The organism is Mesorhizobium koreense (genome assembly GCF_031656215.1).
In the GTDB taxonomy this organism is placed as follows: Bacteria; Pseudomonadota; Alphaproteobacteria; order Rhizobiales; family Rhizobiaceae; genus Mesorhizobium_L; species Mesorhizobium_L koreense.
This window is the reverse complement of the sequence record NZ_CP134228.1, coordinates 4,197,787-4,309,776: the sequence shown is the minus strand read 5'-3', so window position 1 is coordinate 4,309,776 and position 111,990 is coordinate 4,197,787. Positions and strand designations below refer to the sequence as shown.

Sequence of the window (111,990 nt, the reverse complement as noted above, 5' to 3'; positions counted from 1 at the left end):
GGAAAAGCCAACGATTTGGCTTTTCCAGCGACGAACGCCCGAAGCAATAGCGGAGGGCAGATAGGGAGCCCCGGTGAGGCAACGCCGAACCGGCGGGCGAACTTGGTGAGGGGTGAAACAGAGGCGGGCGAGGGCGCCTACCTCCCGATCGCCCTCAGATACCGCTCGGCCGAGCGTTCCACCGCAGCCTTGCCGTCCCGCGCGATCGTCCTTCCCTCGAAGGCACCGTAGATGGCATCGAAGGCGAAGGGGCGGACGGCATCGACGATGCGGGTGATTTCCGCAGCAGCCAGCGGGATGAGGTTCGGATAGGAATACATGAAGGAGACGTGATGCCGGTCGGGCACGACCTGGATCGTGTCGCCCGAGAAGAGCGCACCGCGCCCGCCCGAAAGCCACGGGCAGGAGAGCACCGACGCGCCCGCAAAATGGCCGCCGCAGCGGATCATGGTCGCGGCGCCGAGCGGAAGTCGCTCGCCCGACCAGAATTTCACGGCGGCGTCGTCGCGCTGCACCCACTTGGCGTCGTCCTCGTGGATATGCACCGGCACGCCGCCGAAAGCCGCGCTCCATTCCGCCATGCAGGAATAATAATGCGGATGCGAGATGGCGATATGGGCAAGCCCGCCGAGCCCCTCGATCCGCCGCACCGTCGCCGCGTCGATCAGGCTAACGCAGTCCCAAAGAATGTTGCCGTCTGGATGCAGGATGAGGAAGGCGCGTTGGGCGATGGCGAAAGCCGGCCGCATCTTCAGGCTGAAAAGCCTGTCCGCCTCCTCCGTCCAGCCGATCTCGTGGTCGCACCCAAGCGCCGCCATCTCCGTCCAGCTTTGCCCGCCGGCCGGCACGTACTGCCGCTCGTCCTCGCAGATCGGACAGGCGGTGGGCGGCTCGGTGCTTTCGGGAAATTGCGTGCCGCAGGCGTTGCAGATGAAGCGGGGCATGGTGAAGTATTCTAAGTCGTCCGGAGAGGGCGCGGAAGCCGATTCGCCGTACGCGTTCATTGCGTACGATTCGCGACAATCTCCGATGCTGGTAATTGGCAGCAACATCTTGACTGTCGCCGTCCTGTGCTCGCCGCAGGGACTCACGATTCGCCCTCAAAAAGGAGATTCTTCTGAATAAGTTGTTTTACATCTTGAAACATCATCGTGATCGAAGAAGCCTCTATTGATGATTCGCTCTCTTTAACCCAGCCATTTGGTGTTTCACGATGGATGAGAACACTAGCCTCCTGCGAGAAATTCGCGACCTCTTGTTACTGCTGGCAGAGCCAGCGATTGCCAAGCGAGACGAGAGACTGCGAGAAGCGCTTCGTCAAGTCGTTGGGAAGAGCAAGCGCAAGGCAGATGCCGTCGCCCTGATGGATGGCACTCGCTCACAGGTGGAAATTCGAAAAGAATGTGGAGTTGATGCTGGGGATCTAAGCCGCTTAGTGAAGGCGATGCGGGAAGGGGGGCTTATCGGCGTGGGCGATGAGCAACCCAAGCTGACCTTTCCAACGCCGCTTAGTTTCCTTGAAACTTTGGGGAAAGAACACTGATGAGCGATCATTCTTCGCAGATGCTGGGTGTATTGGCTGAAATGCGTGATCTTCTCAAGTTGATTGCTGAACCGCACCTAGCTCAAAGAGATAAAAAGCCGCGTGAAGTACTTCGTAGTATCGTGGGAAGCGCCGCCGGTAAGAAAGCTAAGGCAGTACCCCTCATGAATGGCACAAGAAATCAGGCAGGTATTGTCGCCGAATGCGGTATCCATAAGGGTGATTTAAGCGTACTAGTGAAAAGGTTGAAAGATGCAGGCCTTTTAACGGGTGACCCTAAGCAACCCCAACTCGCTATTGCTCTCCCTGAGGGCTTCTTTAGCGATGCAGGAGACGCGGATGTCTGACGAAGCCAGTGAAGTTGTTGAAATCCTTCAAAGGATAGAGGCATTACTCAAACTCCTTGCGGAGGATAAGATTGCCGAGCGGGACGCTAGGCAGCGGATGGCTTTACTGGAAATTGTCGGTTCAAGTTCAACGAAGCAGAAATCCGTACTGTTGATGAATGGGACTAGGACTCAAACCGAGATCCATGGAGAAACTTCCGTAAACAAAGGGCACCTTAGCACATTGGTGGGCAAGCTGCATCAAGCGAAGCTGCTTATCGGTGATCCCAAGAAGCCAAAGTTGGCCATTTCGATTCCCTCCAACTTCTTCGAGAGCTATGCAGAAAGCAAGTGAAGAGCAGGTGCTCCAAGTGCTCGTCGAACTTCGAAACTGGGTCAGAGCTGCCGCTCATGGCCAAGTGAGGGTGGCGCTCGAAGCAGCGCTTCCCGACGCCAAATCACGGATGGCCTATCAGATGTTTGATGGTACCGCGACGGTAGCGCAGATACGTATCGCCTGTAAGATGAGCCCCAACGCGGTGGTCGCACTTGGAAATCACTGCGCTTCATTAGGCCTCATGGGTATCAACGCGGATAGGAAGCGCGTGAGGCTATTCGATCTCAATGACTTTGGCTTAGGTGTGACTGGTGAGGACGGAAATACCGAGGCGGACGAATGACTGACAAACGATCTAAAAAGGATGGAATAGAGGTCACGTCGCAATCGCTTAAGGATGAGCTTGTCGCTATCAAAGATCGACTGAGCGCTCTTGAGACTATTCAAAGTATCGCGAATGCTGAAATAGTTAAGAAATACGTTTTGGAGCATCTTAAAACTGAAAAAGGCAAAGCAATTATGAAAGAGTGTGTTGAGCCAAGAACGAAGTCATATCTCGTCTCCGAGTTTGGCTTTAATAGTCCTCAGGCGCTCGACCATCATTTGAAGCCTTTATTGAGGGACGACCTGCTACGCCAGCGTATCGAAGAAGACGGGACCATTACCTTCGAGTGGAGTAATCTATTTAGGCGACTTCCTCGCAGCGTGATCGGGACGATTGTCGGGCACGCGAAATAGATTCGGAAGGAACTGCTAGACAAAAATGGCCGCTAAAACCAAAGCAAAACCGCGTGAACGAAAAAGGCTATCAACTGAAACGCGCGAGCTTCTGCTCACGGAGTGTGGCTATCGTTGTGCAGTGCCTAGCTGCCGAAACATTCTAGCCTTGGACATGCATCATATATGGGAGGTGCACGCGGGCGGGCCAGACGAACCATCAAACCTCATCGCCCTCTGTTCCTATTGCCATGACATGTATCACCGCGGCAATATATCAGCTGATTCCATATATACGTACAAGGCAATGCTCGTTGCTATTTCACGGGCATTCGATATAGATGCGATCGACAAACTCCTATTCTTGAATAGTCACGAGCCTGATTTTTTGGTTGTCTCAGGTGATGGACTCTTGCATTTTGCACGACTAATTGCCGCCGGACTTGCAAGTGGAGAGCAAAAAACAAATAACAACTGGCAGCTTGTGACCTATACCGTGAATATTTCGGAAATGGGACGACAGATCATTGAAGCTTGGAGGGAGGGCGACCGAACACGACTGAAGAAAGTCATTGGCGGGCCAATGCCTGGCAATACTAACCAGGGCCTCACATCCTGAACACCCCGAACTTCGTCTCCTCCACCGCCGCGTTCAGCGCTGCGCTCAGGCTGAGCGCCAGCACCTCCCGCGTTTTCGCCGGGTCGATGATCCCGTCGTCCCATAGCCGGGCGGAGGAGTAGAGGGGGTGGCCTTCGTGTTCGTATTTCATGAGGATCGGCTTCTTGAACTTCTGCTCCTCTTCGGCGGTCCATGTGCCGCCCTTGCGCTCGATGCCCTCGCGCTTGACCAGCGCCAGCACGGTCGCGGCCTGCTCGCCGCCCATGACGGAGATGCGCGCGTTCGGCCACATCCACAGGAAGCGGGGCGAATAGGCGCGGCCGCACATGCCGTAATTGCCGGCGCCGAAGGAGCCGCCGATGATGACGGTGAGCTTCGGCACGCGCGCGGTCGCCACCGCCGTCACCAGCTTGGCGCCGTCCTTTGCGATACCACCGGCCTCGTATTTCCGGCCCACCATGAAGCCGGTGATGTTCTGCAGGAAGACGAGCGGGATCCTGCGCTGGCAGCATAGCTCGATGAAATGCGCGCCCTTCTGCGCGCTTTCGGAGAAGAGCACGCCGTTGTTGGCGAGGATGCCGACCGGCATGCCGCAGAGATGCGCAAAGCCGGTGACCAGCGTCGTGCCATAATTCGCCTTGAACTCGTCTAACTCCGAACCGTCGACGATGCGCGCGATCACCTCGCGCACGTCATAGGGCTGGCGGCTGTCGGCGGGGATGACGCCGTAGATCTCGCGCGGATCGTCAAGGGGTTGAATCGGATCACGAAGGGCAGGCCCTATCGTCTTCTTCCGATTCAGGTTTTTCACGATGCGCCGCACGATCGCCAGCGCATGCGCGTCGTCCACCGCGTAATGGTCGGCCACGCCCGACTGGCGTGTGTGGAGGTCGGCGCCGCCAAGATCTTCGGCCGAAACCTCCTCGCCGGTCGCCGCCTTCACGAGCGGCGGGCCGCCGAGGAAGATCGTCGCTTGGCGGCGCACCATGATCGCCTCGTCCGACATCGCCGGCACATAGGCGCCGCCCGCCGTGCAACTGCCCATCACGCAGGCGATCTGCGGGATGCCGGCGGCCGACATGTTGGCCTGGTTGTAGAAGATGCGGCCGAAATGTTCGCGATCGGGGAACACCTCGTCCTGGTTGGGCAGGTTCGCCCCGCCGGAATCGACCAGATAGATGCAGGGCAGGTTGTTCTGCGCCGCAATCTCCTGCGCGCGCAGATGCTTCTTCACCGTCATCGGATAGTAGGTGCCGCCCTTCACCGTCGCGTCGTTGACGACGATCACGCATTCCTGCCCCTCGATGCGGCCGATGCCGGCGATCATGCCGGCCGAGGGGATATCCTCGCCATACATGTTCCAGGCCGCGAACTGGCCGATCTCGAGGAAGGGCGAGCCGAAATCGAGAAGCTGCGCCAGCCGCTCGCGGGGGAGGAGCTTGCCGCGCGCGACATGGCGCTGGCGGGATTCCTCGGAGCCGCCCTGTTCGACCGTTGCGGCCTTCTCGGCGATGTCGGCGACGAGCTCGCGCATCTTCTCGGCATTGGCTTTGAAGGTTTCGGAGGCGGGGGAGACGGAGGAGGCGAGGGCGGGCATGAAATCTCCAATATCGGCGCTGGCGGCTGGCGCCGGAAATCAACGAATAAGTTCGACCTTACAGGGCAGATCGAGTTCGGCCCAGACGCGATCGGCGGTCATGATCGTCGCTCGCTCCCTCAATGCAAGCGCGATACAGGCACGGTCGCCGAGCGACAGGCCTCGACTGCGCGTTTTGGCCCGCATTGCACCCACAACGCGGGCGAGATCGGCGTCGAATTCGACAAACTGAACCGCTTTGCCCGCCAGGAACCGCTCCGTCTTGTCCACGGGGATTCCTTTGTCCTCGGCTCGGGAAAAGGTTTCGGCGAGATTGACACTGGAAACCATCGCGTTCGCAATGTTTGCACTGGCGACATCCGCACCGGACTCGCCGAGAATGATCGCCAACAAGGCAGAACTGTCATAGACGTAGCGGGTCATTTTTTCTGGTTGCGCGCCGCCGCAATTTCCGCTGCTTCGCGCTCCAGCCGATCAAAGCGTTCGTCCACACGCCGCGCTTCCTCCCGGCGGTCGGCGATGAATTCATCGACTTCATCGACGCCAGGCTGCTTGTGCTGGCGCGCCAAAGCCTGGATTTGCCGCAGCACTATCTCGGCCGAGACGATGCGGAATTCGCCGTTTACGACCTCGGCCGTCACCGTGTCGCCGGGCTTCACCAGCATCGCGGTCCGCATCTCTGCGGGGATCACGATGCGGCCGGCGGAATCGATCTTCAGCCGTGTGTAATCGACGGATCGAAGGCCGCTGTCGTCGTGGTCGAATGGCCGTGGCTCTTCGGCGAAGCCTTTGCGGGCAGGCATGGAAACACCTCCTGTCATTACCCTTTCAATATGGCATTTATCGCCAGAAATGGCAAATTATCCATGTTCTGCCATTTATGTTTGTTCCCCCATCATTTCCCTTCCGATCAGCCAGCGCCTTATCTCGCTCGTTCCAGCGCCAATCTCGTAGAGCTTGGCGTCGCGCAGGAGCCGCCCGGTCGGATAATCGTTGATATATCCATTGCCGCCGAGCATCTGGATGGCGTCGAGCGCGGTCTGGGTGGCGCGTTCGGCGGCGTAGAGGATGCAGCCGGCCGAATCCTTACGCGTCGTCTCGCCGCGGTCGCAGGCCGATGCCACGGCGTAGACATAGGCGCGGCAGGCGTTGAGCTGCGTATACATGTCCGCCATCTTGCCCTGGACGAGCTGGAAATCGCCGATCGCCTGGCCGAACTGCCGCCGCTGCTGCACGTATGGCACGGCGACGTCGAGGCAGGCGGCCATGATGCCGAGCGGCCCGCCCGACAGCACCACGCGCTCATAGTCGAGCCCGGACATCAGCACCTCGACGCCCTTGCCCTCCTCGCCGAGCACGTTCTCGAAGGGCACTTCCACATCCTCGAACACGAGTTCGCCGGTGTTGGAGCCGCGCATGCCGAGCTTGTCGAGCTTCTGCGCGACGGAGAAACCCTTCATCTCACGCTCGATCAGGAAGGTGGTGATGCCGCGCGAGCCCATGGTCGGCTGCGTCTTGGCATAGACCACGAGCGTCGAAGCATCTGGCCCGTTGGTGATCCACATCTTGTTGCCGTTCAGTACATAGCGGTCGTTCTTCTTGTCGGCGCGGAGCTTCATCGACACCACGTCGGAGCCGGAGCCCGGCTCCGACATGGCGAGCGCGCCGACTGCCGTGCCGGCACAAAGGCCGGGCAGATATCTGGCCTTCTGCTCGGGCGTGCCCCAGCGGTTGATCTGGTTGACGCAGAGATTGGAGTGCGCGCCGTAGGAGAGGCCGACGGCCGCCGAGCCGCGCGAGATTTCCTCCATGGCGATGACATGAGCGAGATAGGTCATGCCCGAGCCGCCATAGTCGGGGTCGGCGGTCATGCCGAGCACGCCGATGGAGCCAAGCTTTTCCCAAAGCTCGGCGGGAAAATCGTTCTCGCGGTCGATCTCGGCCGCCTTCGGCGCGATCTCGTCGCGCACGAAGCGGCGGACGAGGTCGCGCAGTGCCTCGATGTCCTCGCCGAGGCCGAAATTCATCGAATGATCATACATCTGCCTTCTCCCGCTCTTTTATCGTTGTCGTTTTCGCGCCGACGAGGCGCAGTGTCATGCCGAGATAGGTTTCCGCGACTTCCTCGACCGAGAGCCGTTCATCGGGGCGGAACCAGACGATGACGCCGGTGATCATCTGGATGATCGCCATCGCCGTCAGCGCCGGCTCCTCTACCGCGAACGTGCCATCCTCCGCCCCATCGCGCAGGATCTGGCGCAACTCCTTCTCATAGGCGGAGCGCAGCCTCAGCATGGACGTCAGCCGCTCGCGCGACAGGCTCCTGAGTTCCATGTTCGATACATGGGTCGAATGGCGCCGTTCGACATGGAAACGGATATGGTTGCGCACGAAAGCGGAAAGCCGCGCCGTCGGAGCGGGAGAGGAGGGGCGCGCCTTCTCCCACGCGGCCAGCAGCCCCTCCATATGCTCGCGCATGAGCGTGAAGAGAAGGTCTTCCTTGGTCGGGAAATAGCGGTAGAGCGCGGCCGCCTGCACCCCCACTTCGGCGGCGAGCTGGCGCATGGTCACGGCGTCATAACCATGGCGCGCCATCAGCGTCAGCGCCGCTTCGCGCAGCGCTCGTTCGGTGCGTTCACCGTCGGAACCCGTCGTCCGTGCCATGATCGAAAATCCTCCGAGGTGAATAATAAAACAAACGTTCAATTAATTCAAGGGCGACGACGAGAGGCTGGGGCGCCGGTCTCTTTCCGCGGACAGCGATTGAATTCAGGGCGGAAAGTGACAGATTGAGGAACTGGAGAAGGCGCAAGCGAAGGCGGGTCGATGGAAATAGAGACGAAGGCCGTGCTTGTCAGGATCGAAGGCCGCGTTCAGGGCGTCGGCTTTCGTGCGTGGACCCTTCACGAAGCTCAGGCACTCGGTCTTGTCGGCTGGGTGCGCAACGAGGCGGACAGCTCGGTGACTGCGCGCCTGGAAGGGCCGCAAGAGAGTGTCGAGCGGATGCTGGACATGCTTCGGGTCGGACCGCCGGGTGCGGCGGTGACGAAGGTTTCCTCCGAAGCCTCGATCCAGGAGGATATGGGCAGTGGCTTCCGGATTGCTCGATAGCCGGCGTTATAGCTTACGGCGGATGTTCCCCCACTCCGTCGCGCTTCGCGCGCCACCTCTCCCCCACTTCGTGGGGGCGAGGAAAGGAGCAAGGCGTTGCGACCGCCACTTCCTCTCCCCCGTCGATCAGGGGAGAGGTGGTCAGCGAAGCTGATCGGAGTGGGGGTCGAACCTCATAGGCGATGACCGCCCAGTAAAAAGGGACACGTTCGGTCCCCGGCGAGAGAGCTTCTTTGCGCTATAGCCCGCCTGTTCCCGTGCTCTAATCGTTCTTGTAAAGCATCCAGCCCTTGCGGAACTCGCCCTTGGCGAGTGAGGAATGCAGTGTGACGCGGTTGCGACCTCCGGTTTTGGAGGCATAGAGCGCCCGGTCGGCCTTGGCGTAGAGGTCGTCGGGCGAGCCCGCTTCGGATGCCATGCACATTCCCATCGAGACGGTGATCGGGCCGCAGGGCTCGCTGTTCTGGAGACTGGAATAGTCGCCGTGCTCGATGGCCATGCGCACCTGCTCGGCCAGCTCGGCGACAGCCTGTTCGCCGCCGCTTCTCGTGAGTAGCGCGAACTCCTCGCCGCCGGTGCGCGCGACGAAGACGCCGCTCGGCGCGATCGCCTGCAGGATCGCGGCGACGTTCTGGATGATATGGTCGCCGGTCGGGTGGCCGTAGCAGTCGTTGATGCGCTTGAAATCGTCGATGTCGGCGATGATGAGCGATCCGGGCAGCATCGCCTTGCTGTGCGCGTAGATGCCTGTCAGTGCGTTGTCGAAGGCACGGCGGTTGTGGATCTGGGTGAGCGGATCGGTATCGGCCAGCCGTTTGTATTCTTCGAGCGTGGATTTGACTTTTTCGAGCTCCGCCGACTTGTCGGCCATCGAGCGCGCGATCTGCTTGCCATGGTCGATGGTGGTGCCGGTCGCGGTCGCCATCACGCCGACGATCCTGGCCAGAAGCTCCTTGGTAAGCGCCGTCCTGTCGCCGATGCCCGAAGAGGTCTCGTCGAGGAACTTGCCGTAGCTTTCCAGCGACTTACGCTCCTTGAGCAGGAGCATCATGACTTCATCGATCTTGCCGGCGATTTCGCTGCGGGCGCTTTCCACGACGTCTTCGGCACGTCCGCGCCCGAGATGCCGGGCGCTGATGGTGTCGAGCCTGGCCTGTGTCGCTTTCGTGCCGAGATCGATGATATCGGCGATCAGCGCCTGGTTCGTGCCCGTATAGGCTTCGTAGAAAAGCTCATAGTTCCGGGGCAGGCCGGGAATGCCCATCTGGCGCAGCGTCAGCGCGATCTTGCTGGCAATATCGAGCGGGCGCGCGCCCGACGCTTCCGACGGCTGCATGCGGTAACTTGCCCCCTCCGGCACCTGACGGCGCCGGGTCCCACTGGCATTCGCTGCCGTGCCCGCCTTGGGCGCGGAGATGCCAAGCCCCTCTTTATTCAACTTAAAGCAGTATTCCTAACGTTGTGTTAATCACTTATTTCAACGTAAAGTAGGTGATCTGCAACGCCGGATTGTTACCTGATAGGAAACGGCGTTAAATGGACGCTGTCCAGCATAATGATGGACTTCGTCCATTAATTTGATATTCTTCGCTTCGATTGCCACGGAGACGACGATGGACAAGACCTTTGCCGCGCAGGTCGCGGATGTTCGCCGGTTCAACCGCTTCTACACCCGCACCGCCGGCTTCCTGAACGAGACGCTGACACAAAGCGCCTTCACGCTTGTCGAAGCGCGCATCCTGTTCGAGCTTGCGCACGGTCCATCTCCCTTCGCCGTCGACATCGGCCGGGATCTCGGCCTCGATCCGGCCTATCTCGCCCGCATCCTGAAGCGCTTCGCGGCATCCGGGTTGCTCGCCGCCGAGCCGGACGAGGGCGACCGTCGCCGCCGCCGGCTGAGCCTGACGGCGGAGGGACAAAAGGTGATGGCGGATTTGTGGGCCAAGGCCGATATCGATATCGGCCGCATGCTTTCTCCACTCAAGGAAGAGGAAAGGCGGCGGCTGACCGCTTCCATGGCCGGGATCGAAAGGATGCTCGGGCCGCAAGGGCAGGGAAACGAGGTCGAGATCCGCCCCTATCGCATCGGCGACATGGGCTGGATCATCCACCGTCAGGCTGTACTCTATGCAGAGGAATATGGCTGGGATATCGGCTATGAGGGGCTGATCGCCGGCATCTGCTCCGATTTCGTGCTGAACTTCAAGCCGGGCAAGGAATATTGCTGGGTCGCCGAGCGCGACGGAAGCGTGATCGGCTCGGTCTTCCTCGTCCGCAAGGACGAGGAGACGGCCAAGCTGCGCCTGCTCTATGTCGAGCCTTCAGCGCGCGGCCTCGGCGTCGGTCGCCGGCTGGTGGACGAATGCATCGCGACCGCGCGCGCCTCGGGTTATCGCAAGCTCGTCTTATGGACCAACGACGTGCTGACCGCCGCCCGCAAAATTTATCAAAAGGCCGGGTTCGTGCTCGTCGAGGAGGAACGCCACCACAGTTTCGGCAAGGACCTTGTCGGCCAGAACTGGGAGCTGGAACTTTGAGGCTGTAAGCCGGCATTCCTGCCGCGCGTCCTTCGAGGCTCGCTCCGCTCGCACCTCAGGATGAGGGAGGTTCGTGCCAAAGCCCTCATCCTGAAGTACAGCGAACTTCAAAGAATCAATTGAAGCCTGCCTGCGAGGTACCCACGAGTACGACCACGCAGAAACAAACATCACTTCCCTTGATATGCGAGCGGAGCGGACTCTGACTCCCTCATCCTGAGGTGCGAGCGGAGCGAGCCTCGAAGGACGCATTGTCGTCCAACGAGCCTTTAATTTCCCCGCGCATCCGCAAGCGCTCCGGGGAATTCATCGGCGAAGATGGCGATCTCATTCTCGGGGCCGCAACTTACCCGGATGGCGCGGTCGAGCCCTGGTGCCATCGATTTCCGAACGAACACGTCGCGCGCGATAAGCGCGTTCATCACGTTGAGCGCGTAGGCGCCGCCGCGACCGCAATCGATCGAGACGAAATTGGTGGCCGAGGGCAGGGCGGTCAGGCCGTTCTCCCGCGCGATGCCGGCGATGCGGATGCGGCAATCCGCGATCTTCTTCAGCGTCGATTTCAAATAGTCTTGGTCGGCCAGCGCCGCCAGGCAGGCTTCCTGCGTCATCCGCGACATGCCGAAATGGTTGCGCACCTTGTCGAAGGCGCGGACCATTTCCGTCTCGCCGATGGCGTAACCGCAGCGCATGCCCGCCAGCCCGTAGGCCTTGGAGAAGGTGCGCATGCGAAGCACGTTCGGCCGGTCCGTGTCGAGCGGTGGCAAGGCGGAGGCCGGCGCCATCTCGCCATAGGCCTCGTCGAGCACCAGCAGCGTGGTATCGGGCAGCGCCTCGATGAAACGCGTGATCTCGCCTGCTTCCCACCAGCTTCCCATCGGGTTGTCCGGATTGGCGAGGTAGACGAGCGGCGCGTTCTCGCGCTTCACCGCGTCGAGCAGGGACTGCAGATCCTCGCGGTCGTCGACATAGGGCACGGCGACGAGGCGGCCACCGAAGCCGGCGACATGATAGTTGAAGGTCGGATAGGCGCCGAGCGACGTCACCACGGGCATGCCGGGCTCGATCATCAGGCGCACGACGAGGCCGAGCAGCCCGTCGATCCCTTCGCCGACGACGATGTTTTCCGGCTTCGCGCCATGATACGCGGCCAGCGCCGTCTTGAGGTCGTGGTTCTCGGGATCGCAATATTTCCACATCTCGCCGGCGACGGCGGCCATTCGTTCCGCCACCTTCGGCGAGGGGCCGAAGCCGTTCTCGTTGGCCCCGATGCGGGCGCGGAAGGGTCGGCCTCGCTGCCTTTCCTGCGTCTCCGGACCGACAAAGGGAACGGTAGCCGGCAGCGACTGGGCAAGCGTTGTGAGGCGCGGACGATCGGGCATGATGGAAGTTCCGTTAGCAGGCGCGGATACGTAGCGGGAAAGGGGAGGACGGGCAATCATGAACTGTCGGCGAACCGCGCGCCGCGCTAGATAGGCGGCATGGAAGAAAAACGATTGCCGGAAATGCCAGATTGGCCGCGAGGCACGATCTTCACCGTCGGTCATTCGACGTTGCCGCTGGAGCGCTTCATCGAGCTTTTGCATGCCTATGGCATCGAACGCCTCGCCGACATCCGAACCATACCGCGTTCGCGCCGCAACCCGCAGTTCAATGCCGATACGCTTCCTGCTGAATTGGCAAAACAGGGCATCGAATACCGGCCGATGCCGGAACTGGGTGGCTTGCGTCATACCCGCAAGGATTCGCCGAATGCCGGCTGGCGCAACGCCAGCTTTCGCGGGTACGCCGATTACATGCAGACCCCGGCCTTCGTCGAGGCGGTGGAGACACTCGTCAAGCTTGGCCGGGAAAAGCGCACGGCGATCATGTGCGCGGAGGCCGTGCCGTGGCGCTGCCATCGCTCGCTCGTCGCCGACGCGCTTCTCGTGCGTGACGTGCCGGTAATCGAAATATTGTCGGAGACGGATTGGCGGCCGCACAAGCTGACCGCCTTCGCCGCTGTCGACGGGCTCTCCATCACCTATCCGCCCGAGCAGCCATCGCTGTTGTAGCTTCTCCCGCCACAGCGGACAGGCTTATTCCGAACTGGGTTCGAGCGTGTCGAGCATCAGCGCCGAATGGGCGTAGGCGCCGCCGGCGCGCATTTCGGAAGCCACCCAGACGGCTTCCATCAGTTCCTGCGGCGTTGCGCCCGCGCGTGTTGCCGCTTTGGTGTGCCCCTTGATGCAGTAGGGGCACTGGGTGACATGGGCGACCGCCACCGCGATCAACTGCTTGGTCTTCGCCGACAGCGCTCCCTCGGCGAAAACCGCCTTGCTGAATGCCTGGAACGCCGCCTCGGCCTCCGGGGCAAGTTCACGGCGCTTCGCCGCGATCTCTCTGGTGGCTTTCGGGTAGAGTGTGTCGCTCATCTGAATGGAATCTCCTGCCATGGCGCGGCCTCGCCACAGGCTCATGCCGCTACTCCTGCTTAACCGCACGAGGCTCCGCGTAAAGCGCCTCGGCGTCGAATCAGGTGAGCCACATGACGACGATCATGCCGATGACGATCATCACCAGCCCGGCTATCAGCATCGGAAGCAGCGTGCTGTCCTGGTCCGTCCCTGACTGGATATATACAGGCCCCGTTTCGTTTCCGCTCTTCTGGCTGCGATCGTCCATGATCGTTCTCCGGTTCCGTGGGCGCTGGCCCGCCGCGGTTGCCCGAGACGGTTTGACAATAAATTGACCGCTGCCACAGCGGACCAAGCACCCCGTCGACGATAGTCGAACCATTAAGATGTATTGTCAATTCATCTTTTTAAAGGTGCGACCATGCGTACCCCGCCGAGACGCGCTTGCAAAACATATACCACAGGGGCATCTTTGGTGCATGAGCCGCCGAGCCGGTGGCAAGGATTGCGGATGCGACTGACAGATTTCTCCGACTATTCGCTGCGCCTCCTGATGTATGCGGCCGCCCGGAACGAGCGGCTGATCACCATCGAGGAGACTGCCGAGCTTTACGGCATTTCGCGCGCCCATCTGATGAAGGTCGCCAACCAGTTGACCCGCGCCGGGTTCCTGAATGCGGTACGCGGCCGCTCCGGCGGCCTTCAGCTCGCTAAACGCCCCGAACAGATACGGCTCGGCGACGTGCTGAGAGTGACGGAGCCTGACTTCGGTCTGGTCGAATGCTTCCGCGGCAACAATACCTGCCTGATCACGCCATGCTGCCGCCTGCGCGGCCTCTTGCATGAGGCGCTCACCGCCTTCTCGGATACGCTCGACCGCTACACGCTTGCCGATCTGCTGCTTGCGCCCGCGGATTTCGGCATAAAGCCAGCGGCATAGGTTTGGAAGGGCAAACGACATGACGGCGACAGGCAGGCTCGGTGTGGTATCGGGAGCCCATTGCACGGCCGCCCAGGCTGTAATCGCCGCGGCGGTCGCCGGCTGGCGGGCGGAAGGTGCAAAGGTCGCGGGCGTGCTTTCAGAAGAACACGGCCTGCCGGACCGTTCCTGCGGCGCCGGCTATCTGCGCGATATCGAGAGCGGCGAACGCTTCACCATCTACCGCGACGTTCCAGCCGGGGACAGCGCATGCCATATCGACGCAAAAGGCGTGGAGGCGGCGTGCGCCGCGGTGCTGCCCCAGATCGCGGCAAGCGATCTCGTCGTTTTCAACAAGTTCGGCAAGCTGGAGGCGGCGCATCAGGGGTTGTGGCGGGCACTCGAAGCCGCCGTCGCCGCTGGAAAGCCATCGCTTCTCGCCCTGTCCGAAAAACATGCCGAGGTTTTTCGGGCCTTCGCCCCCGACGCCACTTGGATGGCGCCTGACCGCGTGGCGCTCGACCGCTGGTGGGATACAGTGCGGGAAGGGCCGCGCATCGGGGAAGAATGATGGATCTGCGATTGGTCCCTTGGCTGGCAAGGTGGGCGCCTGCTCTTACCGGACCGGCGCGTGACGCAGCACGGTGAGGTTTTCGCTGATCACGTTGCCGTTGGCATCCACCACCGCCGTCCAGGCGCGGTTGCCGCAGCGGACGGTCAGGCGCTGTCGGCCTTCATCCTCGCCCATTCCCTGCTCGACCGAACTTCTGACATGACCGGACTGGACGAAATGGCGGAAGCGTTCGGGACCAAGAGCGAAACGCTCCGCCAGAAGCTCCGGATCGAGGATGAAATCGCCCTCGCGGTCGTGCTCCAGCTTTACCTTTGATGCGGCGTTATCGGACATCGATGCGACCCTGTCTCGCGCCCTCCCGTCAATAACATAGATTGACAATATATGTTTTAGCCGGGCATTTACGCAAGAGACCAGATAGGGCGTCCATGCCGGACCGCCATGGAAGAACCTGCACGGGATGGCGAAGGACAGAATGAACGAAAATGACGACCCGAGCCGCAGATACGATCCGGCCAACCGCAAGACGATCCTCATCGATGGTATTCCGCTGCCCGAGATGCTCGACGAGCAGATGATCCACGACGTCGTGCACGGCTTCTACGACAAGATCCGCACGGACGATCTGCTCGGGCCCATCTTCAACGGCGTGATCGACGATTGGCCGACCCATCTGCAGAAGATGTGCGACTTCTGGTCTTCCGGCTTCCTGCGCACCGCGCGCTACACCGGACAGCCGCTCCAGCCGCATCTCATCATCCCCGACATCGGCGAGGAGCATTTCCGCCGCTGGCTGACACTGTTCCGCGCCACAGTCCATGTCGTCTGCCCGGAGCCGGTGGCGGAAATCTTCATAGACCGGGCGATCCGCATCGCCCATTCCTTCAGGCTGGCGCGCGCCTTCCATCACGGCGAAAGCACGCTCGGCATCTGTCCGATCCTCGAGGATTCGCTGTGAACCGGAACGGCTGCGCCCTTGCCCAGGGTAGACGGGAACCCGGATGGCCATTCCACGCGTGAAGCCGGGCCGTTACCCGGCTATTCTTTCCTATGGTTTCCGGCCCTTTTTTCTCGCCGGCGCGCTTTACGCCGGGCTGGCCATCCTGTTCTGGCTGCCCCTGTTCTATGGCGATGTCGATACTTGGAGCACGTTTGCGCCGGTAGACTGGCACGTGCACGAAATGCTGTTCGGCTATCTCGCGGCGGTCGTCACCGGCTTCCTGCTGACCGCGATCCCGAACTGGACCGGCCGCTTGCCGGTGCAGGGCCTGCCGCTTCTTGCCCTGACGCTCCTGTGGCTGGCGGGGCGCTTCGCAGTCTTCTTCTCCGCCGGCATCGGCTGGCTGGCGGCGGGTGTAGTGGACTGCGCCTTCCTTCTCGCGGTGGCCGCCTCGGCCGCGAGCGAGATCGTCGCCGGCCGCAACTGGCGCAACCTCAAGGTGTTGCTGCCGGTGACGGTGCTGTTCGCTGCGAACGCGGTGTTCCACGCCGAGGCGCACTTCGAGGGCGTCACGGACGTCTCGCGGCGTCTTGGCCTCGGCGCGGCAATCGCCCTCATCATGATCGTCGGCGGGCGTATCGTGCCGAGTTTCACCCGCAACTGGCTGGTGCGGGAAAATCCTGGCCGGCTGCCGGCGCCCATCAACCGCTTCGATGCCGTTTCAATCGGGATATCGGTGCTCGCGCTCGCGGCCTGGACGTTCTTCCCCGGTAGCGTGGCGACCGGTGTGGCGCTGATCGTGGCGGCGGTATTGTCAGCGGCGCGGCTCGCCCGCTGGGCGGGTGATCGCACATGGCGCGACCCGTTGGTGCTGATCCTCCACGTCGGCTTCGCCTGCGTGCCGATCGGCCTGTTCCTTGCCGGGCTGGCGGCGCTTGCGCCCGCCTTTGTGCCGTCCGCGGCCGGGCTCCATGCGCTCGGTGTCGGTGCGATCGGCACCATGACGCTCGCCGTCATGACCCGGGCGACGCTTGGCCACACCGGGCGCGACCTCAAGGCCGGTCCCGGAACCTGCCTCATCTATGTTGCCGTGCTGCTGGCAGCGCTTGTGCGTGTCTGCGCGGCGTTCATCCCCGGCCATCCCGTGCTGCTCGACATTTCAGCCGGCCTGTGGGCAGTGGCATTCCTCGGTTTCGCCGCCCTCTACGGGCCTATGGTCTCGCGACCGCGCGTGCCGGCACGGCACCCCAACCGGCCGGCCTCCTGAAAGAACATGTGGACGGCTGAACGTGCCATTTCGGATGCGGCCCCGGACGCTTCACCGTCTGCCATGTCTGGAACTGTGACTCGGACCACGGCGCTGTTGATTGTCGCGCCGCTTTTCTTTATCCAGCGCCGTACCGGAGAGGTGGCCGAGTGGTCGAAGGCGCTCCCCTGCTAAGGGAGTAGGCTCCAAAAGGGCCTCGTGGGTTCGAATCCCATCCTCTCCGCCATCCCCCTGTTAGTGCCTTGATTTGCAAAGATAACCCTTGATTTCCAAGGGATACAGCCCCAAAGCCTGCTACAAAGTTAGCTACAAAAGCGCGATGGGCACCCCATGAAACACGTTCAATTCAGTCGCGGCCGGTATGTAGTGCGCGTCACAGTGCCGGAAGAGTTGCGGCCGATCATCGGCAAGCGTGAGCTTGTCGAACCGCTCGGCGGCGATAAGAAGACGGCCGAACGGAATGCGCATGGCGTAATTGCTGGCTTCCTCGCCAGGATCGAGGAAGCACGCGAAGCGCTGGCGGCTATTCGACCAACAGCGTCAGCAGTGGCAAAAGAATATTATCATGCTGAACTAAATGAGGATGATCGAAGCCGCTTCGAACTCAGCCAGGATACCGTAGTGGGACTAAACCGAGGAACATCCGCGATCATGGCTAGGAATCAGAGGCTTGTTGCGTCGGGTCAAATTACCGGCGAAACATCCGAGGTTTGGGCAGGCGAGCTGGTAGATCTGTGGCGGCAGAATAGTATTCTGCCCAACACGCCGCGGGCCGAGTTGCTAAAACTGGCGGCGCAAGTGGAACTTGACATTTCAGCGGTGATCGAAGCCCGCGACAAGGGCACGGTAGCGCCGCCGGAACCGAAGAGCGCTCTGCTTACGGTCGAGGAGCCGCCAGCACCCGCCCCAGCCCCGCAAGATCGTGGCACCGGCGAAACGCTGACCTCGATCCTGGTCGCCTTCCACACCGAGCGCACGGCCGGCAATCGCACCCTCGCCGACAAAACCATGCAGGAACACAAGGTCGCCCTCCGCATGTTTGAGGAGTTCATGGGCGGCGCTATCCTCGCCAGGTCGATCAAGCGTTCTGACGTGCTCGCATATAAGCAGGCGCTCCTCCAGACGCCGAACCGATATGCCGCACGCTTCCCCGGCCTGACCCTGCCCCGGGCCATCAAGGCTAACGCCAAGCGCGAGGAACCATATCCGACGCTCGACCCGCAAACGATCAACATGAAATGGTTGTCGCACCTTTCGACCATCTTCAAATGGGCGGCGAACAACGGACATATGAACGACAATCCAGCCGCTGGCATCCGCGTTGACGAAGGCAAGGGTTACAAGGAGCCGTCGCGCGTCCCGTTCACCCAGGACGACCTGAAAGCGATCTTCGGCAGCGCCCTATTCAAGAACCCGGCGGAATACGGCTCGCAACAATGGGCGCTCCTTCTGGCGCTCTACACTGGCGCTCGATCATCGTCAGAGATCGCCCGCGTCCGGCTCGCCGACGTTTACGAGGAACAGGGCGTCAACGTCATCAACCTGTCGCTGGCATCGAAGAATGTTCGGTCAAAGCGCATCGTGCCGATACACCCGGCGCTCGTTGAACTCGGCTTCCTCGATTACGTCGCGAAACTTCGTGACAAGGGCGGCCAACGCTTGTTCCCCGATTGGGAACCGGAAGACAAAATCAACCGCTGGTTTCTCCGCACCTACAAGGCCGGAGTCGGCATCCATGACAGCCGGAAGGTGTTTCACTCCTTCCGCCATACCCTAAAAACCGCCCTGGCGCGCTACGGCGTCAACCGCGACGTGTCGGACCTGATTACCGGCCACAAGGATCAATCGGTCGGCGGCATCTACATCGGCGATCAGGCCGTCACCATGGTCAAGGCGATGGCTGAAGCGCTCAGTCGGGTAAAATTCGATCTCCCAATTGCCGCAACGAAATAGAGCCTGAATGCGTCCGTGACGCTCCCCGAAGCTCCCCATTGTCGCGTCGCTATAGATGAAGTGAGCAGCGCATTTGCTGCGCATTCATGAAGGACGGGCGACATGGACAAGAAAAGGCCTGGACGGCCACACGCCGACACACGACTGACCCGGTTTCTGGAAAAGCGGATCCTCGAACTGAGGCCGCGCAAGAGCCAGCTCGAGATCGCCACCGAGGCGGGATTCATCAACGCCAACGTGCTTTCAATGATCAAGTCTGGCACCTCGAAGCTACCGCTCGACCGTGTGCCGGCGCTGGCCAAGGCACTGGAGTGCGATCCGAAGCGCCTCTTCATCATGGCGGTCGAGCAACTCGGCGGCGATACGACCGATCTCGCCGTCCGTCGGATATTCGGGACGCTTGTCACCGAGAACGAGGTCTCCTGGCTGGAGGAAATCCGGGATGCGTCGGATCATTCCGATCCGAGCCTGACCTCGCGCGCAAGAGCGGCCCTGCGCGCTATCTTTGGGAGATAGGTGATGAGCGAAATATCGAACTCGACATCACCTCACGATCGACCGCTCACCGAGAACGAAAAGTTCTGGATCGAGATCATCCGGCTGACGACCTGGGACACAGATCCATCGCCTACGCTGGAATTGACCCAGAAGCTGCGCCAGGTCTTCCGGACCAGTCCGCCTCAAAGACGGCTTTCTCGCTGATCGACATCGTTCGCTTTTCACCAGACCCATTGGAACCAGCCATGCCATCATCTGCAGACCTTCGTCTGGCAGTCCTGTTCGATGCCGAAAACATTCCGGTAATTTCTGTCGACGGTATCTTTGATGAACTCACAACGCTTGGTCGCGCCGTTGTGCGGCGCGCCTACGGCGATTTCGGCCGCCTGCAAACCGAAGCATGGTCGGAAGCCTGTGTCCGCCACGACATCAGCGAGCGACAGTGCCGCGGATTTGCCAGAGGCAAGAATGCCGCGGACCTCCGGCTCACGATCGACGCGATGGATCTGATCCACGGCAAGACGGTCGACGGTTTCGCCGTAGCCTCCAGCGATACCGATTTCGTGCCGCTGGCGGAACGCCTGCGCGAGGAACGGATGCCATATTTCGGTTTCGGGAACGCACGCGCGCCGGAACGGCTCCGTCAGGCGTCCACCAGATTCTACTTTGTCGAAAATCTGGTGCCACCCGGTTCTCCCGGCATCATGAAACGTCAAGCGACGCCTCTGTTGCGGCCCCTGGATCTCGTGCCACTGCTCCGATCGGCCATTGTCGCCTTTCGCGATCAGGACGGCTGGCTGAGCGTGGAGACGCTCCAGGAGAAACTGCTGGAATACGACAGAAGCTTCGATGCGCGCAGCTACGGCTTCCGACAGCTTGCCGATCTCCTTGACCGTCTGCGAGGTTTCGTCGTCGATGGAACGGCTGAAGGCGGTCCGCGGGTGCGCTTGAAGAACAAAAAACGGCGCCGCGCGTTTGTGCGTCAGGGCGTAACCTCGCCTGGCACCGGCTGACACATGGCGAAAGTGATCGGGCGCTCCCGTTGGGTGCCCGCTATCAGGTGCCAGGCTCACCTCAAAATGTGGGATCCCGGACCGCCTCAATCCCGTCCGACGTGTGGAATGATCATCCACTGGCGTTTGCGGAAGTGGCTCGGCGGTTGATGATCTGGACCCGTTCGTCGAGCCAATCTTGCGGTCTGATGGACTCTTCGGGGATCGCCTTCGCCCAATCTATGCCGAACTGCACGCCCACGCCGAACAACGACGACCCGCGCCGCTGTCCGGTCTTCATGGCGGCGATGGAGTGCGCTGCCGGCGTTGTCGCTCCCGTCCGCCGGGGCAACCATGCTGCGATGTCCCCGTTGCGTGAGTGGACGGATCTGAACCAAGTATCGCGAATTCATCAAGATCGACGTCAACCGCCTTGTTGCCCAGGGCCGCCAGTCGAGAAGGCGGAACCCATCGAGCGCCTGTTCTTGGCGCATGCCTGATGAATTAGCGGGCACGAGGGCAGCCTGCGCTAGATCACGGGGAATGGATCGCTCCCCGCCATCGGCGAATTCCATCCCCATACCATGGAAGTCCTAGGAAAATCCGTCCCCAACCATGGGGATGCCTTTTGTCGCCGCGATAATCCGGGGCTCGTCCACCGTTCCCGATGGGAGGAGCAAGAAACGGGTGGCAATCCTTACCAGACGACAAGAATGGCGTTGTTATCAGACCCGGCTTCCCCCAATTTGAACAGATGGCCAGAAGGGTCTTTCGAGGTCGGCTTGGGAATTGACCTTGCTCCAACTTTACATCAGCCTGCGTAAAATCGTGCCGAAAAGCATCTTTCTACGTTCACTCGCATTTTGAATCGGCCGATCCAACGGTTGAGTAGAAGTCAGGCTAACGCACGTGGGCGAGGACGCATCGTGGTGCAAGGAGTATCGAAATCGCCATCGAGCGATCTTGATAAGGCGGACGACCATGTGCGGGGCGACGGCGATCGGCAGCATGGGCCATAAAGGAATGATACGTATCGCGAGAGAGTTTCGGTTACGTAGTGCGGAAAGTGGCGTCGCCTGCAGGCTCGCTGGCGGGTGCCAATCAGCAGCCCAACGGCGATGTCGCGAAAAATGACCAGTCGGTGTCTCCGGCCAGCTATTTCAGGCCGGTTGTCGAAAATCGTGGATCGGCCGAGACGGCGCCGAGGTATAGTTCTGTCCGAGGAAGGGTTTTCCGTGCCACCAGTCTGCCCGGAAGCACTAGCGCGATCAACTCAGGGGTTGAGCCACTGCCATATCTTCGACGCGCGCTATGAGGTCCTTTGCCGTATTGTGGCTCCAGCGACCGCCTCGGGCCGAGGGAAGACCGGCGGCGTTCAAGGCTGTGGCGAGGGTAGAGGGAGAAAGTTTTTCACCGGGCGGCAGCTTGGCCATCTCACTCAGGACGAAATCCCGATAGCGCCTGGCGCGCTGGTCCGCGCAGCGGCGATTGGCGAGAACACCCTTCTTGTAGTTTCCATTTGGAGCCTTGGATTTCTCGGCGCGCGACAGACTAATTCCGGCCTTCACAGCCTCTGATCTTGATTGGGCCGCCCGTGCGGCACTGATGACGAGAGGACGCCGCTCGGCCGCAGTCATCGACCTCCATGTCCGATGCAAGGATGCGTCCCAGATCTCGACATCGAGAGCATCTAAGGCATTGGTGCACTCGATGATCCGGTTCCGTCTAGTGCGTGTCATAAGTTCTTGGATGTCGGCCAAGAGCAGGTCGGCGCCGGCCTCACGTGCCGTGTTGATCGCCTGCCGGAATTTCTCCCTCGAAACGAAGGGAACCGCACGGTAAGTGCTCGAATCAATAATTGTCCTTAATATGTGCCTGCCGCTGGTTTTCTCGAAGGCAAGCTGAATTCCGCGCTGACGCCTGAGCGCGGCGTTGGCGTTGAGTTCGTCGAACGAGTGAAGTTGCCTTCCTACATAGGCAAAGGCGTAGGCAACAAGCGGGCGAGGTTCGTTCATTGAGTTTTCTAAACCTTGCCCAGTATTCTCAATGCGGAGCGTTGGCGAACTGAATTCGCACGAGGGCGCGTCACTGGCTGGCTCCGCTTGCCCGATGCGTCATTGATGCTTCGACAGCATTGGCGCCAGCCCTCGAGCGCCCCTGTGACAAGGGCGAGCGACTGTAACGAACAGCAGCGTCGCTGTGGTGCTGCACTATCGTCAGCAACGTGAATGTCCATCCCGGAACGGGTCGATGGCGCCTGGGGTGGTGTCGCGAGGAGCCGTCCCTCGATGGTGTCGGCGTAGCCTGATGCGTCCTGTCGCAGATCGCCGCAGGCCGCCGGAGTGAGCAAATTTCAGCTTTTCTCCACGGAAATGCGCTCTCCTGGCCGTCATCTGGAACGCTGAACTGCTTGAGGGTGCTGGAATGGACGTCATGGCGCGTATTTTGGCTCTAATAACTTGCTTTATAAAACGCGTATAAGCGAAGAACAGCCTTCTCCGCCACCATACGCATCGAAAGAGAGCAAAGGACCATCCCGTTCTCAAGAATCGCTGGAGGCGGCGCTCTAGGATGGCTATTTCAGCCGCATCCGGTCATCAATGTGATGGAGGGCTTGTATTACCTTTCTCGTGAGCTCGTTGTAATCCATTAACGTGTTGGAGCTTCCGGCCATTATGGATGTCTTCGCTAGAGGCAGGTCGCTCTTGATCGCTTCCTTCCGCGTCTGCTTCTTCTTCCGGCGCCAGGCTTCGTCCCAGGCTTCCAGTCCGACGACACCTGCGTTCAGAAACCGCTGGAGCCGCGTCTCTCGAAGCTGTTCCAGAAACAGCTTCCTTTTCTCTTCCGGCTCGTCGGCGAAATTCGGAAAAGTTGGCAAGACGAACTTGAAGTATCGGCCGTGGAAGCGCTGGAACTTGAAGCCAGCAAGATCCTTGATCGTCCGGATACCCATCTCGTCGAGTTCGTTCTTGTCGACCGTGACCTCGATCCGCACCCTCTTCTTCTCCTCCGGCAGGATCTCCCTGGTGCCAGTGGCGATGTTCTGTTTATCAAGCAGCTTGATCATCGTCCGCCATGCGGATCGTGATCCCTCGGCACCGGCATAGTAGGTGGAGTCGATCGTTGCCGGCCGGTCTTTCGCAGCATCGAGGAGGAAATTATCGGAGCGGTCAGGATGCCTCTTGTCATAGCCGAGCACATAGGCGGTGCCGTCGTCACCCTTCGTCCAGGTAAACCGCGGGCGGTCGAACGGTTCGGCGACGACATCCCGGCTGGGCAGATGGCTGCGCACCAGGACGCCAAACATAAGCGCGCGCGCCTCCTCGGATGGATTACGTGGGGTGAAATCGACGCTGACCTCGAGGCCGACCATCTCGGCTTGCTGCTGCAGATCCCATTTCGACCTGACGGCTTCTTCCGCCAGTAGCAGATCCTTGGTGACCGGCTCCTGGATGCGCACCCGGAAATCCCGGTATTTGCCGTCGTCGTCGAGCTTCTTCTTCTCGACGTAGACCCTCTCCCCGATCGCTTTGTCGATGTGATGTTTGATCCATTTCCACTGGGTATGCTTCACGGTCCGGAACCGGATATCGGCCCAGTCGACGACTGCACCGGCCTTATATGCCTTCAGGTCGATCTGTGGTTGCAGGGCAATTCGGTTCTTAAACCGAGCCTGCTTCATGCCAGCCAGTCGTTCTGTGTAGGTCAGATCGAAGGTCTCGGGGAATTTGACGGCGGTTAGGATGACGGAATGCGAAGTCATACTCGTAGCGGAATCAACGGGCTGGCGGATCAATGAAACCGCGCACATAGCGGCAAGTCGTATCGTTTGACATAGCCACTACGAAATATTTCGAAAGGTTCCGGCGGTTGCGCGAATGACCTTCCCGGGCATACTGAAAAAGGAGGGGGAAGGAATGACGATTCGAAGACACCGTTCCCTGCAACGGGATAAGCGACTATCGATCGAGAACGGAACGGGCCTCACCATATGAGCCCGTTTCTCGAAGATTTGTCCAAACGCCCGCTGACGCAATCGGCGGAGGGGCTTGCTCCGCTCGGCCTCTACATCGGCCCCGGCCAGCTTGGCCTCGAAGTCGCCGTTTATACCAGCGCTGGCCGGCCTTCCTCGGCCGCACTCCTGAAAGCCTGGAAGGAACGCAGGGGCGGTCGCTCGACACCGCTGCTCACGGTTGCGCTCCACGATGGCAAGGCCTGGCTCTGTGGCCCCTCTGGCGAGAACCTGCCGATCCATGCCGCCAAGGAAGCCAACGCCATCGAGCGGCTCTGCGCGGCAGCGCTCAAGCAACCGGACCGGCACGCTGCGCTGCTGTTCCTCGGCCAGGCCCTGCCGTCGCTCGATACGGCCGCGCCTGGCCTGCGCAATCAGGGACTGTTCGCGCTACACGAGCTAACCGAGGATGCGCCGAGGCGCTCCGACTGGGCCGAGCACGAGAAGCGCGCCGGCGCTATCCTCCAGGACGGCGCGGAGGGTCAGGATCTGCTACGCCGGCTCGGCTTTTCGGTCGAGCGACTCGACAACATGACCAGCCTGCTCAAGGGCGTCGACCGGCGGCTGGCGCTGGCTGTTCTGCTCGATCGCGACGAGGTTCCAGAAGCTGGATCGGATCGTTTCAACAAGCTGTCTCCGGTCTCCTACGCCTTCTCCAAGGCAAACGCGGAGAACCTCGACTGGGTGCTGATGCTGCAGGGCGACCGGCTGCGCCTCTATCCGGCGCGGGAGAACGTCGGCGTGGGGCGGCGCGGCCGCACCGAGACCTATCTGGAATTGCAGACATCGCTTCTGGCGCGAAAACATCTCGGCTTCCTGTCGCTGATCTTTTCCGCCGACTCGCTCAGGCCCGATGGTGCGGTGAAGAAGCTGCTCGACGATTCCGGCCGCTTCGCCTCCAATCTCGCCACGCGCTTGCGCGACCGCATCTACGACCAGGTGATGCCGCTACTGGCCAACGGCGTCGCCGCAGCCCGCGCGCTGAAGAACCCGACGGCGAGTGACCTCGACCTCACCTACCGCATGGCGATCACCGTCTTGTTCCGGCTGCTGTTCGTCGCCTATGCCGAGGACCGGGATTTGCTTCCCTATCAGCATAGCGAAGCCTATCGGCGCCGTTCGCTCAAGCAGAAGGCGCATGAACTGGCGGAGCATGCGCGCAAGCTCGTGGAACCCACGCCCGGCACTTCGCACTGGCAGGAGGTGAACCGGGTTTGGACGGCGATCGCCAAGGGCGACATCGAGCTTTCCGTGCCGGCCTACAATGGCGGCCTGTTCACCGACGACCCGGCGGTATCGCAGGCCGGCGCGGAACTGGCCAGGATCGCCTTGCCTAACGCCGTCTTCGAGCCGGCTCTGACGGCGCTGCTGCTGACCGACCTTGGTGATGGACCGCTGGCGCCAGTGGACTTCCGCTCACTCGGCGTGCGTGAGTTCGGCACCATCTACGAAGGCCTGCTGGAATCCGAGCTTTCGGTCGCCGAGCAGGATCTCGTCACCGACAGGAACGGCTCATATGTGCCGCTCAAGGCGAAACAAATGCCGGTCGTGCGCAAGGGCGAAATCTATCTCCACGACCGCTCAGGCGCTCGCAAGGCGTCAGGCAGCTATTTCACCAAGAGCTTCGCTGTCGAACACCTGCTCGACCGCGCGCTGGCGCCGGCGCTGGAGGCGCATTTGGCGCGGGTGGCGGCGCTCGACGAGCCGGAAGCGGCGGAAGCCTTCTTCGATTTCCGCGTCGCCGACATCGCCATGGGCTCCGGCCATTTCCTGGTGGCTGCGGTCGATCGCATCGAAAAGCATTTCGCTGACTACCTGGCCGGCAAGGACGCGCCCGGAGCGGCGGGCGTGCGCGCCGAACTCGACCGGCTGCGCCAGGCGGCGAAAAAGCAGCTTGGCGAACTGGCCGACGAAATCACGATTGAGGATGGCGAACTGCTGCGCCGGCTGATCGCGCGGCGCTGCATCTATGGCGTCGATCTCAACAATCTTTCGGTGGAACTGGCGCGGCTGGCGATCTGGATTCATACCTTCGTGCCCGGCCTGCCGCTCAGCGTGCTCAACCACAATCTGGTCCACGGCAACGCGCTCATCGGCGTCGGCACTGTGGCGGAAATCCGCGAGGCGTTCGAGGCTGAAAGCGGAGAGTTGATCAGGCTCGACGCGGAAGCCTTGCTCGGCAAAGCCGCGAAACCGTTGCGGCGGCTTGCCAACATCTCCGACGCAACCATGGCTGACATCAAAGAAGCGCGCGCGGCTTTGGAGGAAGCGAAAGAGGCGGTGGCGGACACGCAGGCGCTCTGCGATGTCGTGGTCGCAAAGCGCCTCGACCCAAAATTTCCAGTTAACTTCGCAACTTGGGAGCAGGATCGGCGGCGGATAGCCGCGAATGCACAGGCATCGCGCGCCCTTGGTGAACTGCGGCAGCTTGCCATTTTCCACTTTCCGGTCGCCTTCCCGGAAGTCTTCCTGCGCAAGCGCTCTGGCTTCGACGTGCTGCTCGGCAATCCGCCATGGCAGGAGGCGACAGTGGAGGACCATGCCTTCTGGGCGCGGCATTTCCCGGGCCTGCGCGGGCTGTCGCAGGCGGAAATGGAGAGGGAACGCGCAAGGTTACGCAAGGAGCGGCCTGACCTGGCGGCGGAACTTGACGCGGAAGTCACGGAGATGGCCGGTGTTCGCAAGGCGCTCACCTCGGGCGTCTATCCCGGCATGGGAACGGGCGACCCTGACCTCTACAAGGCTTTCATGTGGCGCTTCTGGAACCTGGCCCACGAGAATGGCGGCCGGATCGGTGTCGTGCTGCCGCGCAGCGCCTTCGCCGCCAAAGGGTCGGAACTGTTCCGCAAGGCGATGTTCCAAAAGGCGGCGAGCGTCGATCTTACAATGGTTCTCAATCGTGCCGGCTGGGTCTTCGACGAAGCCGAGCACCGCTATACGATCGCCTTTGTCGCCATCGAGCGGGGTCAGTCTGAAGGCAAGACAATCGGATTGCGGGGACCATTCGCCGCCAAGGCCGTCTTCGATGCCGGCCACGAGAAAGCGCCCGCCCGCTTCGCCGCGGCGGAAATTCTCTCCTGGAACGATACGGCCTCGTTGCCGCTGCTACCCACCGAGCAGTCACTCGAAGTATTCGCGCAACTGCGAAAGGCGCCTCGTCTCGATTTGAATGACGGCAAGAGTTGGCGCGCCAGACCCGACCGGGAATTGGACGCCACCAACCAGCGTAACCTTATGGTTTTTCAGGAGGAGCAGCCGGACGGATGCTGGCCTGTCTTTAAGGGCGAGTCGTTCGACTTGTGGGAGTCTGACCGGGGATCCAGCACCTACTACGCCTGGGCAGAACCGACCGGCGCTCAGGACTTCATCTATCACAAACGACTGCGGGCCGGCCGCTCCTCCCGCGACAGCGTCCATGGCGAATTTTCAGTCGCTTACCGGCAGGACCGAAGGACGTTGGCGTGTCATAGTCCACGCATCGCGGTTCGGGACATCAGCCGCGCTACTGACACCAGAACTGTCCGTGCAGCTCTCGTTCCGCAGTCTGTCTTTTTAGCAAACACCGCGCCTCAAGTCATGTGGCCACGTGGGGACGAGCAGGACCAGGCCTTTTTACTCGCCGTTCTAAGTTCACGTCCGCTCGACTGGTATGCGCGGCGATATGTCGAGACGCATGTGAACTACTTCGTGTTCAATCCACTTCCAGTTCCTCGCCCTCTGCGAACAGATCGGCTCTGGCAACGTGCCGTAGCATTGTCCGGCCGCCTCGCCGCACCCGACGAGCGCTTCGCCGGATGGGCGGAAAAAGTCGGCGTCGAACATGGGCCGCTCGCGCCGGATGTGAAACAGGACATGATTGACGAACTCGATGCCGTCGTCGCGCATCTCTACGGCCTGAGCGAAGACCAGCTCCGCCATATCTTCGAGACCTTCCACGAAGGCTGGGACTGGGAGCCGCGCTTCCAGGCGGTGGCGAAGCATTTCCGCAACTACGAACCTAAGGGCAACCGATTGAACGCGCAGGGGGCGTAGGATGGGATCGCTTTATCTCAACGGATTGAACAAGGAACAACGGGCGGCGTTGGTGCAGCGCCTCTGGGAGCAGCAAGGCGGCAAGTGCTTCATCGCAGACCGGCCTATCGATCTTAAACTCGATGAGGTAGACATCGACCACATCATTCCAACTCGCGACAACGGCAAGGACGATCCTTCCAATTTCGCGCTGACGCTCAGCCACTTCAATCGCTCCAAGCAAGCGGCCGACCTACGCGTAGCGCGAGTGCTGGCGCGTTTCGAACATATCAAGGAAAGCGCCGATAGCGACGACCGCGGCGCCAATCTGAACGATGTGCTCAAGGCTTATGGTGGCGCGTCCGACGAGCTACGGATGAAGATCGAGGACGGGACCATCACTTATGTAGCCGGCGGGGGGAAGGTAGATGTTCCCTTATATAAGGATCGGCTCTCCGGTATGCGGTATTTCTTTGCCGTGCTACCAATCGAAGTGATCCATCACGATGACAAGATAAATCCCCGCCCGATCGGCGCGAATATCCGCGGATTGGTGGAGGAGTTCCACAAGGGCCGCCCACAATTGCACGTGGCGCTCGGCTGGATTTCCTCGGAAAGCCTGCCTGAGGTTGAGGTTCACATCTTCGACGGACAGCACAAGGCGGCCGCGCAAATACTGCTCGGAGCCCGAACCTTGCCGGTGCGCGTCTTCATCGATCCCGATTTCGACGTGCTGCTCACCACAAACACCAACGCCGGCACGACGCTGAGGCAGATCGCTTTCGATAAGTCGGTGCAGCGTCGACTAGGCTCGGCAATGCTGCGCGATCGTATCGCTCGCTTCCGCAAGGAAAAGAACCTCGCAGACGACTTCGAGGGCTTTTCGGAGAAGGATCTGGTTGACTATTTTCGCGGCGAGCAGCGGCAGGTGGCGCGCTATGTGCTCGATGGTGTTCGCGATGCGATTACTTTCTCGCCCAACAATCGTCTACGCGATTTCGTCGAGACAGCAGGAAAGGGGACTGAAAAGCCGTTTTCCTATAGCGCCATCGAGAAGACATTCTACTCAAAGTTCATCAGCCAGAAGATGCTCGAGACGCCTTGGAACTACAAGGAAGAAGAGGGCGAAAATCCGCGAAGCGTGGAAGTTCAGCAGATCGTCCGGCTGATGAGCCTGATCGCGGACAAGATCTACATCGGCAAGTTCGATGAGGAGCGCGGCACCAAGCGTATCGAGAACCTGGTTCAGAAGGGCGAAGATGTGCCCGAGCCGCACCTGAGGGCATTCCGAATGGCCAAGGAAGAAATCCTCTATTGCTGGATCGGCTATGTTGGCACGATTGTCGCGAACCATTTTCTGATGACTGGCCGGGTGGTCGATGGCGGGCGCCTGTTCCAGTATCCTTTCCCCGAGCAGCTATGGACCAACATCGGCCACTTCATCGACAATCTCGCCCGGCTACCACTGTGGGTAAACCGCGACGCATCGCTCACCATTTTTGGCGGCAAACAAACCTATGCCTTCTGGCATCAGATATTCGAATCCGGAGCAAGCCCGAACGGGCAGAAGGTGATGGCTTCCGGCATCGATCTGATGCAGATGATTAAGCCGTAGAATGAGCGGTCCCGAATTCATCGACAATCTCGATGGCAACACGCTTGCTGCCGCGATTCATCGCGTGCTGACGGAGGGGATCGCCCCGCTCGAAGGGGGGATAGGCGAGGAGCCGATCCAGCCCGGCCGGCTCGACATAGCCTCGGCGTTTTTCTCGCCGGCCGGATTCGCCCGTATCGCCGGTGCGCTGGACGGGGTGGAGCATGTGCGCCTGATGATCGGCGCGGAGCCGCCGTCGGAGGCGCGGCCGCCGACGCGCCCTCTCGACGAACCGGAGCCGCGTTTCCAGCGCCGGCTGCTGCGCGAAGGGTTGGACGCACTGGACGACGGACTGCGCGACGAGCGCGACCGCTTTCCCTTTACCCGCGCCGGGCGCGCATCGCTCAAGGCGCTGATCGAGATTCTGAAATCGGGCCGGCTCGAATGCCGCCGCTACGAACAGGCTTTCATGCACGCCAAGGCCTATATCTTCGCGCCGCAAAGGGAGGGCTACGGCAACAGCGGCGCGGGCGTGATCGCAGGCTCGTCCAATCTCACCAGCGCGGGGGTGACGAAGAACCTCGAGCTCAATCTCGGCCGCTTTGACGGCCCCGTCATCAGTCGCGCCCAGGAATGGTTCGAGCGGCTGTGGGAGGAGGCGGTTCCGTTCGACCTGCTGGAAATGCTGGAAGAGGTATTCGCGCCGTGGATGCCCTTCGACATTTTCCTGCGCACGCTTTGGCAGCTCTATGGCTCGGAGGTCGAGGAGGCGGCGAAGACCGATCGGGGACTGCCGCTCACCAGCTTTCAGAAGCACGGCGCGGCGCGCGCCCTGCGGCTGATGCAGGACACCGGCGGCGCCATCGTCGCTGATGAAGTCGGACTCGGGAAAACCTTCATCGCCGGCGAAATCCTGAAACTCTACCTGGAGCGCCGCCAACGCTGCCTGCTGATCTGCCCCGCGCAGCTCCGCGACACCACCTGGCGCAAGTTCCGCTCAACGCATTTTCTCGGGGATGTGGAGTGCCTGTCCTATGAGGAGCTGGCAATCGACCGACAGATCGCCATGGCCGACCCCGACCAGTTCCAGGACAAGCTGGAGCGGCCGCTGCGCGAGTATCAGTTGGTGGTTGTGGACGAGGCGCACAACTATCGTAATCCGCAGGCGGCGACGCGTGCGGCGGTGCTACGCAAGCTGCTTTGGGGCCAGAAGCGCGACGTTCTGCTGCTGACGGCCACGCCCGTCAACAATTCGCTTTGGGATATTTTTCATCTCATCCGCTTCTTCATCCGGCAGGACGCCTTCCTGGCCGATCGTGGCATCCTCTCGATCGAGGAGCGTTTCAGGCAGGCGGCGGCCGAGGACCCGGCCGCTCTCTCGCCCGACCTTCTCTATCCGGTCATCGATGCGACGACAGTCAAGCGCACCCGCCAGTTCGTCAAAAAGCACTATGGCGGTGATCGCATCAAGCTCCCGGACGGCACCGAGGTAACAATCGTCTTCCCGGAGCCGCGCGCAATCAGCGTGCGCTACAAGCTGTCCAACCCGTTGCCGGAACTCTTCGACCTCATTGACGAAGCGCTGGATCCGGACGGCCGCATTGGCGCGATCAGCTTCGCTCGCTATGTCCCTGACACATTTCTTATCGACGACTCGACAGACGATTTGTTCGGAGAAGACGACGCCCGTTCAGCCGCAACGGTCGGCCTATTGCGGTCTGGCCTCCTGAAGCGCTTCGAGTCTTCCTGCGAAGCATTCCGCCGCACGCTGACAAAAATGATCGATGAACATCGGCTGTTTCTATCCGCGCTAGGGCGGGGACACGTCGTGCGCACACGATTGCTGCATGAGATTAGTGCGGTCGATGAGGACGAATTCGACGAGTTGCTCGACCAAAGCGAGGATGCCGCCCCGGCTGGCCTCTACAAGGTCGACAAGCTACGCGCAGCGGTAACCAGTGATCTTCGGAAACTCGAAGCGCTGCTGGAAAAAGCAAAGGCGATCGAGCCGGAGCAGGACCCAAAACTGGCCGCGCTGGTAGACACCTTGAAACACATCGCCGCGGAAGCGGAGGAAGAGGCGATCAGCGCCGAGGATGCACGGCAGAAGCGGAAGGTGATAATATTCTCCTTCTATGCGGATACCGTCGCCTATCTTCGGTCTGAGCTCGAGAAATTGATCGACAGGGATCCAGCGCTCGCACCCTACCGAGGAAGGATCGTCGCCCTGGCCGGCAGCGTGGATGTCGAGCCGACAGAGTTCGGGCGACAGCGCGCCGTCGCCGGCTTCGCTCCAATTTCAACCGAGACCAATGGCGAGGATCTCTTCGACATTCTGATCGCCACCGACGTGCTGGCGGAAGGCGTGAACCTTCAGCAGTGTCGTCACATCGTGAATTTCGACGTGCCTTGGAACCCGATGCGTCTGGTGCAGCGACATGGCCGCGTCGATCGCATCGGTAGCCCACACGCTCGCGTTTTCCTGCGCACCATTTTTCCGGCAGATCGTCTCGACCAACTTCTTGGTCTCGAGGAGCGGATCCTGCGGAAAATAGCGCTTGCCGCGGCGAGCGTTGGGGTCGCTTCTCCAGTGCAGGGCGGAACCGCTGGTCGCCAGGTGTTCACCGAAACAAGGGAAGAGATCGAGCGCCTGCTTCGAGAAGATCCGTCGTTGTTCGAACGTGGCGGCGCCGCTGGTGCAGGTCAGACCGGCGAGGAGTATCGCCAGACCCTGCGCAAGGAAATCGATCGCAACGCGTATCGCTTGGCACGGATGCCGCACGGGATCGGCTCCGGGATGTGCCGAGGTCAGCGGGCTGGCGTATTCTTCTGCGCGGCTGTTGGTGATCGCACCTATTTGCGCTTCGTGCCTGTCGACCAGAACTGGCAACAGCTGCAGAACGAACCTATCATCCGGGAAATCGGCACTTGTCTCCGAATTATCGAATGCAATGAAGCAACCGAGCGACACGTTCCGTTAGTGCTCGAGGAGGCGATCTTCGATCTTTGGCATGCGGCTCGCGCTAACATTCACGAAGCCTGGATGGAAGAGACCGACCCTGCGAATTTGCAGCCGAAGGTCCGGCCCCTGAACCAGCGGGTTGCCGAGTTCATCCGCGCCCATAGGCCGCCCGACGATGATGGTTTTAGGGTCAATAAGGCTCTTGATATTCTCGAAGCACCGTGGCCGCGCCGGGAGGAGATCCTTTTGCGAGAGTGGTTTCACGACGAGGATCGTGACGGCGCGGAGAAGGCCAGGCATATCGTCGCGCTCATTCTCGATACCGGCCTGGAGCCGTTCCAGCAGCCGAAGGTCCTACCACCAATCGAACCGGACGACGTCGAATTGATCTGCTGGATGGGAATTTCCGCAGGTCTGCCTGAGAGTGCCAAGGCGATTGCGTAACTACGCATTCGCGAGGACAAGTGCCGAGATTGTCAGGCCGGCTTGCTGTAAGCACGCAGATCATAAACTTCGGCAGCGCACGAACTACGTCGAGGTTAGAAGATTCCGTTCCCTTCGAAGGGGATGTCTATTGACGCCAGACGATGTGAAAATCCAAAGATGCCTCTCCTCGGAGAAAGACGGCGAAAGGTGAGCCTTGCAATCATCGGCTCGGCATTCCCTTAGGCGGCATTGCGCGTTTCTGGGCGGCGATGCGGAAGGGTGCGTTGGGGCCGCCATAGCCGGCGTAGGAATTGCGGCGCTCGACGATCTCGAAGAAGAAACCCTCTCCGAAATTGCGGCTGTAGAACTGGAAGAACTCGCCGTGCTCGTCGCGGTCGTAGAGGATGTTCGCCTTGCGCAGCCTGTCGACCAGTCCGGGAGCGAGGTCGAAACGGACGGCGAGATCGTCATAGTAGTTCGGCGAGATCTCCAGCGGCTTGAAACCGAGCCCGGCAAGTCGTGCGGAAGTCTCCAGAATATCGCCGGTGGCGAAAGCGATGTGCTGGACGCTGGAGCCAAAACTCTCGGCGACGAAATGGCCGGCGAGCGTCTTGCGGTTCTCGGCGCCGTTCAAGGTCAGGCGCAGCCGCCCGTCGGGGCTCTCGACCACCTGGCTGCGCACCAGCCCGGCCGGATCGACGACATCGACCATCGGCAGCTTCGCCGTCCGGAAGATGGCGGTGTAGAAGAGCAGCCAGGTCAGCATCTCCTCATAGTTCATCGTCTGCGCGACATGGTCGATGGCGATCAAGCCGGCTTCGCGTGCCTGGGGTTCTCCGACCGGCTCGAACTCGACATTCCAGACATCGGCAAGCGTTTCGTCAATGAAGTAGATGACCCCGCCGCCGACGCCCCTGATCGCGGGGATGGAAAGCTCGCCCGCGCCGCGTTGTTCGGCGAAGGTCTCGGCGCCGAGCGCGCGGGCGCGCGCGACCGTCGCCGCCGCATCGGCGACGCGCAGGCCGAGCGCATAGGCGTTGGTGCCGTGGACGAGATAGGAGGAGTGCGCAAAGCCCTCGCGGCTGGTGTTGACGACGATGTTGATGCCGCCCGCATTGCCCTGGCGCCACACGGCGACATCGCGGTTCAAATGCTCGGCGGCGAGCGAAAAGCCCATGGTGGAGAGCAGGGCGCCGAGTTCGTCTGCTTCCGTCTCGTTCGCTGCGAACTCGACAAACTCGACGCCTTCGACAGCAATGCGGTCCGGCATGTCGGGAACCTCGATCCGGATGCCTGGCTCCTCGCGCCTGACCCGATCCATCAACGCGACAAGCGAGCGGCGGCCGTCGACGGCGATCGAGCGGGGCGAGCCGCCGCGGAACTGGTCGTTGAATATCTCCAGCGACAGCGGCCCGCGATAACCGGTCGCCGCCACCGCGCGCATGAAGTCGACGACCGGCAAATCGCCTTCGCCCGGCATGTTGCGGAAATGGCGGCTCCAGTAGAGCAGATCCATGTCGATCAGCGGCGCGTCGGCAAGCTGCACGATGAAGATACGGTCGCCGGGAATGGCGCGGATCGTCTCGACATCGATCTTCCGCGCCAGCGTATGGAAACTGTCGAGGATCAGCCCGACCGAGGGATGATCGGCACGCCGCACGATCTCCCAGGCATCGCGGTGGTCGTTGATGTGGCGACCCCAGGCCAGCGCCTCGTAGCCGACGCGAAGACCGCGCCTCGCGGCCCGCTCGCCGAGCTCGGCGAAGTCCGCCGCCGCCCGGTCGATGCCGCCGAGCGCCAGCGGCGAGACGTTGGAGCAGATAAGCATCAGTTCGGTGTCGAGTTCGCCCATCACGTCGAACTTGCGCTCCGCCCGGTCGAACGCCTTCGCCCGCTGCGGTTCTGGCATGCCCTCGAAATCGCGAAAGGGCTGGAACAGCGTGATCTCCAGCCCGTGGTCGTGCACCATGCGACCGACCTCCGCCGGCGTCCCGTCGAAGGCGAGGAAGTCCGTCTCGAATATCTCCACCCCGTCGAAGCCGGCACTCGCGATCGCCACAAGCTTCTCGCGGAAGTCGCCGCTGATCGACACCGTCGCGATCGACGTCTTCATCACGCTTGCCCTCTCAAACTCTACAGCCCGACCCGGTATTCGGGGCGACCGCGCACGCCGGGATCCAGCACCAGGACACGGCCGGCGAGCGGTTCGTCCGCGCGCTGGCTTTCGTCCAGCGGTTCAATTGCGCTGGTTACGAAGAGACGATCGAGCATGACGCCTCCGAAACAGCAGCAAGTCGGATGGCTTACTGGAAGCTCGATGGTCGCGAGGATTGCACCCGAAGGGGCGTAGCGGACGACCCGGCTGCCTTCATACTCGGCATTCCACAGGCAGCCTTCGGCGTCGACGCAGCTGCCGTCCGGCCGGGCCGGTGCGGCCGTCGTGGCGAAGATGGATTTCTGCCCTGCCCGCGCGCCGGAAAGAGCGCAGGGCGCCGTCCAGATCGTATAGGCGCGGGTGTCGGCGAAATAGATGCGGCCGCGGTCTTTGTCGAAAGCGAGCGAGTTCGGAATGGCCAACGCTTCCGCCTCGACGGTCACCGACAGGTCGGGCGTGACGCGGTAGAGCTTGCCGACGGGCCTGTAGCGGTCCTCCTCGAGCGTGCCTATCCAGAAATTGCCCCATGGATCGGCGCGACCGTCATTCTTGCGGTGGCCGATGATTCCGGGTTCGGGATCGACCAGGAATTTCCGGCTGCCGGTATCCGGATCGTAGGCGTAGAGGCCGCTATCGCAGGCGAGGACCAGGCCGCCTTGTTCACGGAGCGCGATCGAGCCGATCCGCCTGGCGCCGACCGCGTGCCGGCGGCAGGCGTTAGTGGCCGGATCGAAGCTCCACAGCGCGGGTTCCAGAACGTCGACCCACCACAGCATCCGGCTTCGGTTGCACCATATCGGGCATTCGCCGAGGCGGTTAGCGGGCGCGAGGAGCGCCTCGATCTCAGGCCGGAAGCTCCGCATCTTCGACATGACCACCAAGAAAGAGTTGTCCGACGCGCGGGTCGGCAAGCAACTGATCCGCCTTGTCGTGCATGCGCGTCTGCCCGAGTTCCAGCACCAGCCCATAATCCGACATGGCCAGCGCCGCCTTGGCATTCTGCTCCACCATGAGGATGGTGACGCCGCGGTCGCGCAGTCGCTGCAATGTGCGGAACACCTCCTGCACAAGGTTGGGAGACAAGCCTATGGAGGGCTCGTCGATAAGGATCAGCTTCGGATCGAGGAGCAGTGCACGCGCCACTTCGAGCTGCTTCTGCTGGCCGCCAGAAAGCTCGATTGCCTTCCGATCCCGAAATTCCCGCAGCATCGGGAACTGGTCCATTACTTCGTCGATCCGCTGCCGCACCTTGGCCTGGTCGGGAGCGGTGATCCCGCCGAGCTCGAGGTTGTGGTAAACGGAAAGTTGCGGCACGACGTTGCGCCCCTGCGGCACGTAGGTAACGCCATCGGCGATCATCTGGCGCGGGGTCCTCCGGGTGACATTGCGGCCTTCGAGCAGGACTTCGCCGGACTGGATATCGAGCAGGCCGAAGACGGCCTTGAACAGGGTCGACTTGCCGGCGCCGTTAGGGCCGATCACCGTGGTGATCGTGCCGGGCTCGACCCTGAAGGAGACACCGTTCAGGATGGTAATCCGGCCATAGCCGCCATAAAGGTCTCTCAGCTCCAGCAACGGTCAGCCTCCGAGATAAGCGTCGATGACGGTCTGGTCGGCGCGGATGTCCGCGGGCGCGCCTTCGGCGATCACGGCGCCTTCCGCCAACACGATGATGCGTGTGCACAGGCTCATGACGAAATCCATGTTGTGCTCGATCACCACGAAGGTCGTCTGGTGGTCGGCATTGTAGGCGAGCAGCCGTTCCTTCAGGCCAGCGAGCATAGTCAGATTGACGCCGCCTGCCGGCTCGTCGAGCAGGACAAGGCTCGGCCCTGCCATGAACGCCATCGCCGCGTCGACCAGCTTCTGCTGGCCGTAGGAAAGCGATCCGGCCAGTTCATTCCTGAGATGGGAAAGCCGGAAGAAGCCGATCAGCCGGTCGGCCGCTTCGGTGAGGCCGGCGTCCGGCGATCCGAACAGCCTGGACAGCATCGAGCCTCGATGCTCTTGCCCGGCGAGAATGACGTTGTCGATCACCGACATCTGCGGGAAGACCGAAAGCTGCTGGAAGGTGCGACCAACGCCCAGCCTGTTCAGCCGAAAGGCGCGCACGCCGGAAACGTCGCTGCCGTTCACCGAGACCTTGCCGGCGTCCGCGTCGAGCTGCCCGAGGATGCAATTGAAGAGGGTCGACTTGCCGGACCCGTTGGGACCGATCAAACCGAGGATTTCGCCCTTATGGACCTCGAAGGAGACGTCCTTCACGGCCTTGATGCCGCCGAAGCTCTTGGAAAGGTTGCGGACGGACAGGACGGGTGCGTTCATTTCAGCCGCACCCCTTCTGCCAGGTCGCGCCGGGCTTCGCGCGGCCGCAGACGCTGGCGCAGCCAGGCGCCGATGCCCATCAAACCCTTGGGGAAGAAGGCGAGCATGGCGATCACCAGCGCCGAATAGATGATCAGGTAGTAGCCTTGGGTGAAACGCAGGACTTCCGGCAGAAGGATGACGACTCCGGTCCCGACGAACGGGCCGAAGAAATAGCCCGAGCCCCCGACCACGACCATAAGCAGGATGCGCAGCGAGTGGACCAGCCCGAAGGAGCCGGGCTCGATGAACTGCACCAGCGGCGTGATCAGGGCGCCAGCCAGGCCGCCATAGGTGGTGCCGATGGCGAAGGCGAGCAGCGTGATGCGGCGCGTGTCGACGCCGAGGCTTTCGGCCCGAACCGGGTTCTCGCGTAGTGCCTTGAAGGCGCGCCCCCAGGGTGAGCGCACTATGCCCCACAGTATGAGCGCGGCGATCACCGTCACCGCCAGGGTGAAGTAATAGAAATAGAGCGGCTTCATGAAGGAGAGCGAGCCGAAGCTCGGCCGCGGCATGCCCGACAGGCCGTAGGTGCCGCCGGTGAGCCAGTCCTCGTTGCGCAGGACGAGAAAGACTAGCGTGTTGAACGCAAGCGTCACGAAGGCGAGGAAGTGGCCTTTGACGCGCAGCGCCGGATAGCCGAGCAGCAGGCCGACGACGAAGCATGCGACGAGGCCGAGCGGCATGGCCCCGATCCACGGCCAGCCTTTCAGCGTGAGCAACGCGGTCACATAGGCGCCGATACCCATGAAGGATGCCTGCGCCAGCGAGATCTGGCCGGCATAGCCGAGCGTCAGGTTCAGCCCCATCGACGCGATCGAGAAGATGAGCCACGACGTCAGCAGGTAGATGACGTAGCCCTTCTGTCCGAGCGGGGCGAGGATCGCGAGGACGACCAGCGCCACGATCACGATGAGGCGGATGCGGGCTCCCATCAGACGGACCGCCCTTCGGAGGTTCCGAGCAGGCCCTGCGGGCGCACGAGGATGATGGCGATCAGAAGCACCAGGGGCAGGGCGGCGCGGTAGTCGGCGGTGACATAGGTGGCCGTCAGATTATCGAGCACGCCGATCAGCAGGCCGCCCGCCAGTGCACCCCGAATCTGGTTGAAGCCACCGACGATGGCGGCGATGAAGGCGATCAGGCCGAGGGTCTCGCCGTTGGAGAATTTGGCGAGATAGACCGGCGTGATCAGGAAGGATGCCAGCGCCGCCAGGACGGCGTTGATGAGGAACGTATAGAGGATCATCCGCTTGACGTTGACGCCGAGGATCTCGGCGACGGCCGGGTTTTGCGCGGTCGCCTGCATGCAGCGGCCGGTCCTCGTGCGGTTGAGGAAAAGCGTCAGCAGGACCACGACGCAGAGCGAAAACACCAGGTCCAGGATGTCCTGGACCGACAACACCGCGCCAAAGAAGTGGAAGGTGCCTCCCGGAAACATTGACGGGAAGGACTGCGCCTCGGCGCCATAGAATTCCTTGACGCTCTCCTTCAGGAATATACCGAGCGCGATAGTGGCAATGACGAGCGATGTGCCGCCGCTTGGCAGGATCGGCTCGACGACCAGCTTCTTGAAGAGGATACCGAGCACGATCACCGAGGCGACCACGCCGAGCAGAAGCGCCGCCCAAAGGGGCATGTGAAAGAAGTGCAGTCCGGCGAGCACGAAGAAGGCCGGCAGCATGACGAACTCGCCCTGGGCGAAATTCACCGTCTGCGCCGCCTGCCATACGAGCGTGAAGCCGATGGCCACGAGCGCATAGATGGACCCGGTGGCGAGGCCGGAAAGCAGGACCTGGAGAAGCTGGGACATGATCTTTCTCGGTGGCCGACCGCGACGGCGAAGCCGCCGCGATCAGACGTATGGCTGTTCTAGTTGGCCGGGACCGTGCCAATCACGACCGCTTTTCCGTCCTTCACCTGCACCATGAAGCTCGGGCGGGACATCTCCCCACGATCATCCCAGCAGGTGTCCAGCGCCATGTGCGGATAATCCTTCGCCTTGAGACACAGGCCATGCATCTTGTCCGCGAAAGCCTGTCCGTCGAATTTTCCGACCATCTCGGTGACATACTTCGTCGCCCACGCGCCGATATAGGCCTTGAGCGCGTCGTGCGTGGGATTGCGGTTGAATTCCTTCTTGAATTTCTCGTCGAAGGAAGCGATCGCGGGGTTGTCAGTCGCCGTCGATGTGATGCCCACATGGGCGAGAGCGCCGTTCGCGGCGGCGCCGGCGAGATCGATCACCTTGGCCTCGGTCAGGGTCACCTCGCCGACGAGCGGCATCGTCAGGTTCTGCTTTCTGGCTTCGATCAGGAAACGCGCCGACTCCTCCTGGTTCATATAGACGAAGACGGCGTCGGCGCCGGATTCCTTGAGCTTCGAGACGTCAGCGGCATAATCCGTCTGTCCTTGCTCGGACGAAACGTCGGCGACGACATTGATGCCGACGTCCTTCATCTGCTTGACGAAGACGTCATGGCCACCCTTGCCGAACTCATTGTTGACCCAGGCGACGGCGACCTTCTTGGCTTTCAGCGTGTCCTTGAAATAGGGCGTCAGCGAGGGAACCCCCTTCTGTGCACCAGAGGAGGTGCGGAAGATGAACGGATTGCCCTTCTCGACGATGGCCGGTGCTTCTGAACCCGTGAACTGCGGGATGCTGTTCTGCTGCGCCACCAGCATGTTGACGATGGTCGATCCGGAATAGACCGTGCCCCAGATGGCATAGGCGCCTTCGTCGATCGCCTTCTGCGCCAATGCGCGCGAGACCTGCGGATCGGTCTGCGTGTCATAGACATTGGTTTTCACTTTCTTGCCGAGTATCCCGCCGTCGGCGTTGATCTCATCGACCGCGATCTTGATCCCGTCGCGCCAGTTGGTGCCAGAGGGCGCACCGGGTCCCGAAAGCTCGGCCAGCACGCCGATTGTGACGGTGTCGTCGGCATGCGCGAGGCCCGCGGGCGCGAGCAGGGCTGCGGTTAATGCAAGAACTATTCTTCGGTTCATCCGGATTCCTCCCAAGCCGAACAGGGCTCGTAGGCGCCGTCTCCCAAGGCGCCACCCTGCACATGTCATCGATCAGGAGACTTGCAGCCTCACCCGGTGATTACCCTTATGCATTTGCAAACCCCGGAGCGAGCAAAAAATCTATCAGCGTCTCGGCTTGCGCCTGAAACATGCCTGCCCCGGTCATCGTCGGGCAGCCGCACCGGCGCGCGGCCTGGATGAGAGGCGGCGTCGCCGGCTTTGTCACTGCGCAAGCAACGAATTGCTCGGCCTTCAACCTCTCGACGAGAATTGGCAACGGATCGGTGGGCCGCATCCCCATCGGCGTTGCGTTCGCGACCAGGTCGTAGCCTGTCGGATCGGCGCTGCCGATGCTGACGCGGCCGGGGAAGGCAGATGAGAGCCTCTCAGCTAGGCGGTCGCGTCGGCCGGCGTCGGTGTCGTGCAAAGCCAAATGCCTGGCGCCACGCAGAAGGATCTCGTTGGCGATAGCGGATCCGGCACCGCCGCTGCCCACGAGTAGCGCCGATTTGCCTTCCACGGAGAAGCCAAGGCACGCGACGCCGTCCATGTAGCCGCAACCATCGGTGTTGTCTCCGAACCATCCGGCGGCGGATTTGCGCATGACGTTCACGGAACCGGCGAAGCGCGCACGCTCGGTGGTGTCGGCGCACAAATCCAATGCTGCTTGTTTGTGAGGTATTGTGACGAGGGCTCCAGGGACGTTTCGGACGCTCGCAAGAGCGCTCATCGATTTGCGGAATTCGGCCGCCGAAACATGGAACGGAACGACGAGGACGTTTTTGCGGCGTTTCGCCAGCAGCCCAGTCAATGCCCCTGGCGACAGAACCTGCTCGATCGGGTCACCGACCACGGGTAGAAGTTCTGTCTTTCCCGAAAGCTGAACCGACTGCACCCTGACCTACCTGCTCCTGGCCTTGGCACCTGCTGGCCTGTCGGAGGCGAACGCAGCATTGTGCCTGCAACCATGCGCGCCGACGATTTGCACGCCTATCCACATCAATGACGGGGATGAAGCTAGCGATTATCGCAGGTAATTTCGCATACCAATTTTCCCTTCATTAGTAACATGATGTTATGGGCGTCTCTTCGCCGAGTTCGTTGCTCACTAACCACCTAGCGAACTGGCGGCGGTCATCTCTGCTCGAAGCAGACGAAGGAACTGTTCCGCAAATGCGGAGAGCGACACATCATTTCGGTAGGCGGCGTAGGTGTGAAAGATGCTCTCGGCGTCGATCGTGAGCCTCTTCAATCCAGGCACCTGGCCGTAAGCCACAGTAAATTCATCGATGATCGCGATTCCGAGTCCCTGCGCAACGAGGCTGCAGACCGTCGTTCCAAATCGCGCCTTTATGTTCATCCGGTATTCCAGTCCGGCATTCTCGAACATGGCGGCCATGATCGCGCCATAGGGATCCTTCGGATTGATGCCGATCAAGGAAAATTCCGCCATCTCCGCCGGTGTGATCCGCTCTCGTGTTCCAAGAGGGCCGTTCTCTGGAACGATACACAGAAGCCGACCGCTGGCGAGAAGCTCGAATTTGATCAGCGGATGGTCGAAGCGGGAGGAAATTGCGACGAGTTCGCCCCGGCCGAGCAGAAGGTAGTCTATGGCCTCCTCGATCTTCAGGATGTTGATGTCGAGCGCGAGATCGGGATAGCGCCGGCGAAGGGCGGCAACGGCCCTCGGCATCATGACGTTGGCGATGCTCGGCACGGACGCGATGCACAGTTCCTGCCGATCGCCGCGGGCCAGGCCATCGACTGCCGACTGAAGGTCTTCGATCTTGTGGTGGACGGTATCGAGGAGGTTGAAGATATGACGCGCCTGAGGCGTGGGCACGTATCGACCAGCGCGCCGGTCGAACAGGCGGACGCCGAGCGTATCCTCCGAATACTTCATCAGGCGGCTTATTCCCGGCGCAGCGACATTGAGCAACCGCGCTGCCCCGGCGATGCTTCCCGTCACCATGATGGCACGGATGACCTCGATCTGACGCAGTGTAAGCATCTGAGCTACCTACTCATGGCCCTGGTTTGGCTGCACCATAGCGCAAGATGGCCGAGCCAGATGGGTTGACGAAGCCGGCCTCGGCGGCGATCGTGATCTGGGTCTTCCTCGGCTTCAGCTCCAGAATGCGCTTTTCGAGATACTTCACGAGCCTGGTGTCCGCATAGGGCTTCCCCGGACGGTTGGTTATCGTCGTCGTTCCTCTGAAATCAACAGCACGGTGCGCTGCTGATTTCGTTATAGCGCCTCATCACGCTTTACCACTCCGTCCGGAAGTCCACTTGAGTATCCGCCCGGCAAAAGCCCGATGAGAATCGACCGCGCCGACGCCCGTCCGTCAAAAGCTAGAGGGCGGAACAAAATAGGAATAAGATCCTTGACGGCATCGCCACCCCGGTGGCAATCTCGCGTCATCAAACAGACGGAGATTCCCCCATGGCCGAACCTGAAAAGGTCGCGGACGGCGAAGCTTTACCCTTGCGCTTGCACTGGCGGCAGACATGGCCAGATAAGGATGCTGATTACGTTGCGGACGCTGACGGCTACACTGGCGGCGTCGGGCGCATCTATCGCCATGACACCGGCCCGCAACAAGGTATATGGTTTTGGGCGATAAACGCGCACGGGCCGGAATAGCAAGGCCGCCGACAAGCTTCACGGCGTTGAGCGCTCACCCCGCGCCGCCGCGCACATGGTCGAGGATGCTTGGTTTGAAGCTATTCGAGGATCGCCCCTTGACCGGCCAGCGCAGACGCGCGACGCCTACGCTATGGCGAAGGCGGGAGAATAGCCGCCCGATCCTCGCCGATCTAGCAGAAGCCCGCCGCTCACCCCGGCGGGCTTTTCTTTCGCCGCTGCATTGTCAATGTCAGTCAACGAACTCTCGCCCGGCTTTCGACTGATCCGCATTCAAACTTGTTTGGCACATCCCCTCATTGTAACCTCGATCTCGAATCTAGCGGGCACTAGCGGGCGGGGAAACGAAGATCGTGTCAGACTTGATATTTGCGACGAATTTTCGTGGCTTCGAGTATGTTGAATTCGATATAAGTAAAAATTGTTTTTTTGTTGGCGACAATAGCTCAGGAAAAACTTCCCTCCTTCATCTTGCTAGTTATGTAAGCCAATCAGATTTACTTGGATATCCAGTCTTAGATGACGAACTCGGAATAGACAGAGACGATTTTTTTTCTCCGTTTTTCTCCTATGCTCCTGTGACAATCGGCTTCAATCATACAGATGATGGCGGTGGTGAAGAGATCACCCGCATAATAACCATCCGCCTTTCACGCGGGAATTATATATCTGTAGATCGATGCACGTTTTCGAATGGGGAAAATATCCTCTCTATACAACGAAGAGGAAGGTATACATATGCGAAGCTATTGAATTCTAATAAAAAATTTGAACTGCAATATATAAAGGATGTTCATAGATCTACTACGGGATTCACAAGAGTAAGAAATGACGATCGTGAGCAAATAAATAGTCAACTCGTCGCTTTTCTTATACTTGGGCAAATTTCGCCCGAATTCGAAAAATCTGGCGGAAGCGTAGCATCAATGATTTTTAGGAACCCTCTGCCAACAAGCCGACATATTGGGCCAGTCCGAGGAATGGGTGAAACTTACTACAAATTCGACCGGCGGATTAAGCCATCGGGGTCACATTTTGCATCTATAATGCAAGATATGTCTGGGTCGATAAGACCGAAAGTTCAAGAACTTATAGATAATTTTGGCAGGGATAGTGGACTCTTTGACAAGGTAATTGTTAAGCGCCTCGCCAAAGATATGCACAATCCTCCTATTTACGTTCAGGTCGTAAGAAATGGAAAAAAATTCCCACTCAATCAGGTTGGCGTTGGAGTTGCGCAAGTAGCGCCGATCCTAGCTGAAACGTTGGGTGCGGTTGGTGGACTGATAGAGGGAAGCACCTTTTTTGTTCAGCAACCGGAACTTCACCTGCATCCCGTCGCCCAAGCTTCTCTCGGGCAATATTTCTACAATTTATCGCAATTGAAGCTGAATTTCCTAATAGAAACACATAGCGACTTTTTAATCGACCGTTTTCGCTCAATGATTAGAGATGGAGAAGCTCCATCTTTGTCCTATATTTACTATTGCTATAGTGATCGTCTAGGGAACCATATGCATAGTATAAAAATTGATAACAATGGAAAGCTCGTCGATCCTCCAGATCGATATGGAGAATTCTTTGTTAGAGAAATTTCTAGGACTATGTTCTGATGGCTAGAATATTCGTTGACACCTCGATTATTGGAGAGCGGTGGTTTGGTGAGGTATTGGGAGAGTTGATTTCGAGCCCTAACGTCAGGTTTGTTTATACGCCATATGCAAAGATGAAGTGTGAGGCAGATCGAGCGCGAAAACTAGGAAATTTATTCAAGCTCGTTGGTGACCGTGGTAAACGAGATGACGTTCCGGCAGACAAGTGTGCCCCTCATGTCGCAAAACTTGAGGGCAAGGCCGAATGGCAACACGAGTCTGCATGCGACGATCCTCATATCTTCGCCGTGGTCTATGAGAAGCCGACGCGCTACGTCTTTTCGCTCGATAAGAGACTAGCGCAGTGCCGCGATTGCATAAACCAAGTCGTAGACTCTCGATACTGTGCCTTTCGACTCATTCGGACGCGTGAAAATTACGATGAGAAGAGGCAGGAAATCCATGGAGCCTCTTAAGCTCCGGACAGTGGAGGTGTGCTACAAAATCGACCTCAGAATCTGCTACAAAACTCGACCAATGAATCCTTGTAACTAATTGAAATTATTGATAATAATTTTCATTCTCCGTTTCCCATCCTCTCCGCCAGCCACCCTTTAGCGTATTGATTTTCAAAGAAAACCCTTGCTCTCCAAGGGATACGGCCCCGAAATCAGCCGGGCCGCCGACAAGCTTCACGGCGTCGAGCAATCACCCAGGGCGGCGGCTCACATGGTCGAGGACGCTTGGTTTGATGCTATTCGAGGATCGTCCCTTGACCGGCCGGCACCGAAGCGCAATGCCTATGCCATGGCGAAGGCAGGGGAATATTAAGGCGAGCGACATTGTCTGTGGCATGCGCTTGACCGCCCGCATATGTGCCGAAATAGTTTCCAGCGCGAATTACGGAGAATCGGGGCGGGGTAATTATGGCTGCATATGACTGGTATGTTGCAACATCGCAGTTCTTTTCAAATCCACTAGTGACGTTGCTTGCTGGATTCGCACTCTCTGTTGTTGCAGGCCGCCTCTCTAATGTTTGGCAAGAGACTGCACGGACCGGCAGCAAGAGAAAGAAAGTGAAACGCCTTTTTAGGCAGGCCGTTCAGATTGCGAAATATCGTGACATTATGGCCCGAAACATTGGGGGCATCCAGATGACCGTGTTCTCTGAACGTGTCATTGTATCCTCTATATTTGTGGTGTTTTCTGCTTTAGCGATAGTTTTTGTGATAATTAGTCATAAAGATAGTGAACATACGGAATATATTTATAAAATAGAGTATGCGTTCGCTTTTTTTCTCGTATGTTTTATTTGGAACTATGCTGACAGTATCATTTTTCAGAAGAGCAATATTCTATAGATTTGTTGTGGATCAAGACGGATTTATTGATAGATTTTGTCTAGATATTGAAAACCAGTCGGAGGATATTGATTCAGAATTATTGGACGATCTAAAAAAATTGGTGTTGTCTGGAGCTAGCACAAAGGAAATCTTAAAAAGGCATCCTCTATTGTCCGGAAAGTAGAGTTGGCAACCTAGCCTACTACGTCCGCTGGACGCCTGCTACAAAATCGACCTCAAAATCTGCTACAAAATTCGACCAACAATTGCCAGTAACTAATTGAAATAATTGACGATAATTTTCACTCTCCGTTTCCCATCCTCTCCGCCATAAAATCTCTTAACGAACTGATTTTTATATTTTCTCTTGGCGACTGATTGATGGCCCATCACTCGGCCCACATTGCGGTTCCGTTTGTTCGGAAAACGGGGCTAGAAGGGTAGTGGGCACAGGCCGAGAGGCTCACGATCTCGGAGACGCCAGCGGGCGATCCGATCAGGCTCGACACGACGACCTCCCGCATGCCGACGCGATCTCGCTCAACGCGGCCCATCTCGGCCGCAGGCATCTCATGAATGTCTGGCGCGGTTCGCTCCACTGACCGGATAAGGTAGGTTTCAAGGACCCCTGGAAAGTGAGACGGCTCCGATTGACGGTCAATAATTTATACGTATTAATCGTATTGACAGGCTTCAGAACAAAAAGGGGAATTAAAATGCACCGTCGCCGTTTCCTTCAATTGTCGTCGATCGCCTCGGCCGCGCTGGCCGCACCCCCGATCCTGCGCACAGCCTTTGCGGCGGATGATGCGATCACCATCGCGGCGCCACTGCCGATGTCCGGCGCTTTCGCCGCCAATGGCAAATACGGGTCGATGGGAACGTCGATGGCCGTCGCCGACGCGGGCTCGGTGCTGGGCAAGAAGCTCTCCTATCTCGAGATCGACACCGAGGGACGTCCGGCAACGGCGGTCCGCAAGATCCAGGAAGCGATGCAGCAGAAGAAGGTGCAGCTTTTCGCCGGCGGCATCCTGTCGTCCTCCGCACTGGCGATGGGCGCGGAGGTCAACAAGCATCAAGGTGTCTTCTTCACGACGGCCGGCGCCGACGAGATCACCGGCAGCAATTGCAACAAGAGCACCTTCCGCTGGAGCGTGCCGACCTATGGCGCCATCAACGAGACGGTGCGGCCGCTGATCGAAAAGATGCCGAAGGCCAAACGCTGGTATACGATCACGCCGAAATACGTCTTCGGCGAAGGCCTGCTGAACGCGGCCAAGGACGTCTTCAAGGAAAAGGGTGTCGAGCTCGTCGGCAACAGCTATCACTCGCTCGACGAGAAGGAGTTCAGCGGCTACATCACCAACGCCGTGGCGGCGCAGCCCGATGTTCTCCTGATCCTCAATTTCGGTTCCCAGTCCAGCGCGACGCTGCGCCAAGCGGTCAATTTCGGCCTCAAGAGCAAGATGACGATCCTCGTTGCCTGGGCGTCCGGCCTTGAACAGTTCGAGGAACTCGGCGCCGATGTCTCGGACGGCATCTATTTCGGCGCACAGTACTGGCACGGGATCGATTCCCCCTTCAACAAGGAACTCGTGGCCAAGGTGCAGAAGGAGAAGGGGATCAATCCGAACTATTCGTTCGCCGGCGCCTATATCATGGCCAAGCTTCTGAGCGACGGGGCGAAGAAGGGCGGAAGCGCCGACGGATCGGCCGTCATCAAGGCGCTCGAAGGCATGGAATATGATGGAATGACCGGCAAGGAAACGATCCGCGCCGCCGACCATCAGGTGATCAAGAACTATTACCTGCTCAAGGGCAAGGCGAAGGCGGCGATGAAGGACAAGGACGACTATGCCGACATCATCAGTTCGGGCCAGTCCTTCCTGTCGCCGGAAGACGCCAAGTGCAAGATGACCTGACGCGAGGGGGCGGGCCTTCGCTCGGTCCGCCCACGCCGACGCCCGGAGAGCACGTGTGATCTATCTCTTCCAGCTCATGAACGGCATCGGGCTCGGGATGCTCTACTTCCTGCTTGCCGTGGGGCTGAGCGTCATCTTCGGGCTGCTGCATTTCGTCAATTTCGCCCATGGCGCCTTCTACCTGCTCGGCGCCTATCTCTGCTATGCGCTGCTCCAGTATGGCGTCGGCTTCTGGGGGGCTCTGGTGCTTGCCGCCATCATCGTTGCCGCCATTGCGGCTGTGGTCGAGACGGGCCTTTTGAAGCGCATCTACCGCCTCGATCATATGTATCACATCGTGGCCACGATCGGGCTCGCGCTGATGATACAGGAGATCGTCATCATCGTCTGGGGGCCGGTCGGCTCGAGCGTTCCGGCGCCGCAGGCTCTCAGCGGGGCGATCATGCTCGGCAATTTCATCTATCCGGAATATCGGCTCTTCGTGATCGGCTTAACCGCTGTCCTCGCGATCGTCCTGTGGTGGGTGCTCGAGGGCACGCGGCTTGGCGCCGTCGTGCGCGCCGGATCGGAATCGACCGAGATGGTCTCGCTGCTCGGCTATGACATCAATCGTATCAACACGGCCGTCTTCGCCCTTGGCGCGGGGCTTGCGGGCCTCGCCGGCGCGCTCGCCGCGCCGATCCGCGGGGTTGATCCCTTCATGGGTGTCGAGGCGCTCGCCGTCGCCTTCGTGGTTGTCGTCATCGGCGGCATGGGCAGCTACACCGGCGCTCTCGTCGCCGGACTCCTCGTCGGTATCGTCCAGAGCCTGATGACGACGATCTGGCCGGCCGGCGCCAGCCTTGCCATCTATATCGCCATGGTGCTGGTCGTGCTCGTCATGCCGCGCGGCCTTCTCGGCCGGGCCTGAGAGCGACGATGGACAAGCCGCTTTTCCATTTCGCGCTTGCAGTACTCGTCGCCGTTCTGCTGCCATTCTTTATCCGGTCCGGCACGCTGGCAACGGAAGTCCTGATCTTCGCCATCGCCGCGGCCGGCTGCAACCTTCTCCTCGGCTACACGGGGCTCCTGTCGTTCGGCCAGGGGATCTTTTTCGGGCTCGGCAGCTATACGCTGGGACTGATGCTCATCCACACCTCGCTGCCGCTCCTGCCTACGCTCGTTCTTGCCATGGTCGTCGGCTGCGTCGTTGCGATCATCATCGGAGCGCTGTCGATCCGTCGTCAGGGCGTCTATTTCGTCATGTTGACGCTCGCCTTCGCGCAGCTTTTCTATTTCCTCGCCTATACGTTCAGCGACATTACCGGCGGCGACAACGGTCTGATCGGCATACCGAGGCGCGGCATCGGCCCGCTGGCGCTCGACAGCTCATGGTCCTTTTACGGTTTCGTCGCCGTCATCTTCCTGATCTCCTTCGCCGCCCTTCAGCGCATCGCGACCTCGACTTTCGGGCGCACGCTGCTCGCTATCCGCTACAACGGCCAAAGGGCGCAGGCGATCGGCTTTCCGATCCGTGTTTTCAAGATCGCCGCCTTCGCGGTTTCCGGCGCCGTGACCGGGCTGGCTGGCGCGCTGCATGCGCTTCTGATCGGCATCGCGCCGCTCTCCGACATCGACTACCATATGTCCGAAAGCCTGCTCGTCATGACGATCATCGGCGGCACGGGCAATCTTTTCGGCTCCGTTCTCGGCGCAGCCTTCTACCTGATCGTCTCGGACACGCTTTCCGCCATCTGGCCGCGCTGGTTGCTGCTTCTCGGTGCGCTCTTGATCGTGCTCGCGCTTTATATCCAGAAGGGAATCTGGGGGCTGATCGAACGCGGCGTGGGCGCCGTATTGGGTCGGCGCGGCGGACCGGATGCCATGGCGCCCGATACGGCCGGGAACGAGCGGCCATGACCGCGGCGCTCCTCTCTACCGACAAGCTCGGCGTGCGCTACGGCGGCTTCACCGCGCTCAGCGAGATGAACCTCTCGATCGAGCCCAATACGATCCATTCCGTGATCGGACCGAACGGCGCCGGCAAGACGACGCTTTTCCACGCGCTGACCGGTCGCGTGCGGCCAAGCTTCGGCCGCATCGACTTCAATGGTCAGGACATCACCGCTTTGACGGATGACAGGCGGGTCCGGCGCGGGCTTGCCCGTTCCTTCCAGGTAACGAGCCTCTTTCATCGCCTGTCGGTGCGGGAAAATCTCAGGCTCGCGGCGCAGGGGCGTACGCCCTGGCAGGCGCTCAAGATGTGGCAATCGCCCGATCGGAACCGGGAGGCGGTGGCCATCGCCGACTCCATCGTGGAACGGCTCGATCTGGGGCGGGTGGCCGGGCGGAGCGCCGAGGAATTGTCGCATGGCCAGCAGCGCCGGCTGGAGGTCGGCATGGCGATGGCCTCGCGTCCGCTCCTGATCCTTCTCGACGAGCCGACTTCCGGCATGGGAATCGACGACATCGCGACGATGAAGCGGCTGATCGCCGATCTCGGACGCGACCACACGGTGCTCTTCATCGAGCATAATATGGGCATCGTGATGGATATCAGCGACCGGATCACCGTCATGCAATCCGGCCGCAAGCTGGTCGAAGGGACGCCAGGCGAGATCCGCGACAATCCGGAGGTGCGACGAGCCTATCTCGGTTCGATGATGACGGGGGGGCGGGCATGACGATGACGCCGCTCCATCTCGAGGAGGTGCACAGCTATTACGGCAAGAGCCACATCCTGCAGGGCGTGACGCTTACCGTCGGGCCGGGCGAGGTGGTCACGCTGCTCGGCCGTAACGGCGCCGGCAAGTCGACGACGCTGAAGACGATCAGCGGGCTGGTCAGGGCGGCGGCCGGAACGGTGCGCTTTCTTGACGCCGATATCACCGCTGCGCGTGCACATGCGATCGCGCGGCGCGGGCTGGCGCTCGTACCCGAAGACCGCGGCATTTTCGGGCTCCTCACCGTCGAGGAAAACCTGAAGATCGCGGTGCGGAAAGGGTCGCTGTGGACGATGGACGATGTCTACAGGCACTTCCCCCGGCTGAAGGAGCGCCGCCGCAATGGCGGCGCGCAGCTTTCGGGCGGCGAGCAGCAGATGCTGTCGATCGCGCGTGCCCTGCTCAACGGGCCGAAGCTCCTGATGCTCGACGAGCCCGTGGAGGGCTTGGCGCCGGTCGTTGTCGACGAGATCGTGGCGCAAATCCGCGATATCCGTTCGAGCGGCGTTCCGATCCTGCTCGTCGAACAGAATCTCGCGGTTTGCACCGAGCTTGCCGACCGCCATTACATCCTCGACCTCGGCCGCATCGTCTATGAGGGCAGCCGTGAGGAATTCATCGCCGATGCCGCCGTCAAGGACCGGTATCTCGGCGTGGGCGCCTAGATCGAAGTCTACAAGCGCCCGTTGCAGGACAATTTTTCAGGAGAAAGAGATTGCGTTTCGTCATTGCTCGGATGAACCACGAGACCAATACGTTCTCGCCGTTGCGGACCCCGCTCGAATCCTTTTCGCCACGCTGGGACGGCGATGCGCGCGCGGCCGCCGAGGGGTCACGCACGGCGATGGGCGCTTTTCTCGATTTCGCCAAGGTGCGCGCGGCGGAGATCATCACGCCTCTCTACGCGACCGCAAATCCGAGCGGCCCGGTTTCCGACAGTGCCTTCGAGAAAATGAGCGAAGCGATCGTCACGGCAGCGAGAAATGGCGCGGACGCCATCCTGCTCGACTTGCACGGCGCGATGGTGACGGAGACCTTTGACGATGGCGAGGGCGAACTGCTTGCGCGCATCCGAAAGATTGCGCCCCAGACGCCGCTTGGCGTGGCGCTTGATCTGCATGGCAACATCACGCCACGCATGATCGACCGTGCCGATATCCTCGTCAGCTTCAAGACCTATCCGCATGTCGACATGTACGAGACAGGAGAACATGTGGTGCGCATCATGGCGCGGATGCTGGACGAAGGGCTGAAGCCGAAGCGGGCGCTGGCCCATCCGCCGGTCCTCGCCCAGACGCTGAGGATGAACACGACCGTCCCCGGCACCATGGCCGACATGATCGCGGCGACGCAGGAGGCCGAGAGCCGCGCGGGCGTCGAGGCCGTCAGCCTATTCGGCGGGTTTCCGTTATCCGATCTGCCGGAGGCCGGCATGTCGATTCTTGTCGTCGCCGATACGACGAAGATTGCGGAAGAAACAGCCACGGAACTGGCCGACACCGTCTGGCGCGAGCGTGCCGGCTTCGTCTATCGCGAGCAGCCGCTGGCGGATTCGGTTGCGGCGGCCGCGCGCGCCGCCGACGGGCCCGGGACCGGACCGGTGGTCATGCTCGACCACGGGGACAATTGCATGTCTGGGGGAACCTGCGACACGACGGATGTGCTCGCGGAATCGCTCCGGCAGGGACTAACAGGGATTCTGGCAGGCCCGATCGCGGACCCGGTGGCAGTGAAGGAAATGAGCGCCGCCGGCATCGGCGCCACCGTTCGGCTCGGCGTCGGCAATCGGATGGCGCTGCCAGGGATCGGGGTCGACAAGCCGCCGCTCGAACTCACCGGCAAGGTGCGCGCGTTCGGACGTGGGGCCTATGTCATCAGCGGCCCGACCTATACCGGTATGCGGTGCGACATGGGCGAGGCGGCGGTTCTCGAAACGGACCAGGCGCTGGTTCTTGTCGTTGAAGAACCGCACGAGCCGTGGGATTTCGGCGTCTTCACCTGCCTCGGCCTTGATCCGTTGAAGAGCCGCTTCCTGATCCTGAAGTCCAGAATGTATTGCCGTCCTGTCTTCGAACCGATAGCGAAAGCGGTGGTGGAATGCGCGAGCCTCGGTGTTACGAGCTCCAACCTGAACCTTTTCACCTTCCAGAAGCTCTCCCGGCCGATCTTTCCGCTTGATGAACAGACCAGATGGATACCGCAGGCCCACGTCGCATGAAAAGTAATCCGCCGGGAAGCCCTCGCGGGCCTGCGGCGCGGCGGCCAAAGCTCAGCAATGTCATCGCCGAGGATCTGCTCCACTGGATCGCGCGCGATCGATTGCATCCAGGCGACAGGCTGCCGAATGAAAAGACCCTCATGGAGCATTATCAGTGCGCCAAGGGCACGGTGCGCGAGGCGTTGCGCACGCTAGAGGTCCAGGGCCTGGTCAAGATGCAGACGGGGCCAAATGGAGGCGCCGTCATCCAGCCCGTGCCGATCGACGCAGTGACGCAGCAATTGCGGACGTTCCTGCATTTCGAGGAACTCAGCTTCGAGCAGGTTTACGAGCTGCGCCATAGTCTCGAAGTGACGCTGGCGCTTAGTGTCGCCGGTCGCCTCAACGGGGCTCAATTGGTGCGGCTTGAAGCCAATATCGAGGAATGCGCGGAGGCGATGGCACGCGACGACCGGCCGGCTGTGCGCCGCGCCGAGCTCGCCTTCCATGACATCCTGTGCGACAGCTGCCCCAATCCGCTGCTAACCTTCATGTGCCGTTTCATTAACGGGCTCCTGCGGGACCTCGTGGAATACCGCAGCGAGCGCCTCGAAGAGCACAATGCCTTCGGCCGTTCGAACATCGAAAGCCATCGCAAGCTCGTCGCCGCTTTCCGCAACAAGGACACCGCCGCAGTCAGCCGCGTGATGGCCGATCATATCCACGAGGCAGAGACATTCATGAGCCGCCTCGATGCGGCCTTTCGGTCGAACATGCTCGGAGGTTGAGGTCGTCGCCTGCCGTCGGCGACACTCCTGCGAGTTCCATCATGAGCGGCAGGACAGGGCCATGGAACGCGTTCAATTCAGCCGCAATCGATATGTCCATGCGCTGCCGCGCCGGAGGATAGAGCAACCCGTTTCCATGGTCCGGGCAAGCGGATACGACCAGGTCAGGAACTTGTTCGGCGGGCCAGATGTTCATACGTCACTTGCCAGGGATCACTCTCGGAAGATCTTTCCTCGCCGATCCAATGGAAGCTGTCAGCGGTGATCTCGGTGAAACGCCATCGGGTTTGTAAACCGCGCGAGTCATCGCCGATCTGGACGATGTCCTTGTCTTCGGCCCGCCCGATCTGGCGCGAGTAATCCTGGTTGAGCGGGTCGGTCCAGATAATATGCCAGCCTTCGATCCCGGGATCGAAGATACGCAAGGTCGTTCCATACATAATGGATGGCGCAGGACGCTTCGGCCTGATCCAGATATCCTGAATCGCGCGGCCTTCGAGCACCCAACCGAAATGGATTTCTCCTGTCGATTTCTGGATCGTGCCGTCGTCGAGGTGGTGGACGGTGTCCATTTCCCAGCTTCCGATCAGCCACCCATACAGGTCCATGTCTTTCGCTCGGTCGGCTGGAGGGCCTTCGGACCCGAGAGCCGTGAGAAAAGGAGAAATCGCCATAGTCATAAAGCCCTTCGCTTTCCGGCAGCGTGGAAGAGAAGTGTCGCACAGTGTTCCTGACAACTGCCCGTCAGGAGGTGCTCGGTCTTCCTTCGCCGCCACCGTATAATTGGGCGATGGTCGGCCGCCATCGACAAAGATTGTCTGCAGGCCATTTGTAAGGCATTGATCTTATTGATTTAATATTCTCCAATCGGCGGGTACCGGTTCATGCATCCGCCTGAAGCTGGCGTGGCGGACCACGCCAGCATTGCCGGAGCTTAAAACGTGGCGCTTGCCAGCTTTTCCATCAGCTTTTGCCGATCGTCGGCGGATTTGAGACGGACCGTCATGTTCTCGCTTTTGACGGGAACCTGAGGCGGCAGGCTGACCTCTATTTCCGGCGTGTGCTGCGCGGCCCATTGCTTGAAGCGGGGTAGCTTGTTAGGGCCGCTGATGGGGAATGTGTGGCTGTATTTGAAGGTCATCGAGGTCCATCCATGGGAACTGGCGACCGGTGGCGGGCGCGCGCAAAAACAGGCGCGGCCGACAAGGCGGGCGCACATATTTTTCTGATGCGGTGAATTCCCTGTCCTGGCGCTGCTCTTGCTCTCGCAGGTAGCAGCGCCAGGCGATCAGCCGATTTGAAGGCTGCCTTTGCGGATGATGAAAAAGGCAAAGGAAAGAGTGTGCATGGCCGATATGTTGGTCAGGCGGCCGGCATTGTCAAACCGGTATTAGCGGGCAGTTCGCCGCATCTGTCCCGGGGGCTCCCCGGAAAGATGGTCCGATGCTTTCAATCCGTTAACGCGATGTGAACGCCTCGCGCTGGCCGTAAACCCAACTTCGCCTAAAAACTGTTCCAGGTGGAGGGCTGTCTGGCAGGAGATGCTTTGCCTTGCAGCACTCTAAGCGAATTATGGTCACCGGCGGAGCCGGTTTTCTCGGCTCGTTCCTTTGCGAACGGTTACTGGATCAAGGACACGATGTCCTGTGTGTCGACAATTTTTTCACCGGCAGCCGGTGGAATGTCGCGCATCTGCTTTCCAATCCGGCCTTCGAGATCATCCGTCACGACGTGACGTTCCCGCTCTACGTCGAAGTCGATGAGATCTACAATCTGGCCTGTCCGGCAAGCCCCATCCACTATCAGCACGACCCGGTTCAGACGACGAAGACCAGCGTTCATGGCGCGATCAATGTGCTTGGCTTGGCCAAGCGGCTCAAGGCCAGGATATTGCAGGCTTCCACATCCGAGGTTTACGGCAATCCCGACATCCACCCGCAGCCGGAAGCATATTGGGGGAACGTCAATCCGATCGGCCCGCGCTCATGCTACGATGAAGGGAAAAGGTGCGCCGAGACATTGTTCTTCGATTATTGGCGGCAACATTCGCTGCGTATCAAGGTTGCGCGCATCTTCAATACCTACGGCCCGAGGATGCGTCCGGACGATGGGAGGGTCATCTCCAATTTTGTCGTCCAGGCGCTGCAGAACAAGCCGATCACGGTCTACGGGGATGGTTCGCAGACGCGGTCGTTCTGCTACGTGGACGACCTCATTTCCGGTCTTGTCCGGTTGATGGCGACCCCCGATGGGATCACCGGCCCGATGAACCTCGGAAATCCGGCGGAATTCACGATGCTCGAACTCGCCGATCTGGTTCGCGAACTGACGGGTAGTCGATCCAAGATCCGCTTCATGCCGTTGCCGGTCGACGATCCGCGGCACAGGCGTCCAGATATCGGCTATGCGGCGGCGACACTCGACTGGGCGCCGGAAACGCCGCTTCGCGAAGGCCTCGGCAGGACCATCGCGTATTTCGACAAGCAGTTGACCTCGCCTCGCGGCCGACACCAGCTCGCCGCTGAATGAAAACGGTTCTCGTCACCGGCGGCGCCGGCTATGTCGGCTCCCATTGCTGCAAGGGGTTCGCCCGGGCAGGGTGGTCGGTCGTTACTTTCGATAATCTCTCACGCGGCTGGCCCGAGGCGGTCAAATGGGGGCCCCTGATCGAGGGTGACATTACCGATGCCGAACAGATCGGGGCGGCGCTCGACCGTCACCGCCCGGACGTTGTCGCCCATTTCGCTGCCTATGCCTATGTCGGGGAATCGGTCGAACGGCCGGAAATCTACTATTGCAACAACAGTTTCGGCACTTTGGTCCTGCTCGATGAGATGCGGAAGGCCGGCATCGGCAGGCTGATCTTCTCGAGCACCTGCGCATCCTACGGGATTCCTGCCTATACCCCCATCGACGAGGCGCATCCGCAAGCGCCGATCAATCCGTATGGGTGGTCGAAATTCATCATCGAACGGATGATCGAGGACTTTTCGCGGGCGCATGGGCTCAGCGCCGTCATGCTGCGCTATTTCAATGCGGCAGGCTGTGATGCCGATGGCGAGGTCGGCGAGCATCATGAGCCGGAGACCCATGTCATTCCGCTAGTGATCGAGGCGGCGCTGAAACAGGACCGGACGTTCACCGTCAACGGGTCGGCGTTCGATACGCGCGACGGAACCGCTATCCGCGACTATGTCCATGTCGACGATCTCGCGCGCGCCCATGTGCTGGCGGCGGAGAAACTGCTCGGCGAGGGCGGCGTCCATGTCTACAATCTCGGAACAGGGACCGGAACAACGGTCCGCGAACTGGTCGAGGCCGTAAGCCGCATTTCGGGGTCGGAGCCGCGCGTTGCCTATGGCCCGCCCAGACCCGGCGATCCGCCGATACTGGTGGCCGCGCCCGGCAAGGCCGAGCGGGAGCTGGGCTGGGTCGCCCGGCAATCGGATATCGACAGGATCGTCGAGACGGCATTCAAATGGTACCGTCGGCAGCCCTAGCCGCGATCACTACTCAGTAAGGCGTCAAGCGCGGTGCCCACCGCCTGCAGCGAAAAATTTCTCTCGACGCGACTCCGTGCGGCGATCCCCAATCGGTGCCGGAGATCGGCATCGTCGCGCAGCCGCTTAAGGCCGTCAGCAATTTTCTCGGGAGCCTCTTGCGGTATGAGCAGGCCGCCTGATCCTTCGCCTTCAGCCAGTATATCGGGCAAACCCTGTGCATCGCTGGCGATAACGGGCAGCCCGCAGGCCATCGCCTCGATCGGCGCGACCGGCATCCCCTCGATGCGGGACGTTGTTACATATGCGTCGGCGGCCGAGAGCCAGCGACGCACCATCGTGCGGTCGGTCGTGTAGCCCGAAAGCCAGAGCAAATTTGGGAAATCGCTTTTCCGCACCAGTTCCGCGAAGGCATCACGGTCCTGGCCCGAGCCGATGATCACCAGCTTCGCCTGCTGGTCATCGGCAAGCGCAGACCAAGCCTGCAGGAGCACGTCGAGCCCTTTTCTGCGGATATCGATGCGGCCGTGGTTGACGGCGATGAAGGTGTCAATTGGCAAGCCGAGAGCGACGCGCGCCTGCCTGCGGTCTGTCGCCTGCCATTCCTCCGCATCGATCGGATTGGGGATATCGGCAATGTTCAGGCGAATGCCCGGATAGGCACGCGAAAGCCTCTCGCGTTCCGCGGCGGAAGCGACGATCAGGCCTCGGCATGCTTGGAGCGACGCCTTCCGGGCTATTCCTTCGAGCCAGGAGAGCGTGCGGTCGCCGCCCTGGAACGTCGCATAGAAAGGCAGATGCATGCGCCATGCGAGCCAGGCCAGCAGATCGAAGCGCGTATATTCATACTCCTGCGCCAGGACCACATCGCAGGCGGCGTTGGTAAGCACCTCGCGAAACGCGGCGAGCGGTGTCGCCCACCAGCGTCGGAAACTGTAGGTGGCGTCGGATCCGTCCTTGTGGGCGCGCTTGCCGGGCACGACCCAGATCGGCGTGCCGGTCGCGGCATGGTGGTATTGCCTCACAAAGTCCACGCGCTCCGACGCGCAGACGATCAAGGGCCTGTGCCCGGCAAGTTTCAGCGCCGCTGCGTAGCCGAACAGCCAGCCGCCGGTCATGCGTTCCACGAAATCCTCGAGACACAGTCCGATCGGATCGAGAAACTCCTCGACCACGTCTCCCCATGGAAAGAGGGCTACGACCTTGGAGGTGCCGCTCATTTGCGCCAGGCGAAGGCCGTCTCGGTGCCGCGCGTGGAGGGGCGGTGCAGCCAGTAGCCGATCGCCGTCAGCGGTGCCGTCAACGCGTAGAGGATTTTGCGCCGCCGCGGGCCAAGACGCGAGAAGGCGATGTCGTGGAAGAAGGCGGTGACCGGGTTGATGAAGGTCGCCCGACGCTCCGCGTTTCTGCCGAACAAAGCGGCGAGCTCCGGATCGCGATAGCCGCGCCTTACGTGGCCCCATTCCCGCATCAGCTCGCTCTCGTGCGGGCAATAGGGCTCCATGGCCTTGTAATAAGGATAGTGCCAGTTGGCCTCAGGCGTGGAGACGAGAACGGCACCGCCGGGCCGGACGACGCGCAAAGCCTCCTCGGCGGCGCGGTTGTCCTCCTCGATATGCTCAAGCACGTCGAACAGCGTCACGACATCGAAGCTGTCATCGGCGAACGGCAGCGAACGCGCGTCTCCGCAGACAAATGAGGACCGCTCCCAGCCCGGCTGGCTCTTAGACAGTTCGAAGTCGATGTCGAGCGTGACGATATCGGCCTCCGGATAAAGCAGGCTCGCCACGCCGCTGCGGCCTCCGCCGACCTCCAGTACACGCCCGCGTCCTTGAAGCTCGGCCCCCTGTAGTTCGGATGGCGCGACCCGATGGATCGCCCGCATCTTCTCGCGGTAGAAGAGGCCGTCCGTCCAGCCATTGGGAAACGGATTGCCGGAAAGGAAGGCGCCGAGGGATGCTTTGCGGCTCATGCGCGCTCTCCGTCGATCAGGAGTCGGGGCGCATGTTTGCCGCGCCAGCCGGGCCGGAACAGGAATTGCAGGCCGGCGGCATATCCCGCGATTTCGGGCGCCAGGGTTGCCGGCTGGCCGCGCCGGCCTTCCAGCAATCCTTTGAGGAAGCTTTTCAGGAAATAGAGCGGAAGCTGCCCGAAGATGCGAACGAAATTGCCGCGGTCATGGAATGCATCATGCTGCACGATAAGCGCCGCGACATGGCCCTTCATGTAGGATCGGATTTGCCGCCTGAGCCCAGCCAGATCCCTGCGGTGATGGTGGAAAACGACGGCGCGGGGCTCGTAGAGGCAAACGCCGCCATTCGCCAGCATCCTGTACCAGAGTTCGGAATCTTCCGAACATCCGGCGGCACCCGCGCCCAGGCGTTCGTCGAACAGACCGATGCGCTCGAACAGGTTGCGCCGGAAGGCCATGTTGGCGCCGGCACCCATTTTCCAGACATGTGCACCGTGTGGCCGCGTCTCGGCGAAGAAGCGATTGTCGAAGCGCAGGGGTATGAATGTCGAGCCGAAGCCGCCCTTGTCGAACTGGAACATGCGCTGCGCCTGCGTGTCCAGCCGGGCCGGAAGGACGAGGCCGGTCAACGCATCGATGCTCTGGTCCGCGAAGGCGCGCCCGATCTCGACGATCCAGCCCGGATGAAGTTCCACGTCGTCATCGGTGAAGGCGATAACATCGCCCCGGCTCATGCGAATCCCGGTATTGCGGGCAATGCTGAGGCCAGGGCGCGGCTCACGCACATGACGGACTCCCGGGAAGCGACCGCATATCGGCTTGGCGCTCCCCTCACTCGAATTGTCGACGACGACGATCTCGCCGGGTGCGCTCCGCTGCGTCGTCACGCTCCTCAGGCATTCGGCGAGCGCCTCTCCACGGTCGCGCGTGCAGATCACGACCGAGATCTGCGTTGCCGGCAGGGCCGGTGCGGCCGCCAGCCGATCGAGTTCACCCACGAGATCGTGTTCGACCAGCAACTGGGAGAGTGCCAGCGCCTGTTTCGGTTTCCCTTCGTGAGTGGCCCTAAGAGGTGCGCCGAGCGCAGGGCTGCGGGCGGAGAGCTGGGCGGCGCCGTATTCGGCTGTGAACTGGCGGAGTTGTGCTTCGCTGAATGGTAGTTCCTCGGGCAGGGACGCCCGCATCCCGAGCGGCAGTTCCTTCCACCAGAATATGGAAAACGCTGCCTCATCGCCCGGATGCGTATCCGCGCGCATGGTGCTGAGGTCGAGATGCCTGATCGGAAGGGAAGGGGCTGTCATCGGTTCAGCTCCCGTATCGCTTTGGTGCGCGTGCATGAGCGATCGTATTCGCCGGCGAGACCGCAGATGCCGCCCCATAGCTCGTTGAGCCCGAAACGCACGTCGCGGCCGCGAAGCGCGCTTGCCGCGCGTACGAGCATTCTGGTCTGGTCCACGAACCACCAGCGAACCATGGCGTCGTGCCGAGAACGCAGTTCGTGGTCGCTGCGGCTGCTCTTGACGAGAAAAGCCATCATGCCCAGCCCCCACGACCAATATTGCCGCCGAAGCTGGGCGATCGTCTCGCGATGTTCGTGATAGACCGCGAATTGCGGTTCGTAGACCATCGTCCGGCCCGATCGCAGGACGCGGTAGAAAATGTCGAGGTCGCCGCCGCCCGGCAATGGCGCGCCCGTGTCGAGCGCCTCGTCGAAACCGCCGAGCTCGATGAGCAACGCTCGCTCGAAGGCCATGTTGCAGCCCGCGCCGAGTACGCCCGAGCCGACCGGGTGGAGCGGATTGTCGAAGCGGGAACCGCGGAACTCGTTGCGATAGAAGCCGCGTCCGAAGCCGCCGCGCCGTTCGAAATAGATCTGGGCTTCGGTGTCGAGCCGGTACGGCAGGACCAGCCCGGTGAAGCCGCCGGCGCCGGGATTGTCGCTGCACGCCTTGGCAAGACCCATAAGCCAGTTACGGTCCACGACCACATCATCGTCGAGATAGGCGATCAGGGCGCCCGTCGCGGCCTGTAGTGCAGCGTTGCGGGCAAAATCGAGCCCGGCCTTCGGTTCGAATACATAGCGGATGCCATCAAAGCTCTCGACCGCCTCGCGGGTTGCCGAATCCGTGGAGGCATTATCAACGACGACGATCTCCACCTGGCCGAACGGAGAATTGTCGCGTACCGCGTCCAGCGAATGGAGCAGGCGCGACAGCCGCTCTGCCCGGTCCTTGGTGCAGATCGCGATGCTGAGCGAAGGCAGGGGCTTATGCCTCGACCCGCCTGCCGTAAGTTCCGCCTCCATCATCGCGATGAGCACGCGGGGCGCAAAACGCTGGTCGGCCAGGGTGCGGAGTTCCTCGGCCGAAAGCGTCGAGCCGGAGTGAACGGCGATCATTTCGAAACCGACCAACTGATCGTTCCAGCGCCCGATCAGCCCGACGCCGTTCTCTTCCGGCGTCAGCTCGATGGCCGGAGGGGGCTTGGACAGTTCGAATTCGACGAGCCTGTAGGTCATCTCACGTCCTGTCGGCCATTGCAGCGGGCCGGGACCCCGCCTGGAGATCGTAGAGCCGCGAGAAATGGCCTGGCCGGCTGAGCAATCGATCCGGGGCACCTGTCTCGACGACGCGTCCTTTCGACAGGACGACGATCTGGTCGGCGGCGCGTACCGTCGAAAGCCTGTGGGCGATGACCACCACGGTGCGGTTGCGCGAGAACTGTTCGAGCGCCAGTTGGAAGGCCTGTTCCGTCTCGATGTCGAGTGCGTTCGTCGCCTCGTCGAGCAGCAATATGTCGGGATCGCGGAGGATCGCGCGGGCAAGCGCTATGCGCTGCCGCTGCCCCCCGGAAAGGCGCATGCCCTGGTCGCCAATGCGGGTGTCGTAGCCTTCCGGCAACGCGCTGATGAAATCGTCGGCCCGGGCGATCCTCGCCGCCTCCCGGATATGTTCGATACCGGCGTCGAAGTCGGCATAGCCAATATTGGCCGCGATCGTGTCGTTGAAGAGGTAGACTTCCTGCGACATGACGGAGAGACGTTCCCGCCAGTGGCGCAGGTCGAACGTGGGTAGCGGTGTGTCGCCGACGACGATCGCGCCGGACGTCGGATCCCGGAAACGGAACAAAAGCGACAGCACGGTCGATTTGCCCGCGCCGGATTCGCCGACGAAGGCGGTCGTCTTACCAGCGGGTATGGAAAAGGAGACGCTGTCCAGGGCCAGCGGTTCGCCGGGCGCATAGCGGAAGGATACGTTCCGGAACTCCAACGCACGGCCGGCAGATGGCGCGGCGACGTCTCCGCCGGTGAGAAAAGGCGTGTCCGTCGCAGACAGGAATTCATCCACGTCGTCGATTGCCGCGCCGATGCCGTCGAGCGCGACCTTCGATTGCAGCAATTCCTTCACCGGCCCCTGCAGGCGGTAGAGCAGAGACAGGAACGCGGCCAGCGCGGCGATGCCGGTCCCGGTCTGCTTGGCAACGAGGATAAGGAAGCCGATCATGATCGCGATCGACATTTCTGCGACCGGCCCGGGAGCCGCCCACAGCATGTCGAGATTCAATAGACGTTGCCGTACCCGATCCGAGATCTGCCTCAGACGCAGGCTCTCGTAATCCTCGCGCGCGAAAGCGCGTATGAGCTGCAGGGAATTGATGCTCTCCCACATGCGCAGCCCGAACTGCTTGTTCTCCTCGACAACCGCCTTGCCGGTCGCGTCGGCCCGGCGCGTGGCGAAACGGATGGCGAAGGCTGCCAGTCCCAACAGGGATAGCGAAAGCAGCGTCAGCTTGACCGAGATCGCAAGCATCAAAACGACGAAAACGGTGAAGGTGCAGGCGCAGACGATCAGACGGTAGCAGAGGCTGAGCCCCTGGCTGAGCTTCCAGGTATTGTTGGCGATCGTCGTGACGATGTCGGCCCGCTTGTTCTCGACACGATAGTCGATGCACGAACTGATCGTCTGGTCGAACACACGGCATCTGAGCTGATGGGCGACCAGCCCGTCGACATATCTGCTCACCCAGGTATTGACGAGATTGACGGCGATCTTCAGCAGGATGCTGAAACACAGCACGGCTATCAGGACAGCGGTGACGTAGTCGGCCGGAACAGGCGACAGGAGACGATCGAAAAGCGGTTTCCACCGGCTCGGCTCGGCGGCGGCGCCGAGGCTCTCGATGAGAGGGATGAAAAGGAACAGGCCGGCGCCTTCCAGCACCGCCGCGGCAAGGCCAAGCGCCACGATGGTCGGGCCGGCCCAGCCCGGCGCCGCAGCCAGGTGGAATATCCTTCGCATCCGTGCCAGCAACGACGGCATCACCAGGCCATCTCGTGATAGGGTGGCCGGGGTTCGGCATTGCGGATGCGCCGCCAACTCGCTTTCACCCATTGCGGCACGAGTCTTGCGCGGCAGTATGTGTCCAGCATGCCGGGCAGGCGGGAGACGGCCATTCTGGGCTCAAGCACGGCCAGCCGCCGCATGAGCTCACTGGCTGCCAGAACGCGGCCGCCGACCAATGCCCTTACGACGAGCCACTCCAGCATATCGACCAGATGTGCATCCAGTTCGACGCTGAACTCAGGGTATTTGTCGCGAAATTCGTCAAGGACGATCTCGCATGAGCGCAGCATCTGTCGGACATCGCTCGACATGTTGGTGTTGGTCATGCGGTAGCCGACGAGGTATTGCGGCACGACACGGAATTCGAATTGCTCGGCGACACGCAGGCATATCAGCATGTCCTCGCAGCCCTGCGCGCCTCGCGCTCGAAGCGAGGGATCGAAGCCGCCGGCGGCGAGGAAGGCAGCGCGCCGCAACATCATGGAACTGCCGTTGCCGATGAAATTGTTGCGGCACATAAGCTGCAGCACGCGCCCTTCGGCAAGCGGCCGGTTGTTCAGCGAATAGACGCGGTCTTCGGCGTCGATCTGGGCGAACCAGCAATAGGCGAGTCCGGCCGTAGGACCGCCATCCACCAGCGCCCGCACTTGCTGGGCCACCTTGGAAGGCGCCCAAAGATCATCGGCATCGATGAAAGCGAGGAACTCGGCCGCGGTCGAGGCCGCGCCAAAATTGCGTGCGCCGGCCACCCCGCCGTTCTTCTGATGCACCATTCGGATGCGTACGTCGCGGCCCGCGTGCTCCGCAACGATGGCTGCCGACATATCGGTCGATCCGTCGTCGACGACGACAATATCCAGCGCGGGATATGTCTGGCAGCAAATGCTTTTCAGTGTCGCTCCTATGGTGCGCTCAGCGTTGTACATGGGCACAACGACACCGACCGCAGGGCTATCGATTGTCATGAAAGGGCAATCCTCGAGCCATCATGTTCACATCCGCCAGTGCGCGATCACGAACTGCGGCGCGCATGAAGTCCCTTCGCTTTGCTCCGGGCCAGCTTGATGTGCCGGCTGCTCAATTCAGTGCCGCTTGCTCCCGAAACGAATGTCGATATCAAGCTACAATGAAGGGCAGCAAGAAGGCCGATTTCAGCAGAAATAATAAGAATTTCTAACAATATGAAACGGTATTTGAAGGCACTGCTCAAGTGAGAGTGTCTTCAAAATCAGCATACCTGCCCTAGGCAATGGGAACGAAACCGGGCACAGCCTTGATTTGTTCTGCCCAGACATGAGACCCAGGCAATTCAGACTTATGTAGCATGCGATATAGGACTTAAGTCCGATGCTGGAGGGGGATTGGTCCACGAGATCAGGAAACGTGGAACGCTCGTCTTCACGTGGCGATTATTGTCACACGAATACTCAACATCGCTCGAGGAAAGCGCAAATGAACAACAGTGTTTATCAGGCCCGTTGGCTGCTTGGATCGGTTTTCCTGCTGAGCTTCGGCGTCCTTGCGGTCGGCTTCGTATCTTGACCGCAACGGGCCTATCGAGATCGGCGTAGCATTGTCCCTTCCTGCGCTGATGCCCGTCAGCCACAATGTCTGACGGGCTATTTTTTCAAGCCACGCACTGGCCAAGTGGCTCTGGCGCGTTACAGATACGAGCGAGCTTTGCTGCGAAGAAGAGCCTTACGGCATGAGAGTTTCCCGGCGAACGATAATCGCGCGACTGTTTGGAGCAGCGGTACTGGGAGTCGCGACCACCACAAATCTCCTGATTTTGGACGGTCCCGCAAACGCTCAGGGGAATGGCAACGGCGGTGGGAATGGTGGCGGCAATGGCAACGGCGGTGGAAATGGCAATGGCGGTGGCAACGGCAACGGCAACGGTGGTGGAAACGGTAACGGCAACAGCGGTAACGGTAATGGGAGTGGCAACGGGAACAACGGCAATGGCAGTCAAGGAGGAAACGGCAAGGGTAAGGGCAGCGTATCGGGGTCAGCGAGTTTGAGCTCCGAAGCAAGTCCGGCCAACCCTGCGAGCCACGCCAGTGTCGTCCATCAGAATGGTATGAGCGAAAGCGTTGCTGGCGGCCGCTATGAGATGCACGATGCAAAAGGCCGCCTGATAATCCGGCGTCAGGCAACGATCGGCGACGTTTCACGGCTCCGGTCCGCACGTTAGCTGCACCAATCCCGCTTTTCCAAACGTCACCTCAACGCACGGCCCCGGGTTGAGGAGGCCTGAAGCTTCATCGCCGCATCCGTTCGATTGCTGGCCTGCAGCTTGGCAAGGATGGCCGTCATATGATGCTTTATGGTCTTCTCCTGCAGGTCCAGCCTGATAGCGATTTCCTTGTTGCTGAGACCTGTTGCCACCAGCTCCAGCACTTCGCGCTCCCGGCTGGTCAGGCTGTGAATCGGATTCGTCACGATGGGCGAATGCTTGTCCGATGAAAGATGCGAGAGCAGGCGCGCCGACAGGGTCGGTGTGACGTAGGTCTCGCCATTCGCCACGGCTACAAGGATTTCGGTGAGTGCGCGAGAGCCGACGCCTTTCAGGACGTAGCCATTGACGCCGCTATTGAGCGCCAGCGCGACGTCCTCCGCCGCCTCCGATACGGTGAGCACGACAATGCGCATGTTGGGGTCACGCGCCCTGATCGGAGGGATTGCGCTAAGCCCTTCACCGGGCATGGAAAGATCGATCAGGAGAATGTCCGGCCGCGCTTCCGCCGCGATCCGGATCGCGTCCGAGCTTGAGCCTCCTTCCCCAACGACCGTGAACCGGCCGGTTTCCGTCAGGCTGCGGATTACCCCTTCCCTGAAAAGCGGGTGGTCGTCGACGACGGCGATTCTCACTCCCGAAGTCACCACTCGTGATTCTCCTCGATGTCGAGAGTCATCGCCAGCTTCGTCCCGGCAGGCGAAGTGTAAAGATCGAACTGTCCGCCGAGGCTTTCGATCCGTTCCCGCATGCCTGCGATCCCGATACTGCCTGCTTCCACCGTGTCGGGATCGAACCCGTGTCCGTCATCCGACACCGAGATGTGCAGTTTCGTCCCGCGACATTCGATGACTACGGACTGATGGGCTTCCCGGCAATGGCGGTAACCGTTGTTCAGCGCCTCCTGCAGAAAGCGGTAGACGCAAATCCTCTGTGACAGAGGTACAGGGATGTCCGCAGTATCCATAGAACGCTCTACCTTGGAGCCCGTACGTTGCTCATACGCGTCGATGGCGCGGGAAACGACATCCCGGAAGTCGGCGGTTTCGATATGCGGCAGGACGAGTCCGTGGCAAAGCGTTCGTATTTCTTGCAGCGCTTCGCCAAGAGATGTCCGGATTTGCTCGACTTCGCTTTCGCGCGCATCGCGAGGCCTGCCGTCGGCAAGCAGCGCCTCGCTGTCGAGACGCAAAGAGGCGAGCGCGATCAACTGGGCCGGGCCGTCATGGAGATCGGCACCCAGCCGCCGCAAGTAGCTTTCGTTCAATGACGTGACCCGTTGGCTTGCCCGCCGGACCCGCGCATGAAGCGCCCGGTTCTGCTCGAGCAGGCCCGTCAATTCCGAAACGCGCGCGGTGAGGTCGCCTGCCTGACGGTCGATCGTGTGGCTGCCGCGCAGCACGATCACGCTGAGGAGGAGGAAGAAAAGCGCGGTCACGGCCGCGACGGCGAACCAGCTCTTCAGGCGGGCGCCGGCAAGGGCGGATTGAAGATCGTCCGCTCTCTCATAAAACTCCAATACGGCGACGACATTGCCCGACCAGGGCTGCAGGATAGGATTATAGATTTCGAGCAACGGACCGCCGGGCCGTGCGTCGTTCTTGTCCAGGGTATCGTAATGTCCGTAGTTTGCGACCATCTCCCCGGTAAAGGCACGTTTGAGGTCTGGCGTGAGTTCGAAGTGCCGACCGATCAATAGGTCATCCTTGGCGTAGAGGATTCTGCCGTCGGGCGCCCACAGCCGCATCGCCACCAACCGGCTGCCTAATGCGCCCTGGCCGAGGGTTTCATCGAGCGCACGCCGCACGACATCGTCCAGCACCGCGTTTTTCTGCATATCCGGAAGGAGCGGAGCGATGATGCTGTCGACGTAAAGCGCCGTCGTGGCTGCCGCGCTGCGGGTGACGGCACGCTCGATCAACGACGTCACCAGCAGACTGACGAGAAGCATGGCCAGGAGTGCGACCAGCCCGCCTGCAAACAGGAACTGGGAAGCAAGGGAAGATCCGTGCCAGGGCCGTGCGATCCTACGGAGGAAATTTGTGCCGACCCGGGATATGCTAGGTCGGCTCGCGACATCGGCGCCGTCGAAGGCCGGTCTGACAGCCACGTCTTGCCTTTCTCCTCCGCGAGGGCACAACAACGCGCCCCGCAGGACCATGTCCTCAAAGCTGTTGTCTTTAACGACCGGCGATCCGATACGTTCCGTCCGTCGTGAATGCGATCTTATCGCGCATCATGCGAGATCGGTATCCTCACGCTACGCTGCGTCAAGCGGGCACCCATTGCGATCGGCGACCAGGTTTCGTCAAGCTGAAACAGACTTGTCGATTTGAAGTAGGAACCCGCTGGCCGAAGCCAGCGGGACCGACGCGTATTGGTGCAGGAAGGGGACGTTGCCACACCAAATCTGTCGATGACATTCAACAATTGAAAGAACGCTGGTGTTCCCCTTCCGAAGCCCATTGGGACCAATGCGTTTTACAACCGGACCAAGGTCCTATTCTGAAATGAACCGACCCGGCCATCTTAAAGAACAGAGGAACTTGGCCAAGTGCCGCCAAAGCATTTTGAAGGGTAAAGCATTTTGATGGGTCTGGAGGAGCAGCATGCATGACAAGCCTGATCCGGATGATGTCAGATTCCGCGATCTTAAGCTTCTGACCGCACCCTTCTGGCTGTGGGTCGTGATGGCCTATGGGGCTACCATCTGGATGATGTGGTGGTTTGCAGCCTGGATCAGTGCCTAAGCCTCCATGGGCTGGCGTCCTTGTGGGGCCGCCAATTTTTCCTGCGCCTGCACGATAATCGTCCGGCTGCCGAAAAGCGGCCAGGCCTTTGTCGTTTGAGGCATGGACTTTGGCCTGATGCCCAGCACGCATTGGTCCCAAGGCGGCACGTAAGAGGAGCAGGACCGTCTTCCGCGTGTTAGCGTCGACAGGTTCGGCGCAGTTTTTTGTCCACTCCCTGCGTCGATGCCCCGCCGTAAGGGAGGCGGCGGGGCTTTTACGTGTCAGGTGCACAGATTCCGCCGCTTGCGGCGGAACCAGCGGCCAATAGCTGCCGACCGTCGTCATATCCGTGGTCCGGGGGGCGCCTTGATGCGAAGTGGCTGGTTGCCGGACCAAGGCTCTGCGCTACATCAGTGGCCGGAGTGGATTGTGCCCCAGGGAGCAAGCCCATGTCGATGCCGGCACTAGAAAATCCCCGAAGCAGCGCACTCACACAGCAGGACCTCGAATTTCTCGCCAAAGTGTATGAATCCGCAGCCGCCAACTATTCGCTCGTGGATGAGGAAACTCAGGAAGAGGTGGCGCGGATGCTACTGCAACACTACCGCGCCGGTCAGCGCGAGCGCTATTTGCTCGTTTCATTGGCCGAAAGCATGATCGGACATCGCATCAACTGATCCAACGCCGGGCAGGGTAACCTGCACAATTGCCTTGTCACGGCGCAGGCAGGCCTGTGGCGTCAGGAAACCTGACTCGACGCAGGCTTTGGAGCTAGCCCGGACCGGGGCGCCGTCCGTGGGCGAGGGCCTGGACCGTCTTGGGTTGGGGTCGCATCAGCAGATAAAATGCCAGCACATGCGTGATCATCAGTGCGGGCACGTAGAGGATCGGGATCCAATAGGTCGCCGCCAGTTCTCCTGCCTGTTGCGGAAGGCCGAACTGGGCGCCGTGATAGTAATTGACGAGGAGATCGGCTGCTCCCACGACGTTGAAGGCAACGACGAATAGCCAGAACAGCGGGCGCACCCGAACGGTCAGCAGTGCCAGCATAGCCAAAATCCCGGTGACGAAATCACCGTAGGCGGCGGACGTTGCGAAGCCCGCGGGCAGATCGCGCCCAACGACGCCCGGGACGATAAAGACCAGCCCGAAGAAGCGGAAGCTGTGCAAGGTAGCGATGGCGCGCTGCACCTCGACATGGTCCATCGACTTCAGCCTGGGTAAGACATAAGTGCCGAGGAAAAGGAGCCACGGCACATAAGCCAGGACGAGCTGGATTCCGAAAATGGAGGATGGTGACATGTGCGCCTCCTGTCGAGACTATCTCAACCGGCATCGATGAGGTAACAATGGTACTCATTGGTACCAAAGTCAAGGAGGAAGATATGGCGCCTGCATCCGGAGCTTCGCCGTCGCCGGCAGGCGTGGAGGCCACCTCCGCCAGAGCGCGCATTATCGATGCCGCTTTTGAAGCCTTCAGCGCGCGTGGTTATTCGCAAACAAGCATGCTGGAGATCGCGACCCGTGCGAAGGTCTCCAAGCGCGAGCTATATGCTCTGGTCGGCAACAAGCACGACATGCTGGTCGCATGCATCACCGAACGAGCCGGCCGCATGCGTCCGCCGGCCGGCATGCCCGAGCCTCGTGATCGCGAAAGTCTCGCCGAAATGTTGGCGGCCTTTGGGGAACGGCTCCTTCGCGAGGTAAGCGACCCGGTTGTCATCGGCGTCTTCCGGCTGGCGATCGCCGAAGCCGAACGGGCGCCGGAGATCGCAGTGGCGCTGGATTCGATCGGCCGGGCGGCAGCGCGCGGGGAACTGGCAGCGATGCTCGAAAAGGCTCAGGCGCGCCGCCTCCTGAGCGGGGACCCCGCCGAAATGGCGAGGCAATTCCTGGCGCTGCTCTGGGGCGATCTGATGATCGGACTACTGCTTCGCCTCGTCGATCCGCCGGCCCCCGAGGAGGCCGGACTTCGCGCCCGCGCCGCCGCCGCCGCCTTCCTGCGTCTGCGGTCGACTGAAAGCGCCAGGGGCCGCTCCGAAGAAGGCTGACGGCCTTGGGGTAGCGTCGGTTCGCGCAAAAAAGCGGTAGCAAGGATATCGACCATGCGATGCATCGGACGCCACGTTTCAGTGACCAGGATGGAGGATGGCGGCTAGCTGCGACTCAGCGGGTCCTTGTGATCAATTGACTGTTGCGATCGCTGGGTGGGCGAGCGAGGTTTCGGATCGCGTCCAGGAAGGCTGCACCGGCCACTTCGAACGGGCCGCTATTGTCGATCTCGATCCGCTCTTCACGATCCGGCAGGACGATGGTGCCGCGCTGCATGCGTAGCGCCATGTCGTTTTCGTTCTCGCGCCCACGATTTGCAAGGCGCGCCGCGATGATTTCCGGACGCGCCGTGATGTGGATGACGAAAACATTTTCGAAGGCGGACCGGATCGCCGGCAACGCCACACGCGATCCGTTGAGGACGGCCGTGCCCCCCCCCGCCAGATGGTCGCGCACTAATACGGGAACGCCGTAACGCAGGCCGTGCGCATCCCAATGCACGGCGAATTTTCCGGCTGCAAGCGCCACGGCGAATTCGTCGGAAGTGAGGTGACCATGGTCTTCGGCCGCAGCGAGCGCCGGCCGGGTCACGATCCGGCGTACGAACAGCATCGAGGCATCGCCGGACAGTTGCTGTTTCGCATAGGCGATCAGGCTATCCTTGCCGACACCACTCGCGCCGACGACAGCCAGAAGGGTTCCGGCGGTATGAAGCGGTTCCTTCCTGGCATCCGCCTCAGGCAACGCGTCGTCCCTCGCGCCAGACCGATCTTACGACAGGCACGCCCCGGTCGCGGCGCACCCGCACCAGATCGGCGCGCAAGCCGGCGTCGATGCAGCCGCGATCGTCGAGGCCGACCGCGCAGGCTGGAGCCACGGTGACCAACCGGATGGCTTCGGGAAGCGTCATGCCGTTCTCGTCGTCGGCAAGCACGAAGGGCGCGTGGATGAGGCTGAAGGGCACATAGTCGGAGGATAATACGTCCAACAGGCGCTGGTCCGCCAGAGCGCGGGCCGAGATGTTGCCGGAATGGGACTTGCCGCGGATCACATTGGGCGCCCCCATCAGGACCGACATGCCGGCCTGATGCGAAGCCCGGGCGGCCTCGATGCTGGTCGGAAACTCGGCCAACCGCACACCGAAGCCTTTCGACTCCTCCACATGCTCGACAGTCGCGTCGTCGTGGCTGGCGAGCGCGATGCCGCGCTTACCGCAGGCTTCCACGATCGCCTTGCGATGCATGGCCGAATAGCGCGTGGAATCTTCCAACCGGCGAGCGACGAAGCGCTCGAACTCGGCATCGCTCAGACCGCGTTTCTTACGGTAATAAAGCGTATATTGCTCCAGCGTCTGGAACTGGCGCTGGCCGGGAGCGTGATCCATCAACGAGGCGAGCTTTACCTGCGGATCTTCCCGGAAATCCTCGAAATGTTCGAGCACGTCGCCCGCCGAGACCTCGCAGCGCAGATGGATCAGGTGGCTGGCGCGCAACCTGTCCTCGGCGGTGGCAGTCTCCAGCGCGTCGGCGATGACGCGCATCTCGCCTTTCTTGAAGCCGCCATCCTCGTCCGAACCGAGGCGGAGGCAGTCGAAGACCGTGGTGATGCCGGAGCCGGCGACCTGAGCGTCATGCGCCTGCAAGGCGGCGATGCTGTCCCAAAGCACGCCGGGACGCGGCGCGTAGTGTGATTCCAGATGGTCCGTGTGGAGCTCGACGAGGCCGGGGACGAGATAGTCTCCCTCCATGTCCTCGCCGACGGCCGAATTGCCGGTATCGATGCCGACGATGAGCCCGTCGCGCAACGTGACGGAGCCGGTGACGATCTCGTCCTCCAGCACGATCCGGGCATTCCTGAGAGTCGTTTCGCGGGACATTTCAGGCGGTCTTTCTGCTTTCGGCCGCGCCAAGGCGATGGACACTTTGGACCGTGAACGGCGCACCGGGTTCGGGCTCGGTGAAGACTGCGACGGAGTCGATTTCGACCGGCGAGGCCAGCAGGGGGGTGAGGATCTCGTGCAGGACCGGCTCGATACGCTCGGCTTCCTTTTTTGTGACCGGACCCGTCAGCGTCATGTGGAAGCGGAATTCTTCCTTCACATAGGGATAGCCATGGCGTTGCAGGTAGGCGCGCTGCCGCTCGCTCAGCCGTTCGGGATTGCGGCGTGTGATCTCGATGTCCGTGAGCGAGGCGCGAAGCAGATCGAAACGATCGACGGCGGTATGGGCGAGAGCCTCCACCTCCGCGCTCGAAGGAGAAGGTACAAGAGCGAGGAAATTTCCCAGCCGCGCGATTTCAAGCGACAGGGCGAAAGGCGCGCAGCTATCGGCGACCGTGTCGGCCGCGAGAAGCACGTCCCGTTCGCTAAAATCCAGGCCAAGCCGGAACGGCGCGACAAGCGTGGCATGGAAGCCATAGCGGCGGGGCTCGGCGGTCCAGTTCGAAAGCTCCGCTGAACCGAGGCCCGACCTTCCGGAGATCGCGAGTTCTCTCCCCGTGAAGGCATCACGGCCAAGCCAGCAGGAACACGCGACGGTCAAGGGATGGTCGTGAGGAGGCGTGAAATAGAGCGCGTACCGCATCACAGGAACAGCTTGCGCATTTGCTGTGACAGGAAATCGAGCACGGAGACCGTCACCAGCATGATGATGAGCATCGCCGATGCCTGCGGGTAATAGAATCCACGGATGGATTCGAACAGGACCTGGCCGATGCCTCCCGCACCGATGACGCCCAGCACCGTGGCGGCGCGCACGTTGGATTCGAAACGGTAGAGTGTGAAGGAGATCCAAAGCGGCATGACTTGCGGCACCACGCCGAACAGGACCTCCTGAATCCGCGAAGCGCCCGTCGAGCGGATGGCCTCGACCGGTCGCGCATCGATGGCTTCGACTGCTTCGGAAAACAGCTTGGCGAAGATTCCGGTGGTATGGACGAACAGCGCCATAACGCCGGCGAACGGGCCGAGGCCGACCGCCACGACGAAGAGCACGGCAAAGACCAGTTCGTGGATCGAACGGCATGCGTCCATGACGCGGCGTACCGGCTGAACGACGTACCAGGGCGCCATGTTTCGCGCCGAGAGGACGCCGAGAGGCACCGCGAACGCGGCGGCGAGAAACGTGCCCCAGAGCGCGATCTGGAGCGTCACGATCATCTCTTGGGCGTAATAGCGCCAGTCGGAAAAATCCGGATGCGAGAACTCCCTGGCATATTGCGCCATGTTCCCGCTGTCGGAGAACAAATGGGGCCAGTTCGACATCTCGGCCGGGCCCCAGCTCCATGCCAGGAGAACCGCGAGCGCGATCCAGCATATCGTCGTCCCCCTGCTTCGCGTCCGGTTGGGCTCGATTTCGACCGGAGCCGGCCTGATGGATGCTGTGTTGCTGGTGTCGGTCATCATACGATCCCGGAAAGGGGGACGACCGGCCGCTATGATAGCGGCCGGCCGGAGCGAAATGCGGATCAGCTCTGCGTCGACTTGAGCTTCTGTTCGTATGCCGTCTTCTCGGCTTCCAGTTTCTCGATCTGGGCCTTCTTGTCCGCATCCGAGATGTTCTTGTCGGCTTCGAGCCTTGCGATCGCCTTGGTCAGTTCCATGACCCGGATCGGGAGAAGCTGCTCATCGCTCGATCCCTTGAACGGGGCCCACTGGAGCTCGGCAAGGATCTGCCTTTCCTTGGCGGCGTCGCCCGACGATTTGTCGGTGCCGTAGGACAGGATGAAGTTCTTGATCTTGTCCTTCATCTCCTGCGGAAGGTCCTTGCGCCAGACGAGCGGATCGGACGGAATGAGAGGCGACTTCCAGATCACCTTGATGTTGGCATAGGCGTTGGGCTGGTTCTTCTCGATCAGCTCCATGTTTTCCGTGTTGTTGGCGGCCGCGTCGAGCTGGCCGTTGGCGACGGCCATCGCATTGGTTTCATGGTTGGCGTTGGTGACCGTCTTGAAGCAGTCCTTCGGGTCGACCTTGTTCGCGGCGAAGATGAACGTGGTCGGAACGAGATAACCGGACGTCGAATTGACGTCGCCCAGGCCGAAATTAAGCGACTTGTCGCACTTCAGGAGATCATCGATCGAAGCGAGCTTGCTGTCCTTCGGCGCGATGATCAGCGACCAGTAGCCGGGATTGCCTTCGACGCTGACGGTCTGCGCGAAGATCTCGCCGCCGGCGCGGTCGACCGCTTCCATGGCGGATTTGTTGCCGAACCATGCGAGCTGGACCTTGCCGAAGCGCATGCCCTCGATCACGCCGGAATAGTCGGAAGCGAAGAACGGCTTGATCTCATAGCCGGTGGCCTTCTCCATGTCGGCGAGGAAAGGCTCCCATTTCGGCTTCAAGTTCTGCTGGGATTCGGTCGAGATGATCCCGAAATTGACTTCTTCCGCATAGGCCGTGCCTGACAGCAGGAGGGCAAAGGCGGCCACCGCCGCGCTCTTTATGATGGCGTTCATGATCTGCTTCCCTGTTGGTGTTGAGCTACGCAAAGGCCGGAGCGCGGCCCACGGGCGCTGCGCGCTTCGGTTTCGCCGGCTGCATCGGCGCTTCCGGCAAAATCAGTTCCTCGGAATTGGACCCGTAGAGTTCGACCAGCATCGGGTTCGTGAGCTCCGACGACGGCCCGTCGAACACGATACGGCCGTCCCGCAATGCGATCGTGCGCGGGCAATAGCGGCGGGCGTATTCGACCTGGTGCAGGGACACGACGCAGGTGATCTCCTGGTCGCGATTGACGGCGGCGAGGATCTCCATGACGCGACGGGCCGAAGAAGGATCGAGCGAGGCGATCGGCTCGTCCGCGAGAAGGATGTCGGAGCGCTGGATAAGCGTCCGCGCGATCGCGGCACGCTGCTGCTGGCCGCCCGACAGGGTCGATGCGCGCTGCCAGGCGACTTCGGGGATACCGACACGCGCCAGCGCCTCGCGCGCCGCCTTCTTCTCCTCGGCGGTGAACCAGCCGAGCGTGCCTCGCCAGGCCGGTATGCGGCCGAGATTGCCGAACAGGACATTGGAGAGCACGGAAAGGCGGCCGACGAGGTTGAACTGCTGGAAAACGACCCCGACACGGCTGCGTATCTCACGCGCCTCGATGGTCAGCTTTCCATCGTCCTGGATGGGTTTTCCAAAAATCTCGATGTTGCTGCGCCCGGCGGAGGCGGTTTCAAGTCCGCATATGTGCCGGATCAAGGTGCTCTTTCCGGAGCCGGAAGCACCGATAAGCGCGACCATCTCGCCCCGCTTTATCTCGATGCTCACTTCGTCCAGGGCCCGCTTCTTGCCGAAGCTCTTGGACAGGTTGCGGACGGAGATGGCGGTCATCGGCTCGCTCTTTCCATGCAATCGAGGGTTCGAAGGTTCTGTGATGCGTATTCACGGGCATTGGGCACCGCGCGGTATCGCGCCGGCCCAGGATCACATCATGAGCCTAGGGTTGCCGGATGAAGCTCAGTTGTCGGAGCGATGTCAGTTTCGTGACATTCCACAGCGGAGATCGGCCATTCGGCGTCTTCGTATTTCTCCAGAAACTCTTCGGCACCCAGCTTGCGAAAATCGTCGAGTGCGAAGCGCAGGCGGGCATGCGGCCAGTCCCACCAGGCAAGCTTGCGCATGCGCCCTGCGATCCGGGCCGGGAAACGCTCGCGGATGAATCTGGCCGGCACGCCGCCGACAATCGTGTAGGGCGCGACATCCCTGGTGACGACGGCACCCGCGCCGACCACTGCGCCATCGCCAATCGTGACGCCGGGGAGCAATGTCGCACCATGGCCGATCCAGGTGTCATGGCCGATGAACACGCGCCGCGCGCGCCGTGCCGCGAAGAACTCCGTCTCATGCTCGGCATCATCGAAATAGTCGGACGCCCGATAGGTGATGTGATGCAGCGTCGGGCGTGACATCGGATGGTGCGTGGCGTTGATGCGCACCGAAGCCGCTATGTTGGCGAACTTGCCGATGGTGACGCACCAGCTCTGGCAATTCTCCATCACATAGGAATAGTCGCCGAGTTCTGTATCGAAGAGGCGGCCGCCTTCCGCCACCTCTGTGTATCGGCCGAGCCGGCAATCCTCGACCAAAGCGGTCGGATGGATGACGGGGGTTTCGGACAAGCGAGCCATGTCATGCTGCCTTTGCCGTTGGCGCGAAGCTGGTTACGTCGACGATCACGTCGGCCACCGCGTTGCGGATTTCGGCGTCGTGGAAGATGCCGAGCAGGGCCGCGCCGGAGCGCTTCTTCTCCGTGATCATGTCGACCACTACGGTCCGGTTGACCGCGTCCAGCGATGCCGTCGGCTCGTCGAGCAGGAGGACCGGGTGATCGGTGATGAAGCCGCGCGCGATGTTGACGCGCTGCTGCTCGCCGCCGGAGAAAGTGGTGGGCGGCAGCGCCCACAGACGCTCGGGAAGGTTCAGCCGTGAAAGTAGTTCGCCCGCGCGCTTGATGGCTTTCCGCCGGTCTACGCCGCGTTCGACAAGCGGCTCGGCGACGATATCGAGCGTTCCGACACGCGGCACCACGCGCAGGAACTGGCTGACATAGCCGATCGTCTCGCGCCGTATTTCGAGGATTGCGCGAGGCTCGGCGGTGGCCAGATCGACCTCGCGGCCGCGATGACGCACCAGGATCCTACCAGCGCTGGCGGCGTAATTGCCGTAGAGCATCTTGAGGATGGAGCTCTTGCCGACACCGGACGGACCCCCGAGCACGGAGCAGGTTCCGGAATGCAGCGAGAAAGCCGCGCGCGCGATGACCGGCAGTTCGACGCCGCCGCGCAGATGCATGATGAAGGATTTTGCGAGGCCGGAAACGACGAGTGCGGCGGGCATGACCAGACCTCAGACCTGCAGGATCGAAGAAACGAGGAGTTGCGTGTAGGGTGCCTGCGGATCGTCGAGCAGACGGTCCGTCAGCCCTTGCTCGACGACGCGGCCTTCCTTCATCACCATCATCCGGTGCGACAGGAGGCGTGCCACGGCGAGGTCGTGCGTGACGATGATGACGGCGAGGCCCAGATCGTGGACGAGGCCGCGCAGGAGGTCGAGCAGCCGCGCCTGTACCGAGACATCGAGGCCGCCGGTCGGCTCGTCCATGAAGACAAGGCGCGGCGCGGTCACGAGATTGCGCGCGATCTGCAATCGCTGGCGCATGCCGCCCGAGAAGGCGCGTGGCTGGTCGTCGATGCGGTCGGCATCGATCTCGACCCGTCCGAGCCAGTCCGTGGCGGTCGCACGGATCCTGCCGTAATGCCTGTCGCCCACGGCCATCAGCCGCTCGCCGACATTGGCTCCGGCCGAAACGGTCATGCGCAGGCCGTCCGCCGGGTTTTGATGGACAAACCCCCAATCCGTGCGTTGCAGGAAACGCCGCTCGGCTTCACCCATCTTCAGGAGATCGCGCATCTCGCCGTCGCGCATGCGGTAGGACACTGTGCCCGAGCTCGCTTCCAGTCTGGTCGAAATGCAGTTGAGAAGCGTCGTCTTGCCGGAGCCGGATTCACCGACGACGGCCATCACCTCGCCTGGCCACACGTCGAAGCTGACATCGGCGCAGCCGATACGGTCTCCATAGGTCTTCGTCATGGAGCGCACCGACAGAAGCGGCAGCGCTTCGCCTTCCATATCCATGACGCTCTTTGCGGGAAGACTGACGGTCATTGCGCGGCCTCTCCGGAGAGTTCGCCGCGGAAGCCTTCGGCGCGGCGCGTCTCGCAGTGGTCGGTGTCGGAACAGACGAACATGCGCCGGCCAGCATCGTCGAGAACGACCTCGTCTAGATAGACCCCGTCGGCGCCGCACAGCGCGCACGATTGTTCGAACCGCTGCACCTCGAATGGATGGTCCTCGAAATCGAGGCTGACGACTTCGGTATAGGGCGGTAGCGCATAGATACGCTTCTCTCGGCCGGCTCCGAAGAGCTGCAGTGCCGCCGACATGTGCATCTTCGGATTGTCGAATTTCGGCGTCGGCGAAGGATCCATGACATAGCGGCCCTCGACTTTCACCGGATAGGCATAAGTCGTGGCGATATGGCCGTTGCGTGCGATGTCCTCGTAGAGCTTCACATGCATCAGCCCGTATTCCTCGAGCGCATGCATCTTGCGTGTCTCGGTTTCGCGTGGCTCGAGAAAACGCAGGGGTTCGGGTATCGGCACCTGATAGACGAGCACCTGTCCTTCGGAGAGCGGGGTTTCCGGGATGCGATGGCGGGTTTGGATGATGGTGGCGTCGGCGGTGCGCGTCGTCGTCGCCACTGCCGCGACCCGCTGGAAGAACTTTCGGATGGACACTGCATTGGTCGTATCGTCGGCGCCCTGGTCGATGACCTTGAGCACGTCGAGCGGCCCGAGGATGGAGGCGGTGACCTGCACGCCGCCCGTGCCCCAGCCATAGGGCATAGGCATCTCGCGGCTGGCGAAGGGCACCTGGTAGCCGGGAATGGCGATCGCCTTCAGGATGGCGCGCCGGATCATGCGTTTGGTCTGATCGTCCAGATAGGCGAAGTTGTAGGTTGGCGCGTTCATTCGGCGGCCTCCTGCACTTCGCCAGCCGGAACATCATCGGGCCGGCTATCCGCCTGACGCGCTGCATGTTCGGCGCGCATCGTGCGAACGAGGCCGAGTTCCGCCTGGAAATCCACGTAGTGGGGTAGCTTCAGATGCTCGACGAAGCCGGTCGCTTGCACGTTGTCGCAATGGGAGATGACGAATTCCTGGTCCTGCGGCGGCGCTACGATATCTTCGCCGAGTTCTTCCGCCCGCAGCGCCCGGTCGCACAGCGCCATCGCCATCGCCTTGCGCTCCGATTGCCCGAAGACCAGCCCGTAGCCGCGCGTGAACTGAGGCGGCGCCTTGGCGCTGCCCTTGAACTGGTTCACCATCTGGCATTCGGTGACCTGGACGCGGCCGAGAGGCACGGCGAAACCAAGTTCCGGGACGAGTGTCTCGACTTCGACTTCGCCGATACGGATTTCGCCGGCGAAGGGATGCGAGCGGGCGTATCCGCGCTGCGTCGAATAGCCGAGCGCCAGAAGGAAGCCCTCGTCGCCACGCGCGAGGCTCTGCAGCCGCATGGCGCGCGACAGCGGAAATTCCATCGGATTCTGATTGATGTCGCCTGGTTCGGCTGGCGAGAGATCGCCGTTGGTCTCGATAAGTCCCTCGGTGCTGAGGATATCGGCGACGCTCGCGACCACCTCGGGCGTTCCTTCACGCGTCCTGCCAGTCTCGACTTCCGGATCGCCGTCCAACTCCTCATCGAGCAGGCGATGCGTGTAGTCGAATGTCGGGCCGAGCAACTGCCCGCCGGGCAGGTCCTTGTAGCAGGCGGAGATGCGGCGCTCGACCAGCATCTGCCCGGTCTCGACCGGCTCGGCATAGCCGAAGCGCGGCAGCGTCGTGCGATAGGCGCGGACGAGAAAGATCGCCTCTATCAGGTCGCCGCGTGCTTGCTTGATGGCGAGCGCCGCCAGCCTGCGATCGTAGAGGGAGCCTTCGCTCATCACCCGGTCTACCCCGAGGGCAAGCTGCTCCGTGATCTGGTCGAGGGTCAGAGCCGGAACCGAGCGGTCGCCGCGCCGGCGGTCGGCCAGCAGGCGATGGGCGTTGTCGATGGCGGCTTCGCCACCCTTGACGGCGACATACATCGATCAGCCCTCCGCCGGGACCAGCCGCGCCGAGCGCGGCAGGCAAGCGAGCGCATTTCCCGCCGTGAGAATGAGGTCCAGGCCGCAAGGAAAGCGCTTATGGTTGGCGTGCCACTGCTCGGCGAAATCAACGGGCAATCCGCGAGGCGCGATCGTCACCCGGTCCTTGATGCCCGGTCCCCGGAAGGTCAGGGGCGCACCGCCATCAAGACCTTCAAGCTGTAGCACCAGCGTGGCGGAGCGATCCGGATATTCCTGCAATCCCTGGGCGAAGCGCTCGAACGGAGGCATGGATGAGGGATCGGCAACCAGTGCGAAGGCAGCCTCGGACATCGAAGCCGTTGAGCGCGCCCCAGTATGAAAGGCCAGCCACGATCTCAGCGCTTCGCCGTCGAGCGGGCCATCCAGCCAGTATGGCGTGTCGGCATCGATCAGCGTGCAGGCGATGGCGCCCGCCGCGCGATCCAGCGGCGCCGGCGGAGTCACCCTTGCATCCATGCGCGCGACGCTGCCCGGCCTCGCCATGGCATCCATCAAGGCCCGGAACACCGATTGTGCGTCGAGCACCGGATTGGAAAAGCCGCCCTCGAGCGCATTCGCCTCGGCAAGCATCAATCTTCTCCCCGGACCATGGTGAAGAAATCGACACGCGTCGCCGCGGTCTGGCTGCGGCGCGTCTCGTCGGAGGCCTGTAGTTCCAGCCTGATCGACTCGATCAGGTCCTGGTCGATGCGGGCGGCCATGCCCGCGTCGTGGCACACCGCGTCGATGACGGCGGACAATTCGGCCTTGGCGGGCTCGCGTCCCAGCATCATCGCGTGGCCGACGGCTCCGTCCTCCAGTTTCACGCTGGCGCGTGTGACGGTCGCCTCGCCGATATTGAAGGCTTCACCTGTACCGCCGATACGGCCGCGCAGCATGACAAGGCCGAACTCCGGTCCGCGTAGCAGTCCATAGTCGGGATCGATGCCGAGTACCGACCAGCGTTCCTGCAATCTGGCATTGGTGCTGCGCGCCAGGACACCCATGCGGTCTTTTCTCGCGGCGATGGTTTCGGCTGTAGTCATGTTCACCAAAATTCATCTATTGATATAGACAATTAGATAAGCTATTTCTTTTCTACCGGCCTTCGATGACGGGCAGATGACAGGTCGGAAAGAGGTGATGGATGGCAGGATCGGCCGGCTTGCAGCGAGGCGCGGGCGTGTCGCTGTGGCGGCAGATCGCCGATCGCATACGCCTGGGCATCGCGGCCGATCTCGCGGACCAGAACGGGCGGCTGCCGCCGGAAACCGAGCTTGCCGAGCGCTTCGGGGTCAATCGCCATACGGTCCGCGCGGCGATCTCGGCATTGGCGCATGAAGGCGTGCTCCAAGCCGCGCAGGGGAGGGGCACCTATGTGCGCAGGCAGAGGCGGCTGGTCTATCCGATCGGAGAAAAGACTCGGTTCTCCGCCGGGCTGGAAGGCCAGAGCCACGACCTCAGGAGCGAACTTCTTGGCCACCGAAGCGAGGCCGCATCGACGGAAGTCGCCGAGGCGCTTGACCTACAGCCGGGCGAGGAGACCGTTCGCCTCGAGGTCCTTGGAAGCGCCGACGGCACGCCCGTGTCCCGCGCCACCTTCTGGTTCGGCGCTACTCGGTTTCCCGACATTGCCGGACATTTCGCCCGGACCGGATCTATTACAGAAGCCCTGACGCGCTCGGGTATCGCCGACTACAGCCGTGCGTCCACGACCGTCGAGGCCCGTCATGCCGACGAGGCGGATACGCGGGAACTGCGATTGTCGCCCGGTGCCATCGTACTCTTCACGCGCGCGGTGAACGTCGATCCGGATGGCTCCCCGATCCAATACTCGCTGACCCGATTCGCAGCCGATCGCATGACGCTTTTGATCCAGCCCCACGACGGTCGGGAGCGGACGATCCGGGTTAGAGGGCAGGCTGACGCACCACGCCTCCTTAGGGCCGATCGTCTTGGCTTTTGCGAGGCCCGTGCCTGTCATTCGCGTGTCATCGCTCGCTGCTGAAAAGCAGCTCATGATCGATAACCGCTCAAGTGATTCGGAAGAGCCCGGGCAGTCCAATCGGTACCGGAGCCTCTTCATCTCCGACCTGCATCTGGGCACGAAGGGCGCACAGGCGGAAGCTCTTCTGGAGTTCCTGCGCGAGCACGATGCCGAGACGATCTACCTCGTCGGCGATATCGTCGACGGGTGGCGGTTGCGCTCTTCCTGGTACTGGCCACAGGCGCACAATGACGTCATCCAGAAGCTCCTGCGCAAGGCGCGAAAGGGTGCTCGCATCGTTTATGTGCCAGGCAACCATGATGAGTTCCTGCGCGAATTCTGCGGCCTGCATTTCGGGGATATCGAGATCGCCGAAACCACCATGCATGACGCCGCCGACGGAAGGCGCTACCTCGTCATGCATGGCGACACGTTCGACCTCGTCGTGCGCCATGCAAGATGGTTGGCGTTCCTCGGCGATTGGGCCTACGTGGCCGCGCTCGCCTTGTCGACGCGCATCAACATCGTCCGACGCCGACTGGGTTTCACCTATTGGTCGTTGTCGGCATGGGCAAAAGCCAGGGTGAAAAACGCGGTAAGCTTTATCGGCCGCTTCGAGGAAACGCTTGCCGCCGAGGCGAAACGGCACGGTGTCGACGGCGTCATCTGTGGACACATCCATTCCGCCGCCATGCGCGATTTCGGCGGCTCCACCTACATCAACACCGGGGATTGGGTAGAGAGCTGCACCGCCGTCGTCGAGCATCGCGACGGCCGCATGGAGATCATCCGCTGGCAGGAGTTCAGTCGCGTTCTCAATGCAAGCCGGACGCCATCAATGGCGCTGCCCTGGCGACGAGCGGCATGAGAGTCGGGGAAATGGGCATCCTGAAGGTCACTGACGCCGGGCACTTCCGGTTCCGGATCAAGGCTCGCCGATACGCATGACCAAAATCGAGGGCAGGAGCAATGACAGCATCGACGGTTGCCTTTGACAGGGGAAGCACGGGCACGCGACTGCATGACGCCGTCCGCCGCAACCCACTTTTCTCGCAGGCCGGTCTCGCCGAATATGCCTTCGCGCGGCTTTTCAGGAAACTCGTCTACACCCAGATCTGGGAGGATCCCGATGTCGACATGGAGGCGCTGGCGATCGTGCCGGGCGACCGCATCGTCACCATCGCATCGGGCGGCTGCAATGTTCTTTCCTATCTGATCGCCGATCCGGCGAGGATCGAGGCGGTGGACCTCAATCCCGCCCATGTGGCTTTCAACCGACTGAAGCTTGCCGCCCTCGGCGCGTTGCCTGGCTACGAGGAATTCTATCGCTTCTATGGCAGGGCCGACGATCGGGCGAATATCGGTGCCTATGAGCAATTCATCCGGCCTATCCTCGACCCAGAGACGCGCTCCTATTGGGAGAAGCGGAGGTTTTCCGGCCGCCGGCGCATCACGATCTTTCATCGTGACCTCTATCGGCACGGCCTGCTGGGTCAGTTCATCGGATGCGGCCATCTCGTGGCACGCCTCTACGGCGTCGACCCGCGGAGGCTGCTCCTTGCGACGACGATGGAGGAGCAGAGGCGCATCTTCGAAGAGACGCTGGCGCCTCTATTCGACAAGAGGCTGGTGCGCTGGGCCACCAGGTGCAAATCCTCGCTGTTCGGTCTTGGCATTCCGCCGCAGCAATACCAGGCGCTCGTCGGCCCTGGACAGGCCGACATGACGACGGTTCTGCGTCAACGCCTGGAACGGCTTGCCTGCGATTTCCCGTTCTCGGAAAATTACTTCGCCTGGCAGGCCTTCGGCCGCATCTATGGCGACGGCAATGGCGCGCCATTGCCGCCCTATCTGTCTCGCGCCAACTTCGAGACGATCCGCGCCAGGGTCGAACGCATTTCGATCGAAAACATATCCGTAACGGAACTGCTCGCGGTCAAACCCGCATCTTCGGTCGATCGGTTCGTTCTGCTTGACGCACAGGACTGGATGTCGGACGTGCAATTGAACGCGCTCTGGTTCGAGATTACCCGGACGGCAGCACCTGGCGCCCGCGTCATCTTTCGCACGGCTGGCGAAGAAAACCTATTGGCCGGTCGCGTTGACGCCTCCCTGCTGCGGCGTTGGGATTATCGCGAGGCCGAGTCGAAAGCGCTCCATGCGCGTGACCGTTCGTCGATCTATGGAGGTTTCCACCTCCACGTTCTGAAGGATTGATCGTCATGGAAGAAGCGCTGGATCATGGCGCGTTGATGGACCGCATCTACCGCTGGCAACGCCGCTACGGCTTCTATGATGCGACGCGGAAATATTACCTCCTTGCCCGCGATCCGATGATCGAAGGGCTAAATCCGCCTGCGGGCGGCACGGCCCTGGAGATCGGCTGCGGCACCGGACGCAATCTCGTCCAGGCCGCGCGGCGCTATCCCGAGGTCGAATTCCACGGCATCGACATTTCGCGGGAGATGCTCAATGCCGCCTGTAACGCCATTTCGCGTCGCGGCTTGCAGGGCAGGGTTCGTCTGGCCCGGGCGGATGCCGCCGGTTTCAATCCGGCGACAACTTTCGGCCGTGCCAGCTACGATCGGATATTCGTATCGTATGCGGTATCGATGATCCCGCAATGGCGGGCCGTAATCGCCGATGCCGCCGGCCGCCTTGCGCCGAGCGGAGAACTCCACATTGCCGATTTCGGCGATATGGCCGGTTTTCCGGCCTGGTCGAAAGCGGCAATGTATGAATGGCTGCGCTGGTATCATGTCACGCCGCGCCCGGACCTGTTCGCGGCTGCCGTCGAAATTGCATCCGCCGTTACGGGCGAAAGCCACGCACGAAGGCTTCACCGCGGCTTCTCATGGATAGCGATCGTAAGGCGGCCCTGATTGCGGCATGGTTGACGCCGGTGGTCGTTGACGCTCTCGATCAAGTGTTCGGCCTGATATTCTGGTTCAGGCAAAACACGTTCGTCGGATCGTATCTGTTCTTCAACTCGATAAGCTGCTGATAGTTCGAACCGTAAGCCGCCCTCACGCGGTCCTGGCCCTCGTCTCCCAGGTTGTTCACGTAGACTGCGCCGCTCGAGTAAGGTTGCATCGTCGCCCACACCTCTCGTACCCAGCCGATGTTCTCCTCGTCCCGGGCCGGGTCGTCCCATATGGCGATCGGAAAGCAGTCGAACTCGGCATCCCGGCACGCATAGGCCGTCTCCGACGTCGGGACGCGGGAGATGGCCCCGCCTACCTGCTGCAGCACCAGGAGCGCGTCGCTGACCGGCGCCTTTTTGTAGGCCTGTAGCAGCGCGTGTATGGCATCGCCGGTGAGCTCGCGCATGAACTGCGCTTTCCATGAGTAGCGGCGCCCGCGTGGAAATATTGCGTCTCCGGCAGATTGCACCTGCAGGTAGGGCACTCGCCCGAGGTGCTGGTTCACTGCCCTGCCGCGCGCATAGGCGAGCAGCGGAGCGATCACTTTTTCCGCTTCCCCGGGCGAGCCCGAATGAAAGATGGAGATCGAGAACATCGGTTCGCCCGCCGACATGACCAGGGCGGCATCGAGGCTGAGTTCGTCCGGCGCGGCTCTGGCGAACTCGTCATAGAATCTCAAGGCATCACGTGCCTGCGCTTCAGGGAAGGTGACGTCGCCTGCGAGAATTTCCGTCCCGATCTGGTGGAGCCGGTACTCGAAACTCGTGACGATACCGAAGTTGCCGCCGCCGCCGCGCAGTCCCCAGAAGAGATCCGGGTTCTCGTCGGCGCTCGCGCGAAGCACCCTCCCATCGGCCGTGACGACCTCCGCCGACAGCAGATTGTCGCAAGCGAGTCCGAAGCGTCGACCGAGCTTGCCAAAACCGCCGCCCAACGTCAGCCCGGCGATACCCGTATCGCCGTTCACGCCCATTGTGGTCGCCATGCCGCAGATCTGCGTCGCGCTATCGAACTCTGCGAGCGTCAGGCCGGCCTCGGCCCAGGCAATCCGTCGCTTGTCATCGACCGCCCTGTTCTTCATCCGCGACAGGTCGATGACGAGCCCGCCCTCGCACACGGAGTTTCCCGCAACGTTGTGCCCGCCGCTGCGGACCGAAAGCGGTATCCCGTTTTCCTGCGCGAAAGAAAGCGCCGAGACCACGTCGTCTGTGTCGACACAATAGGCGATTGCGGCCGGATGTTTGTCGACAAAACCGTTCCAGACTCGCCGTGCCCGCTCAAATCCGGCGTCGGCCGGCAGTACCAGTTCTCCGCGAAGGGTGCGGCGCAGGCGGGCTGTTTCGCGTAAGGCGCCATCTACGGTCGAGATGTGGGTCGTGAGGCTGGACTCCATGTCGGTTCTCCCTCCAATATCTGACCCAGATTCTCACAGTGTGAGCACGTTTGGCAAAATCGAAGAAATCAGGTGATGGATGAGCTCAGCTCATCTACGATAGAGCAATGAGGAAGCTGCCGCCGCTTAATGCGTTGCGAGCCTTTGAGAGTGCTGCCAGGCATCTGAGCTTTCAACTGGCCGCAGTGGAACTCAGCGTCACCCCGACAGCGATCAGTCACCAGATCTGGCTTCTCGAGAGTATCTGCGGCCAACCGTTGTTCCGTCGACACCCGCGTCCGCTTCGCCTGACCGCCGCCGGGGAACTCCTTTTTCCCGTCCTGTCCAACGGGTTCGACTCTTTCGCGGCGGTGCTTGCCAATTTCCAAGGTGCCGCTGCGGGCGGCACCTTGCGCATCACCACGCCCAACGCCTTCGCAAGCCGCTGGCTGGTGCCGCGGCTTCCAAAATGGCGCGAAATCCAGCCTCATATCGCGCTTGAAGTGATCGGCACCGATCGCACCTTGAATCTCGCGAGCGGAGAGGCCGACGTGGCGATCCGTTATGCACGCCGTATGCCCACCGAACACATTGCGCAGGAATTGTTTCGCGATAACTACTTTCCGGTCTGTCGCCCCGAACTGCTTCCTCACGGCAAACCTCTCGCTAACCCGGCCGATATGTGCCGGCTGCCGCGTATTCACTATGATTGGATGAAAACGGATGCCGGGACCCCGACCTGGCGGCACTGGTGGATGAAGGCACGCGAGACGAACCTCGGCATTCCCCGCGACGCGGAGGCCTGTCAGCTCAGCTTCCGCGAGGAAGCGCACGCGATCGCAGCCGTGCTTGCCGGACAAGGGGTGGGGATATGCAGCGACATCATAATGGCGCCAGAACTGGAGCGTGGTGAACTGGTCAAGGCGCACGAGCTTTCGCTACCGGGGCTGGGGTTCTACTTGCTCCACTTGCCCGAACACCCCCAAAAGCCCGTGATCGCGCTTTTCACCGATTGGCTGCGTTCCGTGGTGTAGGTGAAACTCGGTGTGAAGGGCGCCACACGCCGCCTTGCGCGGCCGCTTCTGATGGACAGAACCGGCTCGCGGTTCGCAACTCTGAAAGTGGTGCGCTCGGCAGGACTTGAACCTGCAACCTACGGATTCGAAGTCCGGTGCTCTATCCATTTGAGCTACGAGCGCGGACCGAACTGCGGGACGGTCTAAAGCTGCTCCATCAGTGTCGCCGCGCCGGATGTCACAGCCTTGCCGGGGCTGTCCTCGATGTTGAGCGCCTTCACGGTGCCGTCCTCCACGATCATCGAGAAGCGCTGCGAGCGCAGGCCGAGACCGCCCTTGCTGAGGTCGGTTTCCAGCCCGAGCGAACGGATGAAGTCGCCATTGCCGTCGGCGAGATAGAGGATCTTGCCTTCGCCACCGGTGAACCGCGCCCAGGCGCCCATGACATGATGGTCGTTGACCGCGACGACGGCGATCCGGTCGACGCCCTTCGCGATGATCGCATCGTGGTTTTCGAGATAGCCGGGCAAATGGTTGTTGCTGCAGGTCGGCGTGAAAGCGCCTGGCACGGCGAACAGCACGACCTTCTTGCCGGCGAAAATGTCGGCGGTGGTGATATCCTTCGCCCCGTCCTCCGTCATTGTCTTGAATGTCGCCTGGGGCAGCTTGTCGCCCACTTTGATGGTCATTTCGTTTCTCCTGAGGATCGGAACGGGATTGTCGTCGGTTCGAATAGTTGAAAGGCGTGGCTTGTCCAGCGTTTTGCTTGAAATCCTACGGAAGAGAAACCGTTCCGGCGACAGCCTCGCCATTCTGGACCAGCGTATAGGCCGCCATGGTGCCGGGGGCAGGTTTGTCCGGCTGTTCGTAGACCTGCACCGAAAAACCTGTCTTGCCGTCCTTGCCGGCCAGCTGCCTCGGCGGGCCGAAGGAATAGCCTTCCGGCGCGGCAAGGAAAAGCTCCGCCGCCTCACCCGGTTGGGGAAGCTCTGCCGCCACCGTCAAGGTTTTGCCCCCATTTTCCGCCTCAGCGAGCTGGAAGCCGGAACGCGCCGGCCGGGGAACAGCCTTGAACGCCTGCGACACGATTGCAGCGTCTTCCGGATTAGCGGAGTCGGCGCCCGGATCGAGCTTGAGTTCGGCCTGTAGCGGGATGCAGATGGTCTGGCAGATGCCGAGGAAGACATGCGCGCCGATCTCTTCGGCTTTCCCATCCGGCACCTTAAGGCGGACCGCGAAGCTTACCGGCGCTTCGTAGCCGTTCCATACGGTCCCTTCCTCGCTAAAGCGTTGCGGTACGGGATAGGCGACGCCGGCCAGCGACGCGCCGGTGACCGAAATCGAGGGGGGTACGCCGGTATCGCCCGGATCCCGCCAATAGGTCTTCCATCCAGGCTTGAGATCGATCTGAAGGGCGGCACGTAGCGTGCCATCGGCATCGGGCTCGCCCGAACTGACGAGCCGCACCGCGCCGCCTTGCACGTTCGCCCATGGGCTCGAAGAGGCAACGGCTACGCCCGGTGCCGCGCAGGAAAGAATGGAAACAAGCAGAAAGGCAGGCGTTTTTTTCATGATGCGACTTTGGTTTCGCCTTGTGCCGTTGGCAACGTCGGAAGCCGCCACCGCCATCATTTTTCCGTGAATCTCCCGGACAAATCGACTTTCGGCTGGCTTCCAACGCCGGTGGAAAAACGCTAGCCTTTGAAGATGGACCTGCACGACCTCAAGAGGAAGCCTCGCGGGGCAGGCTATCTGGACGACCAGTTCCTGGTCGCCATGCCCGGCATGCTCGACGAGCGTTTCGCCCGTTCGGTCGTCTATGTCTGCGCGCATGGCGAGGACGGCGCGCTCGGCATCATCGTCAATCAGAAGCAGCAGATGCGCTTTCCCGACCTTCTCGTCCAGCTTGGCGTCGTCAAGGAGAAGGAAGCGATCCATTTGCCGGTGGAGACGCGCGATCTTGTCGTGCGCCATGGCGGCCCGGTGGACAGGAGCAGGGGCTTTGTCCTCCATAGCGGCGATTTCGTCGTGGAATCGTCCATGCCGGTGTCGGACGCGGTGTGCCTTACCGCGACCGTCGACATATTGCGCGCCATTTCCGCCGGTCGCGGTCCCGAGCACGCGCTGATGGCGCTCGGCTATTCGGGCTGGGGCGCCGGCCAGCTTGAAACCGAGATCGCGCAGAATGGTTGGCTGACCTGCCCGGCCGATCCCGAATTGCTGTTCGGCGACGACATCGACAGCATGTACGACCGCATCCTGGCCTCGATCGGCGTGGACGTCACGCATCTGAGCAGCGTCGCGGGCCATGCCTGAGCCTGGCGCGTGCCATAATGAGGCCGTCATAAGCTAATCGTATGACCCGTACCTCGCGCCTTGCGCGATCGGTTCTCAACAAGGGAGAAGTTTGATGTCCTCGTCCGCGCTCAGCAAGATCGCCATCGCCGCCCTCGGTATCCTCGCCTTCAAGAACCGCGACAAGATCGGCGGCATGCTGGGCGAACTTGGCGACAGCCTTGGTGTCACGCCGGGTTCTTCGGGTCCGTCCACCGGCGGACTGGGCGATCTGCTCGACAGCTTCAAGAAGGCAGGGCAGGGCGATGCGGCCGATTCCTGGGTGGGCACCGGCCCGAACAAGACCATCGCGCCGGAGCATGTCGAGAAGGCGATAAGCCCTGCAGTTCTCGACCAGATCGCCCAGCAGACCGGCATGTCGCGTGAGGAAATCCTCGACAGGCTGTCGAAGGATATCCCCGATGCGGTGAACGAGATGACCCCAGACGGCAAGCTTCCGCCCGAACCGGCCGGCAAGGGACCGTGGGCCGCGTAGGGAAACTCCGTTTGTAGTGGTGTGTCCTTTGAGGCTCGCTTCGCTCGCACCTCAGGATAAGGGGCTCAGAGCCTGCCGCGCTTACATTTCAGGATAAAGGAAATCTGCGCTTGGGTCTCCACACCCATGGGTACGACGGAAGCTCGCTTCGATCGAAATCCGCTTTTGTGATCCCCCGCGCTTCCGGATAAGGCTCGTGGCACAAACCTCCCTCATCCTGAGGCGCGTGCGAAGCGAGCCTCGAAGGACGCACCGAACTGCGCTGTCCGCCTTACTCTGCCGCGCCCGATTTTGCGCGGGAAGCCGCGAGTTCTTCCTTCAAAAGCCTGAGCATGGCTTCAGCGGGGCCGGGCGCGCCGAAGGCAAAGCTCTGCACGAATTCGCAGCCCATCTCGCGTAACTGATGTGCGTCCGCCTCGTTCGAGACACCTTCCGCCACCACGGCAAGCCCGAGTTCGTGCGCCATGCTGATGATCGACTTCAACAGCACGGGCCGCTTGGGGCTGGGGTCGTCGATGAAGCTCTTGTCGATCTTGATCGTGTCGAAGGGGAAGCGCGTCAGATAGGAGAGCGAGGAATAGCCTGTGCCGAAATCGTCGAGCGACAGACCGATACCAAGCCGTTTCAGCCTCGCCAGCACATGGGTGGACTGTTCCGGATTGTCCATGACGAGCGATTCGGTCAGTTCGAGCCGGAAGCAGCGCGGCTCGAGATTGGAGCGGGCGATGACGGAACGAACGTCCGTGACGAGGTCGCGCCTCAGAAGCTGCCGGCTGGAAAGGTTGACCGAGACCGAGAGCGGCACGTCGCCGACCAGCTTCTGCCATCCGGCGAGGTCGTCGGCTGCCTGTTGCATGGCGAACAGGCCGAGCGGCACGATCAGCCCGCAATTCTCGGCGATCGGGATGAAGTCGGAAGGTGGTATCGTGCCGCGGCGAGGGTTGTCCCAGCGCAAGAGCGCCTCGAACCCTGCGACCGAATGGTCTTCCAGCCGTACGATCGGCTGATAAACGAGCTTGATCTCGTGGCGCTCCAGCGCCCGCCTCAGATCGGACTCCAGTTGCAGGCGGTCCGAACCGGCGGCGCGGAAGGCGGGCCGGAAGGGTTCAATCCGGTCGCCGCCAAGCCTTTTCGCCTGGTGTACCGCAAGCTCCGCATCCTTGACCATGTCCTCGGCGCTTGCCTGCGTTCCGGTCCAGCTCACCAGCCCGATCGAGGCGGTGAGCACGATTTCCCGCCTCGCGAAAGTGATCGGCGAACGGATCGCGTGGTTGATCGCCTCCGCCACCGAGGCGATGCGGCCCGGCTCGCTTTCCGAGAGCAGCATCAAGGCGAACTGGTCGCCTCCCAGCCGCGCAAGTGAATCGCGCGGCTTCAGGAGCCTGTGCAGCCGCCGCGCGATCGTCAGCAGGATCGTGTCCCCGGCCGAAATGCCGAGGCTGTCATTGACCTGCTTGAAGCGGTCGATATCGATGAAATAGACGGTCGGGCGGACGCTCTCCTCCATCCTCGCGATCGAGATCATCGCCTCCAGCCGGTTGAGGAAGAGCTCGCGGCTCGGCAATCCGGTGAGGTTGTCGTGCACGGCGTCGTGCATCAGCCGTTCTTCGGCCTTTTTCTGCTCCGTCACGTCGGCGAGCGTCCCGACGCAGCGGATGATCTCGCCGTCCGATCCCATCACCGGCCGGGCCCTGAGCGTGAACCAGCGGTAATGACCGTCGGCGCCGCGCAGGCGCAGGTCCTGCGAAATCCTGCCCCGCTTGTGCTCAAGCACCACGTCGAGCGTCGTACGGAACGTATCGCGATCCTCGCTGTGGAGCAGCGGCAGCCAGGTGCGCACCGCGCCCTGGAGGCTGCCTTGCGGCAGGCCGAGCAGCCCGCTGATATCCGGCCGCGTCACGACGCGATCGCGCGCCACGTCCCAGTCCCAGACGATGTCGCCCGAGCCGGTGATGGCGAGCGCCTGCCGCTCCAGATCGCTGAACAGCCCCTGGTGAACGCCGCCGCCGGCCAGCGCGTGCTGCATCACGGTGAAGCCGATGAGGAGAACGATCAGCACCAGCCCGCCGCCGAGCGCCGGCTGGACGATGTCGTTGTTGAGCATCCCGGTGATGGCCATCCACGATCCGCCGAGCCACACCAACACCATGAGCCAGCTCGGGATCAGCATGATTGCGCGGTCGTAACCGCGGAAGCTCAGGAAGGCGATGAGGCCGAGACCGACGATGGCGGTCGCGGCCAGCGAGATGCGGGCAAGTCCCGCCGCCATCTCGGGATCGTAGACTGCCACGCCGGCGATCGCCGCCAGCCCCGCCATCCAGGCGAACACGCCATAACTGAAATGGCCGTGCCAGCGGTTGAGATTGAGATAGGCAAAAAGGAAAATGACGAAGGTCGTCGCCAGGCCCACCTCCGCGCCGGCCCGCCATACCTGTTCGTTGCCGGGCGATATGGCGATGACCTTGGAAAGGAAGCCGAAATCGATGCAGATATAGGCAAGGACAGCCCAGGCGAGCGCCGCCGTCGCGGGAAAGAGCGAGGTTCCCTTGACCACGAACAGGATGGTCAGGAACAGCGCCAGGAGCCCGGAGATGCCTATGACGATACCGCGATAGAGCGTGTAGGAATTGACCGTGTCCTTGTAGGCGCCGGGAGACCACAGATAGATTTGCGGCAGCGTGGGTGCGGTCAACTCGGCCACGAAGGTGACGACCGATCCGGGATTGAGCGTCACGAGGAACACATCGGAATCGGGGCTCGCCTGCCGGTCGAGCGCGAACCCCTCGCTTGGCGTTATCGCGGCGATGCGCTTGGTGCCGAGATCTGGCCAGATGATGCCCGACCCGACCAGGCGGTAATGTGGCGCCACGATCAGCCGGTCGATCTGCTGGTCGGTCGTGTTGGCGAGCGCGAAGACGGCCCAGTCGCCGCTGGCGTGCTGGTCCTTCGCCTCCACCTCGATGCGCCGCACGATGCCGTCGGCGCCCGGCGCGGTGGAAACCTGGAAACTGTCGCCCTTGTCGCGATAGATCTGGACGGCGCGGGAGAGATCGAGCGCCACGTCGTCGCGCGAAATCTTGATCGGCTCCACGGCACGGGCGGACAGGATCGGGAACAGTCCGACCAGCAGGACAAGTGCAAGGATCAATCGGTCGGGATGAAATCTTCGCACTTGATCCGTTCGCCTTCTCACGCGGTATTGCCGGTTCGCCCCCAGGGAGCGGGGAAGTCGCTGGCAATCAGCGCGTAGAGATAGTGATCCTGCCAGCTTCCGTTGATCCTGAGATAGGATTTGAGAAGCCCTTCGCGCGTGAATCGGGCTTTTTCAAGCACCCGTATCGACCGCCTGTTGTCGGGAATACAGGCGGCTTCGATCCGGTGCAACCCGAGCGTATCGAACGCATAGGGGATAACCAGGTTGACCGCTTCGAGCATCAGGCCCCTGCCAGCGTGGCGTTCGCCGACCCAGTAGCCGATCTGGGCGGATTGGGAGACACCGTGACGGATATTGCCGAGCGTGATGCCGCCGGCAAGCGCGCCGTTCTGGTTGAGAAAGATGAAGAAAGGTACCGCGCTGCCACGCTGATAGTCCTCCCGGTAGCGCTGCAGGCGCATGCGCCATGCCTGCCGCTCCAGTTCGTCCGGCGCCCAGCGTGGCTCCCACGGTTCGAGGAAGCTGCGGCTTACTTCGCGTAGCGCCGCCCATGCGGCGTAGTCTGCGCTCACCGGCATGCGGAGCGTGATGCGCTTGCCTTTGAGAACCGGCGTATCGCGTTTGAGAAAAGAAAGCGCGAGCATGCTTGACCAGGGTGGCGACCCCCTCAGCCGGCGAGGCGCCGCACCGACGGCGTCGGTCCCGCGAGCGATTCACGGATCGTCTCGAAGGCCGGCAGCGCCCCCACCGGGCCTATCGCCGCGACGGTCGGCTTGGTAGCGAAGAGCCGCTCGGCAAGGTCCCTCAGACGCTCCGTGGTGATCGCCGAGAGCCGTTCGACAAGCTCCTGCATGGGAATCGGCCGGCCGTAGAGCATGAGTTGGCGGGCGATCTGCGAGGCGCGGCTGGCCGCGCTTTCCTGCGACATCAGAAGGCCGGCGCGGTATTGCGCGCGCGCCCGGTTGAGCTCTTCGGGCAGAATATTCTCGCCCGCGCGCTGCAATTCGTCGAGGATGACCGGCACCAGCCTGGCGATGTCTTCCTTGCCTGTCGCGGCATGTACGCCGAAGACGCCGGTGTCCGAGAAGCCCCAATGGAAAGCGTAGACCGAATAGCAGAGGCCGCGTTTCTCGCGAACCTCTTGGAAGAGACGGGACGACATGCCTCCGCCGAGGACCATCGAAAGAAGCTGGGACGCATAGAAATCGCGCACATGATAGGCGCGGCCCTCGAAGCCGAGCAGGATCTGCGCGTCCATCAGGCCGCGATCCTCCCGGTAGTCGCCGCCGACATAGTTGGCGTATTGCGGCAGCACGCTTTCCGCTTTCGGGCGGAAGCCGCCCAGCCGCGACTCCACCTGCCGCAAGAACTCGTCATGCCTGACGGCGCCGGCAGCCACCACAACCATGCGGTCGGCTCCATATTGCCGGTCCATGTAGGAGCGAAGCTGGGCCGAAGTGAAGGACTTCACCGTCTCCGGCGTGCCAAGGATGGAGCGGCCGATCGTCTGGTGGCGGAAGGCTGTCTCGGTGAACCGGTCGAAGACGATATCGTCCGGCGTGTCATAGGCGGCACCGATCTCCTGCAGGATGACGTGCTGTTCGCGCTCCAGTTCACCCGGATCGAAGCGTGAATCGGTGAGGATGTCGGAAAGGATATCGACGGCGAGCGGCACGTCGTCGGCAAGAACGCGGGCGAAGAAGGCGGTCGTCTCTACGCTGGTCGCGGCATTGATCTCGCCGCCGACGTCTTCGATCTGCGAGGCGATATCCCAGGCCGAGCGCTGCCCCGTTCCCTTGAAGGCCATGTGCTCGAGGAGGTGGGCGATGCCGTGTTCATCGTCACGCTCGTTTCGCGCCCCTGACTTGACCCAGACGCCGAGCGCGACGGTTTCGATGGAAGGAATGGTTTCGGTCGCAACCGTCAGGCCGTTCGAAAGACGGCTAACCTCGACACCCATTAATGAGATACTCCTTGTACGCGCGCCGCCCGTGTGCGTCGCATGACGTAATCTTCCAACATTTTCGGGTCGGAGGGAAGCACCGTGAAGGTTTCCTTGCGCTGCATCAAGTCCGAGAGAAAGGCGGGCAGCGCCGGCGCGACGCCGCTCGCTTCCCTGACGGCCGTCGGGAATTTGGCGGGATGCGCGGTTGCCAGCACGACCATCGGCGCACTCCGATCAGCATTGTCGCGCGCGACCCTGATGGCGGTCGCCGTATGCGGATCGAGGAGATAGCCGTCCTGTTCGAGGATGCCGCGGATGGTTTCAGCCGTTTCGGCCATGGTCGAGCGTCCGGCCGTAAATTCCTGACGGATCGATGAAAACTGGCGTTTCTCCAGATCGAACACGCCGGATTGCTTCAGGCTTTCCATCTCGCGCCGCACCAGCGCGGCGTCGCGGCCTGCCGCCTCGAAGAGCAGCCGCTCGAAATTGGATGATATCTGTATGTCCATCGAAGGCGAGGTCGTCTCCACTACCTTGCGCGTCTCGTATCGGCCGCTGCGAAGCGTGCGCGCCAATATGTCGTTGTCGTTGGTGGCGATGACGAGGCGGTCGACCGGCAAGCCCATCCGCTTGGCGGCGTAGCCGGCAAAGATGTCGCCGAAATTTCCGGTCGGCACCGTGAAGGAGACCGGCCGGTCCGGCGCACCGAGCGAGACGGCGGCAGAAAAATAGTAGACGATCTGGGCCATGATGCGCGCCCAGTTGATCGAATTGATGCCGGAGAGCGAAACCGCATCGCGGAATTGATGATTGTTGAACAGGCCTTTGACGAGCCCCTGGCAGTCGTCGAAATTGCCCTCGATCGCCAGCGCGTGGACGTTGACGGCGGTCGAACTCGTCATCTGGCGCTGCTGCACCGGCGAGACGCGGCCGTGCGGGAAAAGGATGAAGATGTCGGTGCGATCGCGCCCGGCGAAGGCATCGATGGCCGCGCCACCCGTATCGCCTGAAGTGGCGCCGACGATCGTCGCGCGTTCGCCGCGCTCGGCAAGCACATGGTCCATCAGGCGCGCCAGAAGTTGCATGGCGACGTCCTTGAAGGCGAGCGTCGGCCCATGGAAGAGTTCCAGCACGAATTCGTTCGCGCCCGTCTGCACCAGCGGACACACCGCATCGTGCCGGAAGGTTGCATAGGCCTCATGCACGATGGCGGAGAAGGTCCTTGCGTCGATCTCGCCGCCAGTGAACGGCGTCAGCAGCCTGACGGCCATTTCCGGATAGGACAGGCCGCGAAGGGCTCGGATCTCCGCCGCGCCGAAATGCGGCCATTCTTCGGGTAGATAAAGCCCGCCGTCGCGGGCGAGCCCGGCGAGAAGCGTATCGGAAAAGCCAAGCGCTGGGGCCTCGCCTCTGGTGCTGATATACTGCATTTTCTGTCGGTCCGTCGCGTTCCGCCTTCAAGCTCCGAGGGAAAACCGTTTCCCTCGGTCGCATTTCCGATCCGGCGTTGATATAGACACCTTCTTCGCGGCGAGGAAACAGGTTGAGGGAGTTTCGTGTGTTCGAGAGCAGATTTCCAGCTTCATTGTGCGCGGCCGGTCTTATCCTGGCGCTCGCCGGTTGCCAATCTGGCGGGGGTTTGAGCAAGCTCGATCCGGGGGTGAAGGACGCGCCGCCTCCGCCGTCCACCAAGATCAGCGAGAAGGACCTTCTGGCGTATTGCCCGACTGTCACGCTGCGTGAGGGCACGGCCTTCTATAGCCAATATGCCAAGGGCGCCAAGAAGACCAAGAAGGACGAAGACGATCCGCTGGCAAACCCCAATGCGCAGCCGGATAATTCAGCCGGTCTGATCTATCAGGCTTCGATCACCGACGTAACGCGCTCCTGCAACTACCAGGGCGGCATGCTGACCATGACCGTTGCGGTCGCCGGCAAGGTCGTGCCGGGACCGATGGGCAAGACCGGCGCGGTGACGCTGCCGATCCGTATCGCGGTGCTGCGTGACGGCGACGTCATCTACTCCAATCTCGCGAAATATCCGGTGCAGGTGAGCGACACGTCCGAAGCCGCGCAGTTCCTCTACAGCAATGCAAACGTCACCTTCGACGCGCCGGCCAAGCGTAACATCCAGATCTTCGCCGGCTTCGACGGGGGCGCAGAGGCAGGAAAGTCGAAGAAGAAATAGCGTATGGCGGGCGGAGCAGTCCCTACAGCGGCTCCGCCCATTCCGACAGCGCAGCGAGGACGGCCGGAAATTCCGCCCAGCGGCGGATGACGGTCTCCGCGCCGGCTTCGGTCAGCCGGTCGGCATGGCCCGGATAGGAATGCGACGCGCCGGTAAAGCCGATGACCCGCATGCCGGCGGCCCTCGCGCCGGTCACGCCATGCACCGAATCCTCGATGACGAAGGTCTGTTTCGGATCGGCCTTGAGCTTCTCCGCCGCGTATAGAAAGACATCCGGCGCCGGCTTGGTGCGCTTCGAGGGGATTTCGAGGCTCGAGAAGATCAGGCCTTCGAAAAGCGGCATCAGCCCCGCTCTCGTCAGCGAAAGCGTCACGCGCTTCGTGCTCGAATTCGAACAGATACAACGCGGCCCCTTCACGGAAAGAACGGCATTGCGTGCGCCTTCGATCGGCCGCACCTCGCCACCGAGCCGTTTATCGATCAGTTCTTCGGTCCGCGCGATGATGGAGGCCTGGAAGGGCAGGCCGGTCTCGGCCTCGATCCTGAGCAGCATGTCGGTGAATGTCAGTCCGGCAAAGCGCTCGGAAAGCTCGTCTGCATCGATTTCGTAGCCAGCCCTCGTCAGCACCTCGGCCTCGACGCGGGCGGCGATGACTTCCGAATCGACGAGCACGCCGTCGCAATCGAAGATGACCAGTTCGGGAGCCGGCATATCGGGATTCCAATTGTTGGAGGATTGCCGGACATCTATGCATTCCGGCCGCGCGTGGCAACCGCGCCCCGATGGCACACCTCGCCAAGGGCACTCACGATCCGGGCGCCCATTTCATTAAATGTTTACCGAGAAGAGTAACCATAACGATCGGTAAAGAGTAACGCGTGTCTCGGGTACATTCATGTCGTCTTCTTCTAATTTCGCCGAAGAGGTTTCGCCTGTCGCCGGGAGGGCGGCGTGGCTGGATACGATCATCAAGGGCGACTGCGTTGCGGCGCTGGAAAGGCTGCCGGAAAAATCGATCGATATCGTCTTCGCCGACCCGCCTTACAATCTCCAACTCGACGGCGATCTCCATCGTCCGGACCAGTCGAAGGTCGACGCAGTCGACGATGCGTGGGATCAATTTGAAAGCTTCGCCGCCTATGATGCCTTCACCCGCGCCTGGCTTCTTGCCGCCCGCCGCGTGCTGAAGCCCAACGGGACGATCTGGGTGATCGGCTCCTACCACAACATCTTCCGCGTCGGCGCCATCATGCAGGATCTCGGCTTCTGGTTCCTGAACGATATCGTCTGGCGCAAGACGAATCCGATGCCAAATTTCCGCGGCCGCCGCTTTCAGAACGCCCACGAGACCATGATCTGGGCTTCCCGCGACGCCAAGGCGAAGGGCTATACATTCAATTACGAGGCATTGAAGGCCGCGAACGATGACCTCCAGATGCGTTCGGACTGGCTCTTCCCGATTTGCACCGGCGCGGAGCGCCTGAAGGGCGAGGACGGCTCCAAGGTACATCCCACGCAAAAACCCGAAGCGCTCCTGGGCCGTATCATGATGGCTTCGACCAAGCCCGGCGATGTCGTGCTCGACCCGTTCTTCGGTTCCGGCACGACCGGCGCGGTGGCAAGGCGCCTCGGCCGCCATTTCGTCGGCGTCGAGCGCGAGCAGGCCTATATCGACGCAGCAACGGCACGCATTGCCGCCGTCGAGCCGCTGGCGGAAGGCGACCTGACCGTCATGACCGGCAAGCGTGCCGAACCGCGTGTCGCTTTCGCGAGCCTTCTGGAAGCCGGGCTCGTACGCCCCGGCACCGTGCTTTACGATTCACGCCGCCGCTTCGCCGCTTCGGTCCGCGCCGACGGTACGCTCTCCGCCGACAGCCGCGCCGGCTCGATCCATCGGCTGGGCGCCATCGTGCAAGGGCTCGATGCCTGCAATGGCTGGACCTTCTGGCACTACGAAGAGAAGGGCAGGCTGAAGCCCATCGACGAGTTGCGTGCGGTGGTGCGCCAACGGCTGCAGGTCAGCGCGGCGTAGACTGGATCATATCTCGATCCCGTAACCCACGAGGTCTTTGCGAAGCGTTTCGGCGTTGGTGAACAGCACTGCGTTCCAACCCGCCGCGCGTGCGCCTTCGACATTCTTGGCGCTGTCGTCGATGAAGATCGTGGCCTTCGGATCGAGGCCGAAAGCTGTGACGTGGTGATCGAAGATGGCGCGATCAGGTTTGATCGCCCGGATGTCGCCGGATACGGTCACGCCGCGCGGCCTGGCGAGAAATGTAAAGCGCTCTCGCGCCTCGATGAATGTGTCGGAGGCGAAGTTGGTCAGCATGGTAACGTCGTAGCCCTGGTCGATCAGCGTTTCCATGATGGCGACGCTCTCCTTATAGGCATGCGGCACCATCTCGTGCCAATTCCGGCGAAAGCCACGGATGTTCTCCGCCTCGTCCGGATAATCGGCGATCAATAGCGCCTCGGCCTCTTCCCAGGTGCGGCCGCGATCCTGCTCGATGTTCCATTCGGGCGTGCAGATTTCCGCGAAGAACCAACGCCGCTTCTCTTCGTCGGGGATAAGGCGGCGGTAGGGCAGTTCCGGATCGTAATGGATCAGCACCTTGCCGATATCGAAGACGATGTGGCGGATTTCGCTCATGCTTTTCTCGCTTTAGGAGGATGCGGACGCTTCGTCGCTCCGGGAACGGCCGCCTCGATGGCCTTTTTCATGATTGTCGGCAAGGCCTCGTCGCATATTTCACCCGCAGGCGACCACCAATAGTCCACCGGCGCGGCAAGGTCTTGCGGATCGGCCCGATAGACCTGCAGTTCCAGCGCGAAATGCGTGAAGACATGGGTGATCGCGCCGGCATGTTTCCAGCCGGCGGCAAAAGGCGCGGCATCGCTGCCGGTGGCCCCATCCTGCCGCGCCGTCCATCCGGTCGTGGGCACTTCGGTCATTCCGCCGAGCAGGCCGGTTTCCGGGCGCCGCCTCAGAAGGATGGCGCCGTCCGGCCGCACCACGACAAAGGCGGCGCCGACGCGCCGCGGTTTTTCCGAGCGGATCGCCGGCACCGGAAAGCGCTCCGGTTCACCCCTTGCAAGTGCTGTGCAATTCTCGCGTAACGGACATAGAAAGCAGGCCGGCCTGCGCGGCGCGCAGATGGTTGCGCCGAGATCCATCATGGCTTGCGCGAAATCGCCCGGCCGATCGGCTGGCGTCATGGCATCGACGATTTCGCGGATTTCGCGCTTGGCCTCGCGCACCGGAAGCTCGATGGCACAAAGCCGCGCGACGACGCGTTCGACATTGCCGTCCACCACCGCCGTCCTGAGATCGAAGGCGATGGCACCGATCGCGGCCGCCGTGTAGTCGCCGATGCCGGGCAGTGACTTCAGGCCGGCTTCGGTCGAGGGGAAGATACCGCCCAACCGACCGGCCACCTCGTCGGCGCATTTCTTGAGGTTGCGTGCCCTCGAATAGTAACCGAGGCCCGCCCAAGCCTTCATTACGTCCTCGGTCGCGGCGGCCGCGAGCGCCAGCACGTTCGGCCATTTGCCGATGAATTTCAGGAAATAGGGTTTGACGGTCTCGACTCCCGTCTGCTGGAGCATGATCTCCGAAAGCCAGACATGATAAGGGTCCGGCCGGTTCCCGTGCCTTAGTTCGGCAGGCGGCGTACGCCACGGCAGGTCGCGGTGGTGACGGTCGTACCAGGCGAGCAGCGCCGGGGCGATAGCGGCTTGCTTTTCGTCTGTGCGGTTGATCGTTCGGGCTGCGGGTGGCATGGATTTCTGCGGAAGAGAACTTGTAAGACCTAACCACTATCATGGAGCGAGGTCATGGCAGGCAAGAGGCAAGGAAGGCACGCCGTCCCCGTCGGCGACCTCGCCACGTCCATCCTCGACCCGGTCATGCGCAAGCGCGCTGGTATGTCGACGGCGCTTCTGCAGTGTTGGGACGAGATTGTCGGCGAACGGCTTGCGCCGCACACCCGGCCTGAGCGTATCGCCTGGCCTCGCCGCCACGACGAGGACGATCCGTTCGAACCGGCGATGCTGGTCGTCGCTTGCGAGGGTGCGGCGGCGCTGAGACTACAGCACCAGACAGCCGAAATCATCAGCCGCGCCAATGCTTTCCTGGGGTTCGCCGCCATCGGCCGGGTAAAAATCGTACAGAAGAAGGTAACGTACGCCACACCTCCGGAAAAGCCGTCGCTGCGCGCGCTGACGGACAGGGAGAGGGCGCGCGTCGCATCTTCTGTCGGACCGATCACCGACGACGCGCTGCGCGCCTCGCTCGAACGTCTCGGCCGTTCGGTGCTGGCCTCACGGCAGCCGAAATGACCGGAGTGCTCGCAAAATGGTGAACGGAGTGTCTGTCTCGACCGTGGGCACGCGTCCCGCCCATGCCATAATTCCCGAGAAGTCTCGCTTTCCTTGCATTTCCCATGTCAAATTCAGGCAACCGACAGGTGATTCGTATGAACCGTTCCCTCGACCGTAGAAATGTCCTTCTGGCGCTGGCGGGCCTGCCGGCCGCAGGGCTTCTCCTTTCGGGCAGCAGCGATGCGTATGCCGCCACCCCGGCAGCAGCGCCCCAGCCGGAAGGCTCGGTGGATGTCGCGAAGCTCATGCAGCCCGGCGCCTTGCCGGACATGCAACTCGGCAAGGACGACGCGCCGGTGACGATCGTCGAATATGCGTCGATGACATGCCCGCATTGCGCTCATTTCGACGTCGTGACGCTGCCGGAACTGAAGAAGAAATACATCGATACCGGAAAGGTAAGGCTGATCCTGCGCGAATTCCCGTTCGATCCCCGCGCCGAGGCCGGTTTCATGTTGGCGCGCTGCTCCAAGGACAAATATTTCGCCATGGTGGACGTGCTGTTCCATCAGCAGGAGAGTTGGGCGCGCGCGAACGATGCTAAGTCGGCGCTGCTGCAAATCTCCAAGCTTGCCGGTTTTACACAGGAGTCCTTCGAGGCCTGCTTGACGGACCAGAAGCTGCTGGACCAGATCAGGGCGGTCAAGAACCGCGGCGAAAAAGACTTCGGCGTCGACGCTACGCCGACCTTCTTTGTCAACGGAAAGAAATATCCCGGGGCTTTGTCGATTGAAGAGATGTCGGCGATCATCGACCCCTTGCTTTAAGGGGCTGACCGGCGCGATCCGCATCGCGCCCGTTGGCGGGCGCGTGCGATGAAATTCTCGCGCCTTCGTCTGCTCGGCTTCAAATCCTTCGTCGAACCTGGCGAGTTCGTCATTGAGCGCGGCCTGACCGGCGTGGTCGGGCCGAACGGCTGCGGCAAGTCGAACCTCGTCGAGGCGCTGCGCTGGGTGATGGGCGAAAGCTCGTTCAGGAACATGCGCGCGTCGGGCATGGACGACGTGATCTTTTCCGGCTCCTCGACCCGGCCGGCGCGCAACACGGCCGAGGTGACCCTTTTCCTCGACAATATCGACCGCAGCGCCCCGCCTTCCTTCAACGACGCCGACGAATTGCAGGTGTCGCGCCGTATCGAGCGCGAGGCCGGCTCCGTCTACCGCATCAACGGCCGCGAGGCACGCGCCAAGGACGTGCAGCTTCTTTTCGCCGACCAGTCGACCGGCGCGCGTTCGCCCTCGATGGTGGGGCAGGGCCGCATCGGCGAACTCATCCAGGCCAAGCCGCAGGCCCGCCGTGCTCTCCTGGAAGAGGCGGCGGGCATTTCCGGCCTGCATACGCGCCGTCACGAGGCCGAGCTTCGCTTGCGCGCGGCGGAACAGAACCTCGAACGTCTCGACGACGTGGTTGGCGAACTGGAAAGCCAGATCGAGAGCCTGAAACGCCAGGCGCGGCAGGCATCACGCTTCAAGAACCTTTCAGCCGATATCCGCAAGGCAGAGGCGACGTTGCTGCATCTGCGCTGGACGCAGGCAAAGGCGCAGGAGGCGGAGGCGCAGTCCGCACTTTCCGCCGCCACTTCCGTTGTCGCGGAAAAGGCGGCCGCCCAGATGGAGGCGGCAAAGGCGCAGGCGATCGCCGCCAAGGGCCTGCCGGGCTTGCGCGAGGCGGAGGCGGAGGCCGCCGCCGCCTTGCAGCGCCTCACCATCGCCCGCGCCCAGATGGAGGAGGAGGCGGAACGCATGCGCGCCCGCCGCGACGAATTGCAAAAGCGCGTCGCCCAGCTTGACGCCGACATCGAGCGCGAGCGCCGGATGGTCCGCGATAATGCCGAGACGCTGGCGAGGCTCGATGAAGAGGACAAGTCGCTTGCCGAAGAAGAGGCTGGCGCCTCCGGCCGTGAGGCGGGACTGAAGGAAGCGCTGGAGAAGACGGCAGCGACGCTTGCCGCGAGCGAAGCCGAATTGACGACGGCGACCTCCGGCCGTGCGCAGGCTTCCGCCGAGCGCGCACAGATCGAACGCAATCTGCGCGAAAGCGGCGAGCGCCGCGATCGGCTGGAACGCCAGCTAGCCGATCTCGACCGCGAGACGGCCGAAATCTCGGAGCGTATTTCGGCGCTCGCCGATCCGGCGGAAAAACGGGTGCTGGTCGAAGAGGCGGAGACGGCCGCTAATGCGGCGGAGGCCGCCGCCGCGGCGACGGAACGAGAGGTCGAGGAGAAGCGTGCGGCCGAAGCGTCGCTGCGTGCCCCGCTGCAGGATGTGCGAGCGGAACTGAGCCGCATAGAGACCGAAGCGCGCACGTTGGCGAAGATCATTAACGCCGCCTCCGGCGACCTGTTCCCGGCGGTGCTCGAAAAGGTGAAGGTCAATCGCGGCTTCGAGGCCGCGCTCGGCGCCGCGCTTGGCGAGGATCTGGACGCGCCGCTCGACCGGAGCGCGCCGGTGCATTGGGGCGAAGCGCCGCCTGCCGGAGCCGATCCGAACCTGCCGGATGGTGCCGCGCGGCTTGCCGACATGGTGGATGCGCCCCGAGAGCTTGCGCGGCGGCTGGCGCAGATCGGCGTTGTGGACGCTGCCGATGGCGCGAGACTTCAGGCGCTTTTGAAACCCGGGCAGCGGCTTGTCAGCAAGGAGGGCGGTCTCTGGCGCTGGGACGGTTATACGGCAAGCGCCGATGCGCCGACGCCGGCCGCGCAGCGTCTCGCGCAGAAGAATCGGCTGGCGGAACTCGACGGCGAGGCGGTCGAAGCGACAAAGCGCGTCCGCGCGGCGGAAGAAGCGCTTGCCGGCAGCGAGAAGGCCGTGCGCGAGGCGGTAGAGCGGGAGCGCGCCGCGCGCGAGGCGCAGCGCAATGCGCAGCGCGCGTTCAGCGATGCCCGAACCGCGCTTGCCGAGGCGGAAAAGGCGGCGGGTGCCCTGTCGAGCAGGCGTGCCGCATTGACGGAATCGCGCGACCGCATCGTGGAAAGCCGCGACGAGGCCGTGCAGTCCTTCGCGACAGCGGAGGTGGCGTTGTCGCAGGCGCCCGACCTGTCGGCGTTGGAAAAGGTGATCACCGAGGTTTCTACGCGGGTCGCGGCGGAACGTGCGGCCACTGCCGAGGCGCGCGCGGCATATGAAGGCCTGCGCCGTGAGACCGAGATGCGCCAGCGTCGTCTGGCCGCGATCGTGACCGAACGCGAGAGCTGGCGCTCGCGTGCTGAAAACGCCGATCGCCAGATCGCCGCGCTGTCAGAGCGACGCACCGAGGCGTCGGCCGAGTTCAACAGGCTTTCCGATGCGCCCGACGAGATCGACGCCAGACGGCGTAAGCTGATGTCGCAGCTTTCTGAAGTCGAGACGCTGCGCAAGGCCGCTGCCGACCGCTTGCAGGAAGCCGAGAACCGCCAGGCAGAGCTCGACAAGGCGGCAACCGCCGCGATCCAGGCGCTGGCGGACGCGCGCGAGGCGCGCGCGCGCGCCGAGGAACGCCTGACGGCGGCTGACGATAGGCGGCGCGACGCCGAAGTGCGTATCCAGGAGACGCTTGGCACGCCTCCGCATCTGGTTATCAAGCACACCGGACTCGCGCCGGGCGATCCCCTGCCGGACGCCGATGACATTGAGCGGCGGCTTGAGAAATTGCGGATCGAGCGCGAGCGGCTCGGCGCCGTCAATCTACGCGCCGAAGAGGAGCAAAAAGAACTTTCCGAGCGGCTGGAGACGATCGTTTCCGAGCGGGAAGACATTATCGAGGCGATCCGCAAATTGCGCCAGGCGATCCAGAGCCTCAACCGTGAAGGCCGTGAGCGGCTGCTCGAAGCCTTCGGCGTAGTGAACGGCCATTTCCAGAAGCTTTTCACCTCATTGTTCGGCGGAGGTACGGCGGAACTTCAACTGGTCGAATCGGAAGACCCGTTGGAAGCCGGGCTGGAAATTCTGGCCCGCCCACCCGGCAAGAAGCCGCAGACCATGACACTTTTGTCCGGCGGCGAGCAGGCCTTGACGGCGATGGCGCTGATCTTCGCCGTCTTCCTCACCAATCCGGCGCCGATCTGCGTGCTGGACGAAGTCGACGCGCCGCTCGACGACCACAACGTCGAACGCTTCTGCAATCTCATGGACGAGATGTCGAAATCGACCGAGACCCGCTTCGTCGTCATCACCCACAACCCCATCACCATGGCGCGCATGGACCGTCTCTTTGGTGTCACCATGGCAGAGCAGGGCGTCAGCCAGCTCGTCTCCGTCGATCTCCAGACCGCCGAGCAGATGCGCGAGGCGAGCTGAACTCTCTTCTGCCTTTTACTCTCCCCACACCGCCAGTTCATTCCCTGCCGGATCGGTGAAATGGAAGCGCCGCCCGCCAGGGAAAGCGAAGATAGGTCGCACGATCTTTCCGCCGGCCGCTTCCACGGCGTCCTTTGTCGCCTCCAGATTTTCCGAATAAAGCACCGGCAGCGCTTCTCCGGCATCCGCCTGGAAGCCGCCGTCGAGTCCTTCCGAAAAGGCCGCATAGGTCGGGCCGTAATCCGTGAAACTCCAGCCGAAGGCGCGGCTGTAGAAGGATTTTGTCGAATCGAGCGTGCCGCCCGTCGCCTGCATTTCTAGATAGTCGAACTTACCTGTCTGTCGCATCGGAAACCTCATATGTTCCCTTTTTGTTCTAGTAGATCACACCTTGAAAGGCAAGCCGAAAATCCAGCGGCAAACTTAATCGATTGGATGAAGCGGAACGTGTCGGGTCGCCTTGCGTTTGCCGATGTGCCACCCTATCCGTCTCATTCGATGGCGATCAGGGCTGGCCATACGCGATAATCTGCGAGGGATTTCATGACGAAATGGGTCTACAGCTTTGGCGACGGCAAGGCGGAAGGCCGCGCCGGCGACCGCAACCTCCTTGGCGGCAAGGGCGCTAATCTGGCGGAGATGTCGAGCCTCGGCCTGCCGGTACCCCCTGGGTTCACCATCACCACCGAAGCCTGCAACACCTATTTCGAGAAAGAAGAGAAATATCCCGAAGGTCTCAAGGACGAGGTCGAGAAGGCGCTCGCCGAGGTCGGCCGCATTGTTGGCCGTAAATTTGGCGATCGGCAAAATTCGCTCCTCGTCTCCGTGCGTTCGGGTGCACGGGCATCCATGCCCGGCATGATGGACACGGTCCTGAACCTCGGCTTGAACGACGAGACGGTGAAGGCGCTGGCCGAGGAATCCGGCGACGAGCGCTTCGCCTATGACAGCTACCGCCGCTTCATCCAGATGTATTCCGATGTCGTGCTCGGCGTCGACCACGGAAACTTCGAGGAGATACTGGAGGACGAGAAGGCGAAGCTCGGTCACGACCTCGATACGGAGCTGACCGCAGCCGAATGGCGCGCGGTCATCGACCTCTATAAGGCCAAGGTGAAGGAAGAACTCGGCGAACCTTTCCCGCAGGAGCCGCAGGCCCAGCTCTGGGGCGCGATCGGCGCCGTCTTTTCAAGCTGGATGAACCAGCGCGCCATCACCTATCGCCGCCTGCACGACATTCCCGAAAGCTGGGGCACGGCCGTCAATGTCCAGGCCATGGTCTTTGGCAATCTTGGCGACGATTCCGCAACCGGCGTCGCCTTCACCCGTAACCCCTCCACTGGCGACAATCAGCTCTATGGCGAATTCCTGGTCAATGCGCAGGGCGAGGACGTGGTCGCCGGTATCCGTACGCCGCAAAACATCACCGAGGCCGCGCGCCAGGCCGCAGGGTCCGACAAGCCTTCGTTGGAGAAGGTGATGCCGGATGCCTTCGCCAGCTTCGTGGATATCTCGAGCCGGCTGGAATCCCACTACCGCGACATGCAGGACCTCGAATTCACCATCGAGCGCGGCAAATTGTGGATGCTGCAGACCCGCAACGGCAAGCGCACGGCCCGTGCAGCGATGAAGATCGCCGTCGACATGGCTGCCGAGGGGCTGATCTCGAAGGAAGAAGCCGTCCAGCGCGTCGAGCCGGCCTCGCTCGACCAGCTTCTGCATCCGACCATCGACCCGGATGCGAAGCGCGATGTGATCGGTATCGGCCTGCCCGCGTCACCCGGTGCTGCCACCGGTGAAATCGTATTTTCGTCGGAAGCCGCGGAAGAAGCGAAGAAAGCCGGCCGCAAGGTCATCCTCGTGCGGGTCGAGACGAGCCCGGAGGACATTCATGGCATGCATGCGGCCGAGGGCATCCTGACCACGCGCGGTGGCATGACCAGCCACGCCGCCGTCGTCGCGCGGGGCATGGGCAAGCCCTGCGTCTCCGGCGCGGGATCGCTACGCGTCGACTACCGCAAGGGCGAACTCATCGCGGCCGGGGCGACGCTCAAGGCAGGCGACCTGATCACCATCGACGGCGGCAACGGCCAGGTCCTGAAAGGCGAGGTCGCCATGCTTCAGCCCGAGCTTTCCGGCGATTTCGCCGCGATCATGGAATGGGCCGACCAGATCCGCCGCATGAAGGTGCGCACCAATGCCGAAACACCGGCAGATGCCCGCACCGCGCGCTCCTTCGGCGCCGAGGGCATCGGGCTCTGCCGCACCGAGCACATGTTCTTCGAGGGCGACCGCATCGTCGCCATGCGCGAGATGATCCTTGCCGATACGGAGGAGGGCCGCCGCGCGGCACTTGCCAAGCTGCTCCCCATGCAGCGCTCGGACTTCGTCGAGCTTTTCGAGATCATGGCCGGGCTGCCCGTCACCATCCGCCTGCTCGACCCACCGCTGCACGAATTCCTGCCGAAAACGGAAGAAGAGATCGCCGAGGTGGCGAAGGCGATGGGCGTTTCCGCCGATAAGCTCCGCCAGCGAACCGAGGCGCTGCACGAGTTCAACCCGATGCTCGGCCATCGCGGCTGCCGGCTGGCGGTCTCCTATCCGGAGATCGCGGAAATGCAGGCGCAGGCGATCTTCGAGGCCGCGGCTGAGGCCGCCAGGAAGACCGGCAGCCCGGTCGTACCGGAGGTCATGGTGCCGCTGGTCGGCATCGTCAAGGAACTCGAATACGTCAAGCAGCGCATCGACGACGTGGCCAAAAAGGTGATGGAGAAGTCGGGCAGGAAAATCGACTATCTCGTCGGCACCATGATCGAACTGCCGCGCGCGGCATTGCGCGCCGATGCGATCGCCAAGGATGCGGAGTTCTTCTCCTTCGGGACCAATGATCTGACGCAGACGACTTTCGGTATTTCCCGCGACGACGCGGCCTCTTTCCTGGAAGTCTACCGCAAGAAGGACATCATCGCGCAGGACCCGTTCGTCAGCCTGGACGTAGAAGGCGTCGGCGAACTGGTGAGGATCGCGGCGGAGAAGGGCAGGGCGGCCCGCAAAGGGATAAAGCTCGGCATCTGCGGCGAGCATGGCGGCGACCCGTCCTCCATCCGCTTCTGCGAGGAAGTCGGGCTAGACTACGTCTCCTGCTCCCCCTTCCGCGTCCCGATTGCAAGGCTCGCTGCCGCACAAGCGGCGGCGAGGAGTTAGCAGGCTCCTTTCCTCGCCCCCATGTCGGACATTGCGCTGACTACGTCCGCATCCTGCAAGCGGCCATCGTTTATTCCCTCGCTTGAGGCCGCTTTGCGCAGTGAAGCGGCCTTCTCGAGCTGATGCAGATAGGCAGCGGGCAAACAGGGCGTGAATGCCGAGTGACTTCAGCTAGTCCGGAGTCTAGGCTCCAATGCCCTTATGCCAGCATGAAGAGCGCGCCCTATGCCCCGCTTTCTCGCCGTCTACACCATGAAATCCGAAGACCTCGCCCGCTTTCGCAACCTGCCCAAGCCTGAGCAGAATGCGATCGACACCGCCGGGTTAAAGCAGTGGGCGGACTGGGAGGAGAGGAACGCCGCATCGTTCCCCGATCGTGGCGGCATGGTCGGGAAGACGACGCGCGTGACCAAGGACGGTATCGCCGGCGCCGTGAACCCCTTCTGCGGCTACATTGTCGTCGAGGCCGAAACCATCGAGGCCGCCGCCCGCCTCTTCGAGAACCACCCGCATTTCTCCGTATTTCCTGGAGACGGCGTGGACATCATGCCCTTCCTCACCGACCCCGCGCCCTCCGCCTGAGTCGCATAGGTCACGACCCGATGACTGTTCGGCTACTGCTTTACATCGTACCTGAGACGTAGCTCAACGACATCCGCTTCGCACCCTCATGTCAGCCGTCCAAGACCCCGTTTATACTGCCTGAAAGCGGACATTGCCGGTGATTATGCCTGAGATCATAGTCGCGCTACGCATGATCAGTTGCGTCAAACCCTTTGGATTTATGCCCGAAGGCTCCGAGGTGCGCCCTTCGCTGTTGTTAGGCGTCCTTTACATCGGCGGCGTAATGCCGTCATGGCCGACAATCACACGCTGAGCGCTGATTTTCGTGCCGTCCTTTTTTGCGCCCACGAAAACGGGAGCATTGGGCTTGAGGTCTGATTTCTTTGCCGGGGCGAAGGTCACGACAGGCGTCTTGTCGGTGATGGTGATCTTCCTCGAGCCGCCACGATACGCAACGGTGACGGTCTGGCCGTTGACCTGCTTGACCGCCTTCGCCACGGTGCCGTTGGTCATGTTGCTCTTCGGTTTCAGATCCCAGGCATAATCGCCTTCGCCCGCCCCTTTCATCGAAGCGGGAAAGACCACCACCTCCAGCGCGCCATTGTCGCCATTCTTCTTCGAAACGGAGGCGATGCCGACAAAATCACCCGGCTTGATATCGTGAATGGATGCCTTGGTGACACCCGTAATCTTCCAGTCGCCGCTGAGGTCGATCGTGTCCGTCGAACCTTCACGCGTCTTTACGGTCATCGTCTGGCCGTTCACTGCTTCGATCGTTCCTCGGACATTGATGGCGGAGGCAGCCTCAGCGGATATGGCCGACAGAGCGAGAGCGGAGGTGACGAACACCGCGGTTGAAAACCTGGAAATCATGAGTGGTTCCTTTTTTTAAAGCGTGAGGAAAACACCGGGCAAGAATAGTCCCGAACAAACGCCTCCCGTTCACTTCCGCCTTCAAAAGATTTTGACGCCACCGTCATCCGAAACTCCGTTGACCGACGAGAGGCAGGACTTTCTACCGAGATCAGCTCGCTCGTCGGATTCCTGAGACTGGCTTGGCGACACCTCGTGAAGCGGGCCAGTGCTGCAAGCGGATCCTCATCCACCAATATGTCGTCTGCGTCGTGCGATGCGACGAGAGCCGCGTGTACCGTCTCCGGACCGATCTCGCCCGTGCCAATCCTAAAAGAGGGCATACGCCTCCATCGCGCTTCGATCCTTGCAGGCGACCGACGAGACCTCCAACCGAGGAGACCTAGTTGATGCGACCGCTGCGTTAGTCGCGCATGACCAAGATCGCGGCTTTGTGCCCCTGGCACGCCTACAGCACTCACGACCATGCATATCGCTCTATCAATACGCGCAGCTGCCGCAGCGCCGCGGCTGTTCCCGATCCCGAAATCGATTGGAATGCGACCGTGCGCGACAGGTCTAGCGTATCGACCGGGCGTAACGTCAGACCGTCCACGATTGTCGACCGCTCGGGTAGCATGCAAACACCTGCGCCCTCTGCCACGGCTTGTTGAATCAAATCCTCGCGTTCGGATCTGAGCCGGGGGATCATGATAATCGCGCGCTCGTGC

The 111,990-nt window shown here is 61.7% G+C and carries 110 protein-coding genes and 2 tRNA genes (1 of these 112 only partly in view); 50 read left to right on the top strand and 62 right to left on the bottom strand.

The genetic code is table 11. The features are described 5' to 3' along the window. Nucleotides 1–137: 137 nt before the first annotated feature. On the bottom strand, nt 138–944 hold the full coding sequence (locus RBH77_RS20530; protein WP_311029415.1) for an MBL fold metallo-hydrolase: 807 nt from the start codon (nt 942–944) through the stop codon (nt 138–140). A 269-nt stretch (nt 945–1,213) separates the two neighbouring features. Between RBH77_RS20530 and RBH77_RS20525 the strand changes: the two genes are divergently transcribed. The 6 genes from RBH77_RS20525 to RBH77_RS20500 are packed head-to-tail and all read left to right on the top strand — an operon-like array spanning nt 1,214 to nt 3,542. Continuing rightward, on the top strand, nt 1,214–1,543 hold the full coding sequence (locus RBH77_RS20525) for a beta/alpha barrel domain-containing protein (RefSeq protein WP_311029414.1): 330 nt from the start codon (nt 1,214–1,216) through the stop codon (nt 1,541–1,543). Beyond that, nucleotides 1,543–1,890: a MarR family transcriptional regulator gene (locus RBH77_RS20520; RefSeq protein ID WP_311029413.1), complete on the top strand. Its 348-nt coding sequence runs from the start codon at nt 1,543–1,545 to the stop codon at nt 1,888–1,890. The genes RBH77_RS20525 and RBH77_RS20520 overlap by 1 nt, the downstream gene beginning before the upstream one ends. Next, entirely contained in the window at nt 1,883–2,224 is a 342-nt protein-coding gene (locus RBH77_RS20515; protein WP_311029412.1) for a hypothetical protein, read from the top strand. The genes RBH77_RS20520 and RBH77_RS20515 overlap by 8 nt, the downstream gene beginning before the upstream one ends. Next, a complete protein-coding gene (locus RBH77_RS20510; protein WP_311029411.1) occupies nt 2,208–2,549 on the top strand; it encodes a hypothetical protein in 342 nt (113 codons plus the stop codon). The genes RBH77_RS20515 and RBH77_RS20510 overlap by 17 nt, the downstream gene beginning before the upstream one ends. After that, on the top strand, nt 2,546–2,944 hold the full coding sequence (locus tag RBH77_RS20505) for a hypothetical protein (protein ID WP_311029410.1): 399 nt from the start codon (nt 2,546–2,548) through the stop codon (nt 2,942–2,944). The genes RBH77_RS20510 and RBH77_RS20505 overlap by 4 nt, the downstream gene beginning before the upstream one ends. Nucleotides 2,945–2,969: 25 nt before the next feature. Next, nucleotides 2,970–3,542: an HNH endonuclease gene (locus RBH77_RS20500; protein ID WP_311029409.1), complete on the top strand. Its 573-nt coding sequence runs from the start codon at nt 2,970–2,972 to the stop codon at nt 3,540–3,542. Here RBH77_RS20500 and RBH77_RS20495 read toward each other — a convergent pair. The 5 genes from RBH77_RS20495 to RBH77_RS20475 all read right to left on the bottom strand — a co-directional run bounded on the left by RBH77_RS20495 (nt 3,532) and on the right by RBH77_RS20475 (nt 7,803). Then, nucleotides 3,532–5,139, bottom strand: coding sequence for a carboxyl transferase domain-containing protein (locus tag RBH77_RS20495; protein ID WP_311029408.1), 1,608 nt, complete (start codon nt 5,137–5,139; stop codon nt 3,532–3,534). The genes RBH77_RS20500 and RBH77_RS20495 overlap by 11 nt on opposite strands. Nucleotides 5,140–5,178: 39 nt before the next feature. Continuing rightward, nucleotides 5,179–5,562: a type II toxin-antitoxin system VapC family toxin gene (locus RBH77_RS20490; protein WP_311029407.1), complete on the bottom strand. Its 384-nt coding sequence runs from the start codon at nt 5,560–5,562 to the stop codon at nt 5,179–5,181. Further along, on the bottom strand, nt 5,559–5,942 hold the full coding sequence (locus RBH77_RS20485) for an AbrB/MazE/SpoVT family DNA-binding domain-containing protein (RefSeq protein WP_311029406.1): 384 nt from the start codon (nt 5,940–5,942) through the stop codon (nt 5,559–5,561). Before RBH77_RS20485 ends, RBH77_RS20490 begins: the two co-directional genes overlap by 4 nt. Nucleotides 5,943–6,017: 75 nt before the next feature. Next, on the bottom strand, nt 6,018–7,181 hold the full coding sequence (locus RBH77_RS20480; RefSeq protein WP_311029405.1) for an isovaleryl-CoA dehydrogenase: 1,164 nt from the start codon (nt 7,179–7,181) through the stop codon (nt 6,018–6,020). After that, nucleotides 7,174–7,803, bottom strand: a complete 630-nt coding sequence (locus tag RBH77_RS20475; protein WP_311029404.1) for a TetR/AcrR family transcriptional regulator — start codon at nt 7,801–7,803, stop codon at nt 7,174–7,176. The genes RBH77_RS20480 and RBH77_RS20475 overlap by 8 nt, the downstream gene beginning before the upstream one ends. A 162-nt stretch (nt 7,804–7,965) precedes the next feature. Here RBH77_RS20475 and RBH77_RS20470 point away from each other — a divergent pair, with 162 nt between their 5' ends. After that, complete coding sequence (locus RBH77_RS20470; RefSeq protein WP_311029403.1) at nt 7,966–8,250, top strand: acylphosphatase; 285 nt, start codon at nt 7,966–7,968, stop codon at nt 8,248–8,250. Nucleotides 8,251–8,512: 262 nt separating this feature from the next. On the opposite strand, the gene RBH77_RS20465 is transcribed toward RBH77_RS20470, so the two are convergent. After that, a complete protein-coding gene (locus RBH77_RS20465; RefSeq protein WP_311029402.1) occupies nt 8,513–9,586 on the bottom strand; it encodes a GGDEF domain-containing protein in 1,074 nt (357 codons plus the stop codon). 277 nt (nt 9,587–9,863) lie between these two features. Here RBH77_RS20465 and RBH77_RS20460 point away from each other — a divergent pair, with 277 nt between their 5' ends. Continuing rightward, nucleotides 9,864–10,787: a bifunctional helix-turn-helix transcriptional regulator/GNAT family N-acetyltransferase gene (locus RBH77_RS20460; protein WP_311029401.1), complete on the top strand. Its 924-nt coding sequence runs from the start codon at nt 9,864–9,866 to the stop codon at nt 10,785–10,787. A gap of 269 nt (nt 10,788–11,056) precedes the next feature. On the opposite strand, the gene RBH77_RS20455 is transcribed toward RBH77_RS20460, so the two are convergent. After that, nucleotides 11,057–12,169, bottom strand: a complete 1,113-nt coding sequence (locus RBH77_RS20455) for a pyridoxal phosphate-dependent aminotransferase (protein WP_311029400.1) — start codon at nt 12,167–12,169, stop codon at nt 11,057–11,059. 123 nt (nt 12,170–12,292) lie between these two features. Here RBH77_RS20455 and RBH77_RS20450 point away from each other — a divergent pair, with 123 nt between their 5' ends. Beyond that, nucleotides 12,293–12,841, top strand: a complete 549-nt coding sequence (locus RBH77_RS20450; RefSeq protein ID WP_311029399.1) for a DUF488 domain-containing protein — start codon at nt 12,293–12,295, stop codon at nt 12,839–12,841. Between the two features lie 24 nt (nt 12,842–12,865). Here RBH77_RS20450 and RBH77_RS20445 read toward each other — a convergent pair whose 3' ends face one another. Further along, entirely contained in the window at nt 12,866–13,201 is a 336-nt protein-coding gene (locus RBH77_RS20445) for a carboxymuconolactone decarboxylase family protein (protein WP_311029398.1), read from the bottom strand. A 100-nt stretch (nt 13,202–13,301) separates the two neighbouring features. Beyond that, complete coding sequence (locus tag RBH77_RS20440) at nt 13,302–13,451, bottom strand: hypothetical protein (RefSeq protein ID WP_311029397.1); 150 nt, start codon at nt 13,449–13,451, stop codon at nt 13,302–13,304. Nucleotides 13,452–13,694: 243 nt separating this feature from the next. On the opposite strand from RBH77_RS20440, the gene RBH77_RS20435 reads away from it, so the two are divergent. Together RBH77_RS20435 and RBH77_RS20430 are read left to right on the top strand one after the other, a co-directional pair. After that, nucleotides 13,695–14,123: an Rrf2 family transcriptional regulator gene (locus tag RBH77_RS20435; protein WP_311029396.1), complete on the top strand. Its 429-nt coding sequence runs from the start codon at nt 13,695–13,697 to the stop codon at nt 14,121–14,123. Between the two features lie 19 nt (nt 14,124–14,142). Next, on the top strand, nt 14,143–14,673 hold the full coding sequence (locus tag RBH77_RS20430; RefSeq protein WP_311029395.1) for a DUF2478 domain-containing protein: 531 nt from the start codon (nt 14,143–14,145) through the stop codon (nt 14,671–14,673). A gap of 45 nt (nt 14,674–14,718) precedes the next feature. On the opposite strand, the gene RBH77_RS20425 is transcribed toward RBH77_RS20430, so the two are convergent. Beyond that, the gene (locus tag RBH77_RS20425; RefSeq protein ID WP_311029394.1) at nt 14,719–15,009 is read right to left on the bottom strand and encodes a DUF6522 family protein; all 291 of its coding nucleotides are present in this window, start codon (nt 15,007–15,009) and stop codon (nt 14,719–14,721) included. A gap of 142 nt (nt 15,010–15,151) precedes the next feature. On the opposite strand from RBH77_RS20425, the gene RBH77_RS20420 reads away from it, so the two are divergent. The 7 genes from RBH77_RS20420 (at nt 15,152) to RBH77_RS20390 (ending at nt 20,347) form a co-directional block, all read left to right on the top strand. Further along, nucleotides 15,152–15,634: a group III truncated hemoglobin gene (locus tag RBH77_RS20420; RefSeq protein WP_311029393.1), complete on the top strand. Its 483-nt coding sequence runs from the start codon at nt 15,152–15,154 to the stop codon at nt 15,632–15,634. A gap of 43 nt (nt 15,635–15,677) precedes the next feature. Then, nucleotides 15,678–16,883, top strand: coding sequence for an NnrS family protein (locus tag RBH77_RS20415; protein WP_311029392.1), 1,206 nt, complete (start codon nt 15,678–15,680; stop codon nt 16,881–16,883). Nucleotides 16,884–17,018: 135 nt separating this feature from the next. Further along, nucleotides 17,019–17,109 (top strand) — tRNA-Ser (locus RBH77_RS20410). 104 nt (nt 17,110–17,213) lie between these two features. Further along, complete coding sequence (locus tag RBH77_RS20405; RefSeq protein ID WP_311029391.1) at nt 17,214–18,836, top strand: tyrosine-type recombinase/integrase; 1,623 nt, start codon at nt 17,214–17,216, stop codon at nt 18,834–18,836. 102 nt (nt 18,837–18,938) lie between these two features. After that, complete coding sequence (locus RBH77_RS20400) at nt 18,939–19,352, top strand: helix-turn-helix transcriptional regulator (protein WP_311029390.1); 414 nt, start codon at nt 18,939–18,941, stop codon at nt 19,350–19,352. 3 nt (nt 19,353–19,355) lie between these two features. After that, nucleotides 19,356–19,538, top strand: a complete 183-nt coding sequence (locus RBH77_RS20395; RefSeq protein WP_311029389.1) for a hypothetical protein — start codon at nt 19,356–19,358, stop codon at nt 19,536–19,538. 29 nt (nt 19,539–19,567) lie between these two features. Beyond that, nucleotides 19,568–20,347, top strand: a complete 780-nt coding sequence (locus RBH77_RS20390) for an NYN domain-containing protein (RefSeq protein WP_311029388.1) — start codon at nt 19,568–19,570, stop codon at nt 20,345–20,347. Nucleotides 20,348–21,594: 1,247 nt separating this feature from the next. Here the strand turns inward: RBH77_RS20390 and RBH77_RS20385 are convergent. Beyond that, nucleotides 21,595–22,341 carry a hypothetical protein gene (locus RBH77_RS20385; protein WP_311029387.1) on the bottom strand — a complete coding sequence of 249 codons (747 nt, stop codon included), beginning with the start codon at nt 22,339–22,341 and terminating at the stop codon, nt 21,595–21,597. Nucleotides 22,342–22,901: 560 nt separating this feature from the next. After that, entirely contained in the window at nt 22,902–24,122 is a 1,221-nt protein-coding gene (locus tag RBH77_RS20380; RefSeq protein WP_311029386.1) for a hypothetical protein, read from the bottom strand. Nucleotides 24,123–24,317: 195 nt separating this feature from the next. On the opposite strand from RBH77_RS20380, the gene RBH77_RS20375 reads away from it, so the two are divergent. The 3 genes from RBH77_RS20375 (at nt 24,318) to RBH77_RS20365 (ending at nt 33,349) form a co-directional block, all read left to right on the top strand. Further along, nucleotides 24,318–28,370: an Eco57I restriction-modification methylase domain-containing protein gene (locus RBH77_RS20375; RefSeq protein WP_311029385.1), complete on the top strand. Its 4,053-nt coding sequence runs from the start codon at nt 24,318–24,320 to the stop codon at nt 28,368–28,370. A 355-nt stretch (nt 28,371–28,725) separates the two neighbouring features. Further along, a complete protein-coding gene (locus tag RBH77_RS20370; protein WP_311029384.1) occupies nt 28,726–29,964 on the top strand; it encodes an HNH endonuclease in 1,239 nt (412 codons plus the stop codon). 1 nt (nt 29,965) lies between these two features. After that, the gene (locus tag RBH77_RS20365; protein WP_311029383.1) at nt 29,966–33,349 is read left to right on the top strand and encodes a helicase-related protein; all 3,384 of its coding nucleotides are present in this window, start codon (nt 29,966–29,968) and stop codon (nt 33,347–33,349) included. A gap of 202 nt (nt 33,350–33,551) precedes the next feature. On the opposite strand, the gene RBH77_RS20360 is transcribed toward RBH77_RS20365, so the two are convergent. The 10 genes from RBH77_RS20360 to RBH77_RS20315 form a co-directional block, all read right to left on the bottom strand. Continuing rightward, nucleotides 33,552–35,444 (bottom strand): bifunctional sugar phosphate isomerase/epimerase/4-hydroxyphenylpyruvate dioxygenase family protein, encoded by a 1,893-nt coding sequence (locus RBH77_RS20360; protein WP_311029382.1) that lies wholly within the window; start codon nt 35,442–35,444, stop codon nt 33,552–33,554. 20 nt (nt 35,445–35,464) lie between these two features. Further along, the gene (locus tag RBH77_RS20355) at nt 35,465–36,358 is read right to left on the bottom strand and encodes an SMP-30/gluconolactonase/LRE family protein (RefSeq protein WP_311029381.1); all 894 of its coding nucleotides are present in this window, start codon (nt 36,356–36,358) and stop codon (nt 35,465–35,467) included. Continuing rightward, the gene (locus RBH77_RS20350; protein WP_311029380.1) at nt 36,330–37,061 is read right to left on the bottom strand and encodes an ABC transporter ATP-binding protein; all 732 of its coding nucleotides are present in this window, start codon (nt 37,059–37,061) and stop codon (nt 36,330–36,332) included. Before RBH77_RS20350 ends, RBH77_RS20355 begins: the two co-directional genes overlap by 29 nt. A gap of 3 nt (nt 37,062–37,064) precedes the next feature. After that, nucleotides 37,065–37,811, bottom strand: coding sequence for an ABC transporter ATP-binding protein (locus RBH77_RS20345; protein WP_311029379.1), 747 nt, complete (start codon nt 37,809–37,811; stop codon nt 37,065–37,067). Further along, on the bottom strand, nt 37,808–38,785 hold the full coding sequence (locus RBH77_RS20340) for a branched-chain amino acid ABC transporter permease (protein WP_311029378.1): 978 nt from the start codon (nt 38,783–38,785) through the stop codon (nt 37,808–37,810). The genes RBH77_RS20345 and RBH77_RS20340 overlap by 4 nt, the downstream gene beginning before the upstream one ends. Further along, complete coding sequence (locus RBH77_RS20335) at nt 38,785–39,663, bottom strand: branched-chain amino acid ABC transporter permease (RefSeq protein ID WP_311029377.1); 879 nt, start codon at nt 39,661–39,663, stop codon at nt 38,785–38,787. The genes RBH77_RS20340 and RBH77_RS20335 overlap by 1 nt, the downstream gene beginning before the upstream one ends. Before the next feature lie 59 nt (nt 39,664–39,722). Next, on the bottom strand, nt 39,723–40,859 hold the full coding sequence (locus RBH77_RS20330) for an ABC transporter substrate-binding protein (protein ID WP_311029376.1): 1,137 nt from the start codon (nt 40,857–40,859) through the stop codon (nt 39,723–39,725). A 106-nt stretch (nt 40,860–40,965) separates the two neighbouring features. Continuing rightward, the gene (locus RBH77_RS20325) at nt 40,966–41,775 is read right to left on the bottom strand and encodes a shikimate dehydrogenase family protein (protein ID WP_311029375.1); all 810 of its coding nucleotides are present in this window, start codon (nt 41,773–41,775) and stop codon (nt 40,966–40,968) included. A 213-nt stretch (nt 41,776–41,988) separates the two neighbouring features. Further along, the gene (locus RBH77_RS20320; RefSeq protein ID WP_311029374.1) at nt 41,989–42,891 is read right to left on the bottom strand and encodes a LysR family transcriptional regulator; all 903 of its coding nucleotides are present in this window, start codon (nt 42,889–42,891) and stop codon (nt 41,989–41,991) included. Nucleotides 42,892–42,904: 13 nt separating this feature from the next. Next, nucleotides 42,905–43,039: a hypothetical protein gene (locus tag RBH77_RS20315; RefSeq protein ID WP_311029373.1), complete on the bottom strand. Its 135-nt coding sequence runs from the start codon at nt 43,037–43,039 to the stop codon at nt 42,905–42,907. Nucleotides 43,040–43,326: 287 nt separating this feature from the next. On the opposite strand from RBH77_RS20315, the gene RBH77_RS20310 reads away from it, so the two are divergent. The 10 genes from RBH77_RS20310 (at nt 43,327) to RBH77_RS20265 (ending at nt 54,071) form a co-directional block, all read left to right on the top strand. Continuing rightward, complete coding sequence (locus RBH77_RS20310; RefSeq protein ID WP_311029372.1) at nt 43,327–43,527, top strand: hypothetical protein; 201 nt, start codon at nt 43,327–43,329, stop codon at nt 43,525–43,527. Between the two features lie 353 nt (nt 43,528–43,880). After that, nucleotides 43,881–45,140 (top strand): AAA family ATPase, encoded by a 1,260-nt coding sequence (locus RBH77_RS20305; RefSeq protein WP_311029371.1) that lies wholly within the window; start codon nt 43,881–43,883, stop codon nt 45,138–45,140. Between the two features lie 905 nt (nt 45,141–46,045). Next, nucleotides 46,046–46,480 carry a hypothetical protein gene (locus tag RBH77_RS20300; RefSeq protein WP_311029370.1) on the top strand — a complete coding sequence of 145 codons (435 nt, stop codon included), beginning with the start codon at nt 46,046–46,048 and terminating at the stop codon, nt 46,478–46,480. Nucleotides 46,481–47,178: 698 nt separating this feature from the next. Further along, nucleotides 47,179–48,384, top strand: coding sequence for an ABC transporter substrate-binding protein (locus RBH77_RS20295; protein ID WP_311029369.1), 1,206 nt, complete (start codon nt 47,179–47,181; stop codon nt 48,382–48,384). 55 nt (nt 48,385–48,439) lie between these two features. Then, on the top strand, nt 48,440–49,294 hold the full coding sequence (locus RBH77_RS20290) for a branched-chain amino acid ABC transporter permease (protein WP_311029368.1): 855 nt from the start codon (nt 48,440–48,442) through the stop codon (nt 49,292–49,294). Nucleotides 49,295–49,302: 8 nt separating this feature from the next. Further along, entirely contained in the window at nt 49,303–50,283 is a 981-nt protein-coding gene (locus tag RBH77_RS20285) for a branched-chain amino acid ABC transporter permease (protein WP_311029367.1), read from the top strand. Next, a complete protein-coding gene (locus tag RBH77_RS20280; protein WP_311029366.1) occupies nt 50,280–51,047 on the top strand; it encodes an ABC transporter ATP-binding protein in 768 nt (255 codons plus the stop codon). Before RBH77_RS20285 ends, RBH77_RS20280 begins: the two co-directional genes overlap by 4 nt. Nucleotides 51,048–51,049: 2 nt before the next feature. Continuing rightward, nucleotides 51,050–51,751 (top strand): ABC transporter ATP-binding protein, encoded by a 702-nt coding sequence (locus tag RBH77_RS20275; protein WP_311032630.1) that lies wholly within the window; start codon nt 51,050–51,052, stop codon nt 51,749–51,751. A gap of 50 nt (nt 51,752–51,801) precedes the next feature. Then, the gene (locus tag RBH77_RS20270; RefSeq protein WP_311029365.1) at nt 51,802–53,304 is read left to right on the top strand and encodes a M81 family metallopeptidase; all 1,503 of its coding nucleotides are present in this window, start codon (nt 51,802–51,804) and stop codon (nt 53,302–53,304) included. Continuing rightward, on the top strand, nt 53,301–54,071 hold the full coding sequence (locus RBH77_RS20265; protein ID WP_311029364.1) for a FadR/GntR family transcriptional regulator: 771 nt from the start codon (nt 53,301–53,303) through the stop codon (nt 54,069–54,071). The genes RBH77_RS20270 and RBH77_RS20265 overlap by 4 nt, the downstream gene beginning before the upstream one ends. Nucleotides 54,072–54,235: 164 nt before the next feature. Here RBH77_RS20265 and RBH77_RS20260 read toward each other — a convergent pair whose 3' ends face one another. After that, nucleotides 54,236–54,643 (bottom strand): hypothetical protein, encoded by a 408-nt coding sequence (locus RBH77_RS20260; protein WP_311029363.1) that lies wholly within the window; start codon nt 54,641–54,643, stop codon nt 54,236–54,238. A 362-nt stretch (nt 54,644–55,005) separates the two neighbouring features. Further along, the gene (locus tag RBH77_RS20255) at nt 55,006–55,212 is read right to left on the bottom strand and encodes a hypothetical protein (protein ID WP_311029362.1); all 207 of its coding nucleotides are present in this window, start codon (nt 55,210–55,212) and stop codon (nt 55,006–55,008) included. A 410-nt stretch (nt 55,213–55,622) separates the two neighbouring features. Here RBH77_RS20255 and RBH77_RS20250 point away from each other — a divergent pair, with 410 nt between their 5' ends. Both RBH77_RS20250 and galE read left to right on the top strand, forming a co-directional pair. Further along, a complete protein-coding gene (locus tag RBH77_RS20250; RefSeq protein WP_311029361.1) occupies nt 55,623–56,600 on the top strand; it encodes a UDP-glucuronic acid decarboxylase family protein in 978 nt (325 codons plus the stop codon). Continuing rightward, on the top strand, nt 56,597–57,571 hold the full coding sequence (gene galE, locus RBH77_RS20245; protein ID WP_311029360.1) for a UDP-glucose 4-epimerase GalE: 975 nt from the start codon (nt 56,597–56,599) through the stop codon (nt 57,569–57,571). The genes RBH77_RS20250 and galE overlap by 4 nt, the downstream gene beginning before the upstream one ends. On the opposite strand, the gene RBH77_RS20240 is transcribed toward galE, so the two are convergent. From RBH77_RS20240 to RBH77_RS20200, 9 genes are all read right to left on the bottom strand, one after another. After that, nucleotides 57,568–58,791 (bottom strand): glycosyltransferase family 4 protein, encoded by a 1,224-nt coding sequence (locus tag RBH77_RS20240; protein WP_311029359.1) that lies wholly within the window; start codon nt 58,789–58,791, stop codon nt 57,568–57,570. The genes galE and RBH77_RS20240 overlap by 4 nt on opposite strands. Further along, the gene (locus RBH77_RS20235) at nt 58,788–59,543 is read right to left on the bottom strand and encodes a class I SAM-dependent methyltransferase (RefSeq protein WP_311029358.1); all 756 of its coding nucleotides are present in this window, start codon (nt 59,541–59,543) and stop codon (nt 58,788–58,790) included. The genes RBH77_RS20240 and RBH77_RS20235 overlap by 4 nt, the downstream gene beginning before the upstream one ends. Next, on the bottom strand, nt 59,540–60,844 hold the full coding sequence (locus RBH77_RS20230) for a glycosyltransferase family 2 protein (protein WP_311029357.1): 1,305 nt from the start codon (nt 60,842–60,844) through the stop codon (nt 59,540–59,542). The genes RBH77_RS20235 and RBH77_RS20230 overlap by 4 nt, the downstream gene beginning before the upstream one ends. Further along, nucleotides 60,841–62,061: a glycosyltransferase family 2 protein gene (locus RBH77_RS20225; RefSeq protein ID WP_311029356.1), complete on the bottom strand. Its 1,221-nt coding sequence runs from the start codon at nt 62,059–62,061 to the stop codon at nt 60,841–60,843. Before RBH77_RS20225 ends, RBH77_RS20230 begins: the two co-directional genes overlap by 4 nt. A 1-nt stretch (nt 62,062) precedes the next feature. Continuing rightward, nucleotides 62,063–63,862 carry an ABC transporter ATP-binding protein gene (locus tag RBH77_RS20220; RefSeq protein ID WP_311029355.1) on the bottom strand — a complete coding sequence of 600 codons (1,800 nt, stop codon included), beginning with the start codon at nt 63,860–63,862 and terminating at the stop codon, nt 62,063–62,065. Continuing rightward, nucleotides 63,862–64,851, bottom strand: a complete 990-nt coding sequence (locus tag RBH77_RS20215) for a glycosyltransferase family 2 protein (RefSeq protein ID WP_311029354.1) — start codon at nt 64,849–64,851, stop codon at nt 63,862–63,864. Before RBH77_RS20215 ends, RBH77_RS20220 begins: the two co-directional genes overlap by 1 nt. A gap of 662 nt (nt 64,852–65,513) precedes the next feature. After that, nucleotides 65,514–65,858 (bottom strand): hypothetical protein, encoded by a 345-nt coding sequence (locus RBH77_RS20210; protein ID WP_311029352.1) that lies wholly within the window; start codon nt 65,856–65,858, stop codon nt 65,514–65,516. 248 nt (nt 65,859–66,106) lie between these two features. Continuing rightward, on the bottom strand, nt 66,107–66,769 hold the full coding sequence (locus RBH77_RS20205) for a response regulator (protein WP_311032628.1): 663 nt from the start codon (nt 66,767–66,769) through the stop codon (nt 66,107–66,109). Further along, nucleotides 66,766–68,232, bottom strand: a complete 1,467-nt coding sequence (locus RBH77_RS20200; RefSeq protein ID WP_311029351.1) for a sensor histidine kinase — start codon at nt 68,230–68,232, stop codon at nt 66,766–66,768. Before RBH77_RS20200 ends, RBH77_RS20205 begins: the two co-directional genes overlap by 4 nt. A gap of 499 nt (nt 68,233–68,731) precedes the next feature. Between RBH77_RS20200 and RBH77_RS20195 the strand changes: the two genes are divergently transcribed. Both RBH77_RS20195 and RBH77_RS20190 read left to right on the top strand, forming a co-directional pair. Beyond that, complete coding sequence (locus tag RBH77_RS20195; RefSeq protein ID WP_311029350.1) at nt 68,732–68,872, top strand: hypothetical protein; 141 nt, start codon at nt 68,732–68,734, stop codon at nt 68,870–68,872. A 431-nt stretch (nt 68,873–69,303) separates the two neighbouring features. Beyond that, the gene (locus RBH77_RS20190; protein ID WP_311029349.1) at nt 69,304–69,531 is read left to right on the top strand and encodes a hypothetical protein; all 228 of its coding nucleotides are present in this window, start codon (nt 69,304–69,306) and stop codon (nt 69,529–69,531) included. Between the two features lie 94 nt (nt 69,532–69,625). Here RBH77_RS20190 and RBH77_RS20185 read toward each other — a convergent pair whose 3' ends face one another. Further along, a complete protein-coding gene (locus RBH77_RS20185; protein WP_311029348.1) occupies nt 69,626–70,156 on the bottom strand; it encodes a DUF8737 domain-containing protein in 531 nt (176 codons plus the stop codon). Nucleotides 70,157–70,239: 83 nt separating this feature from the next. Between RBH77_RS20185 and RBH77_RS20180 the strand changes: the two genes are divergently transcribed. Next, nucleotides 70,240–70,905 carry a TetR/AcrR family transcriptional regulator gene (locus RBH77_RS20180; RefSeq protein WP_311029347.1) on the top strand — a complete coding sequence of 222 codons (666 nt, stop codon included), beginning with the start codon at nt 70,240–70,242 and terminating at the stop codon, nt 70,903–70,905. 115 nt (nt 70,906–71,020) lie between these two features. On the opposite strand, the gene phnN is transcribed toward RBH77_RS20180, so the two are convergent. The 13 genes from phnN to phnG form a co-directional block, all read right to left on the bottom strand. After that, nucleotides 71,021–71,650, bottom strand: coding sequence for a phosphonate metabolism protein/1,5-bisphosphokinase (PRPP-forming) PhnN (phnN, locus tag RBH77_RS20175; RefSeq protein WP_311029346.1), 630 nt, complete (start codon nt 71,648–71,650; stop codon nt 71,021–71,023). Further along, entirely contained in the window at nt 71,643–72,782 is a 1,140-nt protein-coding gene (locus tag RBH77_RS20170) for an alpha-D-ribose 1-methylphosphonate 5-triphosphate diphosphatase (RefSeq protein ID WP_311029345.1), read from the bottom strand. The genes phnN and RBH77_RS20170 overlap by 8 nt, the downstream gene beginning before the upstream one ends. A gap of 1 nt (nt 72,783) precedes the next feature. Beyond that, nucleotides 72,784–73,488: a DUF1045 domain-containing protein gene (locus RBH77_RS20165; protein ID WP_311029344.1), complete on the bottom strand. Its 705-nt coding sequence runs from the start codon at nt 73,486–73,488 to the stop codon at nt 72,784–72,786. Beyond that, on the bottom strand, nt 73,488–74,306 hold the full coding sequence (gene phnE, locus RBH77_RS20160; protein ID WP_311029343.1) for a phosphonate ABC transporter, permease protein PhnE: 819 nt from the start codon (nt 74,304–74,306) through the stop codon (nt 73,488–73,490). Before phnE ends, RBH77_RS20165 begins: the two co-directional genes overlap by 1 nt. Nucleotides 74,307–74,371: 65 nt before the next feature. Further along, a complete protein-coding gene (gene phnD, locus RBH77_RS20155; protein WP_311029342.1) occupies nt 74,372–75,361 on the bottom strand; it encodes a phosphonate ABC transporter substrate-binding protein in 990 nt (329 codons plus the stop codon). Nucleotides 75,362–75,386: 25 nt separating this feature from the next. Further along, nucleotides 75,387–76,226, bottom strand: a complete 840-nt coding sequence (phnC, locus tag RBH77_RS20150) for a phosphonate ABC transporter ATP-binding protein (protein ID WP_311029341.1) — start codon at nt 76,224–76,226, stop codon at nt 75,387–75,389. Between the two features lie 98 nt (nt 76,227–76,324). After that, on the bottom strand, nt 76,325–77,023 hold the full coding sequence (locus tag RBH77_RS20145; RefSeq protein WP_311029340.1) for a DapH/DapD/GlmU-related protein: 699 nt from the start codon (nt 77,021–77,023) through the stop codon (nt 76,325–76,327). A 1-nt stretch (nt 77,024) separates the two neighbouring features. Continuing rightward, nucleotides 77,025–77,732 carry a phosphonate C-P lyase system protein PhnL gene (gene phnL / locus RBH77_RS20140; RefSeq protein ID WP_311029339.1) on the bottom strand — a complete coding sequence of 236 codons (708 nt, stop codon included), beginning with the start codon at nt 77,730–77,732 and terminating at the stop codon, nt 77,025–77,027. A gap of 9 nt (nt 77,733–77,741) precedes the next feature. Continuing rightward, entirely contained in the window at nt 77,742–78,524 is a 783-nt protein-coding gene (gene phnK, locus RBH77_RS20135) for a phosphonate C-P lyase system protein PhnK (RefSeq protein ID WP_371832890.1), read from the bottom strand. A gap of 32 nt (nt 78,525–78,556) precedes the next feature. Continuing rightward, nucleotides 78,557–79,426: an alpha-D-ribose 1-methylphosphonate 5-phosphate C-P-lyase PhnJ gene (locus tag RBH77_RS20130; RefSeq protein WP_311029338.1), complete on the bottom strand. Its 870-nt coding sequence runs from the start codon at nt 79,424–79,426 to the stop codon at nt 78,557–78,559. Beyond that, entirely contained in the window at nt 79,423–80,547 is a 1,125-nt protein-coding gene (locus RBH77_RS20125; RefSeq protein ID WP_311029337.1) for a carbon-phosphorus lyase complex subunit, read from the bottom strand. Before RBH77_RS20125 ends, RBH77_RS20130 begins: the two co-directional genes overlap by 4 nt. 3 nt (nt 80,548–80,550) lie before the next feature. Further along, nucleotides 80,551–81,159 (bottom strand): phosphonate C-P lyase system protein PhnH, encoded by a 609-nt coding sequence (phnH, locus tag RBH77_RS20120; protein WP_311029336.1) that lies wholly within the window; start codon nt 81,157–81,159, stop codon nt 80,551–80,553. Beyond that, complete coding sequence (gene phnG / locus RBH77_RS20115) at nt 81,159–81,614, bottom strand: phosphonate C-P lyase system protein PhnG (RefSeq protein ID WP_311029335.1); 456 nt, start codon at nt 81,612–81,614, stop codon at nt 81,159–81,161. The genes phnH and phnG overlap by 1 nt, the downstream gene beginning before the upstream one ends. Before the next feature lie 101 nt (nt 81,615–81,715). On the opposite strand from phnG, the gene phnF reads away from it, so the two are divergent. The 4 genes from phnF (at nt 81,716) to RBH77_RS20095 (ending at nt 85,437) form a co-directional block, all read left to right on the top strand. Next, on the top strand, nt 81,716–82,576 hold the full coding sequence (phnF, locus tag RBH77_RS20110; RefSeq protein ID WP_311029334.1) for a phosphonate metabolism transcriptional regulator PhnF: 861 nt from the start codon (nt 81,716–81,718) through the stop codon (nt 82,574–82,576). A 10-nt stretch (nt 82,577–82,586) separates the two neighbouring features. After that, complete coding sequence (locus tag RBH77_RS20105; RefSeq protein WP_311029333.1) at nt 82,587–83,423, top strand: UDP-2,3-diacylglucosamine diphosphatase; 837 nt, start codon at nt 82,587–82,589, stop codon at nt 83,421–83,423. A 101-nt stretch (nt 83,424–83,524) separates the two neighbouring features. Then, a complete protein-coding gene (locus RBH77_RS20100) occupies nt 83,525–84,772 on the top strand; it encodes a BtaA family protein (RefSeq protein ID WP_311029332.1) in 1,248 nt (415 codons plus the stop codon). Nucleotides 84,773–84,777: 5 nt separating this feature from the next. Then, complete coding sequence (locus RBH77_RS20095; protein WP_311029331.1) at nt 84,778–85,437, top strand: class I SAM-dependent methyltransferase; 660 nt, start codon at nt 84,778–84,780, stop codon at nt 85,435–85,437. Nucleotides 85,438–85,477: 40 nt separating this feature from the next. Here RBH77_RS20095 and RBH77_RS20090 read toward each other — a convergent pair whose 3' ends face one another. Further along, on the bottom strand, nt 85,478–86,872 hold the full coding sequence (locus RBH77_RS20090) for an FAD-binding oxidoreductase (RefSeq protein WP_311029330.1): 1,395 nt from the start codon (nt 86,870–86,872) through the stop codon (nt 85,478–85,480). 107 nt (nt 86,873–86,979) lie between these two features. On the opposite strand from RBH77_RS20090, the gene RBH77_RS20085 reads away from it, so the two are divergent. Next, entirely contained in the window at nt 86,980–87,885 is a 906-nt protein-coding gene (locus RBH77_RS20085) for a LysR substrate-binding domain-containing protein (RefSeq protein WP_311029329.1), read from the top strand. An 88-nt stretch (nt 87,886–87,973) separates the two neighbouring features. On the opposite strand, the gene RBH77_RS20080 is transcribed toward RBH77_RS20085, so the two are convergent. The 3 genes from RBH77_RS20080 to RBH77_RS20070 all read right to left on the bottom strand — a co-directional run bounded on the left by RBH77_RS20080 (nt 87,974) and on the right by RBH77_RS20070 (nt 89,439). Beyond that, nucleotides 87,974–88,050 (bottom strand) — tRNA-Arg (locus tag RBH77_RS20080). A gap of 20 nt (nt 88,051–88,070) precedes the next feature. Continuing rightward, on the bottom strand, nt 88,071–88,556 hold the full coding sequence (locus tag RBH77_RS20075) for a peroxiredoxin (protein WP_311029328.1): 486 nt from the start codon (nt 88,554–88,556) through the stop codon (nt 88,071–88,073). 85 nt (nt 88,557–88,641) lie between these two features. After that, nucleotides 88,642–89,439: a protein-disulfide reductase DsbD domain-containing protein gene (locus RBH77_RS20070; protein WP_311029327.1), complete on the bottom strand. Its 798-nt coding sequence runs from the start codon at nt 89,437–89,439 to the stop codon at nt 88,642–88,644. 135 nt (nt 89,440–89,574) lie between these two features. On the opposite strand from RBH77_RS20070, the gene RBH77_RS20065 reads away from it, so the two are divergent. Together RBH77_RS20065 and RBH77_RS20060 are read left to right on the top strand one after the other, a co-directional pair. Further along, on the top strand, nt 89,575–90,183 hold the full coding sequence (locus RBH77_RS20065; protein WP_311032625.1) for a YqgE/AlgH family protein: 609 nt from the start codon (nt 89,575–89,577) through the stop codon (nt 90,181–90,183). Between the two features lie 94 nt (nt 90,184–90,277). Continuing rightward, nucleotides 90,278–90,697, top strand: coding sequence for a YidB family protein (locus tag RBH77_RS20060; protein ID WP_311029326.1), 420 nt, complete (start codon nt 90,278–90,280; stop codon nt 90,695–90,697). A 271-nt stretch (nt 90,698–90,968) separates the two neighbouring features. Here RBH77_RS20060 and RBH77_RS20055 read toward each other — a convergent pair whose 3' ends face one another. Genes RBH77_RS20055 through thrC form a run of 4 tightly spaced genes read right to left on the bottom strand, consistent with a single transcriptional unit; the run spans nt 90,969 to nt 97,226 of the window. After that, the gene (locus RBH77_RS20055) at nt 90,969–93,845 is read right to left on the bottom strand and encodes an EAL domain-containing protein (protein ID WP_311032624.1); all 2,877 of its coding nucleotides are present in this window, start codon (nt 93,843–93,845) and stop codon (nt 90,969–90,971) included. Nucleotides 93,846–93,886: 41 nt separating this feature from the next. After that, complete coding sequence (locus RBH77_RS20050) at nt 93,887–94,495, bottom strand: GNAT family N-acetyltransferase (protein ID WP_311029325.1); 609 nt, start codon at nt 94,493–94,495, stop codon at nt 93,887–93,889. A gap of 23 nt (nt 94,496–94,518) precedes the next feature. After that, the gene (locus tag RBH77_RS20045; RefSeq protein WP_311029324.1) at nt 94,519–95,811 is read right to left on the bottom strand and encodes a M16 family metallopeptidase; all 1,293 of its coding nucleotides are present in this window, start codon (nt 95,809–95,811) and stop codon (nt 94,519–94,521) included. Further along, a complete protein-coding gene (gene thrC / locus RBH77_RS20040) occupies nt 95,811–97,226 on the bottom strand; it encodes a threonine synthase (RefSeq protein ID WP_311029323.1) in 1,416 nt (471 codons plus the stop codon). The genes RBH77_RS20045 and thrC overlap by 1 nt, the downstream gene beginning before the upstream one ends. 209 nt (nt 97,227–97,435) lie before the next feature. On the opposite strand from thrC, the gene RBH77_RS20035 reads away from it, so the two are divergent. Continuing rightward, nucleotides 97,436–97,984: a hypothetical protein gene (locus tag RBH77_RS20035; RefSeq protein ID WP_311029322.1), complete on the top strand. Its 549-nt coding sequence runs from the start codon at nt 97,436–97,438 to the stop codon at nt 97,982–97,984. Nucleotides 97,985–98,006: 22 nt separating this feature from the next. Here the strand turns inward: RBH77_RS20035 and RBH77_RS20030 are convergent, their stop codons facing one another. Beyond that, nucleotides 98,007–98,696, bottom strand: coding sequence for an HAD family hydrolase (locus RBH77_RS20030; protein WP_311029321.1), 690 nt, complete (start codon nt 98,694–98,696; stop codon nt 98,007–98,009). Nucleotides 98,697–98,880: 184 nt separating this feature from the next. Here RBH77_RS20030 and RBH77_RS20025 point away from each other — a divergent pair, with 184 nt between their 5' ends. Then, a complete protein-coding gene (locus RBH77_RS20025) occupies nt 98,881–100,017 on the top strand; it encodes a site-specific DNA-methyltransferase (RefSeq protein ID WP_311029320.1) in 1,137 nt (378 codons plus the stop codon). A 6-nt stretch (nt 100,018–100,023) separates the two neighbouring features. Here the strand turns inward: RBH77_RS20025 and RBH77_RS20020 are convergent, their stop codons facing one another. Together RBH77_RS20020 and mutY are read right to left on the bottom strand one after the other, a co-directional pair. After that, nucleotides 100,024–100,635: an HAD family hydrolase gene (locus tag RBH77_RS20020; protein ID WP_311029319.1), complete on the bottom strand. Its 612-nt coding sequence runs from the start codon at nt 100,633–100,635 to the stop codon at nt 100,024–100,026. Then, complete coding sequence (gene mutY, locus RBH77_RS20015) at nt 100,632–101,765, bottom strand: A/G-specific adenine glycosylase (RefSeq protein WP_311029318.1); 1,134 nt, start codon at nt 101,763–101,765, stop codon at nt 100,632–100,634. Before mutY ends, RBH77_RS20020 begins: the two co-directional genes overlap by 4 nt. A 54-nt stretch (nt 101,766–101,819) precedes the next feature. On the opposite strand from mutY, the gene RBH77_RS20010 reads away from it, so the two are divergent. The 3 genes from RBH77_RS20010 (at nt 101,820) to RBH77_RS20000 (ending at nt 106,639) form a co-directional block, all read left to right on the top strand. After that, a complete protein-coding gene (locus RBH77_RS20010; RefSeq protein ID WP_311029317.1) occupies nt 101,820–102,323 on the top strand; it encodes a DUF721 domain-containing protein in 504 nt (167 codons plus the stop codon). Nucleotides 102,324–102,460: 137 nt separating this feature from the next. Next, entirely contained in the window at nt 102,461–103,132 is a 672-nt protein-coding gene (locus RBH77_RS20005; protein WP_311029316.1) for a DsbA family protein, read from the top strand. A 48-nt stretch (nt 103,133–103,180) separates the two neighbouring features. Further along, on the top strand, nt 103,181–106,639 hold the full coding sequence (locus RBH77_RS20000) for a chromosome segregation SMC family protein (protein ID WP_311029315.1): 3,459 nt from the start codon (nt 103,181–103,183) through the stop codon (nt 106,637–106,639). A 15-nt stretch (nt 106,640–106,654) separates the two neighbouring features. On the opposite strand, the gene RBH77_RS19995 is transcribed toward RBH77_RS20000, so the two are convergent. Continuing rightward, nucleotides 106,655–106,987, bottom strand: a complete 333-nt coding sequence (locus RBH77_RS19995; protein ID WP_311029314.1) for a VOC family protein — start codon at nt 106,985–106,987, stop codon at nt 106,655–106,657. Nucleotides 106,988–107,182: 195 nt separating this feature from the next. Between RBH77_RS19995 and ppdK the strand changes: the two genes are divergently transcribed. Then, nucleotides 107,183–109,843 carry a pyruvate, phosphate dikinase gene (gene ppdK, locus RBH77_RS19990; protein ID WP_311029313.1) on the top strand — a complete coding sequence of 887 codons (2,661 nt, stop codon included), beginning with the start codon at nt 107,183–107,185 and terminating at the stop codon, nt 109,841–109,843. Between the two features lie 225 nt (nt 109,844–110,068). Continuing rightward, complete coding sequence (locus RBH77_RS19985) at nt 110,069–110,425, top strand: hypothetical protein (protein ID WP_311029312.1); 357 nt, start codon at nt 110,069–110,071, stop codon at nt 110,423–110,425. 249 nt (nt 110,426–110,674) lie between these two features. On the opposite strand, the gene RBH77_RS19980 is transcribed toward RBH77_RS19985, so the two are convergent. Next, on the bottom strand, nt 110,675–111,280 hold the full coding sequence (locus tag RBH77_RS19980) for a hypothetical protein (RefSeq protein WP_311029311.1): 606 nt from the start codon (nt 111,278–111,280) through the stop codon (nt 110,675–110,677). Between the two features lie 457 nt (nt 111,281–111,737). After that, nucleotides 111,738–111,990 carry the end of a LysR family transcriptional regulator gene (locus tag RBH77_RS19975; RefSeq protein WP_311029310.1) on the bottom strand. It continues 623 nt past the right edge of the window, so the window shows 253 of its 876 coding nt (coding positions 624–876); the start codon falls outside the window, past its right edge — the gene reads right to left on this strand; its stop codon occupies nt 111,738–111,740.

What these genes read in the sequence shown, in the direction of transcription:
- RBH77_RS20530 (WP_311029415.1), bottom strand. Translation starts at nt 944, where the DNA reads ATGCCCCGCTTCATCTGCAACGCCTGCGGCACGCAATTTCCCGAAAGC.
- RBH77_RS20525 (WP_311029414.1), top strand. Translation starts at nt 1,214, where the DNA reads ATGGATGAGAACACTAGCCTCCTGCGAGAAATTCGCGACCTCTTGTTA.
- RBH77_RS20520 (WP_311029413.1), top strand. Translation starts at nt 1,543, where the DNA reads ATGAGCGATCATTCTTCGCAGATGCTGGGTGTATTGGCTGAAATGCGT.
- RBH77_RS20515 (WP_311029412.1), top strand. Translation starts at nt 1,883, where the DNA reads ATGTCTGACGAAGCCAGTGAAGTTGTTGAAATCCTTCAAAGGATAGAG.
- RBH77_RS20510 (WP_311029411.1), top strand. Translation starts at nt 2,208, where the DNA reads ATGCAGAAAGCAAGTGAAGAGCAGGTGCTCCAAGTGCTCGTCGAACTT.
- RBH77_RS20505 (WP_311029410.1), top strand. Translation starts at nt 2,546, where the DNA reads ATGACTGACAAACGATCTAAAAAGGATGGAATAGAGGTCACGTCGCAA.
- RBH77_RS20500 (WP_311029409.1), top strand. Translation starts at nt 2,970, where the DNA reads ATGGCCGCTAAAACCAAAGCAAAACCGCGTGAACGAAAAAGGCTATCA.
- RBH77_RS20495 (WP_311029408.1), bottom strand. Translation starts at nt 5,139, where the DNA reads ATGCCCGCCCTCGCCTCCTCCGTCTCCCCCGCCTCCGAAACCTTCAAA.
- RBH77_RS20490 (WP_311029407.1), bottom strand. Translation starts at nt 5,562, where the DNA reads ATGACCCGCTACGTCTATGACAGTTCTGCCTTGTTGGCGATCATTCTC.
- RBH77_RS20485 (WP_311029406.1), bottom strand. Translation starts at nt 5,942, where the DNA reads ATGCCTGCCCGCAAAGGCTTCGCCGAAGAGCCACGGCCATTCGACCAC.
- RBH77_RS20480 (WP_311029405.1), bottom strand. Translation starts at nt 7,181, where the DNA reads ATGTATGATCATTCGATGAATTTCGGCCTCGGCGAGGACATCGAGGCA.
- RBH77_RS20475 (WP_311029404.1), bottom strand. Translation starts at nt 7,803, where the DNA reads ATGGCACGGACGACGGGTTCCGACGGTGAACGCACCGAACGAGCGCTG.
- RBH77_RS20470 (WP_311029403.1), top strand. Translation starts at nt 7,966, where the DNA reads ATGGAAATAGAGACGAAGGCCGTGCTTGTCAGGATCGAAGGCCGCGTT.
- RBH77_RS20465 (WP_311029402.1), bottom strand. Translation starts at nt 9,586, where the DNA reads ATGCAGCCGTCGGAAGCGTCGGGCGCGCGCCCGCTCGATATTGCCAGC.
- RBH77_RS20460 (WP_311029401.1), top strand. Translation starts at nt 9,864, where the DNA reads ATGGACAAGACCTTTGCCGCGCAGGTCGCGGATGTTCGCCGGTTCAAC.
- RBH77_RS20455 (WP_311029400.1), bottom strand. Translation starts at nt 12,169, where the DNA reads ATGCCCGATCGTCCGCGCCTCACAACGCTTGCCCAGTCGCTGCCGGCT.
- RBH77_RS20450 (WP_311029399.1), top strand. Translation starts at nt 12,293, where the DNA reads ATGCCAGATTGGCCGCGAGGCACGATCTTCACCGTCGGTCATTCGACG.
- RBH77_RS20445 (WP_311029398.1), bottom strand. Translation starts at nt 13,201, where the DNA reads ATGAGCGACACACTCTACCCGAAAGCCACCAGAGAGATCGCGGCGAAG.
- RBH77_RS20440 (WP_311029397.1), bottom strand. Translation starts at nt 13,451, where the DNA reads ATGGACGATCGCAGCCAGAAGAGCGGAAACGAAACGGGGCCTGTATAT.
- RBH77_RS20435 (WP_311029396.1), top strand. Translation starts at nt 13,695, where the DNA reads ATGCGACTGACAGATTTCTCCGACTATTCGCTGCGCCTCCTGATGTAT.
- RBH77_RS20430 (WP_311029395.1), top strand. Translation starts at nt 14,143, where the DNA reads ATGACGGCGACAGGCAGGCTCGGTGTGGTATCGGGAGCCCATTGCACG.
- RBH77_RS20425 (WP_311029394.1), bottom strand. Translation starts at nt 15,009, where the DNA reads ATGTCCGATAACGCCGCATCAAAGGTAAAGCTGGAGCACGACCGCGAG.
- RBH77_RS20420 (WP_311029393.1), top strand. Translation starts at nt 15,152, where the DNA reads ATGAACGAAAATGACGACCCGAGCCGCAGATACGATCCGGCCAACCGC.
- RBH77_RS20415 (WP_311029392.1), top strand. Translation starts at nt 15,678, where the DNA reads ATGGCCATTCCACGCGTGAAGCCGGGCCGTTACCCGGCTATTCTTTCC.
- RBH77_RS20405 (WP_311029391.1), top strand. Translation starts at nt 17,214, where the DNA reads ATGAAACACGTTCAATTCAGTCGCGGCCGGTATGTAGTGCGCGTCACA.
- RBH77_RS20400 (WP_311029390.1), top strand. Translation starts at nt 18,939, where the DNA reads ATGGACAAGAAAAGGCCTGGACGGCCACACGCCGACACACGACTGACC.
- RBH77_RS20395 (WP_311029389.1), top strand. Translation starts at nt 19,356, where the DNA reads ATGAGCGAAATATCGAACTCGACATCACCTCACGATCGACCGCTCACC.
- RBH77_RS20385 (WP_311029387.1), bottom strand. Translation starts at nt 22,341, where the DNA reads ATGAACGAACCTCGCCCGCTTGTTGCCTACGCCTTTGCCTATGTAGGA.
- RBH77_RS20375 (WP_311029385.1), top strand. Translation starts at nt 24,318, where the DNA reads ATGAGCCCGTTTCTCGAAGATTTGTCCAAACGCCCGCTGACGCAATCG.
- RBH77_RS20370 (WP_311029384.1), top strand. Translation starts at nt 28,726, where the DNA reads ATGAAGATCGAGGACGGGACCATCACTTATGTAGCCGGCGGGGGGAAG.
- RBH77_RS20365 (WP_311029383.1), top strand. Translation starts at nt 29,966, where the DNA reads ATGAGCGGTCCCGAATTCATCGACAATCTCGATGGCAACACGCTTGCT.
- RBH77_RS20360 (WP_311029382.1), bottom strand. Translation starts at nt 35,444, where the DNA reads ATGAAGACGTCGATCGCGACGGTGTCGATCAGCGGCGACTTCCGCGAG.
- RBH77_RS20355 (WP_311029381.1), bottom strand. Translation starts at nt 36,358, where the DNA reads ATGTCGAAGATGCGGAGCTTCCGGCCTGAGATCGAGGCGCTCCTCGCG.
- RBH77_RS20345 (WP_311029379.1), bottom strand. Translation starts at nt 37,811, where the DNA reads ATGAACGCACCCGTCCTGTCCGTCCGCAACCTTTCCAAGAGCTTCGGC.
- RBH77_RS20340 (WP_311029378.1), bottom strand. Translation starts at nt 38,785, where the DNA reads ATGGGAGCCCGCATCCGCCTCATCGTGATCGTGGCGCTGGTCGTCCTC.
- RBH77_RS20335 (WP_311029377.1), bottom strand. Translation starts at nt 39,663, where the DNA reads ATGTCCCAGCTTCTCCAGGTCCTGCTTTCCGGCCTCGCCACCGGGTCC.
- RBH77_RS20330 (WP_311029376.1), bottom strand. Translation starts at nt 40,859, where the DNA reads ATGAACCGAAGAATAGTTCTTGCATTAACCGCAGCCCTGCTCGCGCCC.
- RBH77_RS20320 (WP_311029374.1), bottom strand. Translation starts at nt 42,891, where the DNA reads ATGCTTACACTGCGTCAGATCGAGGTCATCCGTGCCATCATGGTGACG.
- RBH77_RS20310 (WP_311029372.1), top strand. Translation starts at nt 43,327, where the DNA reads ATGGCCGAACCTGAAAAGGTCGCGGACGGCGAAGCTTTACCCTTGCGC.
- RBH77_RS20300 (WP_311029370.1), top strand. Translation starts at nt 46,046, where the DNA reads ATGGCTGCATATGACTGGTATGTTGCAACATCGCAGTTCTTTTCAAAT.
- RBH77_RS20295 (WP_311029369.1), top strand. Translation starts at nt 47,179, where the DNA reads ATGCACCGTCGCCGTTTCCTTCAATTGTCGTCGATCGCCTCGGCCGCG.
- RBH77_RS20285 (WP_311029367.1), top strand. Translation starts at nt 49,303, where the DNA reads ATGGACAAGCCGCTTTTCCATTTCGCGCTTGCAGTACTCGTCGCCGTT.
- RBH77_RS20280 (WP_311029366.1), top strand. Translation starts at nt 50,280, where the DNA reads ATGACCGCGGCGCTCCTCTCTACCGACAAGCTCGGCGTGCGCTACGGC.
- RBH77_RS20275 (WP_311032630.1), top strand. Translation starts at nt 51,050, where the DNA reads ATGACGCCGCTCCATCTCGAGGAGGTGCACAGCTATTACGGCAAGAGC.
- RBH77_RS20265 (WP_311029364.1), top strand. Translation starts at nt 53,301, where the DNA reads ATGAAAAGTAATCCGCCGGGAAGCCCTCGCGGGCCTGCGGCGCGGCGG.
- RBH77_RS20260 (WP_311029363.1), bottom strand. Translation starts at nt 54,643, where the DNA reads ATGGACACCGTCCACCACCTCGACGACGGCACGATCCAGAAATCGACA.
- RBH77_RS20255 (WP_311029362.1), bottom strand. Translation starts at nt 55,212, where the DNA reads ATGACCTTCAAATACAGCCACACATTCCCCATCAGCGGCCCTAACAAG.
- galE (WP_311029360.1), top strand. Translation starts at nt 56,597, where the DNA reads ATGAAAACGGTTCTCGTCACCGGCGGCGCCGGCTATGTCGGCTCCCAT.
- RBH77_RS20240 (WP_311029359.1), bottom strand. Translation starts at nt 58,791, where the DNA reads ATGAGCGGCACCTCCAAGGTCGTAGCCCTCTTTCCATGGGGAGACGTG.
- RBH77_RS20235 (WP_311029358.1), bottom strand. Translation starts at nt 59,543, where the DNA reads ATGAGCCGCAAAGCATCCCTCGGCGCCTTCCTTTCCGGCAATCCGTTT.
- RBH77_RS20230 (WP_311029357.1), bottom strand. Translation starts at nt 60,844, where the DNA reads ATGACAGCCCCTTCCCTTCCGATCAGGCATCTCGACCTCAGCACCATG.
- RBH77_RS20225 (WP_311029356.1), bottom strand. Translation starts at nt 62,061, where the DNA reads ATGACCTACAGGCTCGTCGAATTCGAACTGTCCAAGCCCCCTCCGGCC.
- RBH77_RS20220 (WP_311029355.1), bottom strand. Translation starts at nt 63,862, where the DNA reads ATGCCGTCGTTGCTGGCACGGATGCGAAGGATATTCCACCTGGCTGCG.
- RBH77_RS20215 (WP_311029354.1), bottom strand. Translation starts at nt 64,851, where the DNA reads ATGACAATCGATAGCCCTGCGGTCGGTGTCGTTGTGCCCATGTACAAC.
- RBH77_RS20195 (WP_311029350.1), top strand. Translation starts at nt 68,732, where the DNA reads ATGCATGACAAGCCTGATCCGGATGATGTCAGATTCCGCGATCTTAAG.
- RBH77_RS20190 (WP_311029349.1), top strand. Translation starts at nt 69,304, where the DNA reads ATGTCGATGCCGGCACTAGAAAATCCCCGAAGCAGCGCACTCACACAG.
- RBH77_RS20185 (WP_311029348.1), bottom strand. Translation starts at nt 70,156, where the DNA reads ATGTCACCATCCTCCATTTTCGGAATCCAGCTCGTCCTGGCTTATGTG.
- RBH77_RS20180 (WP_311029347.1), top strand. Translation starts at nt 70,240, where the DNA reads ATGGCGCCTGCATCCGGAGCTTCGCCGTCGCCGGCAGGCGTGGAGGCC.
- RBH77_RS20170 (WP_311029345.1), bottom strand. Translation starts at nt 72,782, where the DNA reads ATGTCCCGCGAAACGACTCTCAGGAATGCCCGGATCGTGCTGGAGGAC.
- RBH77_RS20165 (WP_311029344.1), bottom strand. Translation starts at nt 73,488, where the DNA reads ATGCGGTACGCGCTCTATTTCACGCCTCCTCACGACCATCCCTTGACC.
- phnE (WP_311029343.1), bottom strand. Translation starts at nt 74,306, where the DNA reads ATGACCGACACCAGCAACACAGCATCCATCAGGCCGGCTCCGGTCGAA.
- phnD (WP_311029342.1), bottom strand. Translation starts at nt 75,361, where the DNA reads ATGAACGCCATCATAAAGAGCGCGGCGGTGGCCGCCTTTGCCCTCCTG.
- phnC (WP_311029341.1), bottom strand. Translation starts at nt 76,226, where the DNA reads ATGACCGCCATCTCCGTCCGCAACCTGTCCAAGAGCTTCGGCAAGAAG.
- RBH77_RS20145 (WP_311029340.1), bottom strand. Translation starts at nt 77,023, where the DNA reads ATGGCTCGCTTGTCCGAAACCCCCGTCATCCATCCGACCGCTTTGGTC.
- phnL (WP_311029339.1), bottom strand. Translation starts at nt 77,732, where the DNA reads ATGCCCGCCGCACTCGTCGTTTCCGGCCTCGCAAAATCCTTCATCATG.
- phnK (WP_371832890.1), bottom strand. Translation starts at nt 78,524, where the DNA reads ATGGAAGGCGAAGCGCTGCCGCTTCTGTCGGTGCGCTCCATGACGAAG.
- RBH77_RS20130 (WP_311029338.1), bottom strand. Translation starts at nt 79,426, where the DNA reads ATGAACGCGCCAACCTACAACTTCGCCTATCTGGACGATCAGACCAAA.
- RBH77_RS20125 (WP_311029337.1), bottom strand. Translation starts at nt 80,547, where the DNA reads ATGTATGTCGCCGTCAAGGGTGGCGAAGCCGCCATCGACAACGCCCAT.
- phnH (WP_311029336.1), bottom strand. Translation starts at nt 81,159, where the DNA reads ATGCTTGCCGAGGCGAATGCGCTCGAGGGCGGCTTTTCCAATCCGGTG.
- phnG (WP_311029335.1), bottom strand. Translation starts at nt 81,614, where the DNA reads ATGACTACAGCCGAAACCATCGCCGCGAGAAAAGACCGCATGGGTGTC.
- phnF (WP_311029334.1), top strand. Translation starts at nt 81,716, where the DNA reads ATGGCAGGATCGGCCGGCTTGCAGCGAGGCGCGGGCGTGTCGCTGTGG.
- RBH77_RS20105 (WP_311029333.1), top strand. Translation starts at nt 82,587, where the DNA reads ATGATCGATAACCGCTCAAGTGATTCGGAAGAGCCCGGGCAGTCCAAT.
- RBH77_RS20100 (WP_311029332.1), top strand. Translation starts at nt 83,525, where the DNA reads ATGACAGCATCGACGGTTGCCTTTGACAGGGGAAGCACGGGCACGCGA.
- RBH77_RS20095 (WP_311029331.1), top strand. Translation starts at nt 84,778, where the DNA reads ATGGAAGAAGCGCTGGATCATGGCGCGTTGATGGACCGCATCTACCGC.
- RBH77_RS20090 (WP_311029330.1), bottom strand. Translation starts at nt 86,872, where the DNA reads ATGGAGTCCAGCCTCACGACCCACATCTCGACCGTAGATGGCGCCTTA.
- RBH77_RS20085 (WP_311029329.1), top strand. Translation starts at nt 86,980, where the DNA reads ATGAGGAAGCTGCCGCCGCTTAATGCGTTGCGAGCCTTTGAGAGTGCT.
- RBH77_RS20075 (WP_311029328.1), bottom strand. Translation starts at nt 88,556, where the DNA reads ATGACCATCAAAGTGGGCGACAAGCTGCCCCAGGCGACATTCAAGACA.
- RBH77_RS20070 (WP_311029327.1), bottom strand. Translation starts at nt 89,439, where the DNA reads ATGAAAAAAACGCCTGCCTTTCTGCTTGTTTCCATTCTTTCCTGCGCG.
- RBH77_RS20065 (WP_311032625.1), top strand. Translation starts at nt 89,575, where the DNA reads ATGGACCTGCACGACCTCAAGAGGAAGCCTCGCGGGGCAGGCTATCTG.
- RBH77_RS20060 (WP_311029326.1), top strand. Translation starts at nt 90,278, where the DNA reads ATGTCCTCGTCCGCGCTCAGCAAGATCGCCATCGCCGCCCTCGGTATC.
- RBH77_RS20050 (WP_311029325.1), bottom strand. Translation starts at nt 94,495, where the DNA reads ATGCTCGCGCTTTCTTTTCTCAAACGCGATACGCCGGTTCTCAAAGGC.
- RBH77_RS20045 (WP_311029324.1), bottom strand. Translation starts at nt 95,811, where the DNA reads ATGGGTGTCGAGGTTAGCCGTCTTTCGAACGGCCTGACGGTTGCGACC.
- thrC (WP_311029323.1), bottom strand. Translation starts at nt 97,226, where the DNA reads ATGCAGTATATCAGCACCAGAGGCGAGGCCCCAGCGCTTGGCTTTTCC.
- RBH77_RS20030 (WP_311029321.1), bottom strand. Translation starts at nt 98,696, where the DNA reads ATGCCGGCTCCCGAACTGGTCATCTTCGATTGCGACGGCGTGCTCGTC.
- RBH77_RS20025 (WP_311029320.1), top strand. Translation starts at nt 98,881, where the DNA reads ATGTCGTCTTCTTCTAATTTCGCCGAAGAGGTTTCGCCTGTCGCCGGG.
- RBH77_RS20020 (WP_311029319.1), bottom strand. Translation starts at nt 100,635, where the DNA reads ATGAGCGAAATCCGCCACATCGTCTTCGATATCGGCAAGGTGCTGATC.
- mutY (WP_311029318.1), bottom strand. Translation starts at nt 101,765, where the DNA reads ATGCCACCCGCAGCCCGAACGATCAACCGCACAGACGAAAAGCAAGCC.
- RBH77_RS20010 (WP_311029317.1), top strand. Translation starts at nt 101,820, where the DNA reads ATGGCAGGCAAGAGGCAAGGAAGGCACGCCGTCCCCGTCGGCGACCTC.
- RBH77_RS20005 (WP_311029316.1), top strand. Translation starts at nt 102,461, where the DNA reads ATGAACCGTTCCCTCGACCGTAGAAATGTCCTTCTGGCGCTGGCGGGC.
- RBH77_RS20000 (WP_311029315.1), top strand. Translation starts at nt 103,181, where the DNA reads ATGAAATTCTCGCGCCTTCGTCTGCTCGGCTTCAAATCCTTCGTCGAA.
- RBH77_RS19995 (WP_311029314.1), bottom strand. Translation starts at nt 106,987, where the DNA reads ATGCGACAGACAGGTAAGTTCGACTATCTAGAAATGCAGGCGACGGGC.
- ppdK (WP_311029313.1), top strand. Translation starts at nt 107,183, where the DNA reads ATGACGAAATGGGTCTACAGCTTTGGCGACGGCAAGGCGGAAGGCCGC.
- RBH77_RS19985 (WP_311029312.1), top strand. Translation starts at nt 110,069, where the DNA reads ATGCCCCGCTTTCTCGCCGTCTACACCATGAAATCCGAAGACCTCGCC.
- RBH77_RS19980 (WP_311029311.1), bottom strand. Translation starts at nt 111,280, where the DNA reads ATGATTTCCAGGTTTTCAACCGCGGTGTTCGTCACCTCCGCTCTCGCT.